Source organism: Promicromonospora soli (assembly GCF_014653785.1).
In the GTDB taxonomy this organism is placed as follows: domain Bacteria; phylum Actinomycetota; class Actinomycetes; order Actinomycetales; family Cellulomonadaceae; genus Promicromonospora; species Promicromonospora soli.
This window is the reverse complement of sequence record NZ_BNAS01000006.1, coordinates 286,921-400,796: the sequence shown is the minus strand read 5'-3', so window position 1 is coordinate 400,796 and position 113,876 is coordinate 286,921. Positions and strand designations below refer to the sequence as shown.

The following is a 113,876-nucleotide window of genomic DNA, read 5'->3' as shown; positions in this document are numbered from 1 at the left end:
CCGTCGTCCTTGCGGACGCCTCCGTCAAGGCCGTACGAGCACGCCGGCGCCCCACAGGACCCCGCCCAGGCCGATCCGGTTCTCGAGGATGAACATCCACCAGAACATCCACCCGGCCGGTGTTCGGTGGTCGAGGACGCGCTGGTCGGTATCTACACGTGGGTGTGGCCGCGGTTCTCGCCGTCGTCCTGCTCGGCGTGCGCGGGAGCGTGCATCGCCTGCAGCAGATGGTGGCTGTACACCTGGAAGCCGAGCATCGCCTCGACCCACTCCCGGCCATCAGCCACCGACCGGCCTTTGGCCGCGGAGAGGGTGTTGACCTTGTGCAAGCGGTGCGTGAGCTCGTCGTGCAGCACGCGGGTCAGGAACTCCGCCACCGGCTCCGGTGACCCGGTGGTGATCGCCCGCTCGGTGAGCGGGATCACCGGTCCGACGTCGAGCCCGGCGGGCTTCACGCCGGTGAACGGGGCGCCCTCGGCGGCGCGGTGGATCCGGACGACGGTCTCGAAGAACAGCCGGTCGGCGACCTCACGGGCTTCCTCGCTCAGGCCGCGTACCGGCAGCACGCTGTCGAAAGCCGCGCGGACGTCGTCCTCCCAGCGCTCGGGGACGAACGGCAGAACCAGGTCGACGTCGCCGGCCTCGAGTGCCTGTCGGGCGGCGGTGACGACGGGTCCGTCAAGTGAATCGCAGTGAGGAGGCATCTTGGCAGCTCCATTCAGAGGCGGGGGGTGCGCGGGCCGGCACCCGCGACGAGAGGTCACGTTCAGCATCGCTCCTGCGGGCGGGGGCGAGGCAGGGGGCGAAGGGCCCAATGTCGACGGCGAAGGTCCCGTCGACCCACCACGCCAGATGGCCCTGTCCCAACCCGTGCGGCGCGAGGCGTGGGGGTGCACGGTGGAGTCATAGCACCCGCGACGTCGCGCCGGCGGGCGCGCACGTCCAACGAGGAGGACAATCATGAAGACCATCCGCGCCGGCGTCGCAGCAGCTCTGCTCGTGTTCTTGTCGGCCGGCACGACTCCCGCGTCAGCGGCTCCCGACGCGGGAGGCTTCGGACAGCACGTGGTTCAGTGTGCCCAGCTCGCCGGCTTTGACGGGATGCACAACCCGGGCATGCACCAAGGCGTCACCGGATGGGAGCCTGATCACGTGTGCCCGGCGTGACACCTGAGGCTGGGCCGGGCAGCAGGTCGGGAACGTCGTGACCCGCGCGCGAATGACGACGCTGCCCTGCCGCACCTCATGAGTACCCCGATGAGCCACGACCACAACCACTTCGGCGCGGACACGCGGGCAACGGAGCCGGCCGCGCCGGCCCGGAGCGGCGGCGGCCTGGAACGCCGTCACGCAGGGATCGCGACCGTCGCCGGGCTTACTCCGCACGTGTTGCACCACATCGGTCTGTTCGCCGGGGCCTTCCTGGTCACCGGCCGCCGACGAGTGGCCGTGGACGCGTTGCTCGCAGACCAGCACGACCTGACGCTCGGCGACCAACTGCCAGTGCCGGGGCACCCGATGTGAGTGGTCGGGCTGACCGACGACACCGCGCTGTTCATGACGCCGCTGCTGTTCACCACGACGGCCGGGCTGGACCAGATGCTGCAGGCGACCGGGACCACCGGCGCGATTCTGGTGACCACATCCGACCCTGCCGGGGTCAGCAACCGGCTCGAAGCGGCGGGGTTCACGGTGCGGAGCCCGGCCGGGCTGCACGATGCGTCGCTGCAGCTGGCGACCGACATCTACGGATCCCCGGTGCGGCTCATGGTCGGCGTCGCGTTCGCGGCCGGCACCCTCATCGTCGCGCTCGTCGCGTACACCCAGGTCACGGAGCAGCAGCGCGAGCTCGTCGTCCTCAAGGCGCTCGGGGCGACACTGCGCCGGCTGCGCAGGATCGCGGTGGGCCAGCCGGCGCAGGTGCGCGCAGCCGCAAGGGCGGCAGAAGCTGATCTCGCGACGGGACTTTCGTCAGAGCACGAGGGACCTTCGCCACTGCTTCGGGTCGGGTCCGCCGGGGTGGTATTTGAACTGTAAGCCCTATAGCCGGACGCCGGCCCTCGGGCCCGACCTCGGAGTCCCTCGCTTGTCAAGGTGTCCCAGCGAAAGCAGGTGCAGACCATGAGCATCGTTCACGAAGTACCGGCCACACCGGCGTCGGCCAGCGAGCCGTACGGATCGGCCTGGTCAGGGTTCTCCGGCGGGCCCTGGCAGGATCACGTGGACGTGCGCGACTTCATCCAGCGCAACTACACCCCGTACGAGGGCGACGCCACCTTCCTCGCCGGGCCGACCACCCGCACCACGCACGTGTGGGACACCGTTAGCGCGATGTTCCCGGCCGAACGGGCCAGAGGCGTGTACGACGTCGATCCGCACACCCCCGCAGGCATCACTGCCCACGCGCCCGGTTACATCGACCGGGACGCGGAGCTGATCTTCGGCCTGCAGACGGACGCGCCGCTGAAGCGCGCGATCATGCCGAACGGCGGCTGGCGTCTGGTCGAGACGTCATTGGCGACCTACGGCTACGGCGTGGACGAGTCCGTCAAGGAGACGTTCACCAAGTACCGCAAGACCCACAACGAGGGTGTCTTCGACGCCTACTCGCCGGACGTTCGCGCCGCGCGGCGCAGCCACATCGTCACGGGCCTGCCGGACGCCTATGGCCGGGGGCGGATCATCGGTGACTACCGCCGGGTGGCCCTGTACGGCGTCGACGCCCTGATCGACGCCAAGAGGGCGGACAAGCTCAGCCTCGACGCGCAGCCATTCAGTGAGAAGGTCGTCCGCGAACGGGAGGAGCATGCCGAGCAGCTCCGCGCGCTGGGCGAGCTCAAGCAGATGGCCGCCTCGTACGGGTACGACATCTCTCGCCCGGCCACGACGGCCCGATCGGCGGTGCAGTGGCTGTACTTCGCCTACCTGGGTGCGGTAAAGGAGCAGAACGGCGCCGCGATGTCGCTGGGCCGTACCTCGACGTTCCTGGACGTGTACTTCCAGCGCGACCTCTCGGCCGGCCTGATCACCGAGGAGGAGGCGCAGGAACTCATCGACGACTTCGTCATCAAGCTGCGAATCGTGCGCTTCCTGCGCACCCCGGAGTACGACACGCTCTTCTCGGGCGACCCGACCTGGGTCACCGAGACCGTCGGCGGGATGGGGGACGACGAGCGCACCCTGGTCACCAAGACCTCGTTCCGCTACCTGCAGACCCTGTACAACCTCGGCCCGGCACCCGAGCCGAACCTCACGGTGTTCTGGAGCCAGGACCTACCGCGCGGCTTCAAGGACTTCTGCGCCCAGGTGTCCATCGACACGAGCGCCCTGCAGTACGAGTCGGACCGCCAGATCCGGGCCGCCTGGGGCGACGACGCCGCGATCGCGTGCTGCGTCTCCCCGATGGCCGTCGGCAAGCAGATGCAGTTCTTCGGCGCTCGGGTGAACCTCGCCAAGGCCCTCTTGTACGCCATCAACGGCGGACGAGACGAGGTCAGCGGCGCTCAGGTCATGCCGGCGTTCCCGCCCGTCGCGGCCGGCCGGCCGCTCGAGTACGACGACATACGACGCCGCCTCGACACGACCATGGACTGGCTCGCGGCGACCTACGTGGAGGCACTCAACGTCATCCACTACATGCACGACAAGTACGCGTACGAACGCCTGGAGATGGCGCTGCACGACCGCGACGTGCTGCGCACGATGGCCTGCGGCATCGCGGGGCTGGCGGTCACGGCGGACTCCCTGAGCGCCGTGAAGTACGCCCGCGTCATGCCGCTGTTCGACGACCGTGGCGTCGTGGTCGATTACGACGTCTCCGGATCCTTCCCGGTCTACGGGAACGACGACGACCGGGCTGACGCCATCGCCGTGGAGCTCGTCGAGTCCTTCATGGACAAGATCCGCCGCCACCCGACGTACCGCGACGCGGTGCCCACGCAGTCGGTCCTGACTATCACGTCGAACGTCGTCTACGGCAAGGCCACGGGCAATACGCCCGACGGGCGGCGGGCGGGCGAGCCGTTCTCCCCGGGCGCGAACCCGATGAACGGCCGCGACACTCACGGCATGCTCGCCTCGGCGCTGTCGGTGGCCAAGCTGCCGTACCGCGAGGCACAGGACGGCATCTCGCTGACGAGCACCGTGGTGCCGTCGGGCCTGGGCCGAACGCGCGAGGAGCAGGTCGCCAACCTGGCCGGCCTGCTGGACGCGTCGGTTGGTCTCGACGGGTATCACATGAACGTCAACGTGCTGAACCGCGCGACCCTTGAGGACGCCATGGAGCACCCCGAGGACTACCCGCAGCTGACGATCCGGGTCTCCGGGTACGCCGTCAACTTCGTCCGGCTGACGCGCGAGCAGCAGCTCGACGTGCTGAGCAGGACCTTCCACGGGGCTCTGTGATGACACTCCTGGCACCCGCCCGCACCGGGCCCGACGTCCGGTCCCTCCAGTTGGCCGCCATGCGGTCCGGTGAGTTGGGCTCGGTGCACTCGTGGGAGCTGGTCACCGCCGTCGACGGGCCCGGCACCCGGCTCACGGTGTTCCTGGCCGGCTGCCCGCTGCGCTGCCTGTACTGCCACAACCCTGACATGCTCGCGCTGGAGGACGGCGAGCCCGTCACGGCCGAGGAAATCCTCGCGCGGGTGCGGCGCTACCTGCCGGTGTTCCGGGCCACCGGCGGCGGCCTGACACTGTCCGGCGGCGAGGTACTCATGCAGCCGGCCTTCGCGGCCCGTGTGCTGCACGGTGCGAAGGAGCTGGGGGTACATACGACGCTGGACACCTCCGGATACCTCGGTGCCAACCTCACCGACCGGATGCTCGCCGATACCGACCTGATCCTGCTCGACGTGAAGTCCGGCGACCCGGACACGTACCGCCGGGTCACGGGCGGCGAGCTCGAGCCCACACTCACATTCGGGCGGCGTCTCGCCAGGGTCGGCCTGCCGGACGCCGGAGGCTACGCCCCCGAGGTCTGGGTCCGGTTCGTCCTGGTTCCCGGCCTGACTGACGACGCCAAGAACGTCGAGCGCGTCGCCGCCTATGTGGATGAGCTGAACGGGATCCGGCCCGGCACCGTGACCCGCGTCGAGGTGCTGCCCTTCCACCAGATGGGCCGCTACAAGTGGGCCGCGCTCGGTCGCACCTACGCGCTAGAGACGACCCAGCCACCATCGGTCGAGCTGACCGAGCGAGTGCGGGACCAGTTCCGGGCGCATGGCCTGAGGACGTACTGATGACTCAACGGATCCCGAAGAACGCTGCCAGCGACGAATCGGGACGCAGCCCGACCCAAAGGATGCCGACGTTCAGCAGCACCGCGAGGACGTAATAGGGGTGAAAGTACAGGATCAGCGCCACCAGACCAATGATCGCGCCGGCAATCGCCAACGGAATCCACCACGCAACGGGAACCAGGAACCCGAGGAACCCGAGCCCAGCGCCCAGCAGCAGTAGACCCGCGACCAGCCAGATCACGCCGCCCGGCCATCCCATCCCGGGAAAGATCCACGACTGACCCAGCTCGGACGGCCACCACCGCAGCCAACGCGGGTTCGGAATATTGCCTTGTGGGGCGAACGATCCCGCAGAGATGGCCAGTGTGATCAACCCGTGCACGATCAGCAGGACTCCGAACAGGGTATGCATCTGATGAATCCATTCTCTAGCGGGGACTCATCGCGCTATCGACGTGGCGCGGCGGCGCAACCCGCGCAGCATGCCGCGAGACATCACGAAGTCGGCGGGGATGATCACAAGGTGCGCGCCGGCCGTGAGCCACCAGGGGCGTGTTCGGGCACGCCACCGGAACACCAACCGCGTGGCGCGCCCGTCGTCGACCGGCGTGAGCCGGAAGCTCCAGGTCCAATGCAGGTGTGCCAGTCTGCGCTGTCGCCATGAGAGCGGCAGGTGCGTCGTCGACTCGAGGAGCAGCCGCCGACCGGGCTCGACCTCACGGACGAGGAACCCGCACTCGGTCTCCGGCGCGCCGTCCGGCACGAAGTCCCCGATCTTCAGGGTCTGGTAGCTGTCGAGGATGTGTTGGGCGCTCGGCCAGTTGTCAGGGAACAGGAGCAAGTCGACCCATCGCGGCGTGTACCAGCCGCCACGATGCCACCCGACCTGCACCAACCACGGCCAGATGTTGTCGGGCGCCGTAGGAATGCTGGCCGCATGCGTGGCGCCGACCTGCGGATGCTGCACGAATTCGTCGCCGGGCATCATCGCCCTGCGCTCGGTCGCGGTCGACCCGTAGCTGCGCCCAAGCCACTGCAGCGCCAGATACCCGGCCAGCAGCGACATGACGGCCGCGATCCTACGGGAGCGATGTGCTGACATGCGCCGATCCTCCGCTTCTGCCGGGGTCGCGATCCAGAGTCAAGTCACTTGCGGGGAGCCTGGCGGCCGACGCGGTCATCGGGATGCCGCCGCGCCTGCGCGTGCATCACATCAATCATCCGGGATGCTCCCGGAACTCATCTCTGTAGCCAATCGTCATGGCGAGGTCGCCGCAACCGAACGGTTGGGTGTCACGCCGTTGGCTCGGGGAAAGGAGTCGGTGGGTGCGGATTTACGGCCACGAAGGGTCAGGACGCACAGTCGAGCTGCCTCGCGCGCCGGAGGGCTGACCGGAGCCGTCACGTCTGGGAAAGAACATGGTGCGTGCGACGCCGGCGGTCAGGGACGCGAAGGTGACGGCCATCAGGATCCCAGCCACCACGTAGAGGGCCACGATCAACGGAATCGGGCTGCGTTCGTCGATGAACGGCGACGGGGCGAATGTCCAGAGTATCGAGACCGCCCATGCACCGGCGTTCACCGGAACCCACCGGAACGTACGTGGCCGAGCGAGCACGAGCCACTGCGCGACGGGGATGCTCGCCAGGAGCACGATCCCGCCGACCCCTATCGTGATCAGCGCCACGGGTGAGCCGAGGTCGATGCCAGCCGTGCTGGGCAACATCCCGAGTGCCCAGGCGAACGCGCCCGCAAGAGCAGTTGCGGCGATCCACCGCCACGCGACCGGGTGACCCTCACGCATGCCGAGGTACTGCCCGAGCGCGAGTGCCGTGCCCTCGAATGCGCCGCCGACTACCGCGAGCGCCAACCGGCCCGGCCCATCGATCCCGCCGCCGATCGTGAGGACCGCCAAGGCGGTAGCGATCGCGAAGCCGACTCCCTCGCCCGCCGAGACCGCCACGATCCACCGGCCCCGCTCTCGTCGCTCCGACCGGCGTTGGTCCGCCCCGGATGGGGTATCGGGCTCGGCCGGTGCGCGCATGGCTTGCTCAGTCCCCAGCCGGCGTCGGGCGCTCGGCGCGCTCCCGGATGCCGCGGAGCATTCGCTCCGACATGAAGAAGCTCACCATCTCGACGGGCTCGACGAGCGCGGCCGCCCATCCGGCGAGATATGCGAAGCGCTCGCGCACGATGAGGCGGGTGATGCCTGGCGCGCGCTCGATGAGCACGAAGGCCCAGGTGAAGTCGTACGGGGCCGCGGCACCGGTGCCGTCTGGACCGACGGCGCCGCTTAGCACGAGGTGGCGCCCATCTTCGACGGCGGCGACCTTCAGCGCCACGGGAGGGGCGAGGCGGACCTCGTCGCCGACGGCGCGGATGCGGAGCGCAGGCACGATGACGTTCGAGCTGTGGATGTCGCTGCCGACCAGGTTCTCGAGCCAGTCGTACGTGTAGAAGCCACCGCGATTCTGGCCGAGCTGCGCGACCCACGGCCACACGCGTGAACTCGGGGCGTTGATCGTGATCGCCCGGGTGGCCATCAGGTCGGGCGCAGGTAGGACGTCGTCGCCGGGCAGCGGCATCCGGAGCTCCTCGTCGCTCGCGCCCCAACGAAGGGACGCGCGCCGCACGGCCCACGTGGCGACTATCGCCGCCGCCGCAGCGACAGCGCCGAGCGCCGACCGGCGTCCCGAAGTCATGTCCTCTGTCACTTGATCATGGCCTGGCCGAGCGACCGCCCCCACGCACGAGCCCGATCGAGCTCGCCGTCCACGAGCACGTTCTTCGTGGTCACGAGGAAGCACTCGGAATCGGCAACCGGACGTGAATGGAGGCGGCGGATCCGTCGCTCGATCCCCGCCGACGCATCGCCGGCGAAGATGCGTGGGATGTCCACGCGTGTGCCGAACGCGGCCCAAGCGGCCGGCGCGGTCGAGAGGGACTCGATCCACTCCCGGACCCCGGGCTTGGACGCGTCGGGGTCGAGGTCCAGATGCTGTTCCGGATCGGCCGCCCATTTCGCCGCATCCCCCCTTGAAGACGCCCTTGGCAGACTGTGCGCATGGGTGGGCGCACCGATCACCACCAGGTCGACCGCCAGATCGGGACCCGCCGACGCAGGTTCCACGCGGACATCGGTGAAGTCCGAGAGGCCGTCGCCGATCGCCTGGGCGATCTGGCGGGTGTTCCCGAACATCGACTCATAGAGCACGACAGCAGTCATCACGTATCCCTTCACATCGTCGTTCGAGCGCCGCGAGGACTCAGCCCTCGCTCGAGATGACTACCTTCAGCGCCTCCTCGTCCGCGGCGCGGGAGAACGTGTCGTAGGCCTGGTCCCACTGGTCGAACGTAAACCGGTGGGTCGCGAACTTCTCGGGCGCGATCCGCCGGGCCTGGATGTCCTCGAGCAGCTGCGGCGCGGTCGTGGCGTTCACAAGCCCCGTCGTGATCGTGATGTTGTTGATCCAGTCCCGGTCGATGGGGAGGGTCACCGGCTTGCCGTGCACACCGACGTTGGCGACCCGCCCGCCGGGGCGGATGGCGTCGAGACAGAGCGCAAAGGTCGGGGGGATGCCGACGGCCTCGATCGCCACGTCGACGCCCTTGCCGCCTGGGCCGAAGGCCTTGAGCTGCTTGAGCGCGTCAGGGCCGGCCTCTATGGTGTCGGTGGCCCCGAAGTCGCGGGCGGCCCTGAGGCGGAATGGGTTGCTGTCGACGGCGATCACCTTCGCGGCGCCGCTGGAGCGAGCGGTCATGACGGCCGCGAGGCCGACCGGCCCGACCCCCACGACGGCGACGACGTCACCGTCCTTGACCTGTCCGTACTGCACGCCGATCTCGAACCCGGTCGGCAGGATGTCGGAGAGCATCACGCCCTGCTCGGCGGTGACGCCGTCGGGCAGCGGGATGAGCCCGTTGTCGGCGAACGGCACGCGGACGTACTCGGCCTGGGTGCCGTCGATGAGGTGGCCGAAGATCCAGCCGATGCCGCCCAGGGTCTCGCAGTGCGAGGTCAGGCCCCGCCTGCAGTAGTCGCACTCCATGCACTTGCTGATGCAGGAGATGATCACGCGGTCGCCGACCTTGACCTTGGTACAGGCGTCGCCTACCTCGGTCACGACCCCGACGCCCTCGTGACCGAGGATCCGGCCGTCGGTGACCGCGGGCACGTCGCCCTTGAGGATGTGCAGGTCGGTGCCGCAGATCGTGGTGGTCTCGACCTTGACGACCGCGTCCGTCGGGTCCCTCAGCGCTGGGTTGGGGACGTCCTCCCAGGCCTTCTGACCGGGTCCGTGGTACACAACTGCCTTCATCGCAATCTCCTCCGGCTTTGCGGCTCGACTGACGCCGATGGAGGAGTCGGCGCTCAACGTCGTGAACCGCTCGTGATCCCGATTCTAGGCCGGGGCTATCCCGGAATCAGAAGCGGCGGCAAGTTCACCCGACCCGTCCGCCAGCATCGGCGGGGTGGGCGCGCCTTGTGGAGGCGGCATACGCTGCCCAGTGAGACGGGTCGTTGCTCGGCTCGCAAGCGAGTGCTGGGCGGTCATGATGACAAACCGCAACGCAATGCAGACGCCTCAGGTTCGCCGGCCTCACGCCGCTGCTGGGGCGGCGCGGGCCTCTCTCATTGCGCCGGCGCCCACCAGCGGCTCCGCGGCGCGGCCGCTGACCGAGCGGATCCTGGACGCGCTACCGGGGCGGCGGCTGGCGTGGATGCTGGTCTGGGCGCTCGTGCCCTGGCTCAACCTGATAGTTGTCCTCGGCGCGGAAGCCTTCGGATGGACCACGGTCGCCGACCGTTCTTGGGAGGTGGCGAACCGGGTAGCGACGTCGTTCGCGATCCTGCTGTCCTTGTGGGGGGCGGCCCGCATCAGCGACGGTCTCGGGCAGCTTCGGCCGGCGCTCGCGGGTGTGGTGGAGGAGGAGCTACCCGACGTCGAGCGGCTCTTCCGCGGGGTGGACAGCATCGCGATCCCGGTGATCTTGACGGTGACGGTCGGTCTTGTTCTTCCGTTGGACGAAGTGCTGGCCGGTGAGCCGGTCGGAGCGGTGATCCAGGGCCTCACGTGGCTGGTCATCGGGATTCCCATGGCCACCGCGGTGTGGGTCTACGCCACCTTGCAGCTCGGCCTGTACCGCCTCGGGCGAGGCCGGCTGACCCTGACCAAGTACCGCGGCGACCGCACCCTGGGGCTTCAGGCCGTCGGGTCGCTGGCCTTCACGGGGTTCTGGACGCTGCTGGGAGCCTTCACGCCGCTGGCCCTCGCGAGCTCCGCCGATCTGCCGTCGGTGGTCGTGACCGTGGTGGTCCTCCTGGCTGGCATCGTGCTCTTCTTCCTCTCCCTGCGTGGGCTGCACCGACAGATGGTGACCCTGAAGCGCCGGGAGCTCGACCGGGCACGGAGCCTGTACGAGGAGGCCTATCGGCCCCTCGGACAGAGTCCGACGCTGGAAGTCCTGCAGCAGCAGACCGGGTTGCTCAACGCCGCCGAGAACCTCGAGAAGCGGGCGGAACGCATCCAGGCCTGGCCTTTCGACGAAGGCACCTTCGCGCGCGCGGTCACCATCGCCTCCAGCGTCGTGGCCACGATCATCGCTCGTCTCCTCCTGGCACCGGCCGCACTGTGAAGCGCCCCCCGGCGAACAAGCGTGAGTGTTCCGCTGCCGAACACGGAGCGTCCAAACCGTGAGCGGCGCCGCTCAGCAGCGGCCACACGTCGGCGGTGACCTCGTCACCGACACCGACTCCACACGCCCGGCTACTCCGTGCAGCGTCCGACGGACTCGAAGTCGTAATGAGCCCGTCCTGAGGATGCTGGCCGCGACACCGTGTAGTGCGTACTGGTTGTGGCGATCCTCGCCTGCCTCCCGCCGGACACCGTCGATGCGCCGCGCGAGCGGGGGCAAGCGAGCGGGCGGGCAGGTGTCGACGGGGTTGGCAGGTGTGTCCCACCGCCCTTCGCCGGTCGCCTGCGGTGACGGTCCGTCCTTGGACATCCTCATCGCGACGGCCGGTGTGCTCCGCTCCTGGCCTGCCCCCTCGCGACAGCCGGACCACACAGAAGGCCCCCGACGTGGAGGTCGGGGGCCTTCTGTGTCGCTGTCTCAACGAGTGTCCGGAGGGGGACTTGAACCCCCACGCCCGATAAAGGGCACTAGCACCTCAAGCTAGCGCGTCTGCCATTCCGCCACCCGGACAGGTGGACCGATCCCGGCGTTTCCGCCGTTCCGGTGCGGGGAAAAACATAGCACGCGCGAGCGGCCCATCCCGAATCGAAATAGGTGTGACCTGGGTCGCGGGGGAGTGACGTGACCGACGAGCGCTGGCACACTGGCGAGGCGTGACGACCCCGCACTGGCCCCTGACCACCGAGCGCCTCCAGCTGCGTCCGGTCACCCCGGACGACGCCGAGGCGTTCCTCGCCTGGCGCTCGCAGCCGGCAGTCGCGCGGTACATGTTCCAGCCGCCGTGGACGCCGGAGTTTGCCGCGCGGAAGCTGGCCGACTGGTCGGGTGCCCCCTTCAGCATCCCGGGCGACGTGCTCGTCCTTGCGGTGGTCGACCGCGCGGGACGGCAGGTCGTCGGCGAGGTGCTCCTCAAGTGGGCTACCGGAGCCGGCCAGGTGGAGGTGGGCTACGGGCTCCGCCCCGACGCGTCCGGCGCCGGGTACGCCACCGAGGCCGTCCGCGCGGCGCTCGACCTCGCGTTCGGGACCTACGGCTTCCACCGGGTCTTCGCGCGGATCGACGAGGAGAACACGGCATCGGCCAGGGTGTGCCAACGACTCGGCATGCGCCTGGAGGCCCGCCTCGTGGAGAGCGACATCCGGCCCGACGACGGCGCGTGGGCCACCGAGCTCAACTACGCGATCCTTGCGGGCGAGCACCAGTCCCGGCGGCCCCCGTCACGCCGGGACCGGTAGCCCGTGCCCGGGCTCGGGTGAACACTTGGTCTCATGCACGCGCATGAGTTGTCGGGGGAAGCGACGTGCCGCTAACGTCCGCCCTGGATAATTCGCCCAAAACAATAGTGGGAGCATGGCGATGACGGCTGACGCGCCGACGGTAGCGCCGACGACAGCGGCGGAGCAGCCGACCACCTTGCAGCCGACGACCCCGGAGCCAAGCACTCCGCCGCCGGCCGCCTTCGGCGCCCCGTGGATCCGGTCCACGGGTGACCTGGCCTGGAAGCTGATCGGCATCGGGCTCGCCGTGGCCCTCGTGTTCTACGTGGTGAGCCTGGTCCAGCTCGTGTTCGTCGCGCTGTTCCTCGCGCTCGTCTTCACGACCGTGCTGCTGCCGCTGGGCGACCTCTACGACCGCGTGATGCCCCGCGGGCTCGCCATGGCGGCGTCCCTGCTGACCGCGGTGCTCGCCGTCGGCGCGCTCGTGACGTACGTGGTCTCCTCAGTGGTGAGCCGGTGGGAGGACCTCGCCACGGAGTTCGGCACCGGCCTCACGGACCTCGCGGTGCTGGTCACCGACATCCCGCTTCTGGCCGACCTGGGCACGCCGACCGAATGGCTGCAGGACGGCGGAGCGTGGCTCCAGGCCAACGCGGGGTCCTACCTGACCACGGCCGCCGAGAGCGCGGGATCCATCGCGGAGGGCGCGACCGCCGTCGTGCTCGCGATCTTCTGCACGGTGTTCTTCCTGACCCAGGGCGACCGCATGTGGCGCTGGGTGCTGACCCTCGTCCCCGAGGACCGGCACGACCGCTGGCAGGCCGCCGCGAGCGCCGGCTGGACGTCGTTCTCCGGGTTCACGCGCGGCATGTTCTTCGTCGCGCTGTCGGACGGCGTGCTGGCCGGGATCTTCCTCACCGTCGTCGGCGTGCCGCTGGCGCTGCCCCTGTCGGTGGTGGTGTTCCTCGGAGCGTTCATCCCGATGATCGGCCCCGTGGCGGCCATCGTGATCAGCGTGCTCGTGGCCCTGGCCGCCAAGGGACCGGTGCTGGCGCTGGTGGTGCTGATCGGCATGGTGGTGGTGGCCCAGATCGACGCGAACGTGCTGCAGCCGCTGATCACCGGCAAGCAGGTGTCGCTGCACCCCGTGGTGATGGCGCTCGTGGTCGCGGCCGGATCGGTGCTGGGCGGTCTGCTCGGCGCCGTAGTGGCCGTGCCTCTCACCGCGGTGACCTGGGCCGTGTTCAGCAAGCTGCGCAAGACCCCGCGGGTCCCGGCAGAAGTCACAGGACGGCGCACAGGACAGGGCACAGGGCCCGCAGATGAGGCAGACTGACTCGGTGTCTGACCCCGCACCACACGCAGACGCCGCACGGCACGGCGACCCGGCGCCGGCCCAGCCCGCCCCGCCGCCCTGGCTGCGCGCCTCCGCCGGCTGGTCGTGGCGCCTGATCGTCCTGGTGGCCGGGATCGCCCTGGTGTTCTGGGCGGTCACGCAGGTGCTGATCGTCTTCGTGGCGGTGTTCCTCGCGCTGGTCTTCACCGCGGTGCTCAACCCGGTGACCGACTTCTACGCCCGGGTCATGCACCGCGCCCTGGCCACGGCGGCGGCCATCCTGTCCGGCCTCCTCGTCGTCGGCGGCCTCGTGGCGTACGTCGTCGTCTCCGTGGCCGGCCAGTGGGAAAAGCTCGCGGGAGAGTTCAACACCGGCATCGACCAGATCGTCGACCTCATCGAGAACAACCCGCTGCCGGTCGACGTCGAGGTCGACACGCGCGACCAGTGGATCGGCGAGGCCGCCCGCTGGATCCAGGAGAACTCCCAGACCCTCGTCAGCCGCGCGGCCGAGAGCGCCGGCTCGATCGTCGAGGGCGTCGCCGTGCTGGCGCTGGCGATCTTCTGCACGGTCTTCTTCCTCGCCTCGGGTGCCAAGATGTGGGGCTGGTTCATGACCCAGGTGCCCGTGCGCACCCGCGACCGGTGGCAGGCCGTGGCGGGCGCCGGCTGGAACACGTTCTCCGGCTACACCCGCGGCATCGTGCTCGTCGCGATCACCAACGGCATCCTCGCGGGCATCTTCCTGTCCATCCTCGGCGTGCCCCTCGCGGCACCCCTGGCCGTGCTCGTGTTCATCGGTACGTTCATCCCGCTCATCGGCGCGCCCCTTGCGATGATCATCGCGGCGGTGGTGGCGCTCGCGGCGGACGGAATCCTGATCGCCCTCATCGTCACGCTCGGCATCGCCGGCATCGGCCAGCTCGAGGGGCACGTGCTGCAGCCGCTCATCATGGGAAGGCAGGTCTCGCTGCACCCCGTGGTGGTCGCCCTGGGCGTCACGGGCGGCACGGTGGTCGGCGGCATCCTCGGCGCGATCGTCGCGGTCCCGCTCATCTCGGTGGCGTGGTCAGTGTTCGGCACGCTGCGCAGCCGCCCCGACGCAGTGCCGGCCGGAGACGACGCCGGAGAGGACGCCGGAGACGACGAGAAGGGCGAGCCACCGCCCGAAGTGCCCGACGGCGCCGTTAGGGGCGTCACACGACCCACCCCCGCCAGTCCGAGCAGGGAAGGGTGACGCTCGAGGTAGAGACCTCTCTCTGCACGGGAGTGTCGGTGAGCGTCCGTAGGCTGGGGGGATGGCGGTGTTCGACGATCTCTTCAGCTCGGTGACGACAGACGCGGTGGGTACCCCCGCCGCGCGGGCGTCGTCGCCCCTCGCCGTCCGCATGCGCCCGGCCTCGATCGACGAGATCGCCGGGCAGGAGCACCTGCTGGAGCCCGGGTCGCCGCTGCGGCGGCTCATAGAACCAGCAGACGGCCAGGGCTCCACACGCTCGGCGCCGTCCTCGGTCATCCTCTGGGGGCCGCCCGGCACCGGCAAGACCACCCTCGCCTACCTCGTGGCCACCGTGTCCGGACGCCGCTTCGTGGAGCTGAGCGCCGTCACCGCCGGCGTCAAGGACGTACGCCAGGTGGTCGAGGACGCCCGGCGCCGGCTCGCCACCGGCGGCGACGAGACCGTGCTGTTTGTCGACGAGGTCCACCGCTTCTCCAAGTCGCAGCAGGACGCGCTGCTGCCCAGCGTCGAGAACCGGTGGGTCACCCTCGTGGCCGCGACCACCGAGAACCCCAGCTTCTCCGTGAACTCGCCGCTCCTGTCCCGGTCGCTGCTGCTCACGCTCCGGCCGCTGGAGACCGAGCACGTCCGTGAGCTCGTCCTGCGCGCCGTGAGCGACGAGCGCGGCCTCGGCGGATCGGTCGAGCTCGACGACGAAGCGACCGAACACCTCCTGCGCCTGGCCGGCGGAGACGCCCGCAAGGCGCTCACCATCCTCGAGGCCGCCGCCGGCGCCGTGCTCTCGGACGAGGTCTCTGCCGGCGGGGGCGACGCCGTCCCGCGGATCGGCCTGGCCGACGTCGAGCGCGCAGTCGACGTCGCCGCCGTCCGCTACGACCGCGACGGTGACCAGCACTACGACGTCATCTCCGCGTTCATCAAGTCCATCCGCGGGTCCGACGTCGACGCCGCGCTGCACTACCTCGCCCGCATGGTGGCCGCGGGCGAGGACCCGCGCTTCATCGCCCGGCGCCTGGTCATCTCCGCCGCCGAGGACGTCGGCATGGCCGACCCCTCCGCCCTGCAGACCGCCGTCGCCGCCGCGCAGGCCGTGCAGCTCATCGGCATGCCCGAGGGTCGCATCGTGCTGGCCGAGGCCGTCGTGCACCTGGCCACCGCCCCGAAGTCGAACGCCGCCTACCTCGGCGTGGACGCGGCGCTCGCGGACGTGCGGGCCGGGCGGATCGGCACGGTGCCGGCGCACCTGCGCGACGCGCACTACGCGGGCGCGAAGCAGATGGGCCACGGCGAGGGGTACCGGTACGCACACGACTGGCCGCACGGCGTCGCACCACAGCAGTACCTGCCGGACGTGCTGGCGGGCTCGCGGTACTACGACCCGAGCGACCGCGGTTACGAGCGGCAGGTCTCCGAGCGGCTGGAGCGCATCCGGGGGATCCTCGGCAGCGCAGAGCCCAAGCAATGACGGACCCGAGCAGTGACAGGCCCGAGCAGTGACGCGACCCACGGCGAGCCGGAGCGCTGACGTGCGTTAAGATAGTCAGGTTGCCTATGGCAGCTCCCTGGGACCTCGGCCCCGTGACCGAGGCGATCTGATCGCCTCGCTCCATCGGCTGGTCCCGCACCCGGTGCGGTTCCCCTTCGCGGGAGAGCTGTGCGCGGGTGTGACCTTCATTCACTACAGGACAGGAAGACACAGTGACTTCTGTGACCCGTGCGCGCCGCCAGGTGCGCCTTAGCCGCAAGCTGGGCCTCGCGCTCACGCCCAAGGCCGTCAAGCACTTCGAGAAGCGCCCGTACCCGCCCGGCGAGCACGGCCGCGCCCGTCGCCGCACCGAGTCGGACTACGCGGTGCGTCTGCGCGAGAAGCAGCGTCTGCGCGCCCAGTACATGCTCCGCGAGAAGCAGCTCCTCAAGGTGTACGAGAACGCCCGCAAGCAGGCCGGCCTGACCGGTGAGGTCATGGTCGAGGACCTCGAGACCCGCCTCGACGCCGTGGTGCTGCGTGCCGGTTTCGGCCGCACCATCCTGCAGGCGCGTCAGCACGTGACGCACCGCCACATCCTGGTCGACGGCAAGATCGTGGACCGCCCGTCGTTCCGCGTGAAGCCCGGCCAGACCATCCAGGTCAAGCCGAAGAGCCAGACCACGGTGCCGTTCCAGGTCGCCGCCGCCGGCGCGCACCGCGACGTGCTGCCGACCCTGCCGGGCTACCTGGACGTCCAGCTCGAGAAGCTGACCGTCACGATGACCCGCAAGCCGAAGCGCGCCGAGGTCCCCGTGACCTGCGACGTGCAGATGGTCGTCGAGTTCTACGCTCGCTGATCCGTCGGTACAAGTTCGCCCCGTCCGCGCGATGCGCGGGCGGGGCGTTCGTGTACCGGGATAGGGTGACGAGGCGGCCCGGTGAACAGGCCGGACGAAGCAAAAACTCGAGATGACTCAGGAGATGGGTATGACCCTCGGCGACCTCGGAGACGTGGCGGGACTGATCGCGGCGATCGCGTTCGTGCTCCTTGTGGGCTTCCTCGCCGTTCCCCTGTGGAAGCTGGGAAAGCTCCTCGACGAGGCGCGTTCGAGCGTCCGCGACGTCACCGAGCACTCGGTGCCGATCCTCGACGAGGCCGCGAGCACCGTCGCCTCCGCGAACACGCAGCTCGTCAAGGTCGACACGATCACCACGTCCGCGGCGTCGGTCAGTGAGAACGTGTCCGCGCTGACGGGCCTGTACGCGGCGACGCTGGGCGGCCCGCTCGTCAAGGTCGCGGCCTTCTCCTACGGAGTGCGCCAGGCCTTTGCCCGGGCCGGCGCCCGCGGCGGCAAGCACACCGACCCGACCACGTCCGGGGCCGGCGCATGATCCGCCGCCTGTTCTGGGTGGGCGTGGGCGTGGCCGTCACCGTCGTCGTGATCCACAAGGGCCGCCAGATCGTCGCTCGCTACACGCCCGAGGCCGTGAGCGTGCGCGCCGCGGCCGCGCTGGACGGCGCCGGGACGCGCCTGAACCAGGTGGCGCACACGTTCCGGTCGGACTTCTCCACGGCCCGCGCCGAGCGAGAGGCCGAGCTCATGGCCTCCCTCCGCGGCGAGCTGCCGCGCCACGAGCGGTAGCGAGACCGCTCCGCCTTCCGGGCAGACCGGTCGTCCAGGCAGGCCTGTCGTCCAGGCGGATCATTCAGTTTTCGTCTGCCGCGCTACCAGCGGCAGAATAGGCGTGGAGTCACGTAGGGCGACTTGCGCGACTCGCGCACCCCAATCCCGTACGACCGAGAAGAAGGACCACTGACCTCATGCGCACCGCCGAGATCCGCAAGCGTTGGCTCGACTACTTCGAAGCTCAGGGTCACGCGGTGGTGCCGTCTGCGTCGCTGATCTCGCCGGACCCGTCGACGCTGTTCACCATCGCGGGCATGGTGCCGTTCATCCCGTACATGACGGCGCAGCAGACGCCGCCGTGGAAGCGCGCCACGAGCGTGCAGAAGTGCGTGCGCACGCTGGACATCGACGACGTCGGCAAGACGACGCGCCACGGCACGTTCTTCCAGATGAACGGCAACTTCTCGTTCGGCGACTACTTCAAGGCCGACGCCATCCGCATGGCCTGGGACTTCCTGACGGGCTCGCTGGAGGACGGCAAGCTGGGCATCGACCCGGACAAGCTGTGGGTCACCGTCTACTACGAGGACGACGAGGCCCGCCAGCTCTGGAAGGACATCGTCGGCCTGCCCGACGAGCGCATCCAGGGGCTCGGCAAGAAGGACAACTACTGGTCCACGGGCCAGCCCGGCCCGGCCGGCCCGTGCTCGGAGATCTTCTACGACCGCGGCGCCCAGTACGGGCCGGACGGCGGCCCGCTGATCGACGAGGGCGGCGACCGCTTCGTCGAGATCTGGAACCTCGTGTTCATGCAGTACGCGATCGACGAGGTGAGGTCGAAGGAAGAGTTCCGCATCGTCGGGGAGCTCGAGAACAAGAACATCGACACCGGCATGGGTCTCGAGCGTGTTGCCTTCCTGCTGCAGGGCAAGGACAACATGTACGAGATCGACGAGGTGTTCCCCGTCATCGAGGCCGCCCAGAAGCTCAGCGGCAAGAAGTACGGCGAGAACCACGACGACGACGTGCGCATGCGCGTCGTGGCCGACCACGTCCGCTCGGCCCTGATGATCATCGGCGACGGCGTGCGCCCCTCGAACGAGGGCCGCGGCTACGTGCTGCGCCGTCTGCTGCGCCGCTCCGTGCGCGCGATGCGCCTGCTCGGCGTCGACGGCCTCGCCCTGCCGGCGCTGCTGCCGGTCTCGAAGGAGGCCATGGCTCCCTCCTACCCGGAGCTCGCCACCAACTTCGAGCAGATCTCCGCGGTCGCCTACGCCGAGGAGGAGGCCTTCCGGCGCACCCTGGCCTCGGGCACCACGATCCTCGACACAGCCGTAGAGAACCTGAAGAAGGGCGCCGGACAGGGCGGCAACAACCTGGTGCTGCCCGGCGAGGCCGCGTTCCAGCTGCACGACACCTACGGCTTCCCGATCGACCTCACCCTCGAGATGGCCGCCGAGCAGGGCGTGCAGGTGGACGAGCAGGCCTTCCGCTCGCTGATGCAGGAGCAGCGCTCGCGCGCCCGCGCCGACGCCCTCGCCAAGCGCACGGGCGGGGCCGACGTCGCCGCCTACGAGACGCTGGAGAAGGAGCTGTCGGGCCCCGTCGAGTTCCTCGGCTACACGGAGACGGACGCCTCCGTGCGCGTGACCGGCCTGCTCACGGGCGGCGTGCCCGCCCCGGCCGTCACCGCCCCGGCCGAGATCGAGGTGGTCCTGGACCGCACGCCGTTCTACGCCGAGGCCGGCGGCCAGCTCGCCGACCACGGCACCATCGTGCTCGACGCCGGCGCCACGATCGAGGTCGACGACGTGCAGCGCCCCATCAAGGGCCTGAGCGTGCACCGCGGCCGCCTCATCGAGGGCACCGTGGCGCTGGGCGACCCGGGCACCGCGCAGATCGACACGGCCCGCCGCAAGGCCATCAGCCGCGCCCACTCGGCCACGCACATGATCCACAAGGCGCTGCACGAGCTGGTCGGCCCGGACCGCACGCAGGCCGGCTCGGAGAACGCCCCGAGCCGCATCCGGTTCGACTTCCGCTCGCCGTCGGCCGTGTCGGCCTCCGCCCTGACGGAGATCGAGGAGCGTGTCAACGTGCGCCTCGCCGACAACCTCGAGATCACCGACCAGCTCATGCCGATCGCCGAGGCCCGCGCCGCCGGCGCCATGGCGCTGTTCGGCGAGAAGTACGGCGACGTCGTCCGCGTGGTCTCGATCGGCGACGACTGGTCGCGCGAGCTGTGCGCCGGCACGCACGTCAGGCAGACCGGCCAGCTCGGGCGCGTGACGCTGCTGGGCGAGTCGTCGATCGGCTCGGGCGTGCGCCGCGTGGACGCCCTCGTGGGCGACGGCGCGTACGGCTTCCAGGCCAAGGAGCACGCCCTCGTCGGACAGCTCACCGGGCTGCTCAACACGCGCGCCGAGGAGCTCCCCGACCGCGTGGGGTCGCTCGTGTCCCGCCTCAAGGAGGCCGAGAAGGAGCTCGCCGCGATGCGGCAGGGCCAGCTCCTGGCCGCTGCCGGCAGGCTCGCCGCCGAGGCCCCCCGCGTTGGCGACGTCCGCGTCGTCACGCACGACGCCGGGGAGGCCCAGGCCGACGACCTGCGCGCCCTCGTGCTCGACGTGCGCTCGCGCCTCGGCGAGGCCGAGCCCGTCGTGGCCGCCGCCGGCGGCGTCTCGGGCGGCCGCCCCGTCGTGGTGGTCGTGACCAACGCCGCCGCCCGCGAGGCCGGCTACAAGGCCGGCGACCTGGTGCGGACGGCCGCTCAGACGCTCGGTGGCGGTGGCGGCGGCAAGCCGGACATGGCCCAGGGCGGCGGCACCGACCCGGCCAAGCTGGGCGAGGCGCTGGCCGGCATCGCCGAGGGCGTGCGCCTCGTCGCAGTGGGCGCCTGAAGCCGGAGCCTCGATGGCCGCCCTTCCACAGGCGCAGCAACCGCCTGACGACGCCCGGCCCGGGCTCCCTCGCGGAGCCCGGCTCGGGGTCGACGTCGGCATGGCGCGGATCGGGCTGGCCGCGAGCGACCCCGACGGCCTGGTCGCCACCCCGGTGGAGACCGTGCCGCGGGTGCTCGCAACGCCGGGCAAGCAGGGCGGTAGCACGGGCAAGCAGACCGGCAGCCAGACCGGCAGCCAGACCGGCAGACAGACAGGCAGCCAGGCCGGGAGGAGTGCCCAGGGCACTACCGCCGACGTGGCCCGGATCGTCGCCGAGGCGGCCGAGCGATTCGCCGCCGTCGTCTACGTCGGGCTGCCCCGGCACCTGTCCGGGAAGGAGGGCGCGGCCACGGCCGACGCCCGCGAGTTCGCGGCCCGGCTCGTGGTCGCGCTCGCCGCCACGGGGGAGCGCGCGGAGGTCCGGCTCGTGGACGAGCGGATGACCACGGTGTCGGCTCATCAAGCGCTCCACGCGGCCGGCAGAAAAACCAAGAAGCACAGGTCCGTGATCGATCAGGCCGCAGCCGTTATCATTCTGCAATCTGCACTTGACGCGGAGCGGGCGAAGGGGGAGCGCGCCGGCGAGCTCGTCGAGGTGGAAACCGTGCACGACACGCACGAATGACCAGATGAACTCCCCAGCGAAGGACAGTGAGTCTCCGGTGACGGACCTCTTCACGGCGCCCCCGCGCCCCCAGGCAGATCCCGCGTTCCCCGGGCCGAGATCGGTCCGGAGGGCACAGCGCCGCCGTCGGCGCGGCAAGCGCGGCCGCTCGCTCGTCGTGCTCCTCGTCGCCCTCGTCCTGGTCGGCGGCGCGGGCTACGCGGTGTGGTCCAACCTCGAGTCCCTGACAGGGCTCACGACCCCGCTCGAGTCCAAGGACTACCCGGGACCCGGCGGCGACCAGGTCGACGTCGAGATCGCCGAGGGCGCCACGGGGGCGGCCATGGGCGAGGCGCTCTACGAGGCCGGCGTGGTCGCCAGCGTGTCGGCGTTCACCGAGGCGTTCGAGGCGAACCCGGACTCGGTGCTGATCCGTCCCGGCACGCACACCATGCTGGAGGAGATGCCCGCGCGGGACGCCGTCGCGCTGCTCGTGAAGAACGCGACCGTGGACCTGCAGCTCACCATCCCCGAGGGCTACACGGTCGACCAGATCGTCGAGCGTGCGGTGCAGGTCACGGGCCTGCCCGCCAAGGACTTCGAGGCGGCCCTGAACCGCCCCGGCAAGATCGGGCTCCCCAAGCAGGCTGGCGGCAATGCCGAGGGCTGGCTGTACCCCGACACGTACACGGTGACGCCGGACGACACGGCCGTCGGGCTGCTGTCCCAGATGGTCGAGCGCACCAGCGGCGTGCTCAAGGAGAGGAACGTCTCCGGCGCCGACTGGCAGACGGTGCTGACCAAGGCGTCGCTCGTGGAGCGCGAGGGCTTTCACGCCGAGGACAAGCCGAAGATCGCGCGAGCGATCGACAACCGGCTCGAGGACGGCATGTTCCTCGAGATCGATGCCGCGGTCGCCTACGGCGCCGGCAAGCCGGGCACGGAGCTGACCAGGGCGGATACCGAGAACCCGAAGAACCGGTACAACACGTACGAGCACACGGGGCTGCCGCCAGGCCCCATCGCGAACCCGGGTGAGGTCTCGATCGACGCGGTCCTGAACCCCGCACCGGGCGACTGGAAGTTCTGGGTCACGGTCAACCTCGACACGGGCGAGACCAAGTTCGCCGACGACTTCGCGGAGCACCAGACGTACGTGCAGGAGCTGCGCGACTGGCAGGCCGCCAACGGGTGAAATCGCAGGCAGGGCGGGCTCCTGGCGGTTCTGCGTGCTGAATCCCGGGAGTTGGCCGGGAATGCACCGATCGGGGTAGCGTTCGCGGCACCCGGGCTGTGATGTGATCGTGACCTGCGGCCGCGATGACGCGCGCCCGGCCGTTGTCCAGGCGCGTGGGTCGACCAGAGATCCAGGCAGTGCAAGAGATCCAGGCAGTGCAGAGGATGGAGCGAGCGTGACCGAGGCCCTTCCCGAAGTGACTTATCAGGGGCCACCGAGGCACGCCAGCGGCGTTCGCGGGCGACGAGGGGATCGCGACGTCTACTCCCGCCGGAGGAGCCGGGGCGTCAGGCGCCCGCTGATCATCGCCGTGGTCGCGGTCCTGGTGGTCGTCGGCGGTCTCGGCGCGTGGACGGTGAAGAACGACGGCTACCTCTTCGGCATCCCGACGCCGCTGGCGGCCGCCGACTACGAGGGTGCGGGCGGGGAGCCGGTCGACGTCGAGGTGCCCGAGAACGCCAACGGGTACACGATCGCCGAGGAGCTCGTCGCCAAGGACGTGGTCGCCAGCTCCGGTGCGTTCATCCGGGCGTTCAACGCCAACCCGGACGCTGTCGCGATCCAGCCGGGCACGCACACGCTGAACCTGCAGATGAGCGCGGCGTCGGCCGTGGCCCTGCTGGCGGAGAACAAGGTCGTCCGGGGCGGGCTGACCATCCCGGAGGGCCTGACCGCCACGCAGATCGAGCAGCGGATGATCAAGCAGGGCTGGCCCAAGGCCGACGTCAGGGCGGCGTTCAAGAACGTCAAGCAGATGCTCCCACCCGAGGCGGGCGGCAAGCCGGAGGGCTGGCTGTTCCCCAGCACGTACGACGTGAAGCCGGAGGAGACTCCCGCAGCGGACGTCCTGCAGCAGATGATCGTCCAGACCGTCAGCGTGCTGGACGCGGTCGACGTCCCCTCCGACCAGCGCGAGGAGATCCTCGCAATGGCGTCCCTGATCGAGCGTGAGGCCAAGAACCCCGAGGACCAGCCCAAGATGTCCCGCGTGATCCACAGCCGGATCGAGCAGGACTGGTACCTCGGCATCGACGCCGCGATCCTCTACGGCGTCGGCCGCACCAGCGGGGCGCTGTACCAGTCCGAGCTGGACGACGCATCCAACCCGTACAACCTGCGCCGCCACAAGGGCCTGCCGCCCACGGCCATCTCGAACCCGGGCCGCAGCGCCATCCAGGCGGCGATGAAGCCGGCCGACGGCCCGTGGATGTACTGGTGCGCGGTGAACCTGGAGACAGGCGAGACCAAGTTCGCCACCACGGAGGAGGAGTTCAACACGCTCGTGGCCGAGCTCCGGGCCTGGGAAGACGCGAACGGCTACTGATCATGCGCACTGTCACCGCAGGTTCCGCCCATACCCCGAAGCGCCGCGCCGCCGTACTGGGTCATCCCGTCGCGCACTCCCTGTCCCCGGTGCTGCACGGCGCGGCCTACCGGGCACTCGGCCTGGACGGCTGGGAGTACGGCGTGCACGACGTCACCGAGGACGCCCTGGCGGGCTTCCTGCGCGACGTCAGCCCCGACTGGGCCGGCCTGAGCCTGACGATGCCGCTCAAGCAGGTGGTCATCCCGCTGCTGGACCACGTCGAGCCTCTCGCCGAGGCGGTCGGCGCCGTGAACACCGTGCTGTTCTCAGCGGTCGGGGGTGCGGGCCGCGGAGGGGTCACCATGACCGGCACGAACACCGACGTGCACGGCATCGTGGCAGCGCTGCGCGAAGGGCTCGGCACCCGCCGGGTCTCGGACGCCGTGGTCCTGGGCGGGGGAGCCACCGCGGCGTCAGCGCTCGCGGCGCTCGCCGAGCTCGGCTGCGCCTCGCCGCGGGTGTTCGTGCGGTCCCTGGACCGCATCGGCCCGCTCCGCGAGGCAGTGGCCCGGATGGGCGTGAGCCCGTCGTTCGAGGTGTTCGACGACAAGGCGACGACGTCGGCCCTGGCGGCCGCGGACGCCGTCGTCTCCACGATGCCGAAGCTTGCGGCGGACATGTGGGCGACCCTGCTCACGGACCCGCTCGCCGGCCCGCTCACCGGGACCGGCGAGAAGCCCGGCGGCGTGCTGCTCGACGTCGTCTACGATCCGCGGCCCACTGCGCTGCAGTCCGCGTGGACCACCCTGGGGGCCGGAGCCGTGGGCGGCGAGCGCATGCTGCTGCACCAGGCCGCTGAGCAGGTGCGGCTCATGACCGGTCGCCCAGCACCGCTGGCGGCGATGGACGAGGCGCTCCAGGCGGCCCTCGCCGCCCCTCGGTGACCCGCCCGACACGCCGATGCCGGACGGCGGCTGCCGTCGGTGTGCCGCCCACCGGACCGGTGCACCGTCCCTGTCACGCGCGTGAAACAATCCGAGCATGCTGCGTTGGTTGACATCGGGTGAGTCGCACGGTCCTGCCCTCGTGGGCGTGATGGAGGGTCTGCCCGCCGGGGTGGAGCTGACGACGTCGGACATTCAGAGCGCGCTCGCGCGCCGCCGCCTCGGCTACGGCCGCGGGGCACGGATGAAGTTCGAGCAGGACGAGGTGCGTGTGCTCGGCGGCCTGCGCCACGGGATCACGCAGGGCGGGCCGCTCGCCATCGAGATCGCCAACACGGAATGGCCGAAGTGGACCGACGTCATGTCGGCGGACCCGGTGCCCGCAGAGGCCCTCATGGTCGACGCCGGCACCGGCGACGAGCGCGAGGTGGCCCGCAACCGGCCGCTGACGCGCCCGCGCCCTGGCCACGCCGACCTGATCGGCATGCGCAAGTACGGCTTCGAGGACGCGCGGCCCGTGCTGGAGCGGGCCTCGGCCCGTGAGACCGCTGCCCGCGTCGCGCTCGGCGTCGCCGCCGCGAAGTTCCTCGAGCAGGCCCTCGGCATCCGCCTGGTGTCGCACGTGGTCGCGATCGGCGGTGCCACGGTGCCCGACGACTCCGTGCTGCCGACCCCCGACGACCTGGCCGCGCTCGACGCCGACCCGGTCCGGTGCCTCGACGCCTCTTCCTCGAAGCTCATGGTCGAGGAGATCGACCTGGCCAAGAAGGACGGCGACACGCTCGGCGGCGTCGTCGAGGTGCTCGCCTACGGCGTGCCGTCCGGGCTGGGCACCTACGTGCAGGGCGACCGCAGGCTCGACGCCCGCCTGGCCGCCGCCCTCATGGGCATCCAGGCGATCAAGGGCGTCGAGGTCGGCGACGGCTTCCGCACGGCTCGCCGCCGCGGCACCGCCGCCCACGACGAGATCGTGCGGGGACCCGGCCGCATCGAGCGCACCACCAACCGCGCCGGCGGCATCGAGGGCGGCATGTCGAACGGCGAGATCGTGCGCGTGCGCGCCGCGATGAAGCCGATCTCGACGGTGCCCCGCGCGCTGCCGACCGTCGACACCGCCACCGGCGAGCCCGTCACCGCCCACCACCAGCGGTCCGACGTCTGCGCGGTGCCGCCCGCCGCCGTCGTCGCCGAGGCGATGGTCGCCCTCACGCTGGCCGAGGCCGCGCTGGAGAAGTTCGGCGGCGACTCGGTGGCCGAGGTGCGCCGCAACCTCGAGTCCTACGTCGCCGCGATCCCGGAGCTGCTGCAGTGACCGGCACCAGTCACGACACGAATCACGAGGGGCCGGTCGCGGTCATGATCGGCCCGCCCGGCTCCGGCAAGTCCAAGGTGGGGCGAATCCTCGCCGCCGGCCTCGGCGTCACGGTCCGGGACACCGACGCGGACATCGAGGCGTCCGCCGGCAAGCCCGTCAGCGAGATCTTCGTGGACGACGGCGAGCCCCGGTTCCGCGAGCTCGAGTCCGCGGCTGTGCTCGCCGCCCTCGCGGAGCACGACGGCGTGCTGTCGCTCGGCGGCGGCGCCGTCATGAACCCGGCGACCCAGGAGGCGCTCGAGAAGTACGCGGCGGGCGGCGGCCACGTCGTCTTCCTGGACGTGCCGCTGGCGATCGCCGCCCAGCGGGTCGGCATGAACCAGGCCCGGCCGCTGCTGCTCGGCAACCCGCGCGCGCAGTGGCAGAAGCTGATGACCGAGCGGCGCCCCACCTACGAGCGGCTCGCGACCCTGACGATCGTGTCGAGCGAGCGCCCCGGCGAGCAGGTGGCGGCAGAGATCGTCGAGGCCCTCGGCCTGCGGCTGCGGGTCCCCGAGCTGATGGACCCCAAGAAGAACGAGGAGAGCACCAGGTGAGCATCCAGACCGCTCCCACCCGGATCACCGTCAAGGGCGACGCCCCCTACGACGTCGTCATCGGCCGCCACCTGCTGGGCGAGCTGCCGTCGCTGGTGGGCGCCGCCCGCAAGGTCATGGTGATCCACCCGGCGGCGCTGTCGGCGACGGCGGACGCCATCACGGAGGACCTGAGGTCGTCGGGCTACGAGGCGTTCGTGGCCGAGGTGCCCGACGCCGAGTCGGCCAAGACGCCCCAGGTCGCCGCGTTCCTGTGGGGGCTGCTGGGGCAGCTGGACTTCACGCGGTCGGACGCCGTCGTCGGCGTCGGCGGGGGAGCCACCACCGACCTGGCCGGCTTCGTGGCCGCTACGTGGCTGCGCGGGATCCGCGTGGTGCAGGTGCCGACCACGCTGCTCGCGATGGTCGACGCCGCCGTGGGCGGCAAGACGGGCATCAACACGTCCGAGGGCAAGAACCTCGTGGGGGCGTTCCACCCGCCGGCGGGCGTGCTGTGCGACCTGGCGGCGCTGGGTTCGCTCGACAAGTGGGACCTCGTGGCGGGCCTGGCGGAGGTCGTCAAGACGGGCTTCATCGCGGACCCCGTGATCCTCGACCTGGTCGAGGCCCACGTCGACGAGCTGCGGAACTGGGCCGGCGCGGACGCCTCCGACGAGACCTGGGCCGTGGTGGCCGAGCTCGTCGAGCGGTCGGTCCGGGTCAAGGCCCGGGTGGTCGGCGAGGACCTCAAGGAGGCCGGCCTTCGCGAGATCCTCAACTACGGGCACACGCTGGGCCACGCGATCGAGCTGGCCGAGCGCTACCAGTGGCGCCACGGTGCCGCGGTGAGCGTCGGCATGGTCTTCGCGGCGGAGCTCGCGCGGCTTGCGGGCAAGCTGCCCGACGACGTCGCCGATCGGCACCGCGACATCCTGTCCTCGCTCGGCCTCCCGGTGCACTACCGCGGCGACCGGTGGGACCAGCTGCTGGCAGCCATGCGCCGCGACAAGAAGGCGCGCGGCGACCTGCTGCGGTTCGTGGTGCTGGACGACGTCGCCAAGCCGGTCCGCCTGGAGGGCCCCGACCCGACTCTCCTGGCCGCCGCCTACGCGGAGGTCTCGAAGGAGCCCCCGACCGAGGGCCCGGGCACCCCGGTCACGCTGACGCTGGGATAATACGTGCGGTCGGGGTGAGTCGGACATTAGCCTCAGCTCATGACCTCGGATCCTGGGTTCCCGTCCGCACGCACGGCGGGAGCACGCGGCATCCGTCGCTTGGTCTACCCGCTGGTCTTCCTCGCCTTCCTTGGCCTGCTCGTCGTGCCGTCGCTCTTCTGGGGTGACGGCTTCGAGGCGCCACCGCTGTTCCTCGGGGTTGTCGGGATCATGGCCGGCGTCGGACTGCTCGTGTTCTTCGTCGAGGTCAGGCGTCAGGCGCGCAACCACGGCGCCTGGGACAGGGCCGCACGAGGTGCGGTGTCCCTGACGCTGCGCGGACACGCCGTGGCCAAGCAGCGCAAGGTGTCAGGCCAGCCGATGCGCACGGTGGTGGTCCTGCACGGCGGGGAGCACCGGTATCTCCACCTGTTGTTCGCGAAAGAGGCTCCAACCCGGATCCTGCGGCAGGGTCCCGTGACCGTCGAGCTCTTCGCCGGGCCCGACGTGAAGGGCCCAGCGCGGCTCCTGCTCCCCAACGGCGGGACGCTGTGGGCATTCACCACGCGCCTCGGGGAACGGCCGAACACAGGTTCCCGCGCCTCGGGCAGCTCGCACGACAGCTCGTCGGCGTGGTCGGGCGCCGACGGCTGGACGGGCGGCAGCTCCTGGGGCGGTGACTCCGGCTGGTCCGGCTCGGGCAGCGCTGGCGGCAGCTCCGACGGCGGTGGCGGCGGCTGGTCTGGCGGCGACTCCGGTGGCGGTGGTGGTGGGGGCGGCGGCGACTAGAGCGGGCCGCCCTGGTCCCAGAGCCCTCGTTCGACCAGGACGTCCTTGAGCAGGTCGGCGCGGTCCGTGATCAGGCCGTCCACGCCCTGGTCGATCAGGCGGCCCATCTCGTCCGGTTCGTTGATGGTCCAGACGTGCACCTTCTTGCCGATCGCGTGCGCGGCGTCGATCGACGCGACGTCGACCACCGTGACCGACCCCTCGCCCACCGGGACCTGCAGCGCGTCGACGTTGCGCAGGGCTCGCCGGGACAGGGCCGGCACGTGGAGCCGCACCCCGGTGAGGAAGGCGGCGATCTCCTTGCGCCCTGCCGACGTCGCCACCGGGCGGGACAGCTTGGCGAGCGTCGCGCGGCGTCGGGCGACGTCGAAGGAGGTGACGCACACGCGGTCCCAGGACGACGTCTTCTCGATGGCCCGCGCGACCGGCCCGATGCCGGAGCGATGCTTGACGTCGATGTTTACCCTCAGGCCGGGCCACCCGCCCAGCAGGTCCTCGAGCAGGGGCACCGGCTCGACGCCGCCGATGCGCGCCTCGCTCACCTCGGACCACGGCAGCTCGGCGACGAGGCCGGCGCCGTCGGTGGTGCGGTCGAGCGACTCGTCGTGCAGCGCGACGGCCACGCCGTCGACGGTGCCGTGCGCGTCCGTCTCCACGTAGCGGTAGCCGAGGTCGACGGCGGCGCCGAACGCCGCCAGCGAGTTCTCCAGACCCTCGGTACCGGCCGAGGCATGTGCGAATCCGCGGTGCGCGAGGGCCTGGAACGGCCCCTCGAAATAGCTCACTGGCTGTACCTCACGTCTCGGTCCTGTCTCGGTGCTGCGTCTCGGTCCTGCGCCAGGTCCCGGACGCCGATCGCGGCGCCGACCTGGCTGTCCGTCCATTTCAACATGCCGTCGAGGTATGCCTCGCGCGGCCCACGAGCCGACAACACCAGGTCGTGGACGCCGCCCGGGACGACGAGCTCGGTGACGTCGTGGCCCAGGCCCGGCCCGAGGGCGGCCATGTGCTGGACGTCGAGCACCGTGTCCTGCGCGTCGAGCAGCGGGTTGTCGAGCTCGTCCGGGCCGGACGAGTCGGACCGTGCGAGCAGCACGGGGCACGCGATCTCCAGCCCGGCGGCGACGCGCGCCTGCCCGCGCCGCACGGCGACGAACCACCCGACCCGGCCGGGTACGCCCTCGGGCCGCTTGAGCGCCGTGTCGAACTCCCAGCGTCCGCCGTTCGCGGCGAGCAGGTGCTCGGCGTACCGGGACGGCCCGTCGCTGACGACGGCGGTCGAGGCGAGCCGTCCGACGGAGTCCAGCACCCGAGTCCCGATTCCGCGCTTCCACTCGGGGGCCCGTAGGTCGAGGAACGGCGAGTCGAGCACGAGCACGTCGGGTCCGGCGTGGGCCCCTGCCGCGTTGCGGTGGGCGTGCGCCCACAGGGACGCGGTGAGCCCGCCCGTGGAGTGGGCGTGCACCACGAGCGGCAGCCCTGGCTCCAGGGCGCGCACGGTCCGGGCGGCCGCCGCGATGTCGCTCGCCTGCTCGCGCAGGTCCATCACGAAGTGCGGGATCTGGTCCGGCCGCAGCGACCGCCCGGCGGCCCGGAGGTCGACGGCGTAGAACGCGTAGCCGGCCGCCGCGAAGGCGCGTGCCAGGTGCTCCTGGAAGAAGTAGTCGTTGTAGCCGTGCACGTGGATGACGGCGGCCTTCGGCGCTCTGGGCCCGTCCGAGGGCCGGTACCGCACCAGGGTGGCCGGCCCGAGCCGGGTCTCCTGGAACGGTTCGCCGAGCAGGTGGTCGGTGCGCCAGAGAAGCCTGACCCGCGATGACGCCGCGTCCTGGGCACCGGCCACGCGGCCGCCCCCTCCGTCCGTGCGGTCCAGCTCGTCCAACGGAATGCCTCCACCCTGCTCGCCTGGGAGCTCTCGCCTCAGAACTCTCGCCCCCAGAACCATAGAGTGACGCACAGGAGTGCCGACGACAGATCGAGGGACGACGATGGCCAAGATTCCCGACGGACCCCAGCTCATCACGTACGCCGACCGCCTCGGTGGCGACCTCCCGCGCCTCACGGCCCTCGTAGAAGGCCCGCTCGCAGGCGCTTTCGCCGGGGTGCACGTCCTGCCCTACTACACCCCGTACGACGGGACCGACGCGGGGTTCGATCCCGAGGACCACGCTCAGGTCGACCCGCGCCTGGGCACCTGGTCGGACGTGCGCCGGCTCGGCGAGAGCCACACCGTCATGAGCGACGTGATCGTCAATCACGTCTCCGCGCGCTCCGCCCGGTTCCAGGACGTCGTCACACGCGGGGACGACTCGCCGTGGGCGCCGATGTTCCTCACGCTGTCGTCCGTGTTCCCCGACGGCGCGAGCGAGGCGGACCTGGCGCGGATCTACCGTCCTCGCCCGGGGCTGCCGTTCACGGCGATGACCCTGGGCGGTGTACGGCGTCTGGTGTGGACGACCTTCACCGCCGACCAGGTGGACATCGACCTGCGCACGCCGCAGGCCTGGGAGTACCTCACCTCGGTCGTCGACGCACTGACCGACGCCGGCGTGAGCATGCTGCGCCTCGACGCCGTCGGGTACACGGGCAAGGAGGCAGGTACCGACTGCTTCATGACGGCCTCGACGTCCAAGTACACCCAGCGCATCCTCGACCTCGCGCACGCCCGTGGCGCGACCGTGCTGCTGGAGATCCACGGCCACCACACGCAGCAGGTCGAGATCGCGCGCACCGTCGATCTCGTCTACGACTTCGCACTGCCGCCCCTCCTGCTGCACGCGCTGCACGCTCGCGACCTGGAGCCGCTGCGTTCTTGGCTCGACATCCGTCCGACGAACGCCGTGACGGTTCTGGACACGCACGACGGGATAGGGATCGTCGACGTGGGCCCGAGCGACCTGCGTCCCGGCGAGCCCGGGCTGCTGCTCCCGGAGCAGATCGACGCGCTCGTCGAGCACATCCACGACGCGAGCGACGGGACGAGCCGCCTCGCTACCGGCGCCGCGGCGTCGAACCTCGACCTCTACCAGGTGAACTGCACGTTCTACGACGCAGTGGGGCGCGACGACCGCCGTTACCTGCTGGCGCGGCTGATCCAGCTCGTCCTGCCCGGGATCCCGCAGGTGTACTACGTCGGGCTCCTGGCCGGCCGGAACGACATGGCGCTGCTCGAGGCCACCGGCGTCGGCCGGGACGTCAACCGGCATCGCTACACGCCTGCGGAGGTCGAGGAGGCGCTCGCCCGCCCCGTCGTCCGCGCTCAGCTCGATGCGATGCGGCTGCGTCGTGACCACCCCGCGTTCGGGGGCGCCTTCTCGTCCGCCGTGGACGGCACCCGGGCGACGCTGTCCTGGGAGCTCGCGCGGGACGGGGTGACGCACCGGGTCGGTCTCGAGCTCGACGTGCGGGACGCATCCTTCGCGCTGCGTGCGACGCGCGACGGCGGGGAGGGCACAGTGCTCGACGAGTCCGCCGTGTGACGTCGTCCCGCCGGTCCCCGGCCGCGTGACACGCGCGTGACAGGATGTCCGCCATGCGCAATATCGGCCGGACAGTGCAGTCCTCGATCTACAGCAACGGGGTCTACGGCCGCCGGCCGACGGTGCCCACCAGCCCGGATGCGCTCGCTGACGCCGCCCGACGCCGGATGACCCGCACCGCCTGGTCCTATGTTGCCGGCGGCGCCGGAGCCCAGCGCACCGTCGACGCGAACCGCGAGGCGTTCGGCCGGTACCGCACGGTGCCACGCCAGATGGTCGACGTCGGCGAACGCTCGCTGGCCACCACCCTGCTCGGACGCGACCTGCCCGCCCCCGTGCTGTTCGGGCCCGTCGGGGCCCTGGAGGTCGCCGTGCAGCACCGGCTCGGCCGAGGCGGCCGCGCAGCCGCGCCACGCAACGCCGAGCCCGCCCTCGCCTGCGCCGCCCGCCACCTCGGCCTGCCCGTCGTCATCTCCACCCAGGCATCCACGCCCATGGAGGACACCGCCGCCGCCCTCGGGGACAGCCCGCGCTGGTTCCAGCTCTACTGGTCGTCCGACGACGCACTGGTCGAGTCGTTCGTCGCCCGCGCCGAGGCCAGCGGCTGCGAGGCGATTGTCGTCACCCTCGACACCCACGTGCTGGGCTGGCGCACCCAAGACCTCGACCTCGGCTACCTGCCGTTCGCCCGCGCCGAGGGCATCGCCCAGTACCTGAGCGACCCCGTCTTTCGGGCGCTGGTCGAGGCCCGGGTCCGGGGCGCCGCGGCGGCCGGCGAGGCCGCGCCGTCGAACCGGCCCACGCCCGCCGCCGTCCGCGCCCTGCTGTCCATGGCCCGGCACCACTCCGGCCCCACCCTGCGCAACCTGACCCAGCCGTACGCGCGCGCCTCCGTCGAGACGTTCCTCGACGTCTTCTCCCGCTCCACCCTCACCTGGGCCGACCTCGCCTGGCTGCGCGAACGCACCACCCTGCCCATCCTGGTCAAGGGCATCCAGCACCCCGACGACGCCCGCGCCGCCCTCGACCACGGCGCCGACGGCATCATCGTGTCCAACCACGGCGGGCGGCAGATCGACAACGCCGTCGCATCCCTCGACACCCTGGCCCCGGTGGTCGACGCGGTGCGCCAGCACCCTGGCAGTGGCGTTCCCGTACTGTTCGACTCCGGCATCCGCACCGGCGCCGACGTCTTCACCGCACTCGCCCTCGGCGCCGACGCCGTCCTCCTGGGCCGCCCCTGGGTCTACGGCCTCGCCCTCGCGGGAGCCGACGGCGTGCGCGCCGTCACCGAGCACATCCTGGCCGAGCTCGACATCACCATGGCGCTCGCGGGCGTGTCGGACACGGGGCAGATCGGGCGGCACAACCTCGCAGTCTGAGTCGCCGTCTGGCTCGCTGCCTGACTCGTCCGACTCGTCTTCCTGCAGGTGGGTCGGTATGAGATCGTGACCGGCTCCGGCACCCGCCGTTCACCAGATCCGGGCAGACTGCGGCCATGACCGACGCCGCTCACGGACCTGAAACGCCGGACCTGACGACTGACGCCCAGGCGCCGCCGACGACGGGCCTGGAGCTGCAGGAAGGCGTGCGGATCCCGCGCCGACAGGTCTACTCCTGGGCGCTGTGGGACTGGGGGACCCAGCCGTTCAACACGGTGATCCTCACCTTCGTGTTCACCGCCGCATACCTGATCTCGGACTCGTTCCTTGACCCGGCTGTCGCCGCGCTCGGCAAGGACGACCCCGCCTACCAGCGCGGTCTGGCCGATCTGACCAGCGGCCTCGGCCTGTGGAACACCCTCGCCGGCGTGCTCATCTTTGTCCTCGCCCCCGTGCTGGGCCAGCGGGCCGACGCCACCGGCCGCCGCAAGGCGTGGCTCGCCGGTGCCACCGGCGGCATGGTGCTGTGCATGCTCGCGCTCTGGTTCGTCGAGGCGGACCCGGCGTACTTCGTGTTCGGCGCGATCATGATCGGTCTGGGCAGCGTGCTCAACGAGATCGCGGGCGTGAACTACAACGCCATGATGATCTCGGTCGCCACGCCGAAGACCGTCGGCAAGGTGTCCGGGCTCGGCTGGGGCCTCGGCTACGTGGGCGGCATCCTCGCGCTCGTGTTCGTCGTGGTCGCGAACGCGGCGGACTGGTGGGGGATGCCCACCGACAACGGCCTCGCCTACCGTGTCATCGCGGTCGGCTGCGCGGTCTGGGCACTGGGGTTCGCCTGGCCGATCCTGGCCTTCGTGCCCGAGCTACCCCCCACCCAGGGCCGGCCCAAGGTCGGGTTCTTCGCCAGCTACCCGGTGCTGTTCCGTGACATCAAGGCGCTGTGGCACACCTCGCGCCGCACGTTCTGGTTCCTGCTGGCAAGCGCCGTGTTCCGCGACGGGCTCAGCGGCGTCTTCGCCTTCGGCGCCATCATCGGGAGCGTCAGCTTCGGATTCTCCACCGACCAGGTGATCATCTTCGGCATCGCCGCCAACCTGGTTGCCGGGGCGAGCACGATCCTGGTCGGCCGCGCCGACGACCGCTTCGGCCCCCGGCGAGTCATCCTCACCACGCTGAGCATCATCGTCGTCGCCGGGCTCGCCGTCGTCTTCCTGCGCGACCTCGGTCCGATCGTGTACTGGGTCGGCGGACTGGTCCTGTCGGGGTGCGTCGGCCCGGCGCAGGCGGCGTCCCGCTCCTACCTGGCCCGCGTGACACCCGCCGGCAAGGAGTCCGAGATCTTCGGCCTCTACGCCACCACCGGCCGGGCGACCTCCTGGATGTCGAGCGCCCTGTGGACCATCGCCATCGCAGCCACGGGCGCGACCATCTGGGGCACCCTCGGAATCATCGCCGTGGTCCTCGTCGGCCTCGTGCTCATGTGGTTCGTGCAGGACGCGCCGGTCGCCGACGCCTGACCGGACGCGTAGCCAACGCACTCGGCTGGGCGCCGGGTGGTCGCCTTGTTCGGGGCTGGCCGGCGGGCGCGCCGGCTAGCGGATGGGACGTCGCGTCCGACGCGTCTCCTTCAACGCCTCCTTCAGTGCGGCCTGGAGCCGGTCCAGATCGGCCAACGGCCCCAGGTGCCGCAGCTTCTCCGGGTTGATCACGCCACGGATCGCCGCGACCCGCCCGTCCGAGATCTCGAACGCCCACGTCCCGAGCAGACCGCCGCCCACGGCGTCGTCCGCCACGATGAGGAGCCCAGGCTCCCCACCCACGAGCGCACGCTCGAAGTGCAGCGGCGCGCCACGGCGCATGAAGCCCGCCAGCAAGCGCGCCACCGTGTCGCGACCCGCGACGGGCCGGGAGATCGACATCCCGGGCGGCACCTTCCCGCCGCCGTCACCGGTCAGCACCACATCCTGGGCGAGCAGCTCCAGGAACGGGTCCACCTCACCCTCCTCGCACGCGGCCAGGAACCGGGACACGAGCTGCTCGGCGCGAGCCCGGTCGTCTGCGCTGCGGGGCCGCCAGCCCCGCGGGCTCTGCTGGTCGTGGGCGTCGTGGGCGTCGTGGGCGTCGTGGGTGTCGCGCCCGTCGTGCGGGCTGTGCCCTTCGTGAGCCTCGCGCCCGTCGCGCCTGTCGCGCCCGTCCTGCCCGCCGGGGCTGGCGTGCCCGTCCTGCTTGACGGGGTTGTCCCGCCAGCTCAGCCCGCGCCCCGTCCGTGCGGAGACGGCGCTCGCGGCCCTGGACTGCGCCTCGCGATCCGCGACGTCGTCGCGGTGGCGCGCGATCCGGCGTCGGGCACGCGACGCCAGCTGACGCGCCGCGACCTCGCTCGTGCCGATGACGTCGGCGGCGTCGCTGTGCGGAAAGCCGAGCACGTCGTGCAGCAGGAACGCCGCGCGCTCCGTCGGGGTGAGGGTCTCCAGCAGCACGAGGAACGCCGTCGAGAGATCGTCGGCCAGCTCGGCGTGCCCGGCGGTGTCGGGCGGCGGGGTGGCCATGGCGACGGGCAGGTTCGACGGGATCGGACCGACCAGGGGCTCGGGCAGCCAGTCACCCACGTACGACTCGCGCCGGACCCGCGCCGAACGCAGCACGTCGATGGCGATCCGCGTCGTGACGGTGGTGACGAACGCGTCCGGGTTGCGCACGTCCTCCGCCTGCGAGACCCGCGTCAGCGCCTCCTGCACCACGTCCTCCGCCTCGGCGACGCTGCCGAGCATCCGGTAGGCCACGGAGAAGGCAAGGGGCCGCAGGCGGCCGAGGGCGGCGTCGTCGAGGCGGCGGCTGTCGGGGTCCGTCATGGGGCCATGCTCTCGCGTCATGACCCACCGACGAGATGCGAGCACGGAACGTGACAGCGGGACGGCGCGCGCTCTCAGCACGCCCTTCAGCACCGCCCTCAGCGTGAGCGCATGGCGTCGATCTCATCGCGGCGAAACAGGATGAGGCGGTCCAGGACGTCGTCGGGCACGGGATGGTCGGGGGTGAACCGGATGGTTCCCTTCGACGTCGAGAAGCCGGCCAGGTCCGGCGCGAGCGCCTCGACCGCGGGTGGGCTGAACGGGTACAGCCCGATGTGCTTCGCCGACGCATGTGCCGACACGAGCGGGCTGTCACGGTAGCGCAGGGCGGCCATGCCGTAGCTCATGCCCTCCTCGGCGTCGGGCACGAGCTCGAGCGCCCGCGCTCGCACGTGCTCGACGGCGTCCCGCTCCGCGCCGTCCAGGCTCGCGATGTACTCGGTGAACTCGTCCATGGGAACAGCCTCGCCAGGCCGGGTGCATTCCGCGAGACCAGCCGCGAAAGAGTTATCCACAGATTTCAAATAGCACGTGCGGGGAGTACAAATGTTCGAGACAATGGTGGCAACGGGATGCGAACAGGGGGTGGGGCCGGTGCAGCAGTCGACGAGCGGCATGGCTTCCGGTGGCACGCCCCGGGGTTCGCTGGAGGAGGCGCTGGACCGGATTGAGCGGGCTACCGGGGAGCTGGCGAACCTTGTGGGGCCCGAGGAGTTGGGCGGGTGGGACGCTCCGGGCGTGGCGCGGCTGGCTGAGGCGCATGCGCGGATCCGCCGGCTGACGGGTCGGCTGGACGGGGTGCGGTACACGTTGCTGCCCCGGATCGAGGACGACGGGTCGTGGCGGTCGGGCGGGATGTCGCGCACGTTCACGTCGTGGCTGCGCCTGCGGGAGGGCGTGGCGGCGGCCACCGCCCGCAAGGACGTGACGACCGCACGCCGGCTGGCCCAGGCGCTGCCGGCGACGCGGGAGCGGCTGGTCGCGGGGGTGCTGGGTGCCGATCACGCCCGGGTGATGACGGAGGTCGCGCCGACCAGTGCGACGCGCGAGGACGCGCTGGGCTGGTTGATCGACACGCGTACCGGGGAGCCGACCAGTCCCGAGCTGTTTGTGCAGAGCGTCGCGGTGGACTTTCCCGATCCCGTCGACGACCCGGACGGGTCCCGCACCCGCGAGCAGTTCACGGTGGTGCTGCAGGACGCGATCGCCGCCGGGACGCTGGTGACCGGGGAGGGTCTCGTGCTGCGCGAGGCGGGCTCGCTGAACGCGGACCAGTTCCGCACGGTGGCGCGCCGGTTCGCGACCGTGACCGATCCGGACAGCGACGACGCGGACGACGACAAGGCAGCGGCGGGCGAGTTCCTGGACCTGTCGCGGACCCTGGGCGGGTACCACCTGGCGGGGTTCCTGACCGACGAGCACGGCCTGCTGCTGTCCACCGCCGTCAACGCGGTCATGGGCGCACCGGCTGCCGAGGACACGAGGACGCCCGCGCAGCGCCGCGCGCAGGGCCTGGCGGACGTGGCCCGCACGGTGCTGGACGGCAACGAGGCCTCGCCCGGGGCCGCGATCCCGCCACACCTGAACGTCACCGTGTCCTGGACCGAGCTGGTCACCCGTACCCGCGAGGGGCTCTGTCTGACCTGCGGGCAGGGCATCCCCGGCCGTGCAGGGCGGACCGGCCGCGCCGGTGCCGGCCTGACCGGTGCTGGCCCGATGGGCGGGGACCGCACAGGGACGCCGGAGACTAGGACGCCGGAGACCGGGGCGCCGGAGACCGGGGCGCCGGAGACCGGGACGACGGCGGGGACGGGGACGGGGACGCCGGAGACCGGGACCACGGCGGGGACGAGAACCGGGACCGGGACTGCCGGCAGTGGAGGCACTCGCACGGGTCTCGGGCTGTTGTCGGCGGGTGGTGCGGTGTTCACCGAGACCGGCGGGAGGGCACCCCGGGCGTCGCTGCGCCGCCTGGCCTGCGACTGCGCGGTCACCCGGATCGTGTTCGGCGCCGACGGCGCGGTGCTCGACGTCGGCCGCGCCCAGCGGACCGTGACCGGGCAGATGCGCCGCGCGGTCATCGCCCGCGACCAGCACTGCGTCTACCCCGGATGTGATCAGCCGCCGTCCCGGTGCGAGGTCCACCACGCCGTGACCCACTGGGCCAACGGCGGCCAGACCTCCGTGGCCAACAGCGCCCTGCTGTGCTGGCACCACCACCAGCTCGTCGACGCGCAAGACATCACCATGCGCTGGACCGGCAAACCGGCCCGGATCGACACCGCCGGGGTCCTGCTGCAGACCGGGTGGGCGTTCACCGACGCCCGCGGCCACAGCATCCGCCTGCCCGACGTCATCGAAGCGACACCCGTGTCGGGCACCGGTCCACCGGACCCGTCCGTGCAGCCGCCCGTGGAGCCGCCCGCCGCGGCGGCCTGACTGACAACCCGGCAAGGCCGCTACGCGCGGTGAAGCCGCAGGGCCGGCCGGACCCGGCAGGGCCGGGCGGACGCGGCAGGGCGGTGAGATGCCCAGACCGGTCGGACGCCGCAGTGGTCCGTCACCACTGCCGCAGGCCAGGCCGCGCGGCCGGTCACGCCCTGCCGACGCGCGTCCGCCCCGCAAGGACCACGGCCCCGGAGGCCAGCATCCCTGTGAGCCCGAGCACGACGGCGTACGCGGGCAGCCCCGCGACGTCGTACAGGGTCCACAAGAGCGCCCCGGTCGCGGAGGACGCGATCGCGGCGGCGACTGCGTCGGCCACCTGCAGGGCCGACGACGCCGAACCGTGCTCGTGCGGTGGCGCGAGCTCGAGCGTGAGGACCGACAACGTCGGGTAGACCAGGCCCATCCCGCTGCCCGACAGCACCCAGAACGCCATCCCGACCCAGGCCGGGATGCCCGGCAGCACGAGGACCGCCGCGCCGACCATCCCGAGGGCGAGCAGGCCGCCGCCCAGGCGCACATACCCGGTGTGGCTCAGGTGCAGCAGGTTGCGCCCTCGCACCCACGACGCCGCAGACCAGCCGAGCGCCCCCACCGTCAGGATCAGCCCGGCGGCGCCTGGGCTCAGGTGCCGCTCGTGCACGAGGAGCAGCGGCAGCAGCACCTCGGCGCCCGTGAAGGCCCCCGACACCAGCGCCCGCACCGACACGACGGCCGGCAGCCCGCGCCCGGCCCGCAGCACGGCGAGGGCGAGGCGCAGCGCATGCAGCAGTGGACGCTCCGCTTGCCCGACGACGACGTCGCCCGTAGGGCCGCCGCTCGCGAGGCCGGCGTCGGAGGTGGCTGGGGGCGCGTCGTCCACGGACCTGCCGCGCACGGACCCGCCGCCCGGAGAGTTGCCGTCCGCAGAGTTGTCGCCCGCAAGACTGCCGCCCGCCGAACTGACGCCTTCCAGGCCTTCGTCGACGGAGTTGTCGGCATCAGCAAGGCCGTTCGCCTCGGCCGCGCCGCCCTGCGCCGCCGTCAGCCCCGGCCGCATCAGGATCGCCGCCGGGACGGTGAGCGCGGCCGCGCCGAGGAAGACCCAGCGCCAGCCCAGGTGGTCCACGACGAGGCCGGCCAGCCCCGGCCCGACGATCGCTGGCACCACCCACGCGGCGGCGAACGCCGAGAACACGGCGGGGCGGCGGTCGGGGGCGAAGACCCGGGCGACCAAGACGTACAGCGCCACGCCGAACAGCCCGTTCCCGACTCCCTGCACAGCACGCCCCGCGATGAGCGCGCCCATGCCGGTAGCGGTCCCCGCGACCACGAGACCGGCCACGAAGAGCGCCACGCCGGTCCACATCGCCGGTGCCGGACCGGTGCGGTCGCACCAGCGTCCAGCGGTGAGCATGCCGACCACGCTCGTCGCGAAGACCACAGCGAACGCGAGCGTGTAGTGCCGCAGCCCGTCCAGGTCGACGGCGATGGTGGGCATCGCCGTCGCCACGGCGAGGGCCTCGAACGCACCGAGCGAGCAGAGCGCGACCATCCCCGTGAGGACGAGGCGTTGGGCGCCGCGGCTCAGCGCGCCGGGCTGCGCACCGGACTGTGCGGGCGAGAGAGTCACAGTCACACCAGTACCACCTTGCCGGTCGTGCGGCGCTCCTCGAGCTCGCGGTGGGCCCGGGCGGCCTCGGCGAACGGCACGCGGTGCGTTGCCACCCGCCACCGGCCAGACGCCGCCCGGGCCAGCGCGCGCTCCTGGTACGGCCGCTGGTCGGACATCGGGGGAGCGTCCGGGCCGACGGCGTAGCGCACCTCGACCGGCGACTCGATCCGGTCGGCGCCTGCCCACGCCGTGTAGCGGTTGGCCGCCCCGGACGCCCAGCCGTATGCGACGAGACGGCCGCCCGCAGCGCCGTTATCCGTGCCGTCGCTCGCGCCGTCAGTCGTGCCGTCGCTCGTGCCCAGCAGGGCGGTGGCCGCCGTGCCGAGGTCGCCGCCTACGCCGTCGAGCACGAGCGTCGCGGGGGAGGACCCGAGGGCCGCGCGGGCGGCGTCCACCCAGCCGGGGTCGGAGTAGTCGACGAGCGCGAGGCGGCCGGTGCCTGGCACGGCGTCGAGCGCTGTGCCCGGAACGGCGCCGGCGACTTGGCCCGGCACGCCGCCAGGCATTGGGCCAGGCGCGGCGTCAGGCGGTGGGCCAGGCAGAGCGTCGGCCACCAGCTCCCGGAGGAGCTTCAGCTTCGCCGCACCGCCCGCCAGGGCGACGACGCGCGCGCCGGACTGCAGTGCCTCCTGCACAAAAAGTGTGCCAAGCGCGCCTGCCGCACCGGTGACGACAACAATGTCAGCTGCGGTCACAGCCGCGATATCAAGGGTGTAGACGGCCATGCGACCCGTGCCGATCATGGCTGTCGCGTCGGCAGGGTCGAGGGGAGCGCCATCGGGGCCATCGGGGATCGGGTGCAGCTTCTCGGCGACGACGACGGCGCGCCGGGCGTACCCGCCGCCGTCGGGCACCGCGCCGAGATGGGCCGCCACCCGCCGCCCCCTCCACGAGGCATCGACCCCAGGCCCGACGTCGGACACGGTGCCGGCGATCTCGCGGCCTGGGACCGTCGGGAGGGTCGGCAGGGGGAGTGGGCCGCCCGCCTCACCGCGGCGGGTGCTGGTGTCGAGGAGGTGTACCCCGTGTGCCACCACGTCGACGAGCACCTCGCCGGGACCGGGGACGGGGTCCGGGATCTGCTCGAGCGTGAGGACCTCGGGCGGCCCGAAGGAGTGATGTCTGATGGCGTCCATGCGGTGATCCTCTAACCTGAACCAAAGTTGAGGTCAACCGCCCCTGGAAAGGGCCGAGTCAGAGAGCCCCAGTTCTTCGCAAGCCCCAGTTCTTCGAGAGCCCGAGGAGGCCCGTACATGGAAGCACCCAACCCCGCCGTTCCCTGGGACCGCGACGAGCTCACCGTCGGCGATCTCGCCGCCCGGAGCGGCGTGGCGGTGTCGGCGCTGCACTTCTACGAGCGCAAGGGGTTGATCACGAGCCGGCGCACGTCGGGCAACCAGCGGCGCTACCGGCGCGAGACATTGCGCCGGGTCGCGTTCATCCGGGTGTCCCAGCGTGTGGGGATCCCGCTCGCCGACATCGGCGCGGCGCTCGACACCCTGCCCGGCGACCGGACGCCCACCGCGAAGGACTGGCGCCGCATCTCGCAGGCCTGGCACGACGACCTCGACGCTCGGATCGAGCAGCTGTCCCGGCTGCGCGACCACCTGACCGACTGCATAGGCTGCGGCTGCCTCTCGCTGCGCCGGTGCGCGCTGACCAACCCCCACGACGAGCTCGCCGAGGCCGGCCCAGGCCCGCGGACCCTGCTGGTGGAGGGCCTGGAGCCGGACGGGGCGTGAGTCTCGCCGGCGCCAGGGTTTGCGGCAGCACAGCCCACCGCCTACTAGGCTCGCGGCCATGGCTTCTGCACTGCCCCGCGTCCTGGTGCTCAACGGTCCCAACCTCGGCCGGCTCGGCGTCCGCGAGCCCGAGATCTACGGTCACGCCTCGATGGAAGACCTCAAGATCTCCGCGGGAAAATGGGGCGACGAGCTCGGCCTCGAGATCGAGGTGCGACAGACCGACGGCGAGTCCGAGATCGTCGGCTGGCTCCACGAGGCCGTCGACGCCGGCGCGCACGTCGTGCTGAACCCGGCGGCGTTCACGCACTACTCCTACGCGCTGCGCGACGCCGCCGCCCAGGTCACCACGGCGGGGCTGCTGCTCGTCGAGGTGCACCTCTCCAACCCGGCGACGCGCGAGTCGTTCCGGCACTACTCCGTGGTGGCCGGGGTCGCGACCGGGACCGTCGCGGGGTTCGGGTTCGACTCCTACCGGCTGGCGTTGTCGGCGATCGCGCGACGGCTGGGGGAGTAGGCGAGCGCCTCAAGGCAGCAGCCTTGATCCGCGGCACTAAAGTCCAGAGCATTGAGTACAAGACGTAAAGGCTCTAGCCTTAACTCATGATCGTCCTGACCATCGACCAACGGGGCTCGACGTACGCGGCCGACCGGGTTCCCGAGCTCCTCGCCGAGCTCGCGCGCCTGACCCGCGGCCGCGAGGGGCTCGTTGTGCCGTTCGAGCGCACGGTCGGCGACGAGGTCCAGGGGATCCTCGCTGCCGGCCGGGCGGGCGCGGAGCTCGCGGTCGACCTCACTCTTCACCTGCTGCGCGACCAGGGTTGGAGCATCGGCATCGGCGTCGGCGAGGTGGACGGTCCGCTGCCCGTGGTGTCCCGCGAGGCGCGCGGGTTCGCGTTCTACCGCGCGCGCGACGCCGTGGAGCGGGCCAAGTCCCGGAGCAAGGGCATGTCGGTAGCGGTGGAGGGCCCGCAGCCGGACGCGCCGGACCGGCGCAAGCCAGCGCATGGCACGCCGGGCCATGGCACAACTTCCGACGACACAACCTCCGACGGCAACAACACCGCCGAACCGGACCTGGCCGCCGAGATCGAGGCCTTGCTGCGCCTTCTCGCCGCGATTCGCGCGCGCCGTACTCCCCAAGGGTGGGAGGTCGCCGATACGCTCGCCTCGCTGGAGGACAAACCAGGACGGCAGAGGATCGTCGCCCGGTCCCTGGACGTCAGCGAGCAGGCGGTGAGCCAGCGGGTCCGGGCGGCCCTCTGGCAGGAAGAGGAAGCGGTACGTCCGATAGTGGTGCGGCTGCTCGCGGAGCTGAGCAGCTCCGTGATCGTCGAGCCGGACGCCGTGACCGGGCCTGTCGCAGAGCCGCCGCACAAACGCAAGAAGATGAAGCGCGCGAAGAGCTGAGGGGAATCATCACGCCGTGACCTGGGACATGCTGGAGAACATCGACGGGTGGGGCTGGGTCGGGGCGGTAGCGATCTGGTTGGTCACCCTGCTGCTGAGCGTCGTCGTGGGCTCATGGGTGGTGCCCTGGGTGCTCCGCCAAGCCAGTGGGGGAGACCTGCCCTGGGCGCGCTACCAGCCGCCGATCCTTCCGCAGGCGCTGGAGCCGGGCGACGACGGGTCAGGAGTCCCCGCGCGGGGCGGGGCTGGAGACGGCGGCGAGCCGCCGTCGGGCACCATGAACCCGGAGGCCGTGGCGATCCTGCGCGGCGGCGCGTGGCTCGGCCTGCTGGAGCGCCTCGCGATCACCGGGGCCCTGCTGGCCGGCTACCCGTACGGCATAGCGGTGGTGGTCGCGATCAAGGGCCTGGGCCGCTATGCGGAGCTGCGCGACCAGCCGATCGCGTCGGAGCGGTTCGTCGTGGGCACGCTCACCTCGCTCATCTGGTCGGTCGCGATGGGCCTCCTGGGACTCGTCGCGATGAACGTGTTCGTGCTCTGACCGGTCCTCCAGATCTGAGCCGTCCGCTAGACTTGACCGCTGCTGCTCGACACCCCGATTGACACCCCAGCCGCCGGCCCGCTGTCGGCGTGCTCTGGGTACACCTTCACCAACACAGGAAGACGAACGTGGCTACCTCCAACGACATCAAGAACGGCACCGTGCTCCGGATCGACGGCAACCTCTGGTCGGTCATCGAGTTCCAGCATGTCAAGCCGGGCAAGGGTGGAGCGTTCGTCCGAACGAAGATGAAGAACGTCCTGTCCGGGAAGGTCGTCGACAAGACGTTCAACGCGGGTATCAAGGTCGAGACGGCCAACGTGGACCGCCGCGACTTCCAGTACCTGTACATGGACGGCGAGGACTTCGTCTTCATGGACAACGACACGTACGACCAGGTGACCGTGCCGGCAGCGACCGTCGGTGACGCGAAGGACTACATGCTCGAGGGCATGAGCGTCATGCTCGCCTCGAACGACGGCACGCCGCTCTACATCGAGCTGCCGACGTCCGTCGTCCTGGAGATCACCTACACCGAGCCGGGCCTGCAGGGCGACCGCTCCACCGGCGGCACCAAGCCGGCCACCCTCGAGACGGGCGCGGAGATCCAGGTCCCGCTGTTCCTCGAGCAGGGCGTCAAGGTCAAGGTCGACACGCGCACCGGCGACTACCTCGGCCGCGTCACCGACTGACCCGCAGCGGCGTCCTCGCACGTCTCGCAGGGTTTCCAAGGTTCGCAGAGCTTCAAAGGTTCGCAGAGCTTCAAAGGTTCGCAGAGCTTCACCAGTCGCAGAGCTTCACCAGTGAGCTTCAGTAGCAGAGAGAGACCATGGGCGCACGCACCAAGGCGCGCAAGCGCGCCGCCGACATCCTCTTCGAGGCGGAGCAGCGGGGCATCGACCCGCTGAAGCTCCTCGCCGACCGCGTGGCAGTGCCGCACACCGAGGCGGCAGTGCCGCAGTACACGGTCGAGATCGTGGAGGGTGTGGTCGCGCACCGCGACCGCATCGACGAGGTGCTGGAGACCTACTCGCAGGGCTGGACCCTCGACCGCATGCCCGCCGTCGACCGCGCACTGCTGCGGATCGGCTCCTGGGAGGTCCTCTTCAACGACGACGTGCCGGACGCCGTCGCGCTGGACGAGGCGGTCGACCTCGCCGGCGACCTGTCCACGGACGACTCGCCGGCCTTCGTGAACGGCCTGCTCGGCAGGGTCAAGGACCTGAAGCCGACTCTGCTGGCATGAGGCTCGCGTGAGGCCGGCATGAGCGCCGGCGGAAGCCGGCACCAGACGTGAGCACCGGTCCCGGCGCTGAACGGTTCGACGAGCGACGTCTGCTCGTTGCCCTGTTCGGCGCCGGGATCGCTGCGTTCGCGCAGCTCTATTCGCCCCAGTCCGTCCTGCCGGACGCCGCCCGCGACCTCGCGACGTCGGCCTCGGCGACGGCCCTGCTCGTCTCCGCCGCGACACTCGGCCTCGCGGTAGGCGTGCTGCCCTGGGCGTGGGTGGCCGACCGCATCGGGCGTGTGCGGGCGATGACCATCGCGATGCTCGGTGCGACGGCCGTCGGGCTCGCCGTCCCGTTCGCTCCGTCGTTCGGCCTGCTCGTCGCCGGCCGCGCGGTCGAGGGGCTGCTCGTCGCGGGAGTGCCCGCGGTGGCGATGGCCTACCTGACCGAGATGCTCACCGACGCGGGCGCGGCGTCGGTGGTCCCGCGCGCGGCCGGGACGTATGTGGCGGGAACGGCGATGGGCGGGCTCCTGGGGCGGCTCGTCTCGGGCGGAATCGCCGAGCTGTTCGGCTGGCGCGCCGGCGTGGGCGCGGTCGCGGTCGCGTGCCTGATCGCGTCCGGCGTGTTCGTCTGGCTGGCGCCGCGGGACCGCGCGTCTCGGGACGGTGGGCTCGGGGCCGGTGGGCAGCGAGGCGCAGGGCTTCCGGTGGCCGACGGCGGGATCCCCGACGGCGGCTCGTCGGGCGATGGCTCGCCGGACGGCGTCGCGCCGGGGGGCCGCGCCGGCCGGCTCCGTGCCCTGCTCAGCCCGCGCCTGCTCGTGCTCGACGCCCAGGGGCTGCTGCTCATGGGCGGCTTCGTCGCCGTCTACAACTACCTGGGCTTTCGCCTCGCCGCAGAGCCCTTCAGCCTGTCGCCCGGCGTGCTGAGCCTGGTGTTCCTCGCCTACCTGGCCGGGACGTGGTCGTCTGCCCGGACGGGGCGGCTCGTGGTGCGGCACGGCCGACGCCGGGTGCTGATCGCCGCGACCGCGGTGATGGCGGCCGGGGTGGTGGCCACGCTGTCGGGGTGGCTGCCGCTCGTCCTGGCGGGCCTGGTCGTGCTGACCGCGGGGTTCTTCGGGGCGCATGCCGTCGCCAGCGGATGGACGCCCGTCGCGGCGCCGCGCGCCCGGACCCAGGCCGCCGCGGTCTACAACCTGGCGTACTACGCGGGATCGAGCGTGTTCGGCTGGCTGGGCGGTGTCGGGTTCGCGCTGGCCGGCTGGCCGGGAACGGTGGGGATGGTGCTCGCGCTGGTGGCCGTCGCGGCCGGTCTGGCGGCGGCGGTGCTCAGGGACTGACGGGCTGACAGCGGACTGGCAGGGACCGACGGGGACCGACAGAGGACCGACAGAGGACCGACAGCAGACCGCAACAGGACCGGCCGCCCCGACGAACGCCGGGGTCAGTGCAACCCAACGGTTGCACATTCGAGAGCGATGGTGCATGGTGGAAGTGCAACCAAACGGTTGCGCTCATCGCCTGGATCAGCTCGATCGGTTCGCTCGACAGGATCCACTCGATCGGTTCCGCTCGACCGGCCGTAACCACAACTCTCGGAGGCCCTCATGACCACCGTCCAGCCCCGCGCCAGCATCGACGTCGACACCCGATCCGTCACCCGCACCGTCCGCGTCGCCGCAAAGCCCGACGCCGTCTGGCGCGCGATCTCCGAGCCCGAGCACGTGGCGGGCTGGTTCGGCGACGCCTGCGAGACCGACGACGGCGGACCGTTCGCCGTCGGGACACGCGGTCGGCTGCACTTCGAGGGCTACGGCTGGGTCCCCTTCGAGGTGACGCGCGTGGAGCAGGGCCGTCTGCTCGCCTACCGCTGGGGCCGGTCGCCGGAAAAGCCCGAGCGCATGACCGAGGCCGAGTTCACCTTGGAGCCCGATCACGACGGCACCTACCTCACGGTCCACGAGACCGGCTTCACCGGCGACACCGACGAAGCGCTGCGCGCCGCTCTGGACGGCAACCGCGAGGGCTGGGACGGCGAGCTGGACGAGCTCGTCGAGTACATCGAGTCGCGCGCGTGGTAGTACCGGCGGGCTCAGGAACACCGCGGGGCCCAGCAACACCGATGAGCTCCGCAACACCGCCGGGCTCAGCAGCACCGCCGGACCCAGGGACTCCGCCGGCCTCTGGCACGGCGTCGCCCGTCGCCGCGTTCGCCGCACTCGCCGACGAGACCCGCTGGGCGGTGCTGCAGGCGCTGGCCGATGCGGGCCCAGGGAGCGCCGCAGGTGCCGGCGCGCCGGGCGGCGGTGCCGACGCCGGTACCTCGGCGGCGGGTCTGACGGCGTCCGCCCTCGCCGATCGGCTGCCGGTCACGCGGCAAGCGATCGCCAAGCACCTGGCGGTGCTCGAGGCTGCCGGGCTGGTCGAGTCGCGGATCGTGGGCCGCGAGCGCCGGTACCGCGCCCTGGGTGCCGAGCTGACGGCTCTGGGCCGGCGGCTGGAGCGCATCGGGGACGCGTGGGAGGCGCGCCTGGGTCGCATCGCGGCGATCGCGAAGGAGCTGGAGCGCGGCTGAGGCCGGCCGGTGGCCGAGGCGCTGCCTGCTCCATGTTCGGTCGATTGCGTCGGCGCCCCAGCCGAATTCGGTCGGTTGCCTTGAGATCGGTCCACCGATTGACCGATCTCGAGGCAACCGACCGAACTGGGTTGGGAGTGCGTTGCATGCGACCGAACTGGGTTGGGAGTGCGTTGCATCCGACCGAGCTCCTGCAGGGTGGCCGTCAGCCCTGGTGTGAGCAACGCCCCTTCGGGAGGGCGGGGGCTCCGGCGTCCGGCACGTGTCCAGGGCGTTATGGTGGGGACTGTCAGACTCCCTTTAAACCCGTCCCGTGAGGCGGAGAAGGAGGTCGCCAGATGAATCCTGGCAGCCGCATGCCCGAATCCAGCGCGACGCACCAACCCAGCGCGACCCCAGCCGGCAGCGCGACCCCCGCCGGCACCACGCAGAGCACGGACCCCAGCACCGCAGCAGCGCGGACGGTGCTCGGCGAGGCCGACATCGCTCGCGCGCTGACCCGCATCGCTCACGAGATCGTCGAGCGGAACAAGGGCGCCGCGGACCTGGTCCTGCTCGGCATCCCGACGCGTGGCGTGCAGCTCGCCCACCGGCTGGCCGAGCGCCTGGTGCAGATCGAGCCCAGCTTCAACGGCGAGTACGGCACGCTGGACGTGACCATGTACCGCGACGACCTGCGGCGTCAGCCCACGCGCGCCGTCGGGCAGACGCTCCTGCCGGGCAGCCTGGACGGCACGATCGACGACAAGGTGGTCGTCCTGGTGGACGACGTCCTGTTCTCCGGCCGCACCATCCGCGCCGCGCTGGACGCCCTGAACGACCTGGGCCGTCCCCGTGTGGTGCAGCTCGCGGCGCTGGTGGACCGCGGGCACCGCGAGCTACCGATCCGCGCGGACTACGTGGGCAAGAACCTGCCGACCTCGCGCAGCGAGCGCGTGCGGGTCCGGCTGTCCGACGTCGACGGGGGAGTTGACGCCGTGGTGATCAGCGGTGCCTCGCCGGGCTCGACCAGCGCACAGGGAGGCGCTCGGTGAAGCACCTGCTGACCACCCAGGGCATGTCCAAGGACGACGCGATCCTGCTCCTGGACACCTCCGCGCAGATGGCCGCCACCCAGTCGCGGGAGAACAAGAAGCTGCCGACGCTGCGCGGGCGCACCGTCGTGAACCTGTTCTACGAGGACTCCACACGCACCCGGATCTCGTTCGAGACGGCGGCCAAGCGCCTGTCCGCTGACGTCATCAACTTCTCGGCCAAGGGGTCGAGCGTGTCCAAGGGCGAGTCCCTCAAGGACACGGCCCTCACCCTGCACGCCATGGGGGCCGACGCCGTGGTGGTGCGCCACTCGGCGTCGGGCGCGGCGCACCAGCTGGCCCACGCGGGCTGGCTCGACGCCGGCGTGCTGAACGCGGGCGACGGCATGCACCAGCACCCCACGCAGGCGCTGCTGGACGCGTTCACGATCCGCCGGCACCTGGTGGGGAACGTCGGCGCCGACGGCCGGGGTGCCGACACCTCGGTCGGCGCCGACCTGGCCGGCCTGCGCATAGCGATCGTGGGCGACGTGCTGCACTCCAGGGTCGCCCGCTCGAACGTGTACCTGCTGCATACGCTCGGTGCCGAGGTGACGCTGATCGCGCCGCCCACCCTGGTCCCCGTAGGCGTCGAGATGTGGCCGTGCCGCGTCTCCTACCACCTGGACGAGACGCTCGAGCAGTGGCAGCCGGACGCCGTCATGATGCTGCGGGTGCAGCGTGAGCGGATGTCGGGCGGTTCGGGCGCGTTCTTCCCGAGCCCCATGGAGTACAGCCGCAAGTTCGGGTTCGACGGCCGCCGCCTGGCGGTGCTGCCGGACCACGCGATAGTGATGCACCCCGGTCCGATGAACCGTGGCCTGGAGATCTCGGCGGACGCCGCCGACCACCCCCGCTCCGTGATCGTGGAGCAGGTGGCCAACGGCGTCGCCGTCCGGATGGCCGCCCTGTACCTGCTGCTGTCGGGCGACGACAGTGCGAGCACCGAGAAGACCAGCACCGACGAGAGGAATGCCCTGTGAGCACCCCGACACCTCAGGCCTACGTCCTGCGTGGGGTACGTCCCTACGGCACGGACCCGGTCGACGTCGTGCTGGCGGACGGCGTGATCGCCGCGATCGGCGCCCCCGGCACGGTCGAGGTGCCGGACGGTGCCACCGAGATCCCGGCAGGCAGCGACGGGACGGGCAGCGACGGGACAGGTCTGGTCCTGCTGCCCGGGCTGGTAGACCTGCACACCCACCTGCGTGAGCCCGGCCGGGAGGATGCCGAGACGGTGTTCTCCGGTACCCGGGCCGCCGCCGCGGGCGGCTTCACCGCTGTGCACGCCATGGCCAACACGACGCCGACGCAGGACACCGCGGGCGTCGTCGAGCAGGTGTACCGGCTGGGCCAGGAGGCGGGCTGGGCGGACGTGCACCCAGTCGGCGCGGTGACCGTGGGCCTGGGCGGCGAGCGGCTCGCCGAGCTGGGCGCCATGGCGGACTCCGCCGCCCGCGTGCGGGTCTTCTCCGACGACGGCAAGTGCGTGCACGACCCGGTCCTGATGCGCCGCGCGCTGGAGTACGTCAAGGCGTTCGACGGTGTGGTGGCCCAGCACGCGCAGGAGCCGCGCCTCACCGAGGGCGCACAGATGAACGAGGGCATCGTGTCCGCGCAGATCGGCCTGACGGGCTGGCCGGCGGTCGCGGAGGAGTCGATCATCGCCCGCGACGTGCTGCTGGCCGAGCACGTGGGCTCCCGCCTGCACGTGTGCCACCTGTCCACGGCCGGCTCGGTGGAGATCGTCCGCTGGGCCAAGGGCCGCGGCATCAACGTCACCGCCGAGGTGACGCCGCACCACCTGGTCCTCACCGACGACCTCGCCCGCGACTACGACCCGGTGTTCAAGGTGAACCCGCCGCTGCGCACCGCGAAGGACGTCGAGGCGGTCCGCGAGGGCCTGGCCGACGGCACCATCGACATCGTCGCCACCGACCACGCGCCGCACCCGGTGGAGGACAAGGACTGCGAGTGGTCGTCGGCCGCGTTCGGCATGACCGGCCTGGAGACCGCGCTGTCCGTCGTGCAGCAGACCATGGTCGACACCGGCCGCATGACCTGGGCCGACGTCGCCCGCGTGCTCTCGGAGAACCCCGCCCGGATCGGCCGGATCGATGAGGGCCCGGCGAGCCAGGGCCGCCCGGTCGCCGTCGGCGAGCCCGCCAACCTGACCCTGGTCGACCCGGCCGCCACCCGCGCGATCGACGGCCGCACCCAGGTCACGGCCAGCAGCAACACGCCGTTCGGCGGCATGGAGCTGCCGGGCCGCGTCGTCGCGACGTTCCTGCGTGGCCGGGCCACGGTGCTCGACGGCGTGGTCGTCGACCGCGCTGCCGTCGACCGCGCCGCAGGCGCACCCGCGTTCGAAGGAGCCACCCGATGAAGATCCTGGCCATCGCCGTGCTGGTCGCCCTGGCGGTCTTCCTGGTGCTGTACGTGACCCTCATCGGCCGACGACGGCTCGCGCAGCGCACCACCACCCTCGTGCCGGCGCCCCCCGCTGTGCCCGGAACGAACGCGGCGCCCGGTGCCGGCTCCGATTGGGCCGATGGCGTGGGGCCCGTGCGGTTCGGCCCGCTGGAGGCGGTCTACGTCTCGACCACGCTCCACGGCGACTGGCTCGCCCGCGTCGGCGCGCACGGCCTGGGCGACCGGTCGCGTGCTGTCGTGTCCGTGCACGCCGGCGGCGTCCTGGTCGAGCGCGACGGCGCCGACGACCTGTGGGTGCCCGTGACCGCCATCCGCAGCGCGGGCCTGGCCCCGGGCATGGCGGGCAAGTACGTCGGCGCGGACGGCCTCGTCGTCATCACCTGGGCCGTCCCGGAGGCCGACGGCGTCGCGGCGGCGCTGGTCGACACCGGCCTGCGCACGCGGCGCGCCGAGGACCGCGGCGGCCTCGTGGACGCCGTCCGGTACCTGCTCGCGGCCCAGCAGCCCCCGCAGGCCCATCCCGGGCAGTACGCCGGCCAGCAGGCCCACCAGTATCCCGAGCACGACCCTCAGCAGCACCCGCACCAGCAGGAGGCCCGGTGACCATCTCGATGACACCCCCAGCTACGACCCCCGCAGCTACATCTGCAGCACTCGTCCTCGAGGACGGCACCACCTACCGCGGCCGGGCGTACGGCGCCACCGGCACCACGTTCGGCGAGATCGTCTTCTCCACCGGCATGACCGGCTACCAGGAGACCCTGACGGACCCGTCCTACCACCGGCAGATCGTCGTCATGACGGCCCCGCACGTCGGCAACACGGGCGTGAACGACGAGGACCCCGAGTCGGACCGGATCTGGGTCTCCGGCTACGTCGTCCGCGACCCCGCGCGCCGGGTCTCGAGCTGGCGCGCGCAGCACTCGCTCGGCGAGGAGCTCGCCGGGCAGGGCATCGTCGGTATCTCCGACGTCGACACCCGCGCCCTGACCCGCCGCCTGCGCGAGGAGGGCGTGATGCGCGCCGGCATCTTCTCCGGCGACGACCTGGTCCGGGGCGGCTACCCGCGCCCCGTCGAGGAGCTCGTGGCGGAGGTACAGGCGTCCCCGCAGATGGCGGGCGCCGACCTGGCCCGGGAGGTCTCCACCACCGAGGCCTACACGGTCGAGCCGGCCACCGTGAACCCCGCGGAGTACGGGGCGGGCAAGGCCCCGATCGCCACGGTGGTCGCCGTCGACCTCGGCATCAAGACCATGACGCCGGTCCGCCTCGCCGAGCGCGGCGTGCGCGTCGTCGTCGTGCCGCAGTCCTCGACCATCGCCGACGTCGAGGCCGCCCTGCCCGACGACGGCACGCCCACCGGCGTATTCTTCTCCAACGGCCCCGGCGACCCGGGCGCCGCCGGCCACGAGGTCGAGCTCCTGCGCGCGGTCCTGGACCGCGGGATCCCGTTCTTCGGCATCTGCTTCGGCAACCAGCTCCTGGGCCGTGCGCTCGGCTACGGCACCTACAAGCTCGGCTACGGGCACCGGGGCATCAACCAGCCCGTGCTCGACCGCACCACCGCCAAGGTCGAGGTCACCGCGCACAACCACGGCTTCGCGGTCGACGCGCCGCTGGACGAGGAAGGCTCGGCCGCCCCGCACGACGGCGGCCGGTACGGCCGCGTCGTCGTCTCCCACGTCGGGCTGAACGACCGCGTGGTCGAGGGCCTGACCTGCCTCGACCTGCCCGCCTTCTCCGTGCAGTACCACCCCGAGGCCGCGGCCGGCCCGCACGACGCCGCCTACCTGTTCGACCGGTTCGTCGGCCTCATGACGAACCCCGCGGCGTGGCCGCCTGCCATCAAGTCCCCGCACTCAGCAGCCCAGATCAACACCGAGGAGAACCACTGATGCCTCGCCGTACCGACATCTCCTCGGTCCTGGTCATCGGGTCCGGCCCGATCGTCATCGGCCAGGCCTGCGAGTTCGACTACTCCGGCACCCAGGCCTGCCGGGTCCTCCGCGAGGAGGGCCTCCGGGTCATCCTCGTGAACTCGAACCCGGCCACGATCATGACCGACCCCGAGTTCGCGGACGCCACCTACGTGGAGCCCATCACCACCGAGGTCCTCACCACGATCATCGCCAAGGAGCGCCCCGACGCCCTGCTGCCCACCCTGGGCGGCCAGACGGCGCTCAACGCCGCCATCGCGCTGGACGAGGCCGGGGTGCTCGAGAAATACGGCGTCGAGCTCATCGGCGCCAACATCCCCGCCATCCAGAAGGGCGAGGACCGCCAGCAGTTCAAGGACGTCGTCGAGAAGTGCGGCGGCGAGTCCGCGCGCTCCGAGATCGTGCACTCCATCGACGAGGCGCTGAAGGCCGCCGAGATCCTGGGCTACCCGATGGTCGTGCGCCCCTCCTTCACCATGGGCGGACTCGGCTCCGGCCTGGCCTACGACGAGGCAGACCTGCACCGCATCGTCGGCCAGGGCCTGCACTACTCGCCCACCACCGAGGTGCTCCTCGAGGAGTCCATCCTGGGGTGGAAGGAGTACGAGCTGGAGCTCATGCGTGACAAGCACGACAACGTAGTGGTCGTCTGCTCCATCGAGAACGTCGACCCCGTCGGCGTGCACACCGGCGACTCCGTCACCGTGGCCCCCGCGATGACCCTCACCGACCGCGAGTACCAGAGACTGCGGGACATCGGCATCGCCGTCATCCGCGAGGTCGGCGTCGACACCGGCGGCTGCAACATCCAGTTCGCCATCGACCCGGAGAACGGGCGCGTCATCGTCATCGAGATGAACCCCCGCGTGTCCCGCTCCTCGGCCCTCGCCTCCAAGGCGACCGGCTTCCCGATCGCGAAGATCGCCGCCAAGCTCGCCGTCGGCTACACGCTCGACGAGATCCCGAACGACATCACCAAGGTCACCCCCGCCAGCTTCGAGCCCACGCTCGACTACGTCGTGGTCAAGGTCCCGCGGTTCGCGTTCGAGAAGTTCCCCGCCGCGGACGACACCCTCACCACCACCATGAAGTCCGTCGGCGAGGCCATGGCGCTCGGCCGCAACTTCACCGAGGCCCTCGGCAAGGCCCTGCGGTCCATCGACAAGGGCGGCGTCACGTTCCACTGGGACGGCTACGCCCCGGCCGGCGACGAGCTCGCAACGCTGCTCAAGGAGATCGAACGGCCCACCGAGGGCCGCATGGTCGGCGTCCAGCAGGCGCTGCGCGCCGTCGCGACCGGTGAGACCACCCTCGAGCAGGTCTTCGACGCCACCAAGATCGACCCCTGGTTCCTGGACCAGATCCAGCTCGTCAACGAGGTCGCGGCCCAGGTCGCGGCCGCACCCACCGTCACCGAGGACGTGCTCCGGCACGCCAAGCGGCACGGCCTGTCCGACGCCCAGATCGCGCGCCTGCGCGGCATGGGCCCCTCCGGCGAGGTCACCGTCCGCGAGATCCGGCACGCCCTCGGCGTCCGCCCGGTCTACAAGACCGTGGACACCTGCGCCGCCGAGTTCGAGGCCAAGACCCCGTACCACTACTCGAGCTACGACTCCGAGACCGAGGTGGCGCCCCGCGAGCGAGAAGCCGTCATCATCCTCGGCTCCGGGCCCAACCGCATCGGCCAGGGCATCGAGTTCGACTACTCGTGCGTGCACGCCACCCTGGCGCTCGCGGACGAGACTCTGGGCAAGCGGTACGAGACCATCATGGTCAACTGCAACCCGGAGACCGTCTCGACGGACTACGACACGTCCGACCGCCTGTACTTCGAGCCGCTGACCTTCGAGGACGTCCTCGAGGTCTACCAGGCCGAGCTCGCCGCCGGACCGGTCAAGGGCATCATCGTGCAGCTCGGCGGGCAGACGCCGCTGAGCCTCGCGCGCCGCCTGGCCGAGGCCGGGCTGCCGATCCTCGGCACCAGCCCCGAGGCGATCGACGCCGCGGAGGACCGCGGGCTGTTCGGCCAGGTCCTGCTGGACGCGGGGCTCCCGGCCCCGGCCTTCGGCACCGCCCGGTCGCTGGCACAGGCCGTCGACATCGCGGACGGTATCGGCTACCCGGTGCTGGTGCGCCCGTCGTACGTGCTCGGCGGCCGTGGCATGGAGATCGTCTACAGCGAGGACCAGCTCACGGGGTACGTGGAGCGAGCGCTGGAGGCCGCGGCGGCGACGCACGCCGACTCCGGGGCGCACGGCACGCTGGCAGCCCCGCTGCTGATCGACCGCTTCCTCGACGACGCGATGGAGATCGACGTCGACGCGCTGTACGACGGCGAGGAGCTGTTCCTCGGTGGCGTCATGGAGCACATCGAGGAGGCCGGCATCCACTCGGGCGACTCGGCGTGCGTGCTGCCCCCGGTGTCGCTCAGCGAGACCGAGATCGCGCGCATCAGGCGCTCCACCGAGGCCATCGCACGCGGCGTCGGGGTGCGGGGCCTGCTCAACGTCCAGTACGCCCTCGTGAGCGACGTCCTGTACGTCCTGGAGGCCAACCCGCGCGCGTCGCGCACCGTGCCGTTCGTCTCCAAGGCGACCGGCACGCCGCTGGCCAAGGCCGCGGCGCGGGTCATGGTGGGCGAGTCCATCGCGGAGCTGCGGGCGGCGGGGCTGCTCCCGGAGCACGACGGCGCCACGCTCGACCTGGGCGCTCCGCTGGCGGTCAAGGAGGCGGTGCTGCCGTTCAAGCGGTTCCGCACCCGCGAGGGTCTGGTCGTGGACTCCGTGCTCGGCCCGGAGATGCGCTCCACGGGCGAGGTCATGGGCTTCGACAAGGACTTCCCGCACGCGTTCGCGAAGTCGCAGGCCGCGGCGTACGGCGGGCTGCCGACGTCGGGCACGGTGTTCGTGTCGGTCGCCGACAGCGACAAGCGGCACGTCGTCTTCCCCGTCAAGCGCCTGGTGGAGCTCGGGTTCAAGGTCCTGGCCACGGCCGGCACCGCCAACGTGCTGCGCCGCAACGGCATCGAGGCCACGGTGGTGCGCAAGCACACCGAGGGCCGCGGGCCGGACGGGGAGCTCACGGTCGTGGGGCTCATCACCGAGGGACAGATCGACCTCGTGGTGAACTCGCCGTCGGGCCAGGGCGCCCGCGCGGACGGCTACGAGATCCGGGCGGCCACGACGGCGGCCGACAAGCCGATAGTAACCACGGTGGACCAGCTCGCCGCGGCGGTGCAGGGCATCGAGGCGGTGCTGGCAGGCCCGTTCCAGGTGACGAGCCTGCAGGAGCACATGGCGACGTCGGCCGCACGGCTCGCGGCAGAGGTCCCGGCGGCACAGCTCGCCGCGGCGGAGCCGGCGGGAGCGAGCGCGTGACCGGCGCCGAGCCTGCCCCGGTGGTCGAGCCTGTCGAGACCCGACCCGAGCCGTTCGGAGCGCGGCTGGCCGCCGCGATGGACGAGCACGGCCCGCTGTGCGTGGGCATCGACCCGCACGCTGCGCTCCTGAGGGCCTGGGGTCTGCCTGACGACGTCGACGGCCTGCGTGAGTTCTCCCTGCGGGTCGTGGACGCGCTCGGGGGCAGGGTCGCGGCGTTCAAGCCGCAGTCCGCGTTCTACGAGCGGCACGGCTCGCGCGGCCTCGCCGTCCTCGAGGAGGTCATCGCGGCGGCCCGCGCCGCCGGTCCGGGTGGTGGCTCCGGCAGCGGCACGGGCAGCACGGGCACGCTGACGATCGTGGACGCCAAGCGCGGCGACATCGGCTCGACGATGGGCGCCTATGCCCAGGCGTTCCTCGCGGACGGCTCGCCCCTGGCCGGGGACGCCCTGACGGTGTCGCCCTACCTCGGGTTCGGCTCGCTGGAACCCGCGGTCGAGCTGGCCGCGGCCACCGGCCGCGGGCTGTTCGTGCTGTGCCTCACCTCCAACAAGGAGGGCTTCGAGGTGCAGCACGCGGTCCAGCGCGCCGCGGGCGCGCCCGGCAGCGGTGACAGGGCCGACGGCGGGCACGACGGCGTCTCGGTCGCCGCGCTCATGGCGGCGCACGCGGCGGTGCTCAACGCGGGCGCGGAGCCGATGGGCTCGGTCGGGCTAGTGGTGGGTGCGACGATCGGCGACGCCGTGGGTGCCACGGGGACGGATCTGGTGGCCGTGAACGGCCCGCTGCTGGCCCCGGGAGTGGGTGCGCAGGGCGCGGGGGAGCGCGAGCTCGCGACGACGTTCGGGGATGCCCGGCGGAACGTCCTGGCGTCGTCGTCCCGCGCGGTGCTGGCCGCTGGTCCGGACCCGGAAGCGCTGGTGAGCGCCGCACGCGCGGCCGCGCGGGAGGCGACGCAAGCGCTGCGCGACTGAACTTCCGCTCGATCTCGCCTACGGGACAAAGCGCCCTCGATCGTATCGATCGAGGGCGCTTTGGTGTGAAATGTACTAAATGCACAATCACGCTTCTGCATGAGTTTTCACGAAGTGGCGCCCTGCGATTGCCGAGCACAGAGGCGGTGGCTACTTTCGATGCAGCAGTTCACACCAGACCGGTTGCGGACCAGGTCACGGACTTGGGCATCCGGCCCGAGCGAGGACCGGATGTCCTAGTCAGGAAACCGGTCGAGAGACGAGTAGGTGACTTGCGTGGCACTACCACCCCTCACACCCGAGCAGCGTGCAGCAGCACTCGAGAAGGCAGCCGAGGCGCGACGCGCGCGGGCAGAGATCAAGAACAAGCTCAAGTACTCGCAGGGCTCCCTCCGGGAGGTCATCGAGGCGGGCCAGAAGGACGACGTCGTCGGCAAGCTCAAGGTCGTCTCGCTGCTCGAGTCGCTGCCGGGGGTCGGTAAGGTTAAGGCCAGGGCGATCATGGAAGAGATCGGGATCGCCGAGACCCGCCGCGTCCGAGGCCTCGGACCGCACCAGACGGCGGCGCTCATCGAGAGGTTTGGCTGAGATCAGTACGACACAACCCGCACGGCTGACTGTGCTCGCAGGCCCCACCGCCGTGGGCAAGGGCACGGTCTCCGCCGATGTGCGGGACCGCTATCCGCAGGTCTGGCTCTCCGTGTCGGCGACCACCCGGTCGCCGCGCCCGGGCGAGGTGGACGGAGTGCACTACCTGTTCGTGTCGCCGGAGGAGTTCGACCGCATGGTCGCTGCCGGCGAGATGCTCGAGTGGGCCGTGGTGCACGGTCGTAACCGGTACGGGACGCCGCGGCGGCCGGTCGAGCAGAAGCTCGCCGCCGGGGTGCCCGTGCTCCTGGAGATAGACCTCCAGGGCGCGCGCCAGGTGCGTGATGCGGTGACGGCCTCGGGCCTGGAGGCCCGGTTCGTCTTCCTCGCCCCGCCGAGCTTTGACGAGCTGGTTCGCCGGCTCGTCGGACGCGGCACCGAGGACTCTGAGGAGCGTGAGCGCCGGCTGGCCACAGCGCGGGTAGAGCTCGCGGCCGAGAAGGAGTTCGACGTCACCATCGTGAACGACGACGTGCACCGTGCCACGGACGCGCTGGTCTCCGTGATGGGTGTGGGTTCCACCACAGCCGTCGCCGGCTAGCAGGTCGCCGGCTTGCGCGTCGGCCGTCCGGGCGTTTCGCCTGCCCTCTCCGGGCGACGGAGCAGGTAGACTCGTCCCTCGGACTTCCCCCATCACTCAGACTTCTGGAGCTTCACCATGGCCGGAACCGTCGCCGCCCCCGAGGGCATCACCGACCCGCCGATCGACGAGCTGCTCGAGCGTATCGACTCGAAGTACGGCCTCGTGCTGTACGCGTCCATGCGCGCCCGTCAGATCAACGCCTACTACTCGCAGCTCAACGAGGGCCTCCTGGAGAACGTGGGCCCGCTCGTCGAGACCCGCAACCAGGAGAAGCCGCTCTCCATCGCGATGCGCGAGATCACGCAGGGCCTCCTCACGATCGAAGAGGTCGACCCGGCGGAGGTCCAGGCGCAGGCCGACGCCGCCGCGGCCGCCAAGGCTGAGCAGCCGCTGCCCGACTTCCCGGGCTGACCGGGCCGGACGCGCGGTTCCTGAGCGTGCACATCGGCTTGTCGTCGAGCGTGTCGAAGGGCTGTCACCCATGAGGATCCTGCTCGGCGTCAGTGGTGGGATCGCCGCGTACAAGGCGGTGCTCCTGCTGCGCCTGCTGCGTGAGCAGGGGCATGCCGTGCGTGTGATCCCCACGCGCGCAGCGCTCGAGTTCGTCGGTGCCCCGACGTTCGAGGCGCTGTCGGGCGAGCCGGTCAGCACCGATGTGTTCGACGACGTGCCCGGCGTGCAGCACGTCGCGCTGGGGCAGGGCGCCGACCTCGTGATCGTCGCCCCGGCCACCGCCGACCTCATGGCGCGCGCCGCTGCGGGCTTCGCCGACGACCTGCTGACCACCACCCTCCTGGCTGCCCGCTGCCCGGTGGTGTTCGCCCCGGCGATGCACACCGAGATGTGGGACCACCCGGCGACCCGTTCGAACGTGGCCACCCTGCGTGAGCGGGGGGTGCACGTGATCGAGCCGGCCTCGGGCCGGCTGACCGGCACGGACACCGGCCCCGGGCGGCTGCCCGACCCGGAGGACATCGCGCGCGAGGCGCTCTCGCTGGTCGATCCCTCGCTCGTCGATACCCAGCCCAGCGCCCGCCCCCCGGTGGTCGAGCCTGTCGAGACCCAGGACCTGGCCGGCCGGCGCGTCGTCGTCTCTGCGGGCGGCACCCGGGAGGCCATCGACCCGGTGCGGTTCATCGGCAACCGGTCCAGCGGCCGGCAGGGCGTCGCGCTCGCGCGGGCGGCTGCCGCGCGGGGCGCTGACGTGACCCTGGTTGCGGCGAACCTCGCCCAGGACGTGACCGACCAGGTCGTCTCGGGACCGCGGGCGTGTTCCGTCGTCCGGGTCGAGTCCACCGCGGAGCTGCGCGAGGCGGTCCGGTCCGCGGGCGCGGACGCGGACGTCGTGGTGATGGCCGCCGCCGTGGCGGACTTCCGCCCCGCCGTCACACCCGACGCCAAGATCAAGAAGGTGCCGGGGCAGGGCCCCGCGCCCATCGAGCTGGTCGAGAACCCGGACATCCTCGCGGAGCTGGCCCACGAGCGGCTGCGGCCCGACCAGGTGGTGGTGGGCTTCGCCGCCGAGACGGGCGACGCGTCGGGCAGCGTGCTGGAGCACGGCCGGGCCAAGGCCCGGCGCAAGGGTGCGGACCTGATAGCGGTGAACGCCGTCGGCTCCGGGCGCGGGTTCGGTACCGACAGCAACGAGGTCACGCTCCTGGACGGGGCCGGTGACGTCGTCGGGCAGGCCTCGGGGTCCAAGCGCGAGGTGGCGGACGCCCTGTGGGACGCCGTCGCCAAGCTTCTGCCGTGATCAACCCAGCAGCGAGCCCGCCCGTGACTCCCGTCTCACCTTTCAGGATCGACTGTTCGCTGTGCGAGACCGTAGGCTGGTGGGCATGAGCGAGCTGCGTCTGTTCACGTCCGAGTCCGTGACTGAGGGTCATCCGGACAAGGTGTGCGACCAGATCAGCGATGCCATCCTCGACGCATTGCTGGAACAGGACCCGACGTCGCGCGTTGCGGTGGAGACCATGGTCACCACCGGTCTCGTGCACGTCGCGGGCGAGGTCACCACGGAGGCGTACGTCGAGATCCCGCAGATCGTGCGGGAGGTGGTGCGCGGGATCGGGTACACGTCGTCGACCATCGGGTTCGACGCCGACTCGTGCGGCGTGTCGGTGTCGATCGGGCAGCAGTCGCCCGACATCGCGCAGGGCGTCGACAAGGCCCTCGAGATGCGGGACGACACCAGCGACCTCGACCCCATGGACGCCCAGGGCGCGGGCGACCAGGGCCTCATGTTCGGCTACGCGTCGGACGAGACGCCGTCCTACATGCCGGTGGCCGGGTGGCTGGCGCACCGCCTGTCCGAGCGGCTGGCCGCGGTACGCAAGTCTGGCGAGGTGCTGGGCCTGCGCCCCGACGGCAAGACGCAGGTCACCGTCGGGTACGACGGCGACCGCCCCGTCGCGGTCGACACGGTGGTCCTCTCCACGCAGCACGACGCCGACGTCCAGCAGGAGAAGCTCCACGTCGAGATGGCCGATCACGTGATCGCCCCCGTGCTGGAGGCCGCCGGCCTCGAGTGGTCGGGCGCCAAGCAGTTCGTGAACCCGACCGGCAAGTTCGTCATCGGCGGGCCGCAGGGCGACGCCGGACTGACGGGCCGCAAGATCATCGTCGACACCTACGGCGGCATGGCGCGGCACGGCGGGGGCGCGTTCTCGGGCAAGGACCCGTCGAAGGTGGACCGGTCCGCGGCGTACGCGATGCGCTGGGTGGCCAAGAACGTGGTCGCCGCGGGACTCGCGCGGCGCTGCGAGGCGCAGGTCGCCTACGCGATCGGCAAGGCGCACCCCGTGGGCCTCTACGTCGAGACGTTCGGCACCGAGACCGTGCCCGTCGAGATGATCACGGCGGCCATCCGTGAGGTGTTCGACCTGCGCCCGGCCGCCATCGTGCGCGACCTCGACCTGCTGCGTCCCATCTACCGGGCCACGTCGACCTACGGCCACTTCGGCCGCGACCTGCCCAACTTCACCTGGGAGCGCACGGACCGCGTAGAAGACCTCCAGTCCCTCTTCTGACCCGCGCCCGCGTGTCAGTGGCGCGTGGTGGGATAGGGGCGTGAACGGGGACGTGGGGCAGGCGCGAGCGGCCGGTCGGGCGGTGCATGACGAAGAGCCGCAGGCCATGGCGCCGGAAGACGGAGCGCTGCTCGGGCTGGACGAGGTGGGCGCCGGGCCCGGTCGCGGCAAGGGCCGCCAGAACCCGCTCGACAAGGCCGAGACCAACGGCATCCCCATCGCCGAGACCTTGCCGGTGGCCCGGGTCGTGCTCGACCTGCAGCCCGCCCACCTCGACCAGCCGTACGACTACCTGGTTCCGGCCACGATGTCCGACGACGCCCAGCCCGGGGTCCGCATCAAGGCCCGGTTCGGGCGGCAGGACGTGGCCGGGTACGTCGTCGCCCGCCAGGAGACCTCCGACCACGACGGCCGGCTCGTGCCGCTGCGCCGGGTGGTGTCCGGCGAGCGTGTCCTGACGCCGCAGGTCCTGGGGCTGTGCCGGGCGGTCGCCGACCGGTATGCGGGCACGCTCGCCGACGTGCTGCGACTGGCCCTGCCCCCTCGGCACGCGCGCGTCGAGAAGGAAGCGGTGGTCGAGTCCGTAACGGTGGTCGAGTCCGTAACGGCGGTCGAGCCTGTCGAGACTCCCGCCACGACACCGCGGCAGCAGCCCTCCGCCTGGTCTCCCTACCGCGGGGGCGAGGCGTACCTGCGCCGGATCCGTGCGGGCGAGGCCCCTCGGGCCGTCTGGTCGGCATTGCCGGGCGTGGGCACCGATCCCGGTACCCAAGGCGACGCCGACGCCAATGTAGATACTGATGCCGGTACCGAGGCCGATACCGAGGCGAGGGGCGCGGGCACGCCCCACTGGGCGGCCGCCGTCGCGCAGGCCGTGCGGTCGTGCGTGGCGGGCGGGCGGGGAGCGCTCGTCGTCGTGCCCGACGCACGGGATGCCGCGCGGGTGACCGCGGCGCTGGAGGGGGCGGGCTTCAGGGCGGACGACGTCGTGCGGCTGCTCGCGGACGACGGCCCCGCCCCCCGCTACCGCGCCTTCCTGCGTGCCCTGCGCGGCACGGCGCGCGTCGTGGTGGGGACGAGGGCGGCGATGTTCGCGCCGGTCGCGGACCTCGGCCTGGTGGTCCTGTGGGGCGACGGCGAGGAGACCCTGGCCGAGCCGCACGCCCCGTACCCGCACGCCCGCGACGTCCTGGCGCTGCGCGCGGAGCGGGAGACCGCGGCGTTCCTGCTGGGCTCACCCGGGCGGACGGTGCAGGCGCAGGCGCTGCTGGCGTCGGGCTGGGCGCGCGAGCTGGCGGCGCCCCGGGACGTCCTGCGCGCCCGTGCGCCGCGGGTGCGGGCTCTGACGTCCGTCGAGCTGGCGCGGGACGGCGCCGCGGCCGCGGCCCGGTTGCCGTCCACGGCCTGGCGCGCGGCGCGCGAGGCCCTGGAGCGGGGACCGGTGCTGGTGCAGGTGCCGCGGTCGGGCTACCTGCCGGTCATGGCGTGCTCGCGCTGCCGGGTCGCGGCCCGCTGCGGCCACTGCCACGGCCCGCTGGGGCTGCCGCACGCCGACGGCGCGCCGCAGTGCACCTGGTGCGGCCGGCTGGCCGGCGGCTGGCGGTGCGAGGAGTGCGGCTGGACGGGTCTGCGGTCGGTCCGTGTCGGGTCGGCGCGCACCGCGGAGGAGCTGGGCCGCGCGTTCACGGGTGTGCCGGTGCGGCTGTCGTCGGCGTCGGCCCCGGGCGGGGTGCTCGACGCCGTTCCGGCCGCGCCCGCGCTCGTCGTCGCGACGCCGGGCGCCGAGCCGGTCGCGGAGGGCGGGTATGCCATTGCGCTCCTGCTCGACGCGGCCGTGATGACGGGCGGCACCGGCCTCGCAGCCGGCACGGAGGCGCTGCACCGCTGGCTCGCGGCCGCGTCGCTGGTCAGGCCCGGGCCCCAGGGGCAGGTGCTGCTCGTCGGCGACGGCGCCCCCGGCCCGACCCAGGCCCTGGTGCGCTGGGACCCGGCAGGCTTCGCGCAGCGCGAGCTCGACGAGCGGGCGGAGCTGCACCTCCCGCCCGCCGTGCGGGTCGCCGCGGTGACGGGGGACCGGGTCGCGGTGGACGCCGTCGTCGGCAGGGTCGGGCTGCGCGAGGACCCGGGGACAGGTTCGGGTGTGCTGGGTCCGGTCGAGGTCGACCCCGAGTCCTCCGGGCGAGGACCAGGTGCCCGGGGACCGGCGTCGGGCAGCCGCGGCGGGGTCCAGGCGCTCGACCTGCCCGTACGTACCGTGCTGCGCGTACCCCTTGCCCAGGGTGACGAGCTCGCCCGTAGGCTCAGGGCGAGCCTCGCCGTCCGCTCCGCGCGTCGCGAGGGCGGGACCGTCCGTGTGCAGCTCGACCCGAAGGAGATGCTGTGACTTATGCCGACCCGGCAACCGGCCTTGCTATCGACACCGTCGTGTACGACTTCGGCAACGTCCTGGTCGGCTGGGACCCGTACGGCCCGTACGCGGGCCGGCCGCGGGCTGACGTCGAGGCGTTCTTCGCCGCCGTGGACTTCGACAACATCAACCACGCCGCCGACGCCGGGACGCCGTACGCGGTGCTGGTCGAACGCGTCGCCCGGACGCGGCCGGACCTCGTCGAGGACCTGCGCCGGTACGTCGAGCACTACGAGCTGTCCCTGACCGGGCCGATCGACGGGTCGGCGGAGCTCGTGGCGGAGCTGAAGGGACTGGGGCTGCGACTGTACGGGCTGACGAACTGGCAGGCCGAGACCTTTCACAGCGCCGCGCCCGCCGCGCCGGCGATCGGGCTGATGGACGACGTGATCGTGTCCGGCCGCGAGGGCATGGCCAAGCCCGACCGGCGCATCTTCGAGCTGGCCGTCGAGCGGTTCGGGGTCGACCCCGCCCGCACCGTGTTCGTGGACGACAAGGACGTGAACGTGGACGCGGCGCGGCACGTCGGCTTCCACGGTGTGGTGTTCACGACCACGGAGGCCCTCCGCAAGGAGCTGCGCCGGCTGGGGCTCCAGGTCGCCGAGTAGCCGGTCGCCGAGTAGCAGGCCCGCCGGGGCCGCGCCGTCGGACGTGATCAGTGCGCGGAGACCTTCACAGTGCGTTCCTCCGTCGCCGCCGCCCTGAGCTCGTCGAGCGTGGACGCGTCGGCCTCCGGATGGGAGTCGTCGGGGTTGTTCGCCGCGATCGCCTCCGCGACGGGCCACGTGATCACCCCGTCGTCGTCCACGTCGCCCAGGAACGCGTTGCCGAACACTATGACCCACTCCGGCGGCGGCCAGGGCTCGGGGCCGACGTGGTTCAGGAACAGCACCATCTCGTCCAGCGCGAGCAGCTCCTCGGCCACGCGGTCGTCGTCCGCGCAACCGCTGATGCCGATGTGCACCGTGATGGTGCTGCCCTCGAGCATCGTCAGGTCGCCCAGCGAGTCGATGACCTCGTCCACCTCGAACGTCAGGTCGATCATCCCGAGGCTCGGATCGTCGGGCGTTCCGGGTTCCCAGCCGGTGAACCGCCCGGTGGCCGCCAGCTCGGAGGCATGCGCGTCACCCCCGTCGATGACGTACCGGACCGACGGCAGGGCGGCTGTGACCGTCTCGGGATAGAAGGCGTAGTCGGCAAGCGGCGCGGACATGGCGAGCACTTCGGCGAATCCGGTGCCACCCGAGACGGTTCCGCAGTCACCGGCGCCGCCCGTCTCGGCACCGCATCCCGCCAGCAGGCCTCCGGAGAAGAGGGCACCGGAGAGCAGCGCGACGACCGGCCTGACGACCGGCCTGACGACCGGCTTGGTGACCGGCGTAGCGAACATGGTGCGACGCATGGTGGTCCTCCGACCGGGTACGAGCAGCTACAGCGTCTCTGTGCCGAGGGCCACGACGCTTGCACGGCCCGTACAACACGCCGCGTTCAACACGCCGCCGGGCCGGCCCATACCTAGACTGACCCGGTGCGTCTTCTCTTCGCAGGAACACCCGAACCCGCCGTCGCCTCGCTGGAGGCCCTGCTCGGCTCGCGCCACGAGGTGGTAGCCGTCCTGACCCGCGCCGACGCGCCGTCGGGCCGCGGCCGCAAGCTCACGCCGAGCCCCGTGCGCGCCCGGGCCGAGGAGGCCGGGATCCGGGTCATCACGGACGTCCCGCGCGGCGACGAGTTCGTCGCGATGCTGCGCGGGCTGGAGATCGACGCCGCCCCCGTCGTCGCCTACGGCCACATCCTGCGGCCCGCCGTGCTCTCCGTGCCCCGCCTGGGCTGGATAAACCTGCACTTCTCCGTGCTGCCCGCCTGGCGCGGCGCCGCCCCGGTGCAGCGCGCGCTGATCGTAGGCGACGAGGTCACCGGCGCCACCACGTTCCTGCTCGACGAGGGCATGGACACCGGCCCCGTGCTCGGCACGGCCACGGAGACCATCCGGCCCACCGACACGGCCGGCGACCTCCTCGGCCGCCTAGCGGTCTCGGGCGCCGAGCTGCTCGTGGCCACCCTCGACGCCCTCGAGGACGGCACCCTCCAGCCGCAGCCCCAGCCCGCCGACGGCGTCTCCGTCGCCGCGAAGCTCACCACCGACGACGCCCGCGTGGCCTGGACCGACCCGGCGCTCGCGATCGACCGCCTGGTGCGCGGCTGCACGCCCGCGCCGGGCGCCTGGACCGTGCTGCCGGACGGCTCGCGGCTGGGCCTCGGGCCCGTCTCGCCGCGCCCCGAGGTCACCGACCTGAGGGCCGGCGAGGTGCGGGCGCTGAAGCACGAGGTCCTGGTCGGGACGGCGACGCACGCCGTCGCGCTCGGCGAGGTGCGGCCCGTCGGCAAGAAGGCGATGCCGGCGCCCGACTGGGCCCGCGGCGGCGGGCGCGCGCTCGTCGAGGCGGGCCTGGTGCTGGGCGGCGTCGGTGTGGCCGGCTGAGGCGAGGCGGGACGCGGGCGCGGGCCGGCCGCCCACGTAGGATCAGGGAGTGTCGAACACCCCCCACCCGCGCCAGGACGATCCACGCCGGAACTCTCGAGGTCGCGAGCGCAGCGCTGCTCGGTCGCGCGGCGACAGGTCGTCCACGTCGCAGGCGCCGTCGGAGCGTCGCAAGCGCACCGACCCGTCCCGGATGGCGGCCTTCGACGTGCTGCGCGAGGTCGACGAGTCGGACGCGTACGCGAACCTGGTGCTGCCCCCGCTGCTGCGCGAGCGGCACATCCGTGGTCGCGACGCCGGCTTCGCGACCGAGCTCACCTACGGCACGCTGCGCCTCCGCGGCCGGTACGACGCCATCCTGTCTTCCTGCGTGGACCGCCCGCTGCCGGGGCTGGACCCGGCGCTGCTGGACGTGCTGCGGCTCGGCGTCCACCAGCTGCTCGGCATGCGCGTGCCCGTGCATGCGGCGGTCTCCGAGACGGTCGGGCTGGCGCGCAACCGCGTGGGGGCAGGACCGGCGCAGATGGTGAACGCGGTGCTGCGCCGGGTGTCGGAGCGCCCGCTCGACGAGTGGCTGTCGATCCTCGAGAAGGAGGCGCCCGACGCCCTGACCGGCCTGGCCGCCACCGAGTCGCACCCGCTGTGGATCGCCCGCGCCATGCGGGAGGCGCTGCTCGGCAACGGGCGCAGCGTGGACGAGATCGGCGACCTGCTGGCCGCGGACAACGTCTCACCGCGCGTGACGCTGGTGGCGCGGCCCGGGCTGGTCGACGTGTCCGACGAGGCCGCCTGGGGCGACGTCGACCTGGTCGCCGGCCGCTGGGCGCCCACCGCGCTGCGGTTGGAAGGGTCGGACCCATCCGGGATTCCCGCGATCCGTGAAGGGCTCGCGGGCGTGCAGGACGAGGGCTCCCAGCTCGTGACGCTCGCTCTTGCCGGGGTGCCCCTGGAGGGCAGCGACCGGCGCTGGCTCGACCTGTGCGCCGGCCCGGGCGGCAAGGCCGCCCTGCTGGCCGCACTGGCCGCCGAACGAGGTGCGACGCTGGTCGCCAACGAGGTGGCTCCGCACCGCGCCCGCCTGGTCGCCAACGCCCTGGCGGCGCTGCCCGACGGCGTGGTCGAGGAGGTCCGGACCGGCGACGGACGTGAGGTCGGCGCCGACGAGCCGGGGGCGTACGACCGCGTGCTCGTCGACGCACCGTGCACCGGCCTGGGCGCGCTGCGCCGTCGGCCGGAGAGCCGGTGGCGGCGGACGCCGTCGGACCTCGCCGCGCTGACCGGGCTGCAGCGCGAGCTGCTCACCTCCGCACTGGACGCCGTGCGGCCCGGGGGAGTGGTGGCGTACGTGACGTGCTCGCCGCACCTCGCCGAGACGCAGCTCGTGGTCTCCGACGTGCTGAAGAAGCGCGCCGACGTCGAGCGGCTGGACACCCCTGCCGCGGTGCGTTCGGTGATGCGTGCGGGTGCCGCGGACGAGATCCCGCTGTCGGACCGCGACGACGTGCAGCTGTGGCCGCACGTGCACGGCACGGACGCGATGCACCTGACGCTGCTGCGGCGCACGGCGTAGGGCCTAGCTCTACTGGCTCGCGAGGTTGTGAACGTCTCGGCGGATCGCATGATGTCCGAGGGTGATCGAGAACAGCGGACACCTCGGGCGGTGTACCTCGCGAATGGCTGGCTCTGCCGTATGCCCATGGTCGTCGACCGCCTCCTCAGTGGTGATGTGCTGCTCGCCACACTTTCGTTGCTTGCGACAACGTAAGAGCGGCATGGTTGGGCCAGCCGGCCCAAGGGGGGTGGTGCAGCGCATGACTTGAGGTGGGGGAGCCGATGCGTCATCGATATCTTGGCGGGGCCTTGTTGGGCACTGCTCTTGTGTTTTCACTTGTCATCTACGGCGTGTGGGTAAGTCCCGAGACTGCCGAGGGCGTCGAAGCAGCCGCGGAGGTCAGAGCTGCTGCGGAGGTCGAAGAGCCCCAGGAGCAGCGGCAGTTGAACGGTGCGTGTACCGACATGACCGTGCCGGAAGAGAATCACGGCTCGATCCGGCTCCGCGTCGATCATCCCGCGAGCGAAGAGGAGGTCGCGGTCGACGAACGGGGCGAGATCGCGATCAATGGCATCCTGCACAAGCACGCGACGATGGTTGGCGTCTCGGACGAAGAGGTGACGGCGTCGGACTTCACGTTTGGCCCACCGCCGGAGGGCGAGGCGGCCTGGTCGCAGTCCTGGTCCACGACTCTGCGCCCGCCACACCTGGGCGAGAACACGATCTGTGCCCGCGCCGAGCGCGACCCCAAGCGATCCGCGAGGGTTCTTCGCGACTTCACGGTGGTCGACCTGATCCCACCGAGCGACGTGCCCGGCCTTGCCGTGGGTGACGTCAGCTCGACCGGTGCCACCGTGACGTGGGGCGCCGCGTCTGACAATTACGGCCTTGCTGGATACGAGGTCACCGTCGATGGCGGAAGTCCGGAGCGGTCTACCGTCGACACGCGCTCGTACACGATCACGGGGCTGGAACCGTCCACCTCCCACACGGTGTCGGTGGTGGCCATCGACCTGGCTGGCAACATTTCGACAACGCCGGCCACAGTGTCCTTCACCACTGAGGCGTCATCGCCACCGCCGCCGTCTGATGGTGATCTCACCTTCGAGGTGGAGGAAGGCGGTGCCAACGCATTCTGGGACGCGGATGATCCCGCGGACGCCAGCTACCGCGTGTTCCTCAACGAGCGGTCGTACGAGAGCTTCGACCGGGACCAGTTCTGCGAGGACGAGAACGGCGATCCTGCGATCCCTTGCACGACGCAGGACGTGATCGGTTATCCGATCGCACCCCTTGAGGAGGGAACCCTCTATGTGGTCCGGGTCGAAGTGCTGGGGGAAGATGGCGCCCTGGAGCGGACCATGCGGGGCTCGTTCACTACGACGACCAGCGAGGAGGTAGTGCCCCCGAAGATGAGGGCGCTCATCGCTACGGAAGGTTCGCGATGCGCGGCAATGGGCGGCGCCTTCTACGTCGCGCCTGACGCGCGTGCCGGCGTGTCCCTGCCGACGGGTAGCAGCGAGGTGTTCGCGGGCTGCCACACCGTTCAGGACAGCTCGTGCCTTGACGCCTTTATACCCTTGTCCGGCGACCAGATCGTTGAGTGCGTGGACGACCTGACCGGTGTCCTTCGCGCGCTTGCTCCTCCTGGGGGAGGCCCGGTGATCTCGTCGCTCGACGACGCTGAAAACGTGGGTACGAGTTCGGTTCAGGTCGAGTCGGTCAGCTGGTGCCATGACGGTGCATGCGCCCTGGTGCTCGCACCCGTAGCGCAAGTGGCAGCCGTTGTGGACGTGGCACCCAGGCCCGTGCTGGTACGAACAGTCGTCGTCGCTGCATCGGCCATCGGTGTTTCGGCCGCGGCCGTGGGCGGCGCCGCCGCTCTCGGAGTCCTTCTGGCGCTCCTCTTCGAGGAAGAACTCGGCACTGCCGGCCTTCTCGAGTATCCCATCGACGCCTCGACAGACTTCGAAGCCTTTGACAACTGGGGGCTGTCGAATGGCGAGTTCTACAATAGCCTGCAGATGTACGGCGAAGTAATAAAGACCACGAACCAGATAGCTAGGCGGGACAATCTCTCCTTCGGGTGGGCAAGCGCCAATGACGTGGCGCTGAAGAGGATGATCGACATCGCGTGCTCCGTGCAGCAGGGCGGTAATGGTGCGACTTTTGACGGGTGCAAGTCGGAGTTCGCCGTTTACGTCCCCGGCGCTAAGAACTACACGGGCGCGTCCATGCCTAAGACCGGAGAGCATATTGTCAATGCCATGTTCAATACTGGCTCAACGTGGCCCGTTGAGCGGTATCAGTGGCACTACCCGGCACGAAGCATAGGTGGAAGCAAGGCTAAAGCAGAGGGCTACAACCATAAGTGGTTCAACCTTGTGAAGTTTCGGCCGAATCCTTGCGATCCTAAACCTTTTGGAGACGTGTGTGATGAGTTCCCCTTCTGGGCTACGGACCAGGCTGTCGACCTTTCGGGCATCACGGCTTCTCGTCAAATTGTTCCGAAAGGAGAGGAGACTTCTCAGGGAACTGACATCAATGGCTTCTTTAAGAAGTGCGCGGTGGGTAACGATGAGAAATTTATTGTGCTGCCGATAGAGCACTGGGTTACTGCAGGAGGGCCCAGTTTCGGCTTCCGTGTCACTAACAACGGGACGAGTTCTTGTCTGATCCCCTAGCGAGATGGCCGTTCGGCTGATGTCGCGGTTCGGGTGTCTGAACCGGACTGGGTCTGATGCAAGCACGATGACTCCGTCTTCGAGTTGAGTCGTCCCTCCATCAGGCCCAGGCCGGCGCAGCGGTCGCCCAAGCGCTCCCGCTGCGGTGTCACTAGGCTCGCAGCGCCGCCGCCACACTCGTCCGAGCGGCCCAGCCCGCCGGGAGGAGCGCACCCAGCACCGCGAGGACCACGCCGCTCGCCGCGAGGGCGACGAGCTCGGCCGGCCGGAACGCGTCCAGCACGGATGTGGGGAGGCCCGACTGTGCGGCGTCGCCCATGGCGGGCATCACTGTCGAGTGCAGGGCGGTACCTGCCGGGACCGCCAGGAGCCCCGCGGCAAGGCCGACCAGCACCGTCGACACGACGACCATGGTCCGGACCTGCCGCGGCGTCATGCCGAGCGACTTGAGCACGCCGAGCGCTGTGACCGCGCACAGCGCGGTGGCGAGCAGGGCGATCAGGCCGGTCATGATGGCGACCGTGCTGTTCTCCTGCTCGTCCGCGGTGATCGCTGGACGAGCCGAAGTGTCCGAGAGCGCCAACGCCGTGCGGTACGCCCCGGGAGCGCCACACCCGCGGGGTGGTGCGTACCGAACCGCCGTCCTCCCTCGTGGTCGAGGTGACCAACGACGAACCGATCCTGACCAAGCTCGACCTGCGGGACCGGGTCCAGGTCGTGGTCGCCTACGAGAGCGGGCTGGTCACACCGAGTGGCTGACGGACCGTCACACGCCCGCCGGCGGCCACACCCCGATGATCACTGCCATCACCAGGATCGTGACCAGCTCGTGCGCCAGGTTCAGCGTCGTGAGTGCGGCCGGGCGGCCCTCGAACGCGTCGTGCGTGATGATGCGGGCGGCCGTGAACCCGATCCACAGCAGGACCGCGGTCACGATCGCTGCCGTGACGAAGCTGCCCTGGTAGAACTCCCACGAGATGTAGACGGCTCCGGCGAGCACCCAGGCCGTCAGGAAGCTGACGATGACCGTCACGACGATGGGCCAGATCCCTGCGGCCCTCGCGGCCTGGGGGTCCACCTTCGCCAGGCGCATCCAGCGGTTGCCGAACGCCTTGGGCGTGTACCAGATCGAACCCACGACCAGCGTGGACAGCGTGGCCAGGATCACCGCCCAGTAGTTCACCTCGGGGATCATCGTTGCTCCCTGCCTGTCGGTGGCGCGAAGAATGGGGCCCTACGCTGGCATCATGGCAGCACTCATCGCCCCCAGCATCCTGTCCGCCGACTTCGCGAACCTCGAGCGCGACCTGGGCCGGATCGCCTCCGCCGACTACGCGCACGTCGACGTCATGGACAACCACTTCGTGCCGAACCTGACGCTGGGGCTGCCGATCTTCGAGCGGCTCGCGAAAGTGTCGCCGGTCCCGCTCGACGCGCACCTCATGATCGAGGACCCCGACCGGTGGGCGCCCGGGTTCGCGGAGGCCGGGGCGGCGTCGGTCACCTTCCACGCGGAGGCGGCGCAGGCACCCGTCCGCCTGGCCCGCGAGCTGCACCGCCTGGGGGCGCGGGCGGGGGTGGCGCTGCGGCCGGCGACGCCCGTGGAGCCCTACCTCGACCTGCTCGCCGAGGTCGACATGATCCTCGTGATGACTGTCGAGCCGGGGTTCGGCGGGCAGTCGTTCATCGAGGGCACGCTCCCGAAGATCCGGCGCGCCCGGCAGGCCGTCAGCGAGTCCGGGCTCGACGTGTGGATCCAGGTCGACGGGGGAGTGTCCCGGGACACGATCGAGAGGGCAGCCGACGCCGGAGCGAACGTCTTCGTCGCGGGCTCGGCGGTGTACGGGGCAGAGGACATCCCGGCCGAGATCGCCGCGCTCCGCGAGCTGGCGAGCAAGCACACCCACTGACGGCGGGCCGGTTCGCGCTGGACAGGCCGGAGGAAGGTCCGCTTCCACCACGCGATCCGGCATGCATTCCGGTCCGGAACCATGCCGGATCGCGTTCTCGAAGTGGACCATAGTTTGCATGCGTAAAAAAGTGTGCCAAGCGCCGCACGACGCCCCACGTCGTGCGCAAACCTCACCAGCAACCCTGACGCGGGGAGCTCGGCTCGTACTTTTGCCCGATCCGGCGGCCCAACCGGCCCTCGTACCATGAGGCCGTGTCCGCCATCCGCTCGGTCTGGGACGAACCGCGGCCCGCCGACCCACCGGTGCGGGTGTGGCGGGACTGGGTGCTCGTCGGCCTGGTCATGGCCGGCGCCGTGATCGAGGGGTTCGCACGGCCGGACGTCTCGGGGCGCTGGCTGGAGGTCGCCACCGTCGTCGTACTCGCTCCGACCCTGCTGTGGCGCCGTACGCACCCGCTGCTGATGGTCACGATCGCGTTCGTCGCCTCGACCGTGCCTGCGCTGATCCTGGACCGGGAGCTGGACCTCGCCAGCAACGTGTTCATGCTGGTCCTGCCGTACGCGCTGTTCCGGTGGGGGAGCGGGCGTGCCATGGTGCTCGGCGCGGCCCTGGTCTTCGCGAAGGTGGGCGCCAACGCCGCGCTCGGTTTCCTCACGCTCTCGGACGTCGGCGTGGGCGCCCTCATCCTCGGCGCGGCCTTCTCGCTCGGCCTGGCGTTCCGCTACCGCGCCGGAGTGCGTCGGCGGGAGCGGGAGAAGGTGGTGCTGCTCGAACGGGAGCGCCTGGCACGGGAGCTGCACGACGTCGTCGGGCACCACGTCTCGGCAGTGGCCGTCCGTGCGCAGGCCGGGCTCGCGATGTCCCGCACCGATCCCGACGCCGCGGCCGACGCGCTGCGGGTCATCGAGGGCGAGGCCACCCGCGCCCTGGCCGAGATGCGCACCCTGGTCCGCGTCCTCCGCTCAGACGAGCGCGCCGACGAGCACCCCGATGAGCCCGACGCGGAGGGCGCGACAACCGAGCTCGCCCCCGGCCCCACCATCGCCGACGTCGAACGCCTTGCCGACACCGGGCCGCCACCCGTCGAGGTCGTCCTGGAGGGCGACCCCGCACGCGTCCCAGCGGCTGTCGGCGCCGCGGTGCACCGCGTCGCCCAGGAGTCGGTGACCAACGCCCGCCGCCACGCCCGTCACGCCACCCGGATCACCGTCCGCGTCACCGTCGCCGGCAAGGACGTCCGGCTCCAGGTGACCGACGACGGGGACGCGCCGGCACGTCCGGCTCGCGACGGGTTCGGGCTGGCCGGGATGCGTGAACGCGCCGCGCTGCTCGGCGGCACGCTGGAGGCGGGGCTGCGTACGGGTGCGGATACAGGCACAGGGCTGGGACCCAACGGAGAACAACCAGCCGCGCGCGGCTGGACCGTCGAAGCAGTCCTCCCGCTGTCGGGGGCGCCGCGAGCGCCCCGGGCGGGCCGGCCGGCATGACCGGAGAGAACGTCGAGAACATCAGGGTGCTCGTCGCGGACGACCAGGAGATCGTCCGCACCGGCCTCACCATGATCCTGAGCTCGGAGCCCGGTATCGAGGTGGTCGGCCAGGCGGCCGACGGCCGCGCGGCGGTCGAGCTCGCGCGGCGGCTGCGCCCGGACGTCAGCCTGCTCGACATCCGCATGCCTCACGTCGACGGCATCGAGGCGACCCGGTTGCTCTCCGGCCCGGACGTCGCGGACCCGCTCGCCGTCGTCGTGATCACGACGTTCGACCTGGACGAGTACGTCTACGCGGCGCTGCGCGCGGGAGCGCGGGGGTTCCTGCTCAAGGATGCCGGTCCCGCGCTCCTGGCCCAGGCCGTCCGGGCCGCTGCGACCGGGGACGCGCTCATCGCGCCGAGCGTCACCACGCGCCTGCTGCGGGCGTTCGCCGACGCCGGGCCCACCGGCGTACCGGCCCAGCCCCTGGACCCGCTGACGGTGCGTGAGGAGGAAGTCCTGCTGGCCGTGGCGCGCGGGCGGACCAACACCGAGATCGCGCGCGAGCTGTTCGTCACGCTCAGCACGGTGAAGTCGCACGTCGCGAACCTGATGACCAAGCTGGGGGCGCGCAACCGGGTCGAGGTCGCGCTCTGGGCGTACGACACGGGTCGGGTTCGGCCCGGGCGCTCCTGACCTGGCTACGGTCCCGGTTCTCGTCGCGGCCCAGGTCTCGTACTTTCGGCCAGGACGAGACCGGTCCACGGGCCCATGACCAGCCCGCACCCGGCCGGGCACGCTCGGCACATGACAACCTCCAAGGCGATGATCAAGCCCGTCGGCCGCCGCGAGTGGCTCGCACCAGCGGGGCTGCTCCTCCTGTCGGCCGTCCCGGCCCTCGCCGGCTCCGTGCGGCTCGCCGAGCTGGCCTCCGACCCGGTGGTCACCGCGGAGAACGCGCGCTTCGTGACCCAGCCGCTGCCCGTCGTCGTGCACATCGTCTGCGTGATGACGTTCAGCATGCTCGGTGCGTTCCAGTTCGTGCCGAGCCTGCGCCGGCGTCGCTGGCACCGGCTGGCCGGACGAGTCCTTGCCCCGGCGGGACTGGGCGTCGCGCTGACCGGCCTCTGGATGACCGCGTTCTACGACCTGCCGGCCCACGACAACATGGTCGTCAACGCGGCGCGCTACGTGGTCGGCACGGCGATGGCCGCGTCGATCGTCCTGGGCGTGCGGGCGGCGCTGCGGCGCGACTTCGTGAACCATCCGGCGTGGATGATGCGGGCCTACGCACTGGCGATGGGCGCCGGGACGCAGGCGCTGCTGCTCGGGCCGTACACGGCGATCGTCGGGACCATGAGCACGGTGGCCTACACGACCGGGATGGTCGCGGCGTGGGTCATCAACGTGGCCTTCGCCGAGTGGCTGATCCGGCGTCGCAGGGTGGGAGGCATGGCTCGGCGCCGGGTGTGACGCAGACCATGCCTGACGGCGCCCCGGGTTGTGGCATGCTGACTGGCAGCAGTACGCACACACGTGCTCCGGGGTCGGTGTAATTCCGAGCCGGCGGTTACAGTCCGCGACCCGCGTTCCTCCGCGAGGAGGGCCGGTTGATCTGGTGGAACTCCAGGACCGACGGTGAAAGTCCGGATGGGAGGAACACGTGCGGCGCCGCCGTCCCCTGGGCGTGTGACGCCGTGACGTCGTGCGCGCGGGCGGGGCCTTCGTGGCCCTCGGTCCGCGTACCGTCGTCCAACCCCCGGAGCGCCGAAGCTCGGGGAGGACGGCATGAACCAGGCACCGCACGTCAGCGCTGCGGCGTACGTGGGAGCACCCACCGGACCGCGCGCGGTCGAGCCCGCCATGCGCCGCGCCCTCGCGCTGGCCGAGCTGGGCCCGGCGCACGGACCGAACCCGCGCGTCGGCTGCGTGCTCCTGGACCCGGGCGGCCGCACGGTCGGCGAGGGCTTCCATCGCGGAGCGGGCACGCCGCACGCCGAGGTGGCGGCCTTGGCCCACGCCCGTTCGCGAGGCATCGACCCGCGGGGCACGACGGCGGTCGTGACGCTCGAACCGTGCGCCCACCAGGGCCGCACCGGGCCCTGCGCCGATGCCCTGGTCGACGCGGGCGTCGCCGCCGTGTACGTGGCGGTCAGCGACCCGAACCCGGTGGCGACGGGGGGCGCGGCCAGGCTCCGTGCCGCCGGCGTCGGGGTGACCACGGGCGTGCTCGCGGACGAGGGCGAGAAGCTGCTCCGGATGTGGCTGCACGCGGTCCGCACCGGCCGCCCGTACGTCACCCTCAAGCTCGCGACCAGCCTCGACGGCCGGGTCGCTGCCGCGGACGGCACGAGCCGCTGGATCACCGGCGCGCGGGCACGCGCGCACGCCCACACGATCCGCGCACAGGTCGACGCGATCGCCGTCGGCTCCGGGACCGTCCTTGCCGACGACCCGTCCCTCACCGCGCGCACGGCGGACGGCGGCCTCTTCGAGCACCAGCCGCTGCGGGTGGTGCTCGGCCGCCGCCCCATACCCGACGACGCCCGTCTGCGCGGGCCCGGCGGGCCACTGCTGCACCTGGCCGGGGACGACCTCGACGCCGCGCTCAGGGCGCTCGGCCTCCGGGAGGTGCGCCACCTGCTCGTGGAGGGCGGCCCCACTCTGGCGACGGCCCTGCTGGCCGCCGACGCCGTGGACGAGCTCCACGCCTACGTCGCGCCGGTGCTGCTCGGCGCGGGAGCCACCGCCGTCGGCGACCTCGGCGTCACCACCATCGGCGAGGCCGCACGGTTCGCCACCCATGAAGTGACCCGGCTGGGCGACGACGTGCTCATGGTCGCGCGCCGCGCCCGGCCCGCCCAGCCCGTCCAGGCCACCCAGCCCGCCGACTCTGCCCAGACCGGTCGGCCCACCCACCAGCCCACCCAGGAGGAGATCTGATGTTCACGGGAATCGTTGAGGAGCTCGGCTCCGTCGTCGCGCTCGACCGGCCGGGCGGCGACGCCGGGGCCGGCGCTGCGACCGGCACCTCGCCCGACGCCGTCCTGACCGTCGCCGGCCCGCTCGCGACGTCGGACGCCCGTCCCGGCGACTCGATAGCCGTCGACGGCGTGTGCCTGACCGTCACGTCGGTGGCGGACGGCGCGTTCGTCGCGGAGGTGATGCCGGAGACCCTGAGCCGCACGTCGCTCGGTGGCCTCCTCCCGGGCGCACGGGTGAACCTGGAGCGTGCCCTGCCCGCGAACGGACGGCTGGGCGGGCACGTGGTCCAGGGGCACGTCGACGGCGTCGCGACGCTGGTGCGGCGCACGCCCGGGCCGCGCTGGGACGACCTCGAGCTCGCCGCGCCCGCCGCCCTGACGCGGTACGTCGCCGAGAAGGGTTCCGTGGCCCTGTCCGGGGTCTCGCTCACCGTGACCTGGGTGTCGGACGACGGCTTCGGGGTGTCGCTCATCCCGACCACGCTCGCCGCGACGACGCTCGGCGGCCTCACCCCGGGCGACGTCGTCAACGTCGAGGTCGACGTGCTCGCGAAGTATGTCGAACGGCTCATGGTTACCGGGACGACGGCGCCGGCCGCGGCCGGTACGGACGCGACCGACCCGGTGACCGTCCTGACGAACGGGGCCGCCCGATGAGCGCGGACAGCACGGTGAGCACCGCGAGCGCCGCGGGGACGGACGTTGTCGCAACGGACGCGATCGACACCGACGCGATGGAGACCGGCCTGGTGGACACCGGCGCGATGAAGACCGGCCTCGTGGAGCGGGCGTTCGCCGAGCTCGCCGCCGGCCGCCCGGTCCTGGTGGCGGACGACGAGGGCCGGGAGAACGAGGTGGACGTGATCTTCGCCGCGAGCGCCGCGTCGGCTGAGTGGGTGGCGTGGGCGGTGCGGCATTCGTCGGGGTATCTGTGCGCGCCGATGCCGGGGTATCGGGCGGATGCGCTTGAGCTGCCGTTGATGGTGGAGCGGAGTGAGGATCCGCGGGGTACGGCGTACACGGTGTCGGTGGATGCGGCGGTGGGTGTGACGACCGGGATCTCTGCGGCGGACCGGGCGCGGACGTTGCGGGTGCTGGGTGACCCGGCGTCGGGTGCGCGGGACCTGATCCGGCCGGGACATGTGCTGCCGTTGCGGGCTCGGCCGGGTGGGGTGCTGGAGCGTGCGGGGCACACGGAGGCCGCGGTGGACCTGGTGCGGCTCGCGGGTGGTGTCGGCGGGGATCTGGGTGAGGTGGGTGCGATCGCCGAGCTGGTGCGGGATGACGGTGCGGTGATGCGTCTGGCCGAGGCGCGGGTGCTGGCGCAGGAGGCGGGGCTGGTGGTGCTGACGGTGGCCGATCTGGTGGCGTGGCGTCTGGTGTACGACCCTGTGCCGTTGGACAGCCTGACGCCGTTGGACAGCCCGGCGCCGCTCGCCGGTACGCCGGACCAGCCCGCCGGGTCCGACGGCGTCCTGCCCGCCCGGGTGCACCGGGTCGCGGAGGCGTCGCTGCCGACGCGGTACGGCGACTTCCGGGTGGTGGCGTACCGGGATCTGCTCTCGGATGCGGAGCACCTCGCGCTGATGCCGGCACGGCTGTCCGGCCCGCGGCGGGAGGCGCCGGTACCTGCGTCGGCGCACGGCAGGCTGGTGCGGGTGCACTCGGAGTGCCTGACGGGCGACGCGCTGGGCTCCCTGCGGTGCGACTGCGGTCCGCAGCTGGAGGCGTCGCTGCGGGCGGTGGCCGCGGAGGGTGGTGCCGTGGTGTACCTGCGGGGGCACGAGGGCCGGGGGATCGGCCTGGCGGCGAAGATCCAGGCGTACGCGCTGCAGGACACCGGCCGGGACACGGTCCAGGCGAACGAGGACCTGGGGCTGCCGGTGGACGCGCGGGAGTACGGCGCGGCGTCGGCGATCCTGGCGGACCTCGGGCTGGACGGGGTGACCCTGCTGACGAACAACCCGGAGAAGGTGACGGGCCTGCGTGAGGCGGGTACGGACGTCGTCGGGCGGCGGGGGCTGGTGGTGGGGCGCGGTCTGCACAACCACCGGTACCTGGAGACCAAGCGGGCGGTGCTCGGGCACCGCATCGACCGGCTGGACGTCGGTGAGCTGGACAGAGCTGAGCTGGACCGAGCTGAGCTGGACCTGAAGGAGCTGGACAACCAGCTGGACCTGAACCAGGACGAGGGAGCGTGCGCATGAGCGGGGCTGGAGCACCGAAGGTGACCGTCGACGGTACGGGGCTGCGCGTGGTCGTGGTCGCGGCGAGCTGGCACGAGCAGGTGATGGACGGGCTGCTGGCCGGTGCCCGGCGGGCGCTGGCGGAGTCGGGGGCGGCCTGGACGGAGGTGCGGGTGCCGGGCTCGTTCGAGCTGCCGGTGGCGGCGGCACGCGCCGCCGCGATGGGAGCGGACGCCGTCGTGGCGCTGGGGGTCGTGATCCGGGGCGGGACGCCGCACTTCGAGTACGTGTGCTCGGCGGCGACGTCGGGCCTGACGGACGTAAGCGTGCGCACCGGGGTCCCGGTCGGGTTCGGCGTGCTGACGTGCGACGACGAGGCGCAGGCGCTGGACCGTGCGGGGCTGGCGGGCTCCCGGGAGGACAAGGGTGCGGAGGCGGTGGAGGCCGCGGTCGCGACGGCGGTGACGCTGCGCGGCCTGGTGCCGGCCTGACCCCTGCAAGAACGGGCGACTCGGCCACATTGACGAGGTATGAGAACCTCACCTGCTCGACGGCCGGCATCAGCGCTGGTCTCAACCCTCGCCCTGGCCATGGTGGCCGGGGTCGCGGGATGCGCGTCCGCGAACCCGTCCGGAAACCCCGGCGGGAGCGGCGACCCGTCCGGGAGCCCGGTGACGACGACCGACCCCATGGCGGAAGAGCCGCTGGGGTCGCCCGGCGTAGCGTGCGTGGACTGGGTCTTCTTCGAGACCCCGCTCGAGGCGGCGGCCGACGCCGGCGCGGTGCTCCGGGGGACCGTGGTCGAGCAGGACGGTACGGAGCAGGTGTTCGGCGTCGACTCCAACCGCTGGGTGTTCGACGTCGAGGAGGTGCTCGAGCGGCCCGACCCGCCCCGGGGCGGGTTCGAGCCGCCGCCCGAGCTCGTGGTCTCGGCGGGGGAGCGGATCGCCGTCGTCTCGACGCCGGAGACGTGCAGCGGCGACAACCCGTATCCCGAGGGGGACCCGCTGGACCCGGCCACCGGTCGCGGCGCCGCGGACGGCACGGTCATCGTCCTGCTGTCCGGTGCCGACGACGCCGAGGATGGCAGCTCGAGTCCCCGCCTGATCACGCCGTATCAGGGCGTCCTGACCCCCACGGCGGACAGCACGCTGCCGAAGAAGTGGCCCGCACCATAGCGCGACATAACCACACCGTGGACGGCGGCGGGTCGGGCTCCCGGGCCCCGACTAGGCTGAGCCCGTGAAGACCTTCGAGACCCTGTTCGCCGAGCTGACCGAGAAGGCCGAGTCCCGTCCCGCGGGTTCCGGCACCGTGGCCCAGCTGGACGCCGGCGTCCATGCGATCGGCAAGAAGGTCGTGGAGGAGGCCGCCGAGGTGTGGATGGCGGCCGAGTACCAGTCGGACAGCGAGACCGCGGAGGAGATCTCGCAGCTCCTGTACCACCTGCAGGTCCTGATGGTCGCCAAGGGACTGACCCTCGAGGACGTGTACACGCATCTGTAGCGGGGTTGCGGGTCTCGACAAGCTCGACCAGCAGTTGTCGAGCCCGTCGAGACCCGGACCTCGCACTCAGACCCGTCGTACACCCCAGAGAGGAACCAACCACATGCTGCGCATCGCCGTCCCCAACAAGGGTGCCCTGTCCGCGCCCGCCTCCGAGATGCTGCGCGAGGCGGGCTACCGTCAGCGCCGCGACACCCGTGAGCTCGTGCTCGCCGACCCCGAGAACGACGTCGAGTTCTTCTTCCTGCGCCCCCGCGACGTAGCGGTCTACGTGGGCACCGGCACGGTCGACGTCGGCATCACCGGCCGCGACCTGATGCTCGACTCCGGCGCGGACGCCGTCGAGCACCTCGGCCTGGGGTTCGCCCGCTCCACGTTCCGGTACGCGGCACCCGCCGGACCCGGCCTGAGCGACCCGGTCACCCAGGTCAGCGACATCGCCGGGCGGCGCGTGGCGTCGTCGTACACCACGCTCGTGGCCCAGCACCTGGCGAAGCAGGGCATCGAGCCCGCGGCGATCGTGCACCTGGACGGCGCGGTGGAGTCCAGCGTGCGGCTCGGCGTCGCCGACGTCATCGCCGACGTCGTGGAGACCGGCACCACCCTGCGGGCCGCGGGCCTGGAAGTGTTCGGCGACCCGATCCTGCGTTCCGAGGCCGTGCTGATCCGGCAGTCCGAGGCCGAACAGCCCGCAGGCCTGGACATCCTGACCCGCCGCCTGGAGGGCGTGATCACCGCCCGCGAGTACGTCCTCATGGACTACGTGGTCCCCGCGGACCGCCTCGAGGAGGCCGTGGCGATCACACCCGGCAAGGAGTCCCCCACGGTCTCGCTGCAGCACCACAGCGACGCCCGCGCCGTGCGGGTCATGGTCCCGCGCAGCGCCACCAACCGGATCATGGACGCGCTGTACGACGTCGGGGCGCGCGCCATCATCGTGACCTCCATCCACGCCTCCCGGATGTAAGCCCCATGGGTGCGGACACGAGCCGGAGCGCCACCGGCCACGGCCGGAGCGACGACCGCTTCCGTACCTTTCGCGGCCGCTTCGGCACGCCGACGGCGTACGGGCTCGCGCTGCTGTCCGCGGGCGGGTGCACGTTCGTCGCGCTGGCCGCGACCGGCGACGGCGCGGACACCGCCAACCGGATAGCGATCATCGTCTTCGGGCTGCTGGGCGCCGTGATCGCCTGGCGGTTCGGCGCCGTGCGGGCGATCCCGGACCCGACCGGGCTCACCGTCGTCAACTACGCCACGACCCGCCGCCTGGCCTGGGCCGAGATCATCACCGTCCGGTTCGGGCCCAACGACCCCTGGGTGCACCTCGACCTGGCCGACGGCGACGTGCTCGCCGTCATGGGCATCCAGCGCGCCGACGGCGAGCACGGCATGGCCGAGGCCCGCCGCCTGGTGGCGCTCATCTCCGAGCTGGGCGAGGCCCCGGAACCCGGCCCCCCTTCGCCGAAGTAGAACTCTGGCGAGATAGAACTCTGGCGAGATAGAACTGCAGCAGGTGCAGTTCTACTTCGCCAGAGTTCTATCTCGCCCTGGTTCTACCTCGAGGGCCGCGCGTCAGCGGCTGCTGCGGGCCTCCCAGTGGGCCGGGCCACGGCCACGCGGGCCGCGCTCGCCGTCAGGGCGGCGGTGGTCGCCACCCGTGCGCGGAGCCCGGTCCCGGTCGCCGCCGGTACGTGCCGGACCGCGGTCCAGCGTGATGCGCAGCGGCTTGCCGGCCACACGGGCGCGGGCCAGGCGGTCGAGCGCGTCGTTGTCCAGCGGCGCGATGATGTCCACCAGCGAGAAGCTGCCGAAGATGTCGATCTTGCCGACATCAGCCCCCGTGATGCCACCCTCGCCGGTCAGCGCACCGACGATCCCGCCCGGCTGCACGCCGTGCGTGTGCCCGACGGCGATGCGGTACCGCGTGCCGCGGGCCGGACGGCGGATGCCGCGCTCGGCGTCGGCGCGGCCGCGCGGGGAACGGTCACCCGTCCGGTCGTGCCGGTCGCCGTCTCGCGTGGTGCGCCGGGCCGCGGCGGACTTGGCCTCGGCACGCTCGCGCTCGTACTCCTCCTGCTCCGCACGGGCACGCGGGCCGTCGTCGCCGACGGCGAGCGCCGCCATGGCGGCAGCGATCTCGACCGCGTCGGTGCCGGTCTCCTGCGCGTACTCGCGGATCATCTCGGTGTACATCTCGAGGCGGCCGGCCTCGCGCCGGGCCTCGACCTTGCCGAGCGCGCGCTTGACCTGGTGGGCCGACACGTCCCGGGGGGAGGGGATCTCCACCTCTTCGAGCTGGGCGCGGATGGTGCGCTCGATGCTGCGCAGCTTGCCGCGCTCGTGCGGCGTGACGAACGTGAGCGCCTCGCCCGTACGGCCGGCGCGGCCGGTACGGCCGATGCGGTGCACGTACGCCTCGGGCTCGCCGGGGACGTCGAAGTTCACGACCAGGCCGATGCGGTCCACGTCGAGGCCACGGGCGGCGACGTCGGTCGCGACGAGCACGTCGAGGGCGCCGGAGCGGAGCCGCTCGACGATCTTCTCGCGCTCCTTCTGCGCCACGTCACCGGAGATGGTGGCGGCTGAGATGCCCTTCTCGATGAGGGCGGAGCCCACGTCCTCGGCGGCACCACGGGTGCGGGTGAAGACGATCGCGGCGTCGGCGTCGGACGTCGACAGGACGCGAGCGAGCGAGCCGACCTTGTGGCGGAACGGCACCACGGCGTACGTCTGGCGCACGGCCGTGACGGTGGAGGCCTGCCGCGTGACGGCGATCTGCACGGGGTCGGTCATGTGGTGGTCGGCGACCTTGCGGATGGCCGGGGGCATGGTCGCGGAGAAGAGGGCGACCTGGCGCTTGGTGGGTGCCTGGCCGAAGATCTCCTCGACGTCCTCGGCGAAGCCCATGCGGAGCATCTCGTCGGCCTCGTCGAGGACGAGGAAGCGGATGTCGTCGAGCTTGAGGGCGCCGCGGTCGAGGTGGTCCTTGATGCGGCCGGGGGTGCCGACGACGACGTGGACGCCGTCGCGCAGGGCGCGCTGCTGGGGGATGTAGGGGGCGCCGCCGTAGACGGGCAGGACGCGGACGTCGTCGAGGTGGGACGCGAACGACTCGATGGCGTCGGCAACCTGCATGGCGAGCTCGCGGGTGGGTGCCAGGACAAGGGCCTGCACCTTGCGCAGCTTCGGGTCGACGGCGGCGAGCAGCGGCAGGCCGAACGCGGCGGTCTTGCCGGTACCGGTCTGGGCGACGCCGGTGATGTCCCGGCCGGCCAGCAGCTCGGGGATCGCGCGGGCCTGGATGGCCGACGGCGTCACGAAGCCGAGCGCGTCGACCGCGGCCATGAGCGGCGCGGGCAGGTTGAGGCTCGCGAACGTCGGGCCGGTGGGCTCGAGCGCCGGGGCCGGCTCGGCGACCTCGGGGGTGACCTCCGCGGAGGCAGTGGCCTCAGAGATCGTGGCCTCAGAAGTGGTGGCGACCTCGGGGGCCGTCCGGTCGCCGGAGTCGGCGGTGACCAGCTCGATGTCCTGCTCAGCAGGCGCGATCAGGTCATGGGTGTCGATAGACATGCAGTGATGCACCGTTCGTCGTCGTGAGGGAGTCAGGGCCGAGGTGAGGACCCTCGCGTCGCTTGCTCCCGAAACACCTTCCCCGCAACCGAGGCTGCGGGCCTGTCTCGCACTTTGCGTGCACACACGGGAAGACGACGAACTCCAAGGGGATGTGGCACCACCCTATCGGCTGCGAGCGCCTTCAGCACAGAGGCAGGGAGCGTGACTTGCAGCACGCGGGTGATGTCGTGCGTGGTGAGACCGGTTGACGGGTGGTCGGACGGCGAGGTCAGGGCGGTTCCGCGGCACGGCCGGCACCGGGTTGGCGGTCGGGTTGGCGGCACGGCAGGGGCCGGGTTGACACTGGGTTGTGGGGGACGCTCGGCGCGGCGTGCCGTGCGTATACGCAACGGTCGCCCCGTAGTATGGCGGCCGAGACGAACCGGCGTGAGCAAGGGCGGTGTGCGTGTCCACTGGAGCGGAGATGAGCTCCCGGGTCCTGACCGTGCCCAACATGATCAGCCTGGTGCGGCTGGCGCTCGTGCCGGTCTTCGCCGTCCTGATCGTGGTAGGCGAGGACGGTTGGGCGCTGCTGGTGCTCGCGGTCTCCGGCGTGTCGGACTGGCTGGACGGTGTGCTGGCCCGTCGGCTGAACCAGGTGACGCGCCTGGGGCAGATGCTGGATCCGTTCGCGGACCGTCTCTTCATCTTCGTGACGCTGATCGGCCTGGCCTGGCGCGAGGTGGTGCCGCTGTGGCTGGTGATCGCGATCGTGGCGCGTGACGTGCTGCTGGCGGTGACGGTGCCGATCCTGGCTCGTCGGGGGTACGGGACGCTGAACGTGACGCTGGTCGGCAAGGTCGCGACGTTCGCCCTCCTGTACGCGTTCCCGCTGCTGCTGCTCGCGGAGGTGCCCGGCTGGGTCGGCGCCGGTGCGCACGTGGTGGGCTGGGCGTTCACCTGGTGGGGCGTGGGCCTGTACTGGCTGGCCGGGCTGCAGTACGTGGCGCAGGTGCGCAAGCTGGCGGCGGCGGCATGACCGCGCCGGGACCGGCGGCGGGTGCTACGCAGGGCACGAGATCACAGGGCACAAGATCACAGGGCACGGAAGCGCCGGACACAGGATCACCGGGCACGACGTCGGGGCGGCGTCCCGACGAGTCGATGACGCTCCTGCGCGAGGTGACCGACCGCCCGCTGGACCCGGGGTACGCGCAGATGGCGCAGCGTCGTGCGGAGGCGGGGGAGAAGTCGGCACGCCGCGCGCCGAGCCTGGTCGTGTTGTTGCTGGTGGCGGCCCTGCTCGGTACGGCGACGACGGTGGCGGTGCGGGAGCTGCGAGCGCCGCAGCCCTCGGTCGCCAAGGGCCGTACGGTGCTGATGGAGCAGATCCAGGAGCGTAGTGCCGAGGTGGAGGCCCTGTCGGAGCGTTCGGCGGAGCTGGGTGCGGAGGTGGACGGTCTGCAGAGTGGTGGGCTGTTGCCGTCGGCGTTGCTGGAGGTGAACCGGCTGGACCGGCTGGTCAACGGTGCCGTCCCGGTGCGGGGTCCGGGCATGGTGGTGAAGCTGACGGACGGTTCGGGCGGTGGTCTGGTCGAGCCGGGTGATGCGCCGGCGGAGTCGCGGGTACGGGACGCGGACGTGCAGTTCGTCGTCAACGAGCTGTGGGCGGCGGGCGCGGAGGCGGTGGCGGTGAACGACGAGCGGCTGACGTCGTTGTCGGCGATCCGGAACGCGGGTGACGCGATCCTGGTGGACCTGCAGCCGTTGAACGGTCCGACGTACACGATCGAGGCCGTGGGTGACCCGGACGAGATGCAGGTGGAGTTCGCGCGGTCGGCGGGGCTGGGGTTCCTGCAGCTGTTGAGCGCGGAGTACGACATCCAGAACGAGGTGACCACGAGCGAGGGGATGTACCTGCCGGGTGCGCGCTCCCCGACGCTGCGGTCGGCGCACACCACTCCGTCCGGGGATCCAGGACCCGGGCACACGACATCCGGGGAAACGCCGTCCGGGAACACAACAGAGGACCGCTCCGAGGAGGACAACGGATGATCGCGATCGTCGGGCTCGTGATCGGTGTGGTGGCCGGCCTGGTGCTGGAGCCCACCGTCCCGCTGATGCTGCAGCCTTATCTGCCGATCGCGGTGGTGGCCGCGCTGGACGCCCTGTTCGGGGGGCTGCGCGCGATGCTCGACGGGCTGTTCGACGACAAGGTGTTCCTCGTGTCGTTCCTGTCGAACGTGCTGGTGGCCGCGTTCATCGTGTTCCTCGGTGACCAGCTCGGTGTGGGCGGGCAGCTGTCCACGGCTGTCGTGGTGGTGCTCGGGATCCGGATCTTCTCGAATGCCGCCTCGATCCGCCGGCACATCTTCAAGGCGTGAGGGCGCTCAGTTCCCGGACGGCGGTCCGTAGAGCTGCGCGGGGTCAGCCGAGAGAGCTGCCTTGACGAAGCGGCTGGAGTCGTCGACCAGCACCTCGATGGCCCCGGCTTGGACGCCGTCCAGGCTGGCTCGTGCGACATCGACCGGGTCGATCTTCGGGGCATCGCGTCCCGCCATCATGTCGGTGTCGGCGGCACCCAGGTGCACCCCCTGGACGAGGATGTTCTGAGCCGCGAGCTCGACGCGCACGCCGTTGGTCATGTTCCACTCGGCGGCCTTCGCCACGGAGTAGGACCCCGACCCTTGAGGGGTGGCGACCCATGACAGCACGGACAGGACGTTCACGATCGCTCCTGTTCCGTTGGAGGCGAGGTGTGGAGCGAAGGCGCGGATGACCCGGAGCGTACCGAACAGGTGAGTTTCCAGGTCCTGCCGGACCTCGTCCAGGTCGTCGGTCAGAAGCTGCGCTCCGGTCGCGATTCCCGCGTTGTTGACCAGCAGCGTGACGTCCTGCGCAGCCGCGGCGGCAGCCGCGATCGATCTCTCGTCCAGCAAGTCCAGGCGTAACGGCGTGACCCGCGGGTCGGACGCGTCGATCAGCTCCGGGCGGCGAGCGGCGGCGTAGACCGTCTTGGCTCCCCGAGCCAGCAGCTCGTCGACGAAGCGCCGACCGATTCCGCGATTGGCACCGGTCACGAGAGCGGTGGATCCGGCAATGTCCATGATGATTCCCTCCGTGGGGAGGTCTCCGCCTCCCTCGCGCCGCTTACGCTAGGACTTGACGTTGACGTCAAGGGCAAGTCCCGACGGGCGGCACCACGTGTGAAAGGAGTCACGATGCGCATCGGGGAGCTGGCCGACAAGGCCGGAGTCAGCACGCGCGCCCTGCGTTACTACGAGGAGCAGGGCCTGCTGCGTTCCCAGCGCACGTCCAGCAGTCAACGCGTCTACGAGGAGTCGGCCGCGGATCGTGTACGGCTCATCCAGGAGCTCTACCAGGCCGGCCTCGGAAGTCGTCTGATCGTGACCCTCCTGCCCGCCATCGATGCCGGCGAGGTCGGGCCGGAGCTGTTGACTCGCCTGCTCGACGAGCGTGCCCAGATCGAAGCGAAGGCCGCCGTCCTGCAGGATGCGGGACGGCGACTCGACATGCTGATCCGTCTCGCTACGCACCCGGACGGGCAGTCATGCCCGTCCTCGCTCGACCAGGCTGTGGCTCAGGACTCCGTCTCGCCCTGATGCTCGGCGGCGAGCGCGTCGGTGAGCAGCGCCACGAGAGCTTCGAGCTGAACGTCCGTGGATGACGCGACGTCGTCGTCGCCCGCCCCGTCCAGTGCCCTGGCGGCCAGCCCGGACTTGCTGTCGATCAGCTCGGCGATCGTGGAGTCGATGGTCTGGGCGGCGATAATCCGCCAAGCGGTGACGGGCTCGGCCTGGCCGATCCGGTGGATCCGGTCGATGGCCTGCGTCTGCTCGGCGGCGGTCCAGGACAGCTCGGCCAGCACCAGGTTGGAGGCCACCTGAAGGTTGAGCCCCACTCCGGCGGCCATCAGGGAGCACACCACGATCGACACGTCGGGGTCGTTGACGAAGGCGGCGAGGTTCTTCTCGCGCACCTTGGGCGTCTGGTCGCCGCGGATCGAGGCGTAGCCGATGCCGCGATCGGCGAAGGTCTGCTCGGCCTGATCCATCACGTCGACGTGCTTGGCGAAGAACACCACCTTGCCGACGTTGCGGGCCAGCTGCGCGGCGTAGTCGGCGGCCAGCCCGGCCTTGGCCTGGCCGATCCGGCGGACCATCGTGAACACGTTCTCGCCACCGGCCCGAGAGCTCGAGTCCTTCAGCTCCGCCGCCGCCACCCGGCGCGCGAGGTCGAGGTCGACCCCGTCCACGACGACGTCGTCGGCGCGCGCCTCCACGGCGGACCGGTAGCGACCGACCAGACGGCGGGCGAGCGCGGCCTCGGCGGCACGGATCGAGCGGCCCACCGCGCCATCGAGCTCGACCGGCAGGTCCGCCACCCGGCGGGCGGGGATGTCGGCGACCACGTCGACCTTGCGGCGGCGCACGATGCCCATGTCGATCACGCTGGCCCGGGCGGCGGCGTAGAACCCCGGGTCGGCCGGGGTGAGCTCGGTGCCCTCGAGGGCGGTCAGCAGCGCGGCGACCGGCTTGGTGTCGTCGATCCACCCGAGGAACTGCCAGATTGCTCGGAAGTCCTCGATGTCGTTGATCAGCGGGGTGCCGGTGAGCGCCATCAGGAGCGGCCGGGCGGTCCGGGCGCGGATTCGCTCGGAGACGGCCAGCACGTGTTGGGATCGCTGGGAGCTCTTGTTCTTGATGAAGTGCGCCTCGTCGACGACCATGCCGCGGAACCCGAGGTCACCGAGCCAGCCGACGTGCCGGTCCAGGAGCTCGTAGTTCACGATCACGACGTCCGCGAACCCGTCGACCCGCTCGCCGTCGCCATGGACCACCGTCGGCCGACGCCGCGGCGTCCACATCCCTACCTCGTGCGCCCAGTTCGTCTTCACCACGTTGGGCACCACGACCAGCAGCGGGTAGGCGTCGGCCACCTCGGCGGCCAGCAGTGCCTGGGCGGTCTTGCCGAGCCCGGGCTCGTCGGCGAGCAGGAAGGTGCGATGCCCGCGGGCCGCGGCCTCGACGACCTGCGCCTGGTGCGGCATCAGCTCCCGGCCGTGGGGAGCGGACACCGGGCGGGCCTCGGGCAGCGGCATGCAGGCGGTCGCGCCGGGGCCGGCGTACTCGAAGGAACGGAAGAGCGGCTCGAGCAGCTCCCAGCCGGCCAGTCGGCGGGCCCGCGGAGCCAGCCGCTCGGCCGCGGCCTCGAAGTCCGGGGCGAGGAACGGGTTCGCCAGCTGGCGCGAGATCACCGAGCGGGGCACCACCCGCTTCTCAGCACCGGGCACTGGCGCGGCCGGCGCGGCCGGCGGGGGCTCCTCGGGCGGCTCCAGTCCGCCGGCGCGCATCACGGTCGCCATGAAGGCGCGGGCCGCGTCGGAGACGCGGGCATCCTCGGCGAGCAGCTCGAGCAGCGACGTGTCCCGGGCAGCGATCCTTGCGAGCAGCGTCGCCACCTCGTCGAGCCGCTTGAGCTGCTTGGCCCGCTGGGACTCTGTCAGGGCGCCGTCGACCCTTACGCGGGCCCGCTCCTGCCGCATGAGCAGCGCGACGACCTGGAACTTCGTGCGCACCGCGGCGCGCGTCGGCGGTCGCCGCACGGCGCCGTCGACCTCGCGAGTCACCTCCGCGAGCACCGGGATGATCCCTTGCTCGGCGGGTCGCGGGGCGCGACGGCGCTGGGCGCCGGACCCTGTCCGCGCGCGACCGGACCGGCGTTGGCCTGGTCGTGCCACATCTCCTCCTTCGCTGCATCTGTACCGCGACTGCGGCGCAGAGCTCCCTGCCACGCCCGCGGCCGGCCCCAGGACCGGTCGAACGTCGGACGACCGCCCCGTGAGGCAGGCAGCCCGGGCCAGGGCGCTCCGATCGGCTGCTGGGTCACCGCGCAGCGTCTCCGCTCGCGCCGCCCGCGGCCCGGCCCTCACGCCGATGGTGACACGCCGCCGGGTGTCTCCGTGAATCCACCGCGGGGCACGGGCGTTGCCCTGCTTGATCTCCGGAGAACCTGGAGTCTACCGCCGGACACGTCCGCCATGGTGAGGGCGGCCGCGCCTACCCGGGTATGCCGATGCGTCGCTGCCAGCACCGCGTCGGCCCACGGGTTCCGAGACTCACTGAGTACAGTGGTGGCGATGTACGGAGAGATCAGCACCCACGGGCATGGCTTCTCCGTGCCACAAGACCTACGACGAGTCCCGTCGGGGATCTCGCCGGACATCCGCCTCGGTACGCTCGTGCGAGGGACTGTCTCCCCGACATTCCCCTGCAAGCGGTCCCGCCTCGGCGAAACCGCCGGTCAGCGCTCCTCCGACATGTTCAAGGCGTGAGCATGAGCAGCGACAAGGATCAGGCCGAAGACAGGGCCGAGGAACAGGCTGAGGAGAAGCCGGAGCACCGGGCCGGCGTGACGCCCGAGCCTCGGGCGGAGACCGTCGCGACCGAACCGGAGAAGGCCGAGACGGTGGAGCCTGAGCCGGTGGAGGTCGAGCCAGTCGCGACCGAGATAGTCGAGGCCGAGGTCGTCGCGGCGGGCCCGACCGAGCAGGCTGGCGCGGCCGACGCCGGAGCGGAGGCCGCCGCGGAGCCGACGCCGTCCGACCCGGAACCGCCGTCCGACCCGGAACCGGCGTTCGGCCCCGAACCGGCGTCGGGCTGGAAGCGGGTGGCGGAGCTGATGCGGCCGCGCGGCACACGCTCGGAGCTGCTGACGGGCCTGCTGTGCCTGGCGCTGGGGTTCGCCCTGGCGGTGCAGGTGGGGCAGTCGACGGGGGACCAGCTGAGCAGCCTGCGGGAGGACGAGCTGGTGCGGCTGCTGGACGAGGTGACGCAGCGGGCCGAGCAGCTGGATGCCGAGGTCGCGGACCTGGAGGAGATCCGCGACGACCTGCGGTCGGAGGACGGGCGCGACCAGGCGGCGCGGGATCTCGCGCAGCAGCGCGCGGAGCAGGAGGGCATCCTGTCGGGCCGGCTCCGGGCCCACGGCCCGGGCGTGCAGATCCACGTGGCCGACGGCGGGCGGCCGCTCGAAGCGCAGGTCCTGTTCAACCTGCTCGAGGAGCTGCGTAACGCCGGGGCGGAGGCGATGGAGGTCAACGGGGTTCGGCTCGTCACGACCAGCTACTTCGTGGACTCGGGCGGCGGCGTGGTGCTCGACGGTGCCGCTATCGCCTCCCCGTACGAGTGGACGGTGATCGGCGACCCGGAGACGATCGACCGTGCGCTCGAGATTCCCGGCGGCGCGCTGCCCCGGATCCGCGAGGAGGGCGGCGTCGCGACCACCTCGATCGAGGACGAGGTGACCGTCGACGCCGTGCGCATCCCGGGCGAGCCGGAGTTCGCTGAACCCGCCGACGAGGAGTGACGCCCGCCACGTTCGCGCGGTGCTCGGGCGGGAACCACGGCCGGGCTGCCGAACTGGCATGCGGAACCGCTCTGACGTGGGTATTTTTATCCGAGTTGGTTTCCCAACTTAGGTTTCCGCGTCTATCCCGATCGGGGTAGGTTGAGTGGAACCCGGACGTGGCCCCGGCCGTTGTCCGAGCGTAGGAACCAGCTCACCACCACCGCACCCGAGGAGACCTGATGACGGACCACAGCGCCCATCCGGTCGGGCCCGATACCACGGCCAACCTGGGTCGCATCGCGTTCCCGACCTCAGACGAGCAGGCGCCCCGTACGGCGCTCAGCCCGGAGGAAGCCGCCGCGGTCGCCGCCCTCCCGCGGCACTCCGCGCTGCTCATCGTGCAGCGCGGCCCGGGATTCGGCGCACGGTTCCTCCTGGACACCGCGCGTTCGGTCGCCGGCCGCAGCGAGCAGGCAGACATCTTCCTGGACGATGTCACGGTGTCCCGCAAGCATGCCGAGTTCGTGCGCGAGGGCGACTCGTTCGTCGTGCGCGACATCGGCTCGCTGAACGGCACCTACGTCAACCGTGGACGCATCGACGCCGCCACCCTGGTCACCGGCGACGAGGTGCAGATCGGCAAGTTCCGCCTGACCTTCCACGCCAGCCCGCAGTCGCCGGCGCAGTGGGGCGCGGGGACACCCGCCCCGTGACGACCGGCGCCGCACGCGACCATCGTGGGGTCGACCGCGGCACCGACCCGCGCCCCCTTCATGACGGCGACCGTGCACACGACGACGAGCGCGGCCAGGACCCTGAGGCAGGCGCGCCCTGGCCCCGCGGGATCTCCCGCCAGGCCACGATGCGCATCAGCGACGTGCTGCGTGCCCTGGGCCAGGAGTTCCCGTCCGTCTCGCACTCCAAGCTCCGCTTCCTGGAGGAGCAGGGCCTGATCCACCCTGTGCGCACGCCGTCGGGCTACCGCCAGTACAGCCAGGCCGACGTCGAGCGCCTGCGTTTTGTGCTCACCGAGCAGCGCGACAGCTACATGCCGCTCAAGGTGATCAAGGAACGCCTCGCGGCGATGGACGCCGACCCCGACTCGGCCGAGCACCCCGCGCCGCGCCTCGCGGGCGAGGGGTCGCCCGCGCGACGCCGCTGGACGGCCGCGTCGGTGGCCGACGCGGCGGGCGTCACCGAGGAGTTCGTGCAGAGCCTGGTCCGGGGCGGCCTCCTGCCGGCGTCGAGCAGCACGTTCGGGGCGGGCGCCGTCGAGGTCGCCCGGATCGCGGGCGCCCTGGCCGAGTTCGGCATCGAGCCGCGCCACCTGCGTTCCTTCCGCACCGCCGCCGACCGCGAGGTCGGCCTCGTGGACCAGGTGGTGGCGCCGCTGCGCAGCCAGCAGGCCAGCGCCGCACGCGGCCGCGCCGCGAGCCTCGCCGGCGAGATGGGCGAGCTGTTCACGCGCCTGCACGCCGCGTGGGTTCGCCAAGGGATCGAAGACCTCGGCTGAGCCTGACCAAGCCCTCCCATTGGCCGGGCGCGGCAAGATTTCACCCGGCTTTGCGGATGAACTACTGGTCCATTACCAAAAATTTAGCCCGAGCGCGCGACGAGTGGCGGCTGCACGCCGTACGGTGAAAGCGTGAGGCCGGACGACGTGCCGATGGTCCCCGTGGAGATCCTCGGCGTTCGACAGCAGCAGCGCGATCAGGAGATCGTGGTGCTGCTGCTGGACAGTGCCGCCGACTTGGCGATCCCGATAGTCATCGGGGCACGCGAGGCCAGCGCGATAGCGATGGCGCAGGCAGGCCTCGCCACACCCCGCCCCATGACGCACGACCTGCTCAGGGACGTGCTGGGCGCCGTCGGCGTCACGCTCGTACGGGTCGAGATCGTCGCGCTCGAGGGCGGGATCTACTTCGCGGAGCTCGTCCTGAGCAACGGGGTGCACCTCGACTCGCGGGCCTCGGACGCGATCGCGCTGGCCGTGCGCACCGGCAGCCCCGTCCTGTGCTCGGCGGAGATCGTGGCACTGGCCGGCGTCGAGATCGTCGACGTCGACCAGCAGGCGGAGGTCGAGCGGTTCCGCGACTTCCTCGACCACGTGACTCCCGAGGACTTCCTCGGACCCCCGGGCGGAGGCAACCAGGGTGGCGGACGGACCGGGTGAAAGCCGTGTGAACCGCGACACGCCGAGAGCTTTCACGGCGCGCATCTTTGAAATCACCTTCGACGCGCCATAGCGTGGCCACGACACCCCAGGAGGCACAGTGAACACCAGCGGTGAGAGAGCCACACGCGCTACGGTCCCGCACGGCGCGCAGGGTCTCCTCTTCGGTGAGGACCTGACGGAACAGGACGCCACGACGGGCTACCGCGGCACCACGGCGTGCCACATTGCCGGCATCACGTACCGTCAGCTCGACTACTGGGCCCGCACCGGCCTCGTCGAGCCGAGCATCAAGCCGGCCACGGGATCCGGGACACACCGGTTGTACAGCTTCCGGGACATCCTGGTGCTCAAGGTGGTCAAGCGGCTGCTCGACACCGGCGTCTCGCTGCAGCAGATCCGCACCGCGGTCACGGCACTGCGCGAGCGCGGCGTCGACGACCTCGCGCAGATCACCCTCATGTCCGACGGCGCGAGCGTGTACGAGTGCACCTCACCGGACGAGGTAGTCGATCTCGTCGCCGGCGGCCAGGGCGTGTTCGGCATCGCCGTCGGGCGAGTGTGGCGCGAGATCGAGGGCACCCTCGCCCAGATGCCGACCGAGACGCTCGACCAGGGCGAACCCGGCGACGTCCCTGCCGTCGAGGGCGACGAGCTCGCCCAGCGGCGGGCCGCCAGGTCCGCCGTCTGACCCCGGCTGGCGTAACCTGCGAGCATGCGGCTCACCTTCCACGGTCACGCGTGCGTCTCCATCAGCCTGCCCGACGCCGGAGGCACGCTCGTCATCGACCCCGGCACCTTCAGTGACACCGCGTCCGCGCTCACGGGCGCCGCGGCAGTGCTGATCACCCACGACCACTTCGACCACGTGGACGTACCCACGCTCGTCCCTTTCCTCGACGCGAACCCGGACGTCCCGGTGTGGGCCACCGGCCCCGCCACGAGTGCGCTGCGAGAGGGCGGCGCCCCGGCGGACCGGGTGCACGAGGTCTCGCCCGGCCAGGTGCTGGACGTCGCCGGCGCGCGCGTCACGGTGGGCGGCGGCGACCACGCGCTGATCCACCCCGAGGTCCCGCGCGCGGTGAACGTCACGTACCTCGTCGAGGTCGACGGGGCGAGCGTGTTCCACCCGGGCGACTCGTACGAGGTGCCGGCCCGGCTGCCCGAGATCTCGACGGGCCCGATCCGGCGTGCCGGGGTGGATGTGCTGCTGGTGCCCGTGTCGGCGCCGTGGATGAAGATGCGGGAGGCCATCGACTTCGCGCGGTCGGTCCCGGCCGGGACCGTCGTGCCGATCCACGACGTGTTCCTGTCCGAGGCCGGGCATGCGCTGACCGGCCGGTGGCTGGACACGTCGCGCGTCGGCGGGGACTACACGTACACGAGGCTGTCGGTGGGGGAGTCGCTGGCGGTCTAGCCCGGCGTCAGTGTTGTCCGTCAGAAGCGAGCAGGTCCAGGGTCGATATGCCGGTCCCGCTCGCTCAGCCAGGACACGTCCGTAGGGCCGGCCAGCCTGATGCTCACCATCCGCCGATCATGACATGCCCCAGCCTGCGCACTCCCGAGGAGACCCGGGCAGGCGTGGCGTCGTCGGTTACAGGAGCGGGCGCAGCGGGATCAGGAGATATTCGCCGATCTTGGCGAGCGCGCCGCGTTCGACCCACTGGTCGAGCGTGAGCTCCTTGGCGTTGGACAGGTCCATGGCGAACACGTCCTCCATGCGGCCGGCCAGGCCCGGGTCGACGATCTCGAGGTTGACCTCGTAGTTGCCCGTGAGGCTGAGCCGGTCGATGTTGGCGGTGCCGATCGTGGTCCAGCGGCGGTCGATGGTCGCGGTCTTCGCGTGCACCATGGCGCCCTGGTACAGGAAGATCCGTACGCCGCCGCGCAGCAGGGAGGCGTAGTGCCCGCGGGCGAGCCAGTCGGCCACGACGTGGTTGGAGCGGTGCGGCACCAGGACGCGGACGTCGACGCCGCGCGTGGCCGCGGCGAGCAGCGCGGCGTGGATGTCGTGGTCGGGGATGAAGTACGCCTGGGTGATGTAGATGTGGCTGGTGGCCCGGTCGATCGCGTCGAGGTAGATCCCGCGGATGGGGAACACGAGCTCGGAGGGCGCGTTGCGGGCGGCCTTGAGGTGGGGCAGCCAGGTCTTGGAGCCGACGTCGGACAGGATGGGGTGGCGCGGCTTGCGGTGGCGGTTCCAGAAGTCGACGAACGCGTTGCGCAGCTCCCACACGGACGGCCCTTCGAGCCGTACGTGGGTGTCGCGCCACTGCGTGGCGTACAGGGAGCCGATGTTGTACCCGCCGACGAACCCGGTCTCGTCGTCGACCACGAGGATCTTGCGGTGGTCGCGGCCCGAGGTGCGGATGTTGAGGTAGGCCATTCCGGGGCGCAGCACGGGGAAGCGCAGCACGTGCACGCTCGGCGGGAAGCGGAAGAACGTGTACGGGACCACGAGGTTGGCGAAGCCGTCCACGATGACGTAGACGTCGACACCGCGGGCAGCGGCGTCGATGAGCGCCTGCTTGAACCGCCGGCCCATCTGGTCGCTCTTCCAGATGTAGGACTCCAGCATCACGGTCTTGCGCGCCCCGTGGATGGCCTCGAGCATCGCCTCGTACAGGTCGGCACCGTAGGTGTAGACAGTGGTGGCGGTCTCGTCGATGTGCTCGGTGAGCGGCTTCTCCGTGGGGAAATTCGCAGTGAGCGGGTGCACGCGGCGCCGGATCTTGTCGGTCACCATGAGCGCGATGGCTGCCCCGACCGGTACGGCGGCGGCGACGACGGCCGCCCGGGTCGCTATCGTGCGGGCACGGGACATGAAGCCGGACGGGATGTCGAGCGTGAGCTTCGGGAAGTTGCCGGGGACCTTGCGAGACGCCACGCGCTTACGGTACCCGGTCTCACTTCTACGAACCCGGATAACGGCCGGCCGGCCGTGTCGGCCCAAGCGGTCACGCATGTCAGTGGAATGTCGTCGCGTAGTACGTCTGCTGGTCCACGGGCTCGACGGTGACATCCTGGGTGCGTTCGAGGTGGCGGCGCAGGTTGTCGGCGAACCGCAGGGAGTCGTCGTTGAAGCGGGAGATGTCGTAGGCACACACCACACGGTGCTCGGCGAGGTGGGCAACGAGAGCATCGATCATGTCCATGAAGGTGCGCGTGGAGCGTCGGCTCGGGTGCGCGAGCGTGAACCCGATGTACCAGACCGCCCCGCGCGCCGCCTGCTCCGGATAGCGCGCGGCGAAGAACTCCGGGCTCACCCACGGCACCGCGGCGAGGTCCGTCGCGAGCGTGGTCAGCCCGACCGCCTCGCCTCGCTCGTCATGTGCGAGGAGCTTCGTCACTCGGCGGTCAGCCATCTCCTCGTCGAACTCCTCGCGATGCAGCACGTGCCGAGCGGCGGCGCGTGTGCGCAACGGACCGAAGGCCTCGAGGTACAGCTCCCAGAAGCGATCGGCGACCTCGCCGGTCACGGTAGCCTCGAAGGCCACTTCAGAACCCACGGTGGACCTCCTCCCAGCCCGTGCGACGGAAGGTCGCGACGACCACTGCACACACGGGCAGCGTGACGCAGGTGATGCCTGCGACCCGACGGCCCTCCGGGTGATAGGTGCCGCCGCGCGTGGCCGAGAGGTCCTCGAGGCTGTGCGTGAGGTCCGTCGAGACCTGCTCGCGCGAGGGACCTTCGTGCTCGACGAAGAGGCCCGCACCGCTGCCGTCGTCGCGCCGGGACCAGGCGACCCCGGCCCAGGCCTCGTGCCCCGCGAGCAGTGCGTGCGCACGCGCATACACGCAGTACAGGGCGTCACCGTGGTCGCCTTTCAGCTGTTCCCTACCGTCCACCTCGAGGACCCGGCTACCGGGCGGGACGATGGAGCTGAGCCGGAGGAGGTTGAAGTCGCTCACGCCTGCGTCGGCGAGAGCGGCGTCGAAGGCGGCAAGCGTGGTCCGGCCGGTGCCCGTGCCGACACTCACACGAATAGTCAGGGGATCGGTCATGAGGTCCTCGATGAGGGGGGTTCTCCGGTCTCGCCGCCGTCGCCGGCGCCTGTGCGACTTGCGACAGTGCGACCGGCGACGACATCCAGGAGGTCGAGCACGGAACGCAGGACGGCGTCCGGCGTGGTGTGGCTCTTGGTGAGGAAGACCGTCCGGCCCAGCTGAAGGTCCTCGCGCTCCTCCAAGCTGACCTCCGCGCCCGAATAGACGACGAGGGGGACCTCGCGGAGGCGGCCGTGGCGACGCAGATCGGCGACGAGCTCCTGCCCGTTGGCGCCGGGGAGCTTGAGGTCGAGAAGGACGAGGTCCGGCTCGGCGCCACTGGCGAGAGCGTCCCGAGCCTCACTCACCGAACGCGCCTGGGTGACGGAGAGCCCGCCGTTCTCCAGGACCGTCGCCACGACGGTTCGCAGGTTGTCGTCGTCCTCGACGACCAGGACCCGGTTGTGGGTCGGCCGCCGGCGGATGACCTCCCGGACGGTCTCGATGAGACGGCCGGGGTCCACGGGCTTGACGAGCCAGCCGTCGGCCAGCACGGCGGTCTCCAGCGCGTCCGTCGGACGCGTCCCGGACACCACGACGACGGGCAGTCCGGCGGTCGCGGCGGACTGCCGCAGCCGGCCCAGCACCTCAGCCCCGCTGGTGCCCGGCATCGCGAGGTCGAGCACGATCGCGGCGGGCCGCTCCTCGTCGATCGCTTCGAGCGCCGCACTTCCGTCTGTGACGCCGACGACGTCGTACCCCCGCTCCTCCAGGACCCTGCGGAACATGTCGACGACGTGCGGCTCGTCGTCCACGACGACCACCCGCGTCGCTGCGGGAGCCTCCTCCAGCGACTCCTCCGCGGTGCGGTTCACATCCAGGGTGACGCGACGGAGAGTGAACCGGAAGCTCGAACCTCGGCCCTCGCCCTCGCTGACCGCCCACAACCGCCCGCCGTGCCGCTCGACGATGCTGCGGGCGATGGTCAGGCCGAGCCCGCTGCCGCCCCGCTCGCGCGTGTCGGAGGCATCAACCTGTTCGAACCGGCCGAAGATTGCCTCTAGCTTGTCCGGCGGGATGCCGCGGCCCTCGTCGTCGACACGCAGCTCGACATAGTCACCGACCGGCATGGCTGTCACGCGGACGGTGCTGCCGTGCGGGGAGAACCTGACGGCGTTGCCCAGCAGGTTGGTGAGCGTCTGCACGATGCGCTCGCCATCCGCACGGACGACCTCCGAGGATCCGACGGGCCGGAGGGCCACCCCGGCCTCGTTCGCCAGGACCGCAACCTGGTCCACCGCCGTGGCCACGAGTGCATCGACCCGGTGCTCCTCGAGCTCGAGCCGTGTCGTGCTCGCGTTCAAGCGCTCGGTGTCGAGGATGTCGTCCACGAGCCGACCGAGCCGCTCGCTGCTCGTCAGCGCGATGTGGATCATGCGCGCCGCCTGCTCGGGTTTGTCATCGAGAGCGTTGCTGTCGATGAGCCCGAGCGCGCCTCGGATCGCCGTCAGCGGGGTTCGCAGCTCGTGGCTGACCACGGACACGAACTCGTCCTTGATGCGCTCCATCTCGCGCCGCTCCGTGACGTCGCGGAAGGCGACGACCGCGCCGCGGATCCCTCCGTCGTCGCGCAGTGGGCTCGCGGTGACCTCGACGGGCACTTCGTTCCCCGTCCCGTCCAGGCACCGGTAGACGTCCTGCTCGGCCGTGGCGGTGATCCCGTAGCGCAGGGCCTCGGTGATGTAGCAGTGTTCCACGGGGTGGGAGCTGCCGTCCTCGGCCAGCGCGTGGAAGGTGGCGTGCGCGTTGCGCCCCACGAGGTCCGCGGCGGACGTACCGAGCGACTGCGCCGCGGCCGCGTTGATGAACGTCACCAGCCCTTCGGGGTCCACCCCGTAGATCCCGTCGGCCACCGACTCCAGCGTCCGCTCACGTTCGCTCGCGAGCGAGCGCAGCTGCGTGGTGCGTTCCTGGACGCGCCGCTCGAGCCCGTGACGCAGGGACGCGTTGTCCGCGACGACCAGGATCTGGCGCACGACGACCGCGACGAGCACGGCGACCCACAGCGCGTTGGCCACCCCGGGTAGTCCCTGGCCCGCCTGGACGACGCGCACCAGCGCCGCTGTGAGGAACAGGCAGAACGTCACGATCGTGCCGAGCACCGGCGTCCCGTCCCCGGGCCGGCCGACGACCGAGGTGCCGGAGGCCGCCGGATGGCGCGCGGCGAGCGCGATGGCGACATATCCGCCGATCCAGCCGACGTCGACCGGGCTGCCGAACATGAAGCCACCTGCCGCGGTCAGCAGCGCGAAAGCCACGTCCGCAACGGCGTACAGGACGAACCCGCCGCCCACGAGCACGAGCGGCACACGTTCGGCGGCGCTCGAGCGGGTCATGACGAGGACCGCGAGAGTCGCGAGCAGGGCGTCGACCACGGGCAGGGCGTAGGCAGTGAGCGTCGGCTGCGCCGCCAGTGCGTCCCCATCCAGTACGACGGCGAAGAGCGCGATGTACAGGACGGAGCCGCCGACCACGATGCTGTCCAGCAGCATGCGCACCATCTCGCGGCCGCGCGGTCGGACAGCCGGGAAGAGCGACATGCCCACCACGCCGAGCGCGAGAGCGGCGATGTAGGCGGCGTCCCCGGTCTCGGGGTCGCCGACCAGCCCCGCGTAGACGTTGCCGGCGAGCCCGACGACTCCGCCCAGGGAGAGGATGCCCCACGCCCGCCGGCGACGACCCGTCGACTGCACCGCGCGCCGCCCACAGCTCGCCGCCGCGACGACACCCGCGGCGGCGATCGCCACCATGGAGATCTGTTCGCGCGTCGCCTGGTCGAAGGGGCCCAGGAGCAGGAGGACGACCAGGAGGACCGCGATGCCGGCCACCCAGGACCAGCGGACGAACCTGCTCCATGACCGCGCGGCAGCGCTTCCTGACCACACGCTCTCCAAGGGGAGGCCACCATCGCCGACCCCGGGGGAGCGGGCGGTCACCCGCGCCATCCGAGGAGGTCGGTGATCTGTTCCGGAAGGGCGATCGGGTCGAACGGCTTGGCGAGCACGCCGGCGACGGCGAGGTCTTCATACCGGCGCCGCTCCGAGGGCTGTACCTTGGCGGTCAACAGGATCACGGGGACGCTGCGCGTACGTGCGTCCTCCTGGAGCCGGGCGAACGTGGTCGGCCCGTCCATCGTGGGCATCATGACGTCCAGCAGGACCGCGTCCGGTGGATCATCGGTGCACAGGGAAACTGCCTCGGCTCCGTTGGTGGCGACGTCCACCTTCCATTCGGTAGCCACCTCGAGGCTGATCCGCACGACTTCACGGATCGCCTCCTCGTCGTCGACCACGAGTATCCGGCGGTTCATCGGGCCGCCTCCGTCATTACCGTCTCGAGTAGTTCCAGCATCTGCCGTCCTACCTCCTCGCGCGGTCGGTCCAACGACACGGGTTAAAAAACGCTTCTAGCCAGTAATCGTGCCAGGCCACGCGCGCCCGCGCCCGTTGTCGAGCGGAGAACCATGCCGACGACAGGCGGCTTGCCGTATTCGTGCGTACCGTCAGGTAGGCGGGGCGACCACGGGCGAGGGCGCTCCCTGACTGGGGGGAGGGCCGATGGCAAGAGACAAGGCTTCGTCCGGCACCTGGTCGGCGCTGGTCGTCGAGGACGATCCCGACGCGGGTGAGTTCACGCGCACGGTGCTCGAGCAGCACGCCGGGATGCACGCCGTCATCGCCGGCGACGCGGAGAGCGCGCTGGCGGTCCTGCGGGCCGAGAGCTTCGACCTCGTGCTGATCGATATCGAGCTGCCCGGGCGCTCCGGCCTGGAGATCCTGCCGGAGGTGCACCAGCTGGCCGCGGGCGTCCCCGTCATCATCCTGACGGCGCACAATCGCGTCGACTATGCCGTGGACGCCCTGCGCGGCGACGTGGACGACTTCCTGGTCAAGCCAGTCGACATGGCGCTGCTCGTCGAACGGGCAACCGCGCTCGCGCGCCGAGGCCGGGCGTGGCGCGCGGACCGCACCAAGACGGTGCTGGCGGTGGGTGCCCACCCGGACGACGTCGAGCTCGGCGTGGGCGGCGCGCTCGCCGCGCACGCGAGCAGCGGAGACCGGTTGGTGATCCTGACGATGTCAGGCGGCTCGGCGGGCGGGTATGCGGAGGCGCGGTACGTGGAGGCGAAGGCGGCTGCCCAGATCATCGGTGCGCGGCTCATCCACCTGGGCTTCGAGGACACCCACCTGGACTCGGCGTCGGGCCCGATCACGGCGCTGGAAGAGGTGATCCGGGACGTCCGGCCGGATCGGGTCTACACGCACAGCAACCATGACCGGCACCAGGACCATCGCGCGGTGCACCAGGCGGTCCAGGTCGCGTCCCGCGACGTCGCGGACCTGGCGTGCTTCCAGAGCCCGTCGTCGACCGTCGACTACCGGCCGGACCGGTTCGTGGACATCGCCGAGCACCTGGAGACCAAGCTGCGGATGCTGCGCATGTTCACCTCGCAGGCGCACCGGGACTACATGGCTGAGGACGTCGTGCGAGCCACCGCCAGGTACTGGTCGCGGTACATGCGGGGCCACTACGCGGAGCCGCTGGAGACCGTTCGGTCCACGATGCGGCTCACGTCGGCACCGGAACAGGTGTCCGCGGACCATGCGCCCGGAAAACCTGCGGACGGGTGAGCGCGCCGAGACCGCACACGGCCTGGGACGGCCACCTGGACGGCCAGCTGGACCGCTTCACTGAGCGCCTCCTCGCGCCAGATGCCGTAGGGCTACGCCTGGTCGCGTTCACCGTCGTCTACACGATGTCATGGGTGCTGGTACCCCTGCCGTCGGCATCTATGGCGTCGGGCGGAACCGTGGCCTGGTTCGAGATGTGGCTGGGTCTGGTGATGGTGCTGGGCGCGCAGGTCGCAGGTGTGCTCATCCCGTGGGACCGCATCCCGGCCGCATGGCAGTCGGTGCTGCCACTGGTCCAGATGGGTGCGCTCGTCGCGCTGCAGCACGGGTCTGGCGCGGCCGTGGCGTCGGTCGATGCGCTGCTCCTGCTTCCGGTGGTGAGCCTCGGGCTGCAGGCGACGAGGTCCGCTGTGGTGCTGGCAACCGCCGGTACGGTGGGGGTGCAGGTGGGGCTGGTGCTCGGTGGACCCGAGCTCATCGCTGAGCCGGCCGTACCGCGTGCCGTGGTGCCGGTGGTCGCCTTCCTGATCGCGTTCGGCACGGCCGCTGTGGCCCGGCACGCACGGGCCGTCACCACCGAGGCCACCGAAGCTGACACGACCGAGCGGCCGCAGGACGAGGTCATCGGCATGGTCGGACATGCGCTGCGCTCGCCCCTGACCACGGTGCTCGGGTACGCCCAGCTCCTGGGCGCAGGCTCCCTGACCGACGACCAGCACACCTATGCGGACGTCATCGAGCGCAGCGGGCGCCGCCAGCTGCGGCTCATCGACGAGCTGCTGATGAGCGTGCGGCTGGCGGCCGGGCAGCACAGCATCGCCCGGAAGAACGTGGACCTGGTCCGGGTGTCGCGCGCCTGCGGCGACGAGCTGGGCCCGACGGCGTGGGCCGCCGGGTTGTCGCTCACGGTGGTGACGCCCGGACCGGTTGCGGTCTCGGGAGACCCGGAGCTCCTGGCGCAGGCGATCACCATCCTGCTGGACGACGCGATCAGGCGCACGCCGCGCGGCGGTGCGGTGACGGTGCGGGCCGGTCTGCGTGGTGTGGCGACCCAGGAGGCGGTGATCGAGGTCGCCGACACGGGAGTCGGCATGGGGCCCGACGAGCTCGGCCGGCTCACCGAACGGCTCGACCGCTATCGCGCCGCCAAGGGCCATACGATCCTGGGGTTCGGGCTCGGTCTGCCGGTCGTGCAGGCCATCGTGGACGCGCACGGCGGCACCATGGGGGTCGGCAGCTCGCCCGGTGCGGGGACCAGGGTCACGGTGACTCTGCCGACGGCGTCGTCGACGGACTCTCCGACGAGCTCGTCGGTGGAAGCCGAGTCCACACCTCGCTGAGCGCGCTCCAGTGCTCCGCCGTCATCAGTGTGTACGGCGTGACGTTGACCGACGTGATGCCGTTCGTGCGCGCGGCCCGGGCGGCGTCGGCCATCACCTGCGGCGAGATCGAGTCCTTCGGTGTGCCGTGGTCCCAGAGCCCCACGGAGAGGGTGAGCTTGTCGGTCGGGAGATCGGAGCGGGCAAGTGCCGCGGTGAGCGGCTCGACGTCGTCGGACGTGTGGTTGCCGATGCCGAGGTAGACCCACAGCACGACCCGATCGGCGTGCCGGGCGAGCAGGGGGTAGCTGAGACCGGCGTCGGGCCGCCCCACGTCCGGGTTGTCCCAGTCGATCAGTGCGTCCATCGCGAGGTCGGTTCGCTTGCCGGTCTCGGCGGCCACGTCGTCCAGCACCGCACCCGCGCGCTCCAGGAAGTCGGCGACCACCTGCGAGCGCCAGGCGGCGATCTCGGGCGCATCCTCGTCGATGCTCCCGTCGGGTAGTCGGGGCCAGTCCTGCGCGCCCGTCATCTCGCGGTAGAGGGCGGCGTCGTCGTCGCCGTAGGTCTCGTCGTCGAACTTGAACTCCGTGAAGGTGATCTGGTCGGGCTGGTAGCGGCGGGCGAGCTCTTCCAGGAGCTCGAGGTAGCGTTCACCGACGGGGCCGTCGTGCAGCGCGGTGGCGGACGGGAAGTATCGCGAGCGGGAGCCGTCGGCGCGGACTCCTGCCACCGTTGGGTCCTGCTTGATCCAGCTGGGGATCAGGGCGTCGATCAGGAGGTCGACGAGTCGTGGCTCGTCGTCGGGCCCTCGTGCCGTCTCGTTGATCGCGTGGGCGAGGTGGTCCCGGCCGGCCTCTGCCGCGGCGTCGGGGTGGGCGGACCAGTCGAAGGCCGTGAACTCGACGCGGCCGGCCGCGAGGGTCACCATGTTGGCGTTCGCCTCGTCGAGCCGCTGCCTGACGGCGTCCCAGTCCTGGTCGGGGTCCGCGACGTCCTCGATGCCGAGGCTGATCGACTGCCGGTGGTCCGACTGCACCAGCGGCCGGTCCACGGTGACGGCATCCGGGCTGCAGGCGGCGAGGGTCGTGGCGAGCGTGGCGGCGAGGGCTGCGGCAGCGAGGATTCTCCTGGCGCGGGGTGCGTGGTGATCGGTCATGAGCCCTGTCCCGTGTCGACGGAGATCGTCCCGCTTCGATCCATCTTGTTCCACCGGCTCTCGGCACCGCGCAGCTCCAGCCAGATCGCGCGCAGCATGACCAGGCTCATCACCGTCGAGAAGAACGGCCACAGCGGCAGGGTCCACGCGTGCCGCAGGTCGCCGGGTGAGCGGTCCACGAGGACGGCGAGCACGAGCAGGGCGACCGAGAGCGGCACGCTGAGGAGCAGGAGCACCTGCCAGAAGGTGGCTGGCAGGACGCCCGGGTCGCCGAGGAACGCCAGCGCCACGAACACCGCGAGCGCGGCGACCTGGAGCACGGGGCCCAGCACCTGGGCGATGAGGTTGAACGCCAGGTAGGGGCCGAACGATCCGTAGCGCGGGTTACCGGTCATGTCGTGGTGCAGGCGTATGGTCTGCAGCAGGCCACGTCCCCAGCGCACGCGCTGGTTCCATAGCGCGGGCAGCGTGGACGGTGACTCGGCGTAGACCAGCGCGCGCGGTGCGAAGGCGGCGCGGTATCCGGCCCGGTAGACCCGCCAGGTGAGCTCGAGGTCCTCGCCGATGGTGTCCTCGCGGAGCGGGCCGGTGCGTTCCAGCACGTCGCGGCGGAATGCCCCGGTGTTGCCGGAGACGATCGGCAGGCAGTGCAGCACGGTCAGTGCGCGGCGCACCAGTCCGGTGCCTACGTGGTTGATCATGGCGAGGAAACGGGTCTGCACGCGGTCGAGGTTCACGGTGCGGTCGTCCCCGCACACTGCGCCGATGCGCTCGTCGGTGAAGCCGCGGACCATCTCGGTGAGGGTGTCGGGCCCGAACACGCCGTCCGCGTCGACCAGCACCAGGATCTCGCCCCGGGCGTAGCTGAGGCCGTGGTTGAGCGCGGCGCCCTTGCCTCGGTTGGGCTGCGTGTACGCGTGGACACCGGGTAGCTCGGCGGCGAGCGCCTGGAGCTTGGCGTAGGTGTCGTCGCTGGAGCCGTCGTCGACGCACACGACCTCGAAGTCGGGGTAGCGGGTGCGCGCGATGGAGCGCACGCAGGTCTCCACCACGACGCCCTCGTTGTAGGCGGGCACGATGACCGAGATCGAGGGCGGTGACGTGCGGCCTGGGCGGTCGAAGAACGTTCCGGCGTGCGGCGGGGCGTCGGGCGGTAGGTGCGAGCGGCGCATCTCGTACCGGAGGGCGAACGGGAGCATGAGCAGTCGGACGATGCCGACGGCGAGCATCGTCATGCCGAACACCAGTGCCGTTGCGGCCAGGATCTCTGTCATCGTGGGGTCCGTCTCATCTGGGTCGGCTGCCGGGTCGGGGTGGCCCCCACTGGGCGAGCACCGCGTCCAGCAGCTCGGGGGCGTGGGCGCTGTTGGCGCCGAAGCGGCTGTTGACCTCCAGGACCACAGGCGCTCCCGTCGCGTCGCGGCGGATGTCCAGGTCCACGGGGCCGACGAGGCCGAGTGCCTCGACGGCCTGTCGGGCCGTCTCCTCGATGTCGGGTGCGGCACCGGCGAGCGGGCGTACGACGGCGGCGGCGTTGCCTACCCGGCCCTGCTTGAGCGCGGTCTTCTCCAGCACCACGACCGTGCTGTGGCCGGTGGGGGACCGGTACACCTGTGGGCCGTACTCGGTGCCGCAGGCGAACGACTGGACGATCCAGGACGCGTCCAGGTCGGCCCAGTCGGCTGTGCCGGCGGGGCCGGTGTGCGACTCGATCAGCCGCACCCCGCGGCCGCCGCGGGAGACCCGCGGCTTGACCACTATCGGCCCGCCGGCCCAGGCGAGTGCGTCCCGTGAGCCGGCGAAGTCGGTGGCGAGGGCGTACCGGGGGATCGGCACCCCGCTGCGGTCGAGCGCGAGCATGGTGAGCAGCTTGTCGGCCGCGATCGCGGTGGATCCCGGGGCGGCGATCACTACCGTGCCCGATGTGTCGGCAGCGCGGGACGTTGCCGGAGCACTGCGGCCCGCCCGGCGGCCGAGGGCCTGGGCGAGCACGGCAACCTGGGGCAGCTCGTCCTGCACGGTGGGCAGCACGAGGTCGGGGGCGTACTTGTCGATGAGGTCGCGCATGCCGGTGGCGTAGTCGAAGGCGTCGGCTCGGGGGGCGAGATCGGTGACCGGGAAGCTGGGGTCGGTCACGGGGACGATGTCGACACCGACCCAGGTGAGGTCTGCGCCTTCTGCGGCGCGGGAGGTGAGCTGTGCTCCGAGCGCACGGCCCGCAGGACCCCCCGCGCCGGTCACGAGGACGGACGTCATGGCTGGGTCCGCATCGGGCTGGCTCCTTGGTCCGGGTTCTGCTGCGAGTTTCACCCGCGACGGGTCGCAGCGCATTCCGAGCCCTGCGCTCATTCGATCGCGGCCGCCAGCGGGTGGGACCGGATGGCGGCCGTGAGCTCACCCTCGATGCGGTCGAGATAGACACCGGTGGTGGCGATCGAGGCGTGCCCGAGGAGCTCCGCGACGACCTTCACGTCCCAGCCGTCGGCGACCAGCAGGGTCGCTGTGGTGTGCCGCAGCGCGTGCGGGGTGGCCTCGCGCTGGTAGGGCGCGGGCATGCGGCTGACGGCGCGGGCCAGGAGGGCGCGGATGGCCTGGGTGTCGATGCGCCGGCCCCGCCAGGACAGCAGGAGGGCACGCTGGGCGTCGTCGTCCTGGGGGCGTTTCGCGGCAAGGGCAGGGCGGAGCAGGGTGAGGTAGTCGTCCAGGGCACCGGCCAGGGGCGGTGAGAGGGTTACGGTGCGGGTGTTGCCGCCCTTGCCGCGGATGCGCCAGGTGGCGCGCTCGGGCTCGCGGGCGACGTCGTCGACGTCGGTACGGGCGAGCTCCGAGACGCGCGGACCCAGGACCAGCAGCAGCGCGACCACCAGCCGGTCGCGCAGGGCGAGGTCCTGGTCGGTGCGGGCGGGCGTGTCCGACGGCGAGGTGGCCAGCAGGCTGCGGGCCGCTCCCGCCGACAGGGCGGTGCGAGCGGTGCGCAGGGTGCCGCGCACCTTGGCCGGCGGCGCGGCCCACTGCATCGGGTCGGCCTGGACCCAGCACTCGCGCGCCGCGTACGCGAAGAACCGGGTGACCGACTGCCGGAACCGGTTGACGGTGGCGGTGCTGCGCCCGGGGCCGGGCTTGCGGTCCGGGTCGGTGTACCGGGCGTCAGGCGCGGACTGGTAGCGCACGAGCACGCTGTCGACGTCGGCCCCCGTGACGTCGTCGAGGATCCGGTCGCGGCCGGTCAGCCGCCCGAACTCGGTGACGTCACGCGTGTAGCTGCGCGCCGTGGCGGGGGACAGGACGCCGCGGATCGTCTCGACCTCGACCGCCGCGAGATAACGGCGGGCGGCTTCGGCGACGGTGACGCGCTCGAGGCGCGGAGGAGCGACCATGAGCGCCACCCTAGGCGGGACCACTGACACTCCCGATATGCCGGAAAATGCCGCTGACCTGCAACGAGACCGCTCAGACCAGGTCGCGTCGGCGCATCACGCTCCGGACCGTCGCGGACGGGCCCACGGTGTACGCCGCTACGGTCAACAGCGCCCACTCGCCAGGAGTGCACGGCTCGCGTGGTTGAATCCGAGCGTGCGAGCCATTCTCTTCGACCAGTTCCAAGGCCCTACCGACGTCCGCGAGGTTCCCGACCCGCGGGCCCCCGAGGGCGGCGTGGTCGTGCGGGTGCACGCCACAGGCCTGTGCCTGAGCGACTGGCACGCCTGGGCCGGGCACGACGCCGACATCACCGCCCTGCCGCACGTCCCCGGCCACGAGCTCGCGGGCACCGTCGCGGAGGTGGGCGCCGGCGTGACGAAGTGGCGCGTGGGGGACCGGGTCACCGTGCCGTTCGTGAGCGGGTGCGGCACCTGCGAGTGGTGCCGCAGTGGCCAGGCGCAGGTCTGCCCCGACCAGACCCAGCCCGGCTTCACGCACTGGGGCTCGTACGCCGAGCTCGTCGTGCTGCACGCGGCAGACGCGAATCTCGTCGCGGTACCCGACGGCGTCTCGCTCGACGCCGCGGCAAGCCTCGGCTGCCGCTTCGCCACCGCCTACCGGGCGGTGGCCGGGCGCGCACTGGTGCGAGCAGGGGAGTGGGTGGTGGTCGTCGGCGCGGGCGGGGTCGGGCTCAGCGCGATCATGGTCGCGGTGGCCCGAGGGGCACACGTGCTCGCCGTCGACCGGTCGGAAGGGGCGCTGGTAGCCGCACAGCACGCCGGCGCGGAGCGCACGGTGCTGGCAGACGACGCGGCGCTCGCCGACGGGCTCGACGTGCCCGCCCTCGTGCACCAGCTGACCGACGGCGGAGCGCACGTCTCGGTGGACGCCGTCGGGAGCGAGCAGACGTGCGCCGACGCGATCGGGAGCCTGCGCCGCCGGGGACGGCACGTGCAGGTGGGGCTGTTCGCGCCCGTCGACGGCGGTCCGCGCGTGCCGATGGGCCGCGTGATCGCGTGGGAGCTGGACGTGCTCGGCAGCCACGGCATGGCGGCCGCGGACTACCCCGAGATGCTCGACCTCGTCGCCTCCGGTGCGCTGCGGCCCCAGGACCTGCTCGACCGGGTGGTCGGCATGGCGGAGGCGGCCCAGCTCGTACCCACCATGGACTCCGCGCCGCGCGCCGGGATGGTGGTGCTCGACCCGCGAAGGGCGTGACCGTACTGGTGTGTGTCTCTGGCAGGGGCTCAGGCGGGACTCAGGTGGCCCAGCGCAGTACGGCGTCGAGCGGGGCCGGCACCCGGTCCAGCGGGAGCACCTCGGCCAGGCGGCGCCCGTAGCGCTCCTTCCGGCCGCCCTTCGAGCCGATGAAGCGGTGCAGCTGCTGGGTAGCGGTGCGTTCGCGCTGGGCCGGCTGGCCCTGCAGCCGCGAGAAGCTCCGCAGCTCGCCCTCGGCAGCGATGAGGGCGAGGAACCCGTCGGTCCCGACGGCCCGGATCAGCTCGTCCTCGAGGTCCCGGTCGCAGCGGAAGAAGCCGAGGTCGGTCAGGGGAGTGGTCGCGTCGAACGGCCGCAGGCCCACCCGGTCGAGGCCCTTGATGACGAAGCGTTCCTCCGCGGCGTCGTACAGGCCACCGAGCCGGATGTCCTGGCCGCCCAGGGCGACGAGGTGGTGGCCGATGTTGGTGATCCCGCCCATCGCCACGACCTGCACGCCGAGGTCGGCGAGGGGCAGGCCCAGCCGGGCGGCGAGCGTCTCGACGGCCGCGCGGTCGCTCTCGCCCTCCACGAGCACCGCGGTGCTCGTGGAGGCGGCGAGGACTCCGGCAAGGTTCATGGTCTGAAGGATCGTATGCCTCGGGCGCGGGGAGAGCCTGCAGGATTTTCGGGGTTGCTACCGTGTTGGTCGTACTTGGTAGTGAAAGACAGTTGTGTTGCGCTATACACAATGCTTTAGACATGTTGGCGGGCAACTGGTGGGGGCGCGGCTCGTGGCTGGTCGATGCGCGTTCGGTGCACTGGTTCGCGGCTTTGTTCGGACGCGGCTGAGCTCGCTAGTTCGGTCCGGTGTGCAGGGCTGGCTCGTGACTTCGGTCAGCTGTCTCGACATCGGTCCATCGAATGACCGATGTCGAGACGACCGACCGAAGTCACGTGACGCAGCCAGCAGCCGACCGAAGTCAGCGAGCCTGGCCCGGGTCGATCGTGCGGGCGAACGGGGAGCCTGAGCACTCAGCACGTGCGCGACGGCCCGACGGGCGCGCAGCGCAGGGGCGTGGTTCCATGCCGACGCCCCCGCCGTAATGACATAATGTGCATTATCGGATGTATGTCGATGACCCCACCGGATGGACTTTGTCCGACGTCGGCGGCCGCACCGGATCGTGGCTACTGGCTCGTCCCGAGCTGGTCGTGACCGTCGGACTGGCCCGGTGCGAACGGCCATTCCTCGAAGGCTGCACAGCGCCCGTCATCGCCGAGCTCGAGGATCCACAGGTCACGCCAGCGGCTGCCGGATGCGTCGTACTCGACACTCACCCGCACTATCGCCGTCGAACCGTCCACGGCGATCACCTTGGACGCCATGGTGAACGACTCGTCGGGCCCGGTGCGCTCGGACTCCCAGAACTCCGCGATCGCCGGCAGCCCCACGATGGGCTGCGCCCAGGGCGACGCCAGGTATGAGGCGTCGGCAGTGAAGAGCTCGGAGAGGCCGTCCGTCCCCGCCGTCCGCCAGAGCCGTTCGTAGTCGCGGACCCAGGCCTCGACCGCCGCACGTTCCGTCATGTCACGAGCCTACTCAGTCGGCACCCGGGACGGCGGGCCGGCTCACCTGCTCCGCAAGCTTCTGCGGCGCCTGGATGCAGTACGAGTCCGTGAGCAGCTCGGCCAGCTCCTCCCAGTCGGTGCGTTCGTCCAGGACCATCCCGACGACGTTGCTGCCCCAGCTCGCCTTGAAGTACTGCGGACCGAGGTGCTGGAACGCCTGGACCTCGTCGGGCTCTGCCCGGAAGGTGACCCGGACCAAGCCGTCCTCGCCGCCGAAGACGTGCGCGACCGTGGCGTCGCGGGTCTTCCAGACCACTCCGGTCCAGGCGTCGGTCTCGTTGCACTCCGGAAGGCGTTCGAAGATCGCGGCCAGCCGCAGGACGGTCTCGGTCGGCACGGTTGCGCGTTCGGTCACGGCAGGAGTCTTGCACCAGCCACTGACACGACCAGCTGACACGACCAGCTGACACGACCAGCTGACGGGGCCCGCTGCTCCTGCGAGCGCCGGCGCCCGGGTAACGTGACCGCCGTGAGGATTGCGGTTACCGGCTCGACCGGCACGCTCGGGAGCCAGGTCGTCGGCATTCTGGCCAAGGCCGCGGGCCCGGCCGAGCGCACGTCCGCGGGTCAGGAGGCAGGCGACGGCGGTCACGACGCTCGGCACGAGGTGCTGGCGCTCGCCCGTCGTCCGGCCGCGGTGGCGGCGGCGCTGAACCTGGGACGGCGGGCCGCCGGGGTGGTGCCGGTGTATGCCGACTACGACGACGTCGCGTCGCTGCGGTTGGCGCTGCGCGGCGTCGACGTGCTCGTGTTCATCTCCAGCGACGGCGAAGCGGCCCGGATGATGGTCCATCACCAGAACGTGGTGGGGGCGGCGGCAGCCAACGGGGTGGGGCATGTCGTGTACCTGAGCGGCGTGGACGCGGACCTGGCGTCGCCGTTCTGCTACGCCTTCACCAACGGGTACACCGAGCGGCTGCTCGTGGAGAGCGGCTGCGCCTTCTCGTTCGCCCGGGCCTCGCTGTTCACGGAGTTCTTCGCCGCATTCCTGCGCCCGGCGCTGACGTCCGGCGAGCTGCGTGTGCCCGCAGGGAGCGGGCGGGTCTCGCTGGTCTCGCGCGGCGACGTGGGACGGTGCCTGGCCGCGCTGGCCCTGCTGCCGCCGAGCGGCCGGCACCACGATCTGACCGGTCCGGAGGCGATGACGCTCGACGCGATGGCCGGTGCGCTCACGCAGATCAGGGGGAACCGGGTGAGCTATACCGACGTGCCGCCGCAGGCGCTGGTCGAGGAGCTGGCCCGCTCCGGCGAGGATCCCTGGTGGACGTACGCGTACTCGAGCATGTTCGCGTCCGTCCACCAGGACCGGTGGAGCGTCGTCTCGGACGAGGTGCGGCGGCTGACGGGCCGGGCGCCGCTGGCTGTCGCCGACGTCGTCCGGCCCGCTGGCTGAACCGCTCCGCGGTCCCGCCGCCTATCGGTACTGCGCGACGATCGGGCAGTCCATCGGGTTGGCCTCACCGAGCCCGACGCGGTTCAGGTAGGCGGTGATGATCCCGTACGACTCGAACAGCCCGGTCTCGGTGTACGGGATGTCGCGCTCGGCGCAGAACGCCTGCACGATCGGGCGGGCGTGCCGCAGGTTGACGCTGGCCATCCGGGGAAAGACGTGGTGCTCGATCTGGTAGTTGAGCCCGCCCATGGCCACGTCGACGAACCAGCCGCCGCGGATGTTGCGGGACGTGAGCACCTGGCGGCGCAGGAAGTCGACCTTGACGTCCTTCGGGATCAGCGGCATCCCCTTGTGGTTCGGCGCGAAGGTCGCGCCCATGTACAGGCCGAACACGGCGAGCTGCACGACCATGAAGGCCGCGCCGAGGGCAGGGCCGAGCGTGAGGAAGACGAGGGTCGGGAACCCGATGAGCCGCAGGCTCAGGAGCCAGATCTCCGCCGCGCGGTGCTTGATCGCCGGCGTCGTGGCGAGGGTCTGGACGGCGTTGGCGTGCAGTACCGGGCCGAACAGCGTGAGCATCGGGAAGAAGAGCCAGCCCTGGCGGCGGGTGACCCAGCCCATGAACCCGGTACGCCCGGTCTCCTCGCCCGGAACGAACACGAGCACACCGGTGGCGATGTCGCCGTCCTTGCCGATCACGTTCGGGTTCGCGTGGTGCTTGTTGTGCTTACGG

111 protein-coding genes, 1 tRNA gene, 1 pseudogene and 1 riboswitch (2 of these 114 only partly in view) are annotated in these 113,876 nt (G+C 71.5%); of the genes and pseudogenes, 80 read left to right on the top strand and 33 right to left on the bottom strand.

The window, feature by feature from the left end; genetic code table 11:
- On the top strand, window positions 1-92 hold the end of the coding sequence (locus tag IE250_RS20095; RefSeq protein WP_189671057.1) for a cation-translocating P-type ATPase. The gene continues 2,527 nt to the left of window position 1, outside the view; the window shows 92 of its 2,619 coding nt (coding positions 2,528-2,619); its start codon lies off the left edge, out of view; the stop codon is at window positions 90-92.
- A 60-nt stretch (window positions 93-152) separates the two neighbouring features.
- Here the strand turns inward: IE250_RS20095 and IE250_RS20090 are convergent, their stop codons facing one another.
- The gene (locus IE250_RS20090; protein ID WP_189671056.1) at window positions 153-704 is read right to left on the bottom strand and encodes a DUF6448 family protein; all 552 of its coding nucleotides are present in this window, start codon (window positions 702-704) and stop codon (window positions 153-155) included.
- Window positions 705-960: 256 nt separating this feature from the next.
- Between IE250_RS20090 and IE250_RS20085 the strand changes: the two genes are divergently transcribed.
- From IE250_RS20085 to pflA, 5 genes are all read left to right on the top strand, one after another.
- Window positions 961-1,167 (top strand): hypothetical protein, encoded by a 207-nt coding sequence (locus IE250_RS20085; RefSeq protein WP_189671055.1) that lies wholly within the window; start codon window positions 961-963, stop codon window positions 1,165-1,167.
- A 90-nt stretch (window positions 1,168-1,257) separates the two neighbouring features.
- Window positions 1,258-1,524: a hypothetical protein gene (locus IE250_RS20080; RefSeq protein ID WP_189671054.1), complete on the top strand. Its 267-nt coding sequence runs from the start codon at window positions 1,258-1,260 to the stop codon at window positions 1,522-1,524.
- The gene (locus tag IE250_RS20075; protein WP_189671053.1) at window positions 1,525-2,037 is read left to right on the top strand and encodes an ABC transporter permease family protein; all 513 of its coding nucleotides are present in this window, start codon (window positions 1,525-1,527) and stop codon (window positions 2,035-2,037) included. It abuts the gene before it with no gap.
- Window positions 2,038-2,121: 84 nt separating this feature from the next.
- Window positions 2,122-4,404: a formate C-acetyltransferase gene (gene pflB / locus IE250_RS20070; protein ID WP_189671052.1), complete on the top strand. Its 2,283-nt coding sequence runs from the start codon at window positions 2,122-2,124 to the stop codon at window positions 4,402-4,404.
- Window positions 4,404-5,240 carry a pyruvate formate-lyase-activating protein gene (pflA, locus tag IE250_RS20065; protein ID WP_189671051.1) on the top strand — a complete coding sequence of 279 codons (837 nt, stop codon included), beginning with the start codon at window positions 4,404-4,406 and terminating at the stop codon, window positions 5,238-5,240. Before pflB ends, pflA begins: the two co-directional genes overlap by 1 nt.
- A 4-nt stretch (window positions 5,241-5,244) precedes the next feature.
- On the opposite strand, the gene IE250_RS20060 is transcribed toward pflA, so the two are convergent.
- The 6 genes from IE250_RS20060 to IE250_RS20035 form a co-directional block, all read right to left on the bottom strand.
- Window positions 5,245-5,652, bottom strand: coding sequence for a hypothetical protein (locus IE250_RS20060; protein WP_189671050.1), 408 nt, complete (start codon window positions 5,650-5,652; stop codon window positions 5,245-5,247).
- Window positions 5,653-5,679: 27 nt separating this feature from the next.
- Window positions 5,680-6,342, bottom strand: a complete 663-nt coding sequence (locus IE250_RS20055) for a hypothetical protein (protein ID WP_189671049.1) — start codon at window positions 6,340-6,342, stop codon at window positions 5,680-5,682.
- Between the two features lie 232 nt (window positions 6,343-6,574).
- Window positions 6,575-7,285, bottom strand: a complete 711-nt coding sequence (locus IE250_RS20050; RefSeq protein WP_229872616.1) for an MFS transporter — start codon at window positions 7,283-7,285, stop codon at window positions 6,575-6,577.
- A 7-nt stretch (window positions 7,286-7,292) separates the two neighbouring features.
- Window positions 7,293-7,943: an SRPBCC family protein gene (locus IE250_RS20045; protein WP_189671048.1), complete on the bottom strand. Its 651-nt coding sequence runs from the start codon at window positions 7,941-7,943 to the stop codon at window positions 7,293-7,295.
- A gap of 8 nt (window positions 7,944-7,951) precedes the next feature.
- Entirely contained in the window at window positions 7,952-8,440 is a 489-nt protein-coding gene (locus IE250_RS20040; RefSeq protein WP_189671047.1) for a hypothetical protein, read from the bottom strand.
- A 67-nt stretch (window positions 8,441-8,507) separates the two neighbouring features.
- Window positions 8,508-9,560, bottom strand: coding sequence for an alcohol dehydrogenase catalytic domain-containing protein (locus tag IE250_RS20035; protein WP_189671046.1), 1,053 nt, complete (start codon window positions 9,558-9,560; stop codon window positions 8,508-8,510).
- Between the two features lie 238 nt (window positions 9,561-9,798).
- On the opposite strand from IE250_RS20035, the gene IE250_RS20030 reads away from it, so the two are divergent.
- On the top strand, window positions 9,799-10,878 hold the full coding sequence (locus IE250_RS20030; protein WP_189671045.1) for a hypothetical protein: 1,080 nt from the start codon (window positions 9,799-9,801) through the stop codon (window positions 10,876-10,878).
- Between the two features lie 485 nt (window positions 10,879-11,363).
- Here IE250_RS20030 and IE250_RS20025 read toward each other — a convergent pair.
- Window positions 11,364-11,448 (bottom strand) — tRNA-Leu (locus IE250_RS20025).
- A 143-nt stretch (window positions 11,449-11,591) separates the two neighbouring features.
- Between IE250_RS20025 and IE250_RS20020 the strand changes: the two genes are divergently transcribed.
- The 16 genes from IE250_RS20020 (at window position 11,592) to IE250_RS19945 (ending at window position 28,690) form a co-directional block, all read left to right on the top strand.
- A complete protein-coding gene (locus tag IE250_RS20020; RefSeq protein WP_229872615.1) occupies window positions 11,592-12,173 on the top strand; it encodes a GNAT family N-acetyltransferase in 582 nt (193 codons plus the stop codon).
- A gap of 115 nt (window positions 12,174-12,288) precedes the next feature.
- Window positions 12,289-13,491 (top strand): AI-2E family transporter, encoded by a 1,203-nt coding sequence (locus IE250_RS20015; RefSeq protein ID WP_229872614.1) that lies wholly within the window; start codon window positions 12,289-12,291, stop codon window positions 13,489-13,491.
- Between the two features lie 4 nt (window positions 13,492-13,495).
- Complete coding sequence (locus IE250_RS20010; protein WP_229872613.1) at window positions 13,496-14,728, top strand: AI-2E family transporter; 1,233 nt, start codon at window positions 13,496-13,498, stop codon at window positions 14,726-14,728.
- A 61-nt stretch (window positions 14,729-14,789) separates the two neighbouring features.
- Window positions 14,790-16,196, top strand: coding sequence for a replication-associated recombination protein A (locus tag IE250_RS20005; RefSeq protein WP_189671043.1), 1,407 nt, complete (start codon window positions 14,790-14,792; stop codon window positions 16,194-16,196).
- 233 nt (window positions 16,197-16,429) lie between these two features.
- Entirely contained in the window at window positions 16,430-17,056 is a 627-nt protein-coding gene (gene rpsD, locus IE250_RS20000) for a 30S ribosomal protein S4 (RefSeq protein ID WP_189671042.1), read from the top strand.
- A gap of 130 nt (window positions 17,057-17,186) precedes the next feature.
- A complete protein-coding gene (locus IE250_RS19995) occupies window positions 17,187-17,591 on the top strand; it encodes a DUF948 domain-containing protein (protein ID WP_189671041.1) in 405 nt (134 codons plus the stop codon).
- Window positions 17,588-17,842 (top strand): hypothetical protein, encoded by a 255-nt coding sequence (locus tag IE250_RS19990; RefSeq protein WP_189671040.1) that lies wholly within the window; start codon window positions 17,588-17,590, stop codon window positions 17,840-17,842. Before IE250_RS19995 ends, IE250_RS19990 begins: the two co-directional genes overlap by 4 nt.
- Before the next feature lie 179 nt (window positions 17,843-18,021).
- On the top strand, window positions 18,022-20,724 hold the full coding sequence (gene alaS / locus IE250_RS19985; protein ID WP_189671039.1) for an alanine--tRNA ligase: 2,703 nt from the start codon (window positions 18,022-18,024) through the stop codon (window positions 20,722-20,724).
- A gap of 13 nt (window positions 20,725-20,737) precedes the next feature.
- Window positions 20,738-21,391 (top strand): Holliday junction resolvase RuvX, encoded by a 654-nt coding sequence (ruvX, locus tag IE250_RS19980; RefSeq protein ID WP_229872612.1) that lies wholly within the window; start codon window positions 20,738-20,740, stop codon window positions 21,389-21,391.
- Window positions 21,392-21,395: 4 nt separating this feature from the next.
- Window positions 21,396-22,565, top strand: coding sequence for an endolytic transglycosylase MltG (gene mltG, locus IE250_RS19975; protein ID WP_229872611.1), 1,170 nt, complete (start codon window positions 21,396-21,398; stop codon window positions 22,563-22,565).
- Between the two features lie 352 nt (window positions 22,566-22,917).
- A complete protein-coding gene (gene mltG / locus IE250_RS19970) occupies window positions 22,918-23,931 on the top strand; it encodes an endolytic transglycosylase MltG (protein ID WP_189671038.1) in 1,014 nt (337 codons plus the stop codon).
- A 2-nt stretch (window positions 23,932-23,933) separates the two neighbouring features.
- Entirely contained in the window at window positions 23,934-24,857 is a 924-nt protein-coding gene (locus tag IE250_RS19965) for a shikimate dehydrogenase (RefSeq protein ID WP_189671037.1), read from the top strand.
- A 97-nt stretch (window positions 24,858-24,954) separates the two neighbouring features.
- On the top strand, window positions 24,955-26,169 hold the full coding sequence (gene aroC, locus IE250_RS19960) for a chorismate synthase (protein WP_189671036.1): 1,215 nt from the start codon (window positions 24,955-24,957) through the stop codon (window positions 26,167-26,169).
- 44 nt (window positions 26,170-26,213) lie between these two features.
- On the top strand, window positions 26,214-26,768 hold the full coding sequence (locus tag IE250_RS19955; protein WP_189671124.1) for a shikimate kinase: 555 nt from the start codon (window positions 26,214-26,216) through the stop codon (window positions 26,766-26,768).
- A complete protein-coding gene (aroB, locus tag IE250_RS19950; RefSeq protein ID WP_189671035.1) occupies window positions 26,765-27,922 on the top strand; it encodes a 3-dehydroquinate synthase in 1,158 nt (385 codons plus the stop codon). Before IE250_RS19955 ends, aroB begins: the two co-directional genes overlap by 4 nt.
- Before the next feature lie 39 nt (window positions 27,923-27,961).
- The gene (locus IE250_RS19945; protein WP_189671034.1) at window positions 27,962-28,690 is read left to right on the top strand and encodes a hypothetical protein; all 729 of its coding nucleotides are present in this window, start codon (window positions 27,962-27,964) and stop codon (window positions 28,688-28,690) included.
- On the opposite strand, the gene IE250_RS19940 is transcribed toward IE250_RS19945, so the two are convergent.
- Both IE250_RS19940 and IE250_RS19935 read right to left on the bottom strand, forming a co-directional pair.
- Window positions 28,687-29,475, bottom strand: a complete 789-nt coding sequence (locus tag IE250_RS19940) for a glycerophosphodiester phosphodiesterase family protein (protein WP_229872610.1) — start codon at window positions 29,473-29,475, stop codon at window positions 28,687-28,689. The genes IE250_RS19945 and IE250_RS19940 overlap by 4 nt on opposite strands.
- Window positions 29,472-30,572, bottom strand: coding sequence for an alpha/beta hydrolase (locus tag IE250_RS19935; protein ID WP_229872609.1), 1,101 nt, complete (start codon window positions 30,570-30,572; stop codon window positions 29,472-29,474). The genes IE250_RS19940 and IE250_RS19935 overlap by 4 nt, the downstream gene beginning before the upstream one ends.
- Before the next feature lie 106 nt (window positions 30,573-30,678).
- Here IE250_RS19935 and gtfA point away from each other — a divergent pair, with 106 nt between their 5' ends.
- The 3 genes from gtfA (at window position 30,679) to IE250_RS19920 (ending at window position 35,074) form a co-directional block, all read left to right on the top strand.
- On the top strand, window positions 30,679-32,169 hold the full coding sequence (gtfA, locus tag IE250_RS19930; protein WP_189671031.1) for a sucrose phosphorylase: 1,491 nt from the start codon (window positions 30,679-30,681) through the stop codon (window positions 32,167-32,169).
- A 53-nt stretch (window positions 32,170-32,222) separates the two neighbouring features.
- Complete coding sequence (locus tag IE250_RS19925; protein WP_229872608.1) at window positions 32,223-33,551, top strand: alpha-hydroxy-acid oxidizing protein; 1,329 nt, start codon at window positions 32,223-32,225, stop codon at window positions 33,549-33,551.
- Between the two features lie 116 nt (window positions 33,552-33,667).
- Window positions 33,668-35,074 (top strand): MFS transporter, encoded by a 1,407-nt coding sequence (locus IE250_RS19920; RefSeq protein ID WP_189671029.1) that lies wholly within the window; start codon window positions 33,668-33,670, stop codon window positions 35,072-35,074.
- Between the two features lie 75 nt (window positions 35,075-35,149).
- On the opposite strand, the gene IE250_RS24675 is transcribed toward IE250_RS19920, so the two are convergent.
- Both IE250_RS24675 and IE250_RS19910 read right to left on the bottom strand, forming a co-directional pair.
- Window positions 35,150-36,409: a sigma-70 family RNA polymerase sigma factor gene (locus IE250_RS24675; RefSeq protein ID WP_229872607.1), complete on the bottom strand. Its 1,260-nt coding sequence runs from the start codon at window positions 36,407-36,409 to the stop codon at window positions 35,150-35,152.
- A gap of 98 nt (window positions 36,410-36,507) precedes the next feature.
- Window positions 36,508-36,864 carry an iron chaperone gene (locus IE250_RS19910; RefSeq protein ID WP_189671028.1) on the bottom strand — a complete coding sequence of 119 codons (357 nt, stop codon included), beginning with the start codon at window positions 36,862-36,864 and terminating at the stop codon, window positions 36,508-36,510.
- A 139-nt stretch (window positions 36,865-37,003) separates the two neighbouring features.
- On the opposite strand from IE250_RS19910, the gene IE250_RS19905 reads away from it, so the two are divergent.
- Window positions 37,004-38,848: an HNH endonuclease signature motif containing protein gene (locus IE250_RS19905; protein WP_229872606.1), complete on the top strand. Its 1,845-nt coding sequence runs from the start codon at window positions 37,004-37,006 to the stop codon at window positions 38,846-38,848.
- 154 nt (window positions 38,849-39,002) lie between these two features.
- On the opposite strand, the gene IE250_RS19900 is transcribed toward IE250_RS19905, so the two are convergent.
- Both IE250_RS19900 and IE250_RS19895 read right to left on the bottom strand, forming a co-directional pair.
- Window positions 39,003-40,472 (bottom strand): MFS transporter, encoded by a 1,470-nt coding sequence (locus tag IE250_RS19900; protein ID WP_189671026.1) that lies wholly within the window; start codon window positions 40,470-40,472, stop codon window positions 39,003-39,005.
- The gene (locus IE250_RS19895; RefSeq protein ID WP_189671025.1) at window positions 40,469-41,644 is read right to left on the bottom strand and encodes an alcohol dehydrogenase catalytic domain-containing protein; all 1,176 of its coding nucleotides are present in this window, start codon (window positions 41,642-41,644) and stop codon (window positions 40,469-40,471) included. The genes IE250_RS19900 and IE250_RS19895 overlap by 4 nt, the downstream gene beginning before the upstream one ends.
- 117 nt (window positions 41,645-41,761) lie before the next feature.
- Between IE250_RS19895 and soxR the strand changes: the two genes are divergently transcribed.
- The 23 genes from soxR to IE250_RS19780 all read left to right on the top strand — a co-directional run bounded on the left by soxR (window position 41,762) and on the right by IE250_RS19780 (window position 65,079).
- The gene (gene soxR / locus IE250_RS19890) at window positions 41,762-42,250 is read left to right on the top strand and encodes a redox-sensitive transcriptional activator SoxR (RefSeq protein ID WP_189671024.1); all 489 of its coding nucleotides are present in this window, start codon (window positions 41,762-41,764) and stop codon (window positions 42,248-42,250) included.
- Between the two features lie 58 nt (window positions 42,251-42,308).
- A complete protein-coding gene (locus IE250_RS19885) occupies window positions 42,309-42,767 on the top strand; it encodes a type II 3-dehydroquinate dehydratase (protein WP_189671023.1) in 459 nt (152 codons plus the stop codon).
- Between the two features lie 86 nt (window positions 42,768-42,853).
- On the top strand, window positions 42,854-43,660 hold the full coding sequence (locus IE250_RS19880) for a nucleotidyl cyclase domain-containing protein (RefSeq protein WP_229872605.1): 807 nt from the start codon (window positions 42,854-42,856) through the stop codon (window positions 43,658-43,660).
- Window positions 43,661-43,676: 16 nt separating this feature from the next.
- Window positions 43,677-44,201 carry a hypothetical protein gene (locus IE250_RS19875; RefSeq protein WP_229872604.1) on the top strand — a complete coding sequence of 175 codons (525 nt, stop codon included), beginning with the start codon at window positions 43,677-43,679 and terminating at the stop codon, window positions 44,199-44,201.
- Window positions 44,202-44,329: 128 nt separating this feature from the next.
- Window positions 44,330-44,893 (top strand): elongation factor P, encoded by a 564-nt coding sequence (gene efp / locus IE250_RS19870; RefSeq protein WP_189671022.1) that lies wholly within the window; start codon window positions 44,330-44,332, stop codon window positions 44,891-44,893.
- Window positions 44,894-45,030: 137 nt separating this feature from the next.
- On the top strand, window positions 45,031-45,447 hold the full coding sequence (nusB, locus tag IE250_RS19865) for a transcription antitermination factor NusB (protein WP_189671021.1): 417 nt from the start codon (window positions 45,031-45,033) through the stop codon (window positions 45,445-45,447).
- A 47-nt stretch (window positions 45,448-45,494) separates the two neighbouring features.
- Window positions 45,495-46,775, top strand: a complete 1,281-nt coding sequence (locus tag IE250_RS19860) for an MFS transporter (RefSeq protein ID WP_189671020.1) — start codon at window positions 45,495-45,497, stop codon at window positions 46,773-46,775.
- Window positions 46,776-47,042: 267 nt separating this feature from the next.
- Window positions 47,043-47,516, top strand: coding sequence for an SRPBCC domain-containing protein (locus IE250_RS19855; RefSeq protein ID WP_189671019.1), 474 nt, complete (start codon window positions 47,043-47,045; stop codon window positions 47,514-47,516).
- A gap of 41 nt (window positions 47,517-47,557) precedes the next feature.
- A complete protein-coding gene (locus IE250_RS19850) occupies window positions 47,558-48,010 on the top strand; it encodes an ArsR/SmtB family transcription factor (RefSeq protein ID WP_189671018.1) in 453 nt (150 codons plus the stop codon).
- A 356-nt stretch (window positions 48,011-48,366) separates the two neighbouring features.
- Complete coding sequence (gene pyrR / locus IE250_RS19845; RefSeq protein WP_189671122.1) at window positions 48,367-49,044, top strand: bifunctional pyr operon transcriptional regulator/uracil phosphoribosyltransferase PyrR; 678 nt, start codon at window positions 48,367-48,369, stop codon at window positions 49,042-49,044.
- Window positions 49,041-50,066 carry an aspartate carbamoyltransferase catalytic subunit gene (locus IE250_RS19840; RefSeq protein WP_189671017.1) on the top strand — a complete coding sequence of 342 codons (1,026 nt, stop codon included), beginning with the start codon at window positions 49,041-49,043 and terminating at the stop codon, window positions 50,064-50,066. The genes pyrR and IE250_RS19840 overlap by 4 nt, the downstream gene beginning before the upstream one ends.
- Complete coding sequence (locus IE250_RS19835; protein ID WP_189671016.1) at window positions 50,063-51,469, top strand: dihydroorotase; 1,407 nt, start codon at window positions 50,063-50,065, stop codon at window positions 51,467-51,469. Before IE250_RS19840 ends, IE250_RS19835 begins: the two co-directional genes overlap by 4 nt.
- Window positions 51,466-52,119: a PH-like domain-containing protein gene (locus IE250_RS19830; RefSeq protein ID WP_189671015.1), complete on the top strand. Its 654-nt coding sequence runs from the start codon at window positions 51,466-51,468 to the stop codon at window positions 52,117-52,119. Before IE250_RS19835 ends, IE250_RS19830 begins: the two co-directional genes overlap by 4 nt.
- Before the next feature lie 8 nt (window positions 52,120-52,127).
- On the top strand, window positions 52,128-53,411 hold the full coding sequence (gene carA, locus IE250_RS19825; RefSeq protein WP_189671121.1) for a glutamine-hydrolyzing carbamoyl-phosphate synthase small subunit: 1,284 nt from the start codon (window positions 52,128-52,130) through the stop codon (window positions 53,409-53,411).
- On the top strand, window positions 53,411-56,830 hold the full coding sequence (gene carB / locus IE250_RS19820; protein ID WP_189671014.1) for a carbamoyl-phosphate synthase large subunit: 3,420 nt from the start codon (window positions 53,411-53,413) through the stop codon (window positions 56,828-56,830). Before carA ends, carB begins: the two co-directional genes overlap by 1 nt.
- Entirely contained in the window at window positions 56,827-57,804 is a 978-nt protein-coding gene (gene pyrF / locus IE250_RS19815; RefSeq protein ID WP_268247851.1) for an orotidine-5'-phosphate decarboxylase, read from the top strand. The genes carB and pyrF overlap by 4 nt, the downstream gene beginning before the upstream one ends.
- A gap of 276 nt (window positions 57,805-58,080) precedes the next feature.
- On the top strand, window positions 58,081-58,392 hold the full coding sequence (mihF, locus tag IE250_RS19810; RefSeq protein ID WP_189671013.1) for an integration host factor, actinobacterial type: 312 nt from the start codon (window positions 58,081-58,083) through the stop codon (window positions 58,390-58,392).
- 1 nt (window position 58,393) lies between these two features.
- Complete coding sequence (gene gmk / locus IE250_RS19805; protein WP_189671119.1) at window positions 58,394-58,993, top strand: guanylate kinase; 600 nt, start codon at window positions 58,394-58,396, stop codon at window positions 58,991-58,993.
- 117 nt (window positions 58,994-59,110) lie between these two features.
- Window positions 59,111-59,446 (top strand): DNA-directed RNA polymerase subunit omega, encoded by a 336-nt coding sequence (rpoZ, locus tag IE250_RS19800; RefSeq protein WP_189671012.1) that lies wholly within the window; start codon window positions 59,111-59,113, stop codon window positions 59,444-59,446.
- Window positions 59,447-59,516: 70 nt separating this feature from the next.
- Window positions 59,517-60,788, top strand: a complete 1,272-nt coding sequence (gene coaBC, locus IE250_RS19795; protein WP_189671011.1) for a bifunctional phosphopantothenoylcysteine decarboxylase/phosphopantothenate--cysteine ligase CoaBC — start codon at window positions 59,517-59,519, stop codon at window positions 60,786-60,788.
- 85 nt (window positions 60,789-60,873) lie between these two features.
- A complete protein-coding gene (metK, locus tag IE250_RS19790) occupies window positions 60,874-62,064 on the top strand; it encodes a methionine adenosyltransferase (protein ID WP_189671010.1) in 1,191 nt (396 codons plus the stop codon).
- Window positions 62,065-62,104: 40 nt separating this feature from the next.
- The gene (locus IE250_RS19785; protein ID WP_373301722.1) at window positions 62,105-64,447 is read left to right on the top strand and encodes a primosomal protein N'; all 2,343 of its coding nucleotides are present in this window, start codon (window positions 62,105-62,107) and stop codon (window positions 64,445-64,447) included.
- A complete protein-coding gene (locus tag IE250_RS19780; protein ID WP_189671009.1) occupies window positions 64,444-65,079 on the top strand; it encodes an HAD family hydrolase in 636 nt (211 codons plus the stop codon). The genes IE250_RS19785 and IE250_RS19780 overlap by 4 nt, the downstream gene beginning before the upstream one ends.
- A gap of 47 nt (window positions 65,080-65,126) precedes the next feature.
- Here IE250_RS19780 and IE250_RS19775 read toward each other — a convergent pair whose 3' ends face one another.
- Window positions 65,127-65,873 carry a hypothetical protein gene (locus tag IE250_RS19775; protein WP_189671008.1) on the bottom strand — a complete coding sequence of 249 codons (747 nt, stop codon included), beginning with the start codon at window positions 65,871-65,873 and terminating at the stop codon, window positions 65,127-65,129.
- 126 nt (window positions 65,874-65,999) lie between these two features.
- Between IE250_RS19775 and fmt the strand changes: the two genes are divergently transcribed.
- From fmt to IE250_RS19760, 3 genes are all read left to right on the top strand, one after another.
- Window positions 66,000-66,953: a methionyl-tRNA formyltransferase gene (gene fmt, locus IE250_RS19770; RefSeq protein WP_189671007.1), complete on the top strand. Its 954-nt coding sequence runs from the start codon at window positions 66,000-66,002 to the stop codon at window positions 66,951-66,953.
- Between the two features lie 193 nt (window positions 66,954-67,146).
- Window positions 67,147-68,523, top strand: coding sequence for an RsmB/NOP family class I SAM-dependent RNA methyltransferase (locus IE250_RS19765; protein WP_229872627.1), 1,377 nt, complete (start codon window positions 67,147-67,149; stop codon window positions 68,521-68,523).
- Between the two features lie 308 nt (window positions 68,524-68,831).
- Window positions 68,832-71,189, top strand: a complete 2,358-nt coding sequence (locus tag IE250_RS19760; RefSeq protein ID WP_229872601.1) for a fibronectin type III domain-containing protein — start codon at window positions 68,832-68,834, stop codon at window positions 71,187-71,189.
- Between the two features lie 151 nt (window positions 71,190-71,340).
- Here IE250_RS19760 and IE250_RS19755 read toward each other — a convergent pair whose 3' ends face one another.
- The gene (locus tag IE250_RS19755; protein WP_189671005.1) at window positions 71,341-71,700 is read right to left on the bottom strand and encodes an FtsX-like permease family protein; all 360 of its coding nucleotides are present in this window, start codon (window positions 71,698-71,700) and stop codon (window positions 71,341-71,343) included.
- A gap of 167 nt (window positions 71,701-71,867) precedes the next feature.
- On the opposite strand from IE250_RS19755, the pseudogene IE250_RS25085 reads away from it, so the two are divergent.
- Window positions 71,868-71,948 (top strand): annotated as a pseudogene (locus tag IE250_RS25085) (DNA-binding response regulator); the annotation flags it as partial.
- A 7-nt stretch (window positions 71,949-71,955) separates the two neighbouring features.
- On the opposite strand, the gene IE250_RS19745 reads toward IE250_RS25085, so the two are convergent.
- Window positions 71,956-72,384, bottom strand: coding sequence for a DUF1761 domain-containing protein (locus IE250_RS19745; protein ID WP_189671004.1), 429 nt, complete (start codon window positions 72,382-72,384; stop codon window positions 71,956-71,958).
- A gap of 52 nt (window positions 72,385-72,436) precedes the next feature.
- Between IE250_RS19745 and rpe the strand changes: the two genes are divergently transcribed.
- From rpe to IE250_RS19685, 12 genes are all read left to right on the top strand, one after another.
- A complete protein-coding gene (rpe, locus tag IE250_RS19740) occupies window positions 72,437-73,099 on the top strand; it encodes a ribulose-phosphate 3-epimerase (protein WP_189671003.1) in 663 nt (220 codons plus the stop codon).
- 254 nt (window positions 73,100-73,353) lie between these two features.
- Window positions 73,354-74,589 (top strand): sensor histidine kinase, encoded by a 1,236-nt coding sequence (locus tag IE250_RS19735; RefSeq protein ID WP_229872599.1) that lies wholly within the window; start codon window positions 73,354-73,356, stop codon window positions 74,587-74,589.
- A complete protein-coding gene (locus tag IE250_RS19730) occupies window positions 74,586-75,269 on the top strand; it encodes a response regulator (protein ID WP_189671002.1) in 684 nt (227 codons plus the stop codon). The genes IE250_RS19735 and IE250_RS19730 overlap by 4 nt, the downstream gene beginning before the upstream one ends.
- Before the next feature lie 111 nt (window positions 75,270-75,380).
- Window positions 75,381-76,046, top strand: a complete 666-nt coding sequence (locus IE250_RS19725; protein WP_189671001.1) for a DUF2306 domain-containing protein — start codon at window positions 75,381-75,383, stop codon at window positions 76,044-76,046.
- A 60-nt stretch (window positions 76,047-76,106) separates the two neighbouring features.
- A riboswitch (FMN riboswitch) is annotated at window positions 76,107-76,239 on the top strand.
- A gap of 122 nt (window positions 76,240-76,361) precedes the next feature.
- Complete coding sequence (ribD, locus tag IE250_RS19720; protein ID WP_189671000.1) at window positions 76,362-77,516, top strand: bifunctional diaminohydroxyphosphoribosylaminopyrimidine deaminase/5-amino-6-(5-phosphoribosylamino)uracil reductase RibD; 1,155 nt, start codon at window positions 76,362-76,364, stop codon at window positions 77,514-77,516.
- Window positions 77,516-78,214, top strand: a complete 699-nt coding sequence (locus IE250_RS19715) for a riboflavin synthase (protein WP_189670999.1) — start codon at window positions 77,516-77,518, stop codon at window positions 78,212-78,214. The genes ribD and IE250_RS19715 overlap by 1 nt, the downstream gene beginning before the upstream one ends.
- Before the next feature lie 107 nt (window positions 78,215-78,321).
- The gene (gene ribA / locus IE250_RS19710) at window positions 78,322-79,764 is read left to right on the top strand and encodes a GTP cyclohydrolase II (RefSeq protein ID WP_189671115.1); all 1,443 of its coding nucleotides are present in this window, start codon (window positions 78,322-78,324) and stop codon (window positions 79,762-79,764) included.
- Window positions 79,761-80,234, top strand: a complete 474-nt coding sequence (ribH, locus tag IE250_RS19705; RefSeq protein ID WP_189670998.1) for a 6,7-dimethyl-8-ribityllumazine synthase — start codon at window positions 79,761-79,763, stop codon at window positions 80,232-80,234. Before ribA ends, ribH begins: the two co-directional genes overlap by 4 nt.
- Window positions 80,235-80,273: 39 nt before the next feature.
- The gene (locus IE250_RS19700; RefSeq protein WP_189670997.1) at window positions 80,274-80,921 is read left to right on the top strand and encodes a hypothetical protein; all 648 of its coding nucleotides are present in this window, start codon (window positions 80,274-80,276) and stop codon (window positions 80,919-80,921) included.
- Window positions 80,922-80,985: 64 nt separating this feature from the next.
- Window positions 80,986-81,249, top strand: coding sequence for a phosphoribosyl-ATP diphosphatase (locus IE250_RS19695; RefSeq protein WP_189670996.1), 264 nt, complete (start codon window positions 80,986-80,988; stop codon window positions 81,247-81,249).
- 103 nt (window positions 81,250-81,352) lie between these two features.
- Window positions 81,353-82,216 carry an ATP phosphoribosyltransferase gene (hisG, locus tag IE250_RS19690; RefSeq protein WP_189670995.1) on the top strand — a complete coding sequence of 288 codons (864 nt, stop codon included), beginning with the start codon at window positions 81,353-81,355 and terminating at the stop codon, window positions 82,214-82,216.
- A gap of 5 nt (window positions 82,217-82,221) precedes the next feature.
- On the top strand, window positions 82,222-82,719 hold the full coding sequence (locus IE250_RS19685) for a PH domain-containing protein (RefSeq protein ID WP_189670994.1): 498 nt from the start codon (window positions 82,222-82,224) through the stop codon (window positions 82,717-82,719).
- 102 nt (window positions 82,720-82,821) lie between these two features.
- Here the strand turns inward: IE250_RS19685 and IE250_RS19680 are convergent, their stop codons facing one another.
- Window positions 82,822-84,819 carry a DEAD/DEAH box helicase gene (locus tag IE250_RS19680; RefSeq protein ID WP_189670993.1) on the bottom strand — a complete coding sequence of 666 codons (1,998 nt, stop codon included), beginning with the start codon at window positions 84,817-84,819 and terminating at the stop codon, window positions 82,822-82,824.
- 466 nt (window positions 84,820-85,285) lie between these two features.
- Here IE250_RS19680 and clsA point away from each other — a divergent pair, with 466 nt between their 5' ends.
- The 3 genes from clsA (at window position 85,286) to IE250_RS19665 (ending at window position 87,185) form a co-directional block, all read left to right on the top strand.
- Entirely contained in the window at window positions 85,286-85,840 is a 555-nt protein-coding gene (gene clsA / locus IE250_RS19675; protein ID WP_189670992.1) for a cardiolipin synthase ClsA, read from the top strand.
- Between the two features lie 125 nt (window positions 85,841-85,965).
- Entirely contained in the window at window positions 85,966-86,856 is an 891-nt protein-coding gene (locus tag IE250_RS19670) for a DUF881 domain-containing protein (protein ID WP_189670991.1), read from the top strand.
- On the top strand, window positions 86,853-87,185 hold the full coding sequence (locus IE250_RS19665) for a small basic family protein (protein WP_189670990.1): 333 nt from the start codon (window positions 86,853-86,855) through the stop codon (window positions 87,183-87,185). Before IE250_RS19670 ends, IE250_RS19665 begins: the two co-directional genes overlap by 4 nt.
- Window positions 87,186-87,191: 6 nt before the next feature.
- Here the strand turns inward: IE250_RS19665 and IE250_RS19660 are convergent, their stop codons facing one another.
- A complete protein-coding gene (locus IE250_RS19660; RefSeq protein WP_189670989.1) occupies window positions 87,192-87,908 on the bottom strand; it encodes an SDR family oxidoreductase in 717 nt (238 codons plus the stop codon).
- Between the two features lie 114 nt (window positions 87,909-88,022).
- On the opposite strand from IE250_RS19660, the gene IE250_RS19655 reads away from it, so the two are divergent.
- Window positions 88,023-88,424 (top strand): MerR family transcriptional regulator, encoded by a 402-nt coding sequence (locus IE250_RS19655; protein WP_189670988.1) that lies wholly within the window; start codon window positions 88,023-88,025, stop codon window positions 88,422-88,424.
- On the opposite strand, the gene IE250_RS19650 is transcribed toward IE250_RS19655, so the two are convergent.
- A complete protein-coding gene (locus IE250_RS19650; RefSeq protein ID WP_189670987.1) occupies window positions 88,403-90,562 on the bottom strand; it encodes a DEAD/DEAH box helicase in 2,160 nt (719 codons plus the stop codon). The genes IE250_RS19655 and IE250_RS19650 overlap by 22 nt on opposite strands.
- Before the next feature lie 596 nt (window positions 90,563-91,158).
- Here IE250_RS19650 and IE250_RS19645 point away from each other — a divergent pair.
- The 6 genes from IE250_RS19645 (at window position 91,159) to IE250_RS19620 (ending at window position 95,762) form a co-directional block, all read left to right on the top strand.
- Window positions 91,159-92,190 carry a DUF881 domain-containing protein gene (locus IE250_RS19645; RefSeq protein ID WP_189670986.1) on the top strand — a complete coding sequence of 344 codons (1,032 nt, stop codon included), beginning with the start codon at window positions 91,159-91,161 and terminating at the stop codon, window positions 92,188-92,190.
- Between the two features lie 221 nt (window positions 92,191-92,411).
- A complete protein-coding gene (locus IE250_RS19640; protein WP_189670985.1) occupies window positions 92,412-92,885 on the top strand; it encodes an FHA domain-containing protein in 474 nt (157 codons plus the stop codon).
- On the top strand, window positions 92,882-93,685 hold the full coding sequence (gene ftsR / locus IE250_RS19635) for a transcriptional regulator FtsR (RefSeq protein WP_229872598.1): 804 nt from the start codon (window positions 92,882-92,884) through the stop codon (window positions 93,683-93,685). The genes IE250_RS19640 and ftsR overlap by 4 nt, the downstream gene beginning before the upstream one ends.
- A 153-nt stretch (window positions 93,686-93,838) precedes the next feature.
- A complete protein-coding gene (locus IE250_RS19630; protein ID WP_189671114.1) occupies window positions 93,839-94,345 on the top strand; it encodes a bifunctional nuclease family protein in 507 nt (168 codons plus the stop codon).
- Window positions 94,346-94,445: 100 nt separating this feature from the next.
- Entirely contained in the window at window positions 94,446-95,036 is a 591-nt protein-coding gene (locus tag IE250_RS19625) for a MerR family transcriptional regulator (RefSeq protein ID WP_189670983.1), read from the top strand.
- Between the two features lie 24 nt (window positions 95,037-95,060).
- Complete coding sequence (locus tag IE250_RS19620; protein WP_189670982.1) at window positions 95,061-95,762, top strand: MBL fold metallo-hydrolase; 702 nt, start codon at window positions 95,061-95,063, stop codon at window positions 95,760-95,762.
- Window positions 95,763-95,939: 177 nt separating this feature from the next.
- Here the strand turns inward: IE250_RS19620 and IE250_RS19615 are convergent, their stop codons facing one another.
- The 5 genes from IE250_RS19615 to IE250_RS19595 form a co-directional block, all read right to left on the bottom strand.
- Window positions 95,940-97,169 carry a phospholipase D-like domain-containing protein gene (locus tag IE250_RS19615; RefSeq protein ID WP_189671113.1) on the bottom strand — a complete coding sequence of 410 codons (1,230 nt, stop codon included), beginning with the start codon at window positions 97,167-97,169 and terminating at the stop codon, window positions 95,940-95,942.
- A gap of 142 nt (window positions 97,170-97,311) precedes the next feature.
- Entirely contained in the window at window positions 97,312-97,854 is a 543-nt protein-coding gene (locus tag IE250_RS19610; protein WP_189670981.1) for a hypothetical protein, read from the bottom strand.
- Window positions 97,844-98,350 carry a pyruvoyl-dependent arginine decarboxylase gene (locus tag IE250_RS19605; protein WP_189670980.1) on the bottom strand — a complete coding sequence of 169 codons (507 nt, stop codon included), beginning with the start codon at window positions 98,348-98,350 and terminating at the stop codon, window positions 97,844-97,846. Before IE250_RS19605 ends, IE250_RS19610 begins: the two co-directional genes overlap by 11 nt.
- A complete protein-coding gene (locus IE250_RS19600) occupies window positions 98,347-101,328 on the bottom strand; it encodes a response regulator (RefSeq protein WP_189670979.1) in 2,982 nt (993 codons plus the stop codon). Before IE250_RS19600 ends, IE250_RS19605 begins: the two co-directional genes overlap by 4 nt.
- Complete coding sequence (locus tag IE250_RS19595; RefSeq protein WP_189670978.1) at window positions 101,325-101,702, bottom strand: response regulator; 378 nt, start codon at window positions 101,700-101,702, stop codon at window positions 101,325-101,327. Before IE250_RS19595 ends, IE250_RS19600 begins: the two co-directional genes overlap by 4 nt.
- A gap of 247 nt (window positions 101,703-101,949) precedes the next feature.
- Here IE250_RS19595 and IE250_RS19590 point away from each other — a divergent pair, with 247 nt between their 5' ends.
- The gene (locus tag IE250_RS19590) at window positions 101,950-103,023 is read left to right on the top strand and encodes a PIG-L family deacetylase (RefSeq protein ID WP_189670977.1); all 1,074 of its coding nucleotides are present in this window, start codon (window positions 101,950-101,952) and stop codon (window positions 103,021-103,023) included.
- Window positions 103,020-104,363, top strand: coding sequence for a sensor histidine kinase (locus tag IE250_RS19585; RefSeq protein WP_189670976.1), 1,344 nt, complete (start codon window positions 103,020-103,022; stop codon window positions 104,361-104,363). The genes IE250_RS19590 and IE250_RS19585 overlap by 4 nt, the downstream gene beginning before the upstream one ends.
- Here the strand turns inward: IE250_RS19585 and IE250_RS19580 are convergent.
- The 4 genes from IE250_RS19580 to IE250_RS19565 form a co-directional block, all read right to left on the bottom strand.
- Window positions 104,284-105,501: a hypothetical protein gene (locus IE250_RS19580; protein ID WP_189670975.1), complete on the bottom strand. Its 1,218-nt coding sequence runs from the start codon at window positions 105,499-105,501 to the stop codon at window positions 104,284-104,286. The genes IE250_RS19585 and IE250_RS19580 overlap by 80 nt on opposite strands.
- Window positions 105,498-106,775, bottom strand: coding sequence for a glycosyltransferase family 2 protein (locus tag IE250_RS19575; RefSeq protein ID WP_189670974.1), 1,278 nt, complete (start codon window positions 106,773-106,775; stop codon window positions 105,498-105,500). Before IE250_RS19575 ends, IE250_RS19580 begins: the two co-directional genes overlap by 4 nt.
- Before the next feature lie 13 nt (window positions 106,776-106,788).
- Entirely contained in the window at window positions 106,789-107,757 is a 969-nt protein-coding gene (locus IE250_RS19570) for an ATP-grasp domain-containing protein (protein WP_189670973.1), read from the bottom strand.
- 89 nt (window positions 107,758-107,846) lie between these two features.
- Window positions 107,847-108,878, bottom strand: a complete 1,032-nt coding sequence (locus IE250_RS19565; RefSeq protein WP_189670972.1) for a tyrosine-type recombinase/integrase — start codon at window positions 108,876-108,878, stop codon at window positions 107,847-107,849.
- Between the two features lie 196 nt (window positions 108,879-109,074).
- Here IE250_RS19565 and IE250_RS19560 point away from each other — a divergent pair, with 196 nt between their 5' ends.
- Window positions 109,075-110,139: an alcohol dehydrogenase catalytic domain-containing protein gene (locus IE250_RS19560; RefSeq protein WP_189670971.1), complete on the top strand. Its 1,065-nt coding sequence runs from the start codon at window positions 109,075-109,077 to the stop codon at window positions 110,137-110,139.
- Between the two features lie 40 nt (window positions 110,140-110,179).
- On the opposite strand, the gene IE250_RS19555 is transcribed toward IE250_RS19560, so the two are convergent.
- From IE250_RS19555 to IE250_RS19545, 3 genes are all read right to left on the bottom strand, one after another.
- A complete protein-coding gene (locus IE250_RS19555) occupies window positions 110,180-110,758 on the bottom strand; it encodes a TOPRIM nucleotidyl transferase/hydrolase domain-containing protein (RefSeq protein ID WP_189670970.1) in 579 nt (192 codons plus the stop codon).
- Window positions 110,759-111,309: 551 nt separating this feature from the next.
- Window positions 111,310-111,708, bottom strand: coding sequence for a YybH family protein (locus IE250_RS19550; protein WP_189670969.1), 399 nt, complete (start codon window positions 111,706-111,708; stop codon window positions 111,310-111,312).
- A 13-nt stretch (window positions 111,709-111,721) separates the two neighbouring features.
- Window positions 111,722-112,105: an MmcQ/YjbR family DNA-binding protein gene (locus tag IE250_RS19545; RefSeq protein ID WP_189670968.1), complete on the bottom strand. Its 384-nt coding sequence runs from the start codon at window positions 112,103-112,105 to the stop codon at window positions 111,722-111,724.
- A 114-nt stretch (window positions 112,106-112,219) separates the two neighbouring features.
- On the opposite strand from IE250_RS19545, the gene IE250_RS19540 reads away from it, so the two are divergent.
- A complete protein-coding gene (locus IE250_RS19540; protein ID WP_189670967.1) occupies window positions 112,220-113,143 on the top strand; it encodes an NmrA family NAD(P)-binding protein in 924 nt (307 codons plus the stop codon).
- 21 nt (window positions 113,144-113,164) lie between these two features.
- Here the strand turns inward: IE250_RS19540 and IE250_RS19535 are convergent, their stop codons facing one another.
- On the bottom strand, window positions 113,165-113,876 hold the 3' portion of the coding sequence (locus IE250_RS19535; protein WP_189670966.1) for a fatty acid desaturase family protein. It continues 377 nt past the right edge of the window; 712 of the gene's 1,089 nt are visible here — the last part of the coding sequence; the start codon falls outside the window, past its right edge — the gene reads right to left on this strand; the stop codon is at window positions 113,165-113,167.

Coding starts and splice junctions, on each gene's coding strand:
- IE250_RS19715 (WP_189670999.1), top strand. CDS start 77,516: ATGTTCACGGGAATCGTTGAGGAGCTCGGCTCCGTCGTCGCGCTCGAC.
- IE250_RS19550 (WP_189670969.1), bottom strand. CDS start 111,708: ATGACGGAACGTGCGGCGGTCGAGGCCTGGGTCCGCGACTACGAACGG.
- pyrR (WP_189671122.1), top strand. CDS start 48,367: ATGCCCGAATCCAGCGCGACGCACCAACCCAGCGCGACCCCAGCCGGC.
- IE250_RS19745 (WP_189671004.1), bottom strand. CDS start 72,384: ATGATCCCCGAGGTGAACTACTGGGCGGTGATCCTGGCCACGCTGTCC.
- IE250_RS19775 (WP_189671008.1), bottom strand. CDS start 65,873: ATGCGTCGCACCATGTTCGCTACGCCGGTCACCAAGCCGGTCGTCAGG.
- IE250_RS19730 (WP_189671002.1), top strand. CDS start 74,586: ATGACCGGAGAGAACGTCGAGAACATCAGGGTGCTCGTCGCGGACGAC.
- IE250_RS19880 (WP_229872605.1), top strand. CDS start 42,854: ATGATCGTCCTGACCATCGACCAACGGGGCTCGACGTACGCGGCCGAC.
- IE250_RS19665 (WP_189670990.1), top strand. CDS start 86,853: ATGATCGCGATCGTCGGGCTCGTGATCGGTGTGGTGGCCGGCCTGGTG.
- ribA (WP_189671115.1), top strand. CDS start 78,322: ATGAAGACCGGCCTCGTGGAGCGGGCGTTCGCCGAGCTCGCCGCCGGC.
- IE250_RS19575 (WP_189670974.1), bottom strand. CDS start 106,775: ATGACAGAGATCCTGGCCGCAACGGCACTGGTGTTCGGCATGACGATG.
- IE250_RS20045 (WP_189671048.1), bottom strand. CDS start 7,943: ATGACTTCGGGACGCCGGTCGGCGCTCGGCGCTGTCGCTGCGGCGGCG.
- IE250_RS20090 (WP_189671056.1), bottom strand. CDS start 704: ATGCCTCCTCACTGCGATTCACTTGACGGACCCGTCGTCACCGCCGCC.
- IE250_RS19700 (WP_189670997.1), top strand. CDS start 80,274: ATGAGAACCTCACCTGCTCGACGGCCGGCATCAGCGCTGGTCTCAACC.
- IE250_RS20005 (WP_189671043.1), top strand. CDS start 14,790: ATGGCGGTGTTCGACGATCTCTTCAGCTCGGTGACGACAGACGCGGTG.
- IE250_RS20015 (WP_229872614.1), top strand. CDS start 12,289: ATGGCGATGACGGCTGACGCGCCGACGGTAGCGCCGACGACAGCGGCG.
- IE250_RS19965 (WP_189671037.1), top strand. CDS start 23,934: ATGCGCACTGTCACCGCAGGTTCCGCCCATACCCCGAAGCGCCGCGCC.
- IE250_RS19765 (WP_229872627.1), top strand. CDS start 67,147: ATGGCGGCCTTCGACGTGCTGCGCGAGGTCGACGAGTCGGACGCGTAC.
- IE250_RS20060 (WP_189671050.1), bottom strand. CDS start 5,652: ATGCATACCCTGTTCGGAGTCCTGCTGATCGTGCACGGGTTGATCACA.
- IE250_RS19925 (WP_229872608.1), top strand. CDS start 32,223: ATGCGCAATATCGGCCGGACAGTGCAGTCCTCGATCTACAGCAACGGG.
- IE250_RS19910 (WP_189671028.1), bottom strand. CDS start 36,864: ATGGACGAGTTCACCGAGTACATCGCGAGCCTGGACGGCGCGGAGCGG.
- IE250_RS19660 (WP_189670989.1), bottom strand. CDS start 87,908: ATGGACATTGCCGGATCCACCGCTCTCGTGACCGGTGCCAATCGCGGA.
- IE250_RS19670 (WP_189670991.1), top strand. CDS start 85,966: ATGACGCTCCTGCGCGAGGTGACCGACCGCCCGCTGGACCCGGGGTAC.
- IE250_RS20055 (WP_189671049.1), bottom strand. CDS start 6,342: ATGTCAGCACATCGCTCCCGTAGGATCGCGGCCGTCATGTCGCTGCTG.
- rpe (WP_189671003.1), top strand. CDS start 72,437: ATGGCAGCACTCATCGCCCCCAGCATCCTGTCCGCCGACTTCGCGAAC.
- IE250_RS19645 (WP_189670986.1), top strand. CDS start 91,159: ATGAGCAGCGACAAGGATCAGGCCGAAGACAGGGCCGAGGAACAGGCT.
- IE250_RS19620 (WP_189670982.1), top strand. CDS start 95,061: ATGCGGCTCACCTTCCACGGTCACGCGTGCGTCTCCATCAGCCTGCCC.
- coaBC (WP_189671011.1), top strand. CDS start 59,517: ATGAGGATCCTGCTCGGCGTCAGTGGTGGGATCGCCGCGTACAAGGCG.
- IE250_RS19580 (WP_189670975.1), bottom strand. CDS start 105,501: ATGACCGATCACCACGCACCCCGCGCCAGGAGAATCCTCGCTGCCGCA.
- IE250_RS19680 (WP_189670993.1), bottom strand. CDS start 84,819: ATGTCTATCGACACCCATGACCTGATCGCGCCTGCTGAGCAGGACATC.
- aroC (WP_189671036.1), top strand. CDS start 24,955: ATGCTGCGTTGGTTGACATCGGGTGAGTCGCACGGTCCTGCCCTCGTG.
- IE250_RS19895 (WP_189671025.1), bottom strand. CDS start 41,644: ATGGACGCCATCAGACATCACTCCTTCGGGCCGCCCGAGGTCCTCACG.
- IE250_RS20085 (WP_189671055.1), top strand. CDS start 961: ATGAAGACCATCCGCGCCGGCGTCGCAGCAGCTCTGCTCGTGTTCTTG.
- IE250_RS19755 (WP_189671005.1), bottom strand. CDS start 71,700: ATGACCGGCCTGATCGCCCTGCTCGCCACCGCGCTGTGCGCGGTCACA.
- IE250_RS19995 (WP_189671041.1), top strand. CDS start 17,187: ATGACCCTCGGCGACCTCGGAGACGTGGCGGGACTGATCGCGGCGATC.
- ruvX (WP_229872612.1), top strand. CDS start 20,738: ATGGCCGCCCTTCCACAGGCGCAGCAACCGCCTGACGACGCCCGGCCC.
- IE250_RS19725 (WP_189671001.1), top strand. CDS start 75,381: ATGACAACCTCCAAGGCGATGATCAAGCCCGTCGGCCGCCGCGAGTGG.
- IE250_RS19570 (WP_189670973.1), bottom strand. CDS start 107,757: ATGACGTCCGTCCTCGTGACCGGCGCGGGGGGTCCTGCGGGCCGTGCG.
- IE250_RS19855 (WP_189671019.1), top strand. CDS start 47,043: ATGACCACCGTCCAGCCCCGCGCCAGCATCGACGTCGACACCCGATCC.
- IE250_RS20080 (WP_189671054.1), top strand. CDS start 1,258: ATGAGCCACGACCACAACCACTTCGGCGCGGACACGCGGGCAACGGAG.
- ribD (WP_189671000.1), top strand. CDS start 76,362: ATGAACCAGGCACCGCACGTCAGCGCTGCGGCGTACGTGGGAGCACCC.
- IE250_RS19885 (WP_189671023.1), top strand. CDS start 42,309: ATGGCTTCTGCACTGCCCCGCGTCCTGGTGCTCAACGGTCCCAACCTC.
- pflA (WP_189671051.1), top strand. CDS start 4,404: ATGACACTCCTGGCACCCGCCCGCACCGGGCCCGACGTCCGGTCCCTC.
- mltG (WP_229872611.1), top strand. CDS start 21,396: ATGAACTCCCCAGCGAAGGACAGTGAGTCTCCGGTGACGGACCTCTTC.
- IE250_RS19555 (WP_189670970.1), bottom strand. CDS start 110,758: ATGAACCTTGCCGGAGTCCTCGCCGCCTCCACGAGCACCGCGGTGCTC.
- IE250_RS20050 (WP_229872616.1), bottom strand. CDS start 7,285: ATGCGCGCACCGGCCGAGCCCGATACCCCATCCGGGGCGGACCAACGC.
- IE250_RS19565 (WP_189670972.1), bottom strand. CDS start 108,878: ATGGTCGCTCCTCCGCGCCTCGAGCGCGTCACCGTCGCCGAAGCCGCC.
- soxR (WP_189671024.1), top strand. CDS start 41,762: ATGGAAGCACCCAACCCCGCCGTTCCCTGGGACCGCGACGAGCTCACC.
- IE250_RS20040 (WP_189671047.1), bottom strand. CDS start 8,440: ATGTTCGGGAACACCCGCCAGATCGCCCAGGCGATCGGCGACGGCCTC.
- IE250_RS20035 (WP_189671046.1), bottom strand. CDS start 9,560: ATGAAGGCAGTTGTGTACCACGGACCCGGTCAGAAGGCCTGGGAGGAC.
- IE250_RS19830 (WP_189671015.1), top strand. CDS start 51,466: ATGAAGATCCTGGCCATCGCCGTGCTGGTCGCCCTGGCGGTCTTCCTG.
- metK (WP_189671010.1), top strand. CDS start 60,874: ATGAGCGAGCTGCGTCTGTTCACGTCCGAGTCCGTGACTGAGGGTCAT.
- IE250_RS19920 (WP_189671029.1), top strand. CDS start 33,668: ATGACCGACGCCGCTCACGGACCTGAAACGCCGGACCTGACGACTGAC.
- alaS (WP_189671039.1), top strand. CDS start 18,022: ATGCGCACCGCCGAGATCCGCAAGCGTTGGCTCGACTACTTCGAAGCT.
- IE250_RS19640 (WP_189670985.1), top strand. CDS start 92,412: ATGACGGACCACAGCGCCCATCCGGTCGGGCCCGATACCACGGCCAAC.
- clsA (WP_189670992.1), top strand. CDS start 85,286: ATGAGCTCCCGGGTCCTGACCGTGCCCAACATGATCAGCCTGGTGCGG.
- IE250_RS19605 (WP_189670980.1), bottom strand. CDS start 98,350: ATGACCGATCCCCTGACTATTCGTGTGAGTGTCGGCACGGGCACCGGC.
- IE250_RS19630 (WP_189671114.1), top strand. CDS start 93,839: ATGGTCCCCGTGGAGATCCTCGGCGTTCGACAGCAGCAGCGCGATCAG.
- IE250_RS24675 (WP_229872607.1), bottom strand. CDS start 36,409: ATGACGGACCCCGACAGCCGCCGCCTCGACGACGCCGCCCTCGGCCGC.
- carB (WP_189671014.1), top strand. CDS start 53,411: ATGCCTCGCCGTACCGACATCTCCTCGGTCCTGGTCATCGGGTCCGGC.
- IE250_RS19990 (WP_189671040.1), top strand. CDS start 17,588: ATGATCCGCCGCCTGTTCTGGGTGGGCGTGGGCGTGGCCGTCACCGTC.
- hisG (WP_189670995.1), top strand. CDS start 81,353: ATGCTGCGCATCGCCGTCCCCAACAAGGGTGCCCTGTCCGCGCCCGCC.
- rpoZ (WP_189671012.1), top strand. CDS start 59,111: ATGGCCGGAACCGTCGCCGCCCCCGAGGGCATCACCGACCCGCCGATC.
- IE250_RS19590 (WP_189670977.1), top strand. CDS start 101,950: ATGGCAAGAGACAAGGCTTCGTCCGGCACCTGGTCGGCGCTGGTCGTC.
- IE250_RS19685 (WP_189670994.1), top strand. CDS start 82,222: ATGGGTGCGGACACGAGCCGGAGCGCCACCGGCCACGGCCGGAGCGAC.
- gtfA (WP_189671031.1), top strand. CDS start 30,679: ATGGCCAAGATTCCCGACGGACCCCAGCTCATCACGTACGCCGACCGC.
- IE250_RS19655 (WP_189670988.1), top strand. CDS start 88,023: ATGCGCATCGGGGAGCTGGCCGACAAGGCCGGAGTCAGCACGCGCGCC.
- IE250_RS19615 (WP_189671113.1), bottom strand. CDS start 97,169: ATGTCCCGTGCCCGCACGATAGCGACCCGGGCGGCCGTCGTCGCCGCC.
- IE250_RS19595 (WP_189670978.1), bottom strand. CDS start 101,702: ATGAACCGCCGGATACTCGTGGTCGACGACGAGGAGGCGATCCGTGAA.
- IE250_RS19945 (WP_189671034.1), top strand. CDS start 27,962: ATGACCTCGGATCCTGGGTTCCCGTCCGCACGCACGGCGGGAGCACGC.
- pflB (WP_189671052.1), top strand. CDS start 2,122: ATGAGCATCGTTCACGAAGTACCGGCCACACCGGCGTCGGCCAGCGAG.
- IE250_RS20030 (WP_189671045.1), top strand. CDS start 9,799: ATGACAAACCGCAACGCAATGCAGACGCCTCAGGTTCGCCGGCCTCAC.
- ribH (WP_189670998.1), top strand. CDS start 79,761: ATGAGCGGGGCTGGAGCACCGAAGGTGACCGTCGACGGTACGGGGCTG.
- nusB (WP_189671021.1), top strand. CDS start 45,031: ATGGGCGCACGCACCAAGGCGCGCAAGCGCGCCGCCGACATCCTCTTC.
- IE250_RS19955 (WP_189671124.1), top strand. CDS start 26,214: ATGATCGGCCCGCCCGGCTCCGGCAAGTCCAAGGTGGGGCGAATCCTC.
- carA (WP_189671121.1), top strand. CDS start 52,128: ATGACACCCCCAGCTACGACCCCCGCAGCTACATCTGCAGCACTCGTC.
- IE250_RS19850 (WP_189671018.1), top strand. CDS start 47,558: ATGAGCTCCGCAACACCGCCGGGCTCAGCAGCACCGCCGGACCCAGGG.